Genomic DNA, 109,445 nt, shown 5'->3' with positions numbered 1-109,445 from the left:
ACTGACGCAGGGTGCGCGCGTCGAGGAGGGTGTGGCTGGTGGCGACGGGACCCTCGGCGGTGTGGAACCGCACGGTGTACAGGCCGGGCATGCCCGGGGCTTCCTCGATGTCGGAGACCATGTAGCGGAATCCGCGGATCTCGACGGGCACCGCGTCGCGAGGCCAGTCGACCGGATGGACGGTGAAGCTCTCCTCGCGCACGTGCCGCAGTTCGCGGGCCGGGTTCCGCAGGTCGACGAGGGCGTAGCGGCGCTCGGCGGAACCGCAGATCGAGGCGTACAGGCAGTCGTGGCAGCGGATGTGATCGAAGCCGGGACAGGGAACGACGAGGTAGCCGTCCCCATGCAGCCTGGTCTTGCTGCCGAAATAGCGGGCGAACGACATCACCACGGGAACATCAGCAGTCACTCGGTTGCTCATTTCTGCAGGTGGCGGGGTGGTCAGCCCCGCCAACGGACTGGATGGTTTTATCTTAGTGCTTTATGACTTTTGGTACAACGATCTCGATAGGCCCGAGCTGGCCCAGATCGTGATGAGCCAGGGATTGCGTGGGCGGGCGGAGGACCTGGGTCGGGTGACGATGTGCGCGTCGGGCACGCGGGCTCCTTGCCGTGTGGTTGCGCAGCGGCACGGGAGACCGGGGTCGATCCCGTGCCGCCGCACGCGAGGTCAGGCTGCGAGCGGGGACGGGTGGCGGGTGGTCGCGGGTTCGACCGGCACGCTCGCCCACAGGCAGTCGGTCACGTAGCCGAGGCCGGGGCTGCACCAGGTGGTGCATTCCTCGTGCCCGCAGGAGGGGCGCGGATCGCGGGTCGAGAGCGGCGGGATGCTGGTGTTCACAGGGACTCCCGAATGTCGGGGCGGGTGGTCGGCCCGCCCGAATGATTGGATACTTACAGCATAATGCCTTGTACTTTTTGTTTCAAGGGTGCTTGACGTGGTGGTGCGCGGAACGCGCGACGGACGGCGGCACACGACCGCGGCGGTGCGGTGTCCGCGCACGAATGAACGCCGGCGGGTGAGGGCCGCCGGCTCGGGGGGTTGTCGAGGTCAAGCCCGGGGAAGCGCTGTCACCGCGTCGAGCAGGTGCGCGTTGAGAGTCACCTCGGGTGTGGTGTCGGCGCACCGCAGAATGTCGGGAGTGGCGGCGTCGTGGATGACCGTGGCGTGGGTGCGGTGACGCGACAGGCCGACGCAGACACGACCGGGTTCGAGGGCGAACGGTTCGGCGCTGCGATATCCCGCGAGCGGATGCAGCACGACGGACGCCGCGCGTTCGAGACCCTGGAGACTGTTGGCGGTACCCACCAGGACGTCCGGCTCGTCTGCCAGGGCGGCCCGCACGGTGGCGGCCTGGGCCACGTGTGGCACGACGACCGTGATGTCCTCGCCGGTCAGCGGCCGGATCACACCATCGCTGTCGCGGTGGCGGCATCCCAGCAGCTCCCGCACCCGCTGTGCGCACTCGTCGAGCAGCACCGGATCGGTGGGGCCTTCCACGGCCCGCAACGGACGCTGGGTCAGTTCCGGGAGGACCGCGCCGGAGGCGTCGAGCAGGCACTCGGGTGGGCGGCGCGAGGTGAACGGCAGATCGGCGTAGAAGATCGGCTGGATCAATGCGGTGGTCTCGGCACCGAGCCGCCAGGTGTGCGGGAGGTGCAGGCTGTGCACGGCGGTGGGATAGGCGGCGAGCATGGCCTGCGGTGCGGGCAGGTGGGGGGCGGTCGGGTTGCCCGCCCAGCGGCGGGTGTTGCCGGTGACCACGGGGTCGATCTGGCCGGGGTCGCCGACGGCCACGATCTGCCCGGCGAGCGCGCCGAGCGCGCCGAGGTCGGCGTAGGTCATCTGCCAGGCCTCGTCCACGATGAGCACGTCCGCGCCGAGCCGGTCGGGGTCGGCGTAGAGCCAGCGCGCCGCGACCGCGACGATGATGCCGCCGCCGCGCGCGGGCCAGCGGGCGCGCTGGGTATCGACGGTCGGCACGGTGCCGCTGCCCGGTGCCGGGGTGTTCTTCTTCCACAGCAGCGAAGCGAGCGAGGTGCGCCCGGACAGCCGCGCCGAGATCTGGCAGGCCTGGGCCTTGGTCTGGGCGGCGACCGCGACACGCAGGCCGCCGTAGTGCGCCAGCGCCAGCGCCAGCAGAACGACGAGGCGGGTCTTGCCCGCGCCGGGCGGTGCCTTGGCTATGACCACCCGATCACCGCTGAGAGCTTGGAAGAACACGCGTGCGGTCGCGGGATCGTCGAGGATCTCCGAACCGGGCCAGGAGTCGTCGGTGGCGATGACCTGCCCGCGTTCGGCAACCGTCGCCGCGTGCGGCGTGGCCGGTGCCGTGGACTGCGGAACGCGGATGCGCATCAGGCGTCCTCGGTGCGGTCGTGAGAGCGAACCGACCAGCGGGCGTGCCAGGCGGGCTCCGCGCGGCGTCCCTGGAAGTCGGCCCATTCCCCGTCCAGGGTGCGCCGCATCAGTGCGTACTCGAGACGGCCGGGGTATCGCCGCAGTTCGGTGTCGGCGGCGGCTCGCGCGGCGGCCTCGGTGGCGTACGGTCCCACCACCCAGCCCGGACCGTGCTGAGAGAAGATCAGGCCGTAGTCGTAGCCGTCGCTGTCACCGCGAGCGGGTGCGACGGCGTGCAGCACAGCGGATACAGATGGCATTCGGTGCCTCACTGGTGCGGGACAAGGTGGTCAGCCAGGTCCAACTGGTGGATATCTATATCATATGTCATCAGGCATTTTCGTTCAACAATCCATTTAGTGAATCGGAGCGGCGCGGTGGCCGGCGAGTGATGTGATTCCGCCGCCGCGCGGTTCTCCCCTACTCCGGCTGGTCTGCGTCCGCCTCCCCATCGTCGGCGGCCGCGATGAGCAGGGCCAGCGGCACTTCCCTGCGGCTGGGCGGGGGCGGAGCCTGCCCGGTGGACAGCCACGACCGGCGGTTGTAGCGCCGGAACAGGGTGCTCCTGCCCGCGCCCTGCTGGTGGACGTTCGGCGGTTCGGGGATCAGGCACACGTGATCCCCGATCGCCGGAGACGCCTTGCCCCCGACTCCGGTGAGCTCGAGGACCAGCTGCCCGGTGGGCGCGATGCTGGTGGCGCGGACCTCGGCGTGGAAGCGCCGGTCGGGCACCGAGTCGAGCGCGCCCGTCCACCCCTCGACCGAGGACCCTTCCCGCAGCCGCGACTCGATGCGGTCGCAGGTGACCGTCAGCACCGATCGCGCGCCGGGGGTGCCGACCGACTCGACGGTGCCGCTGACGACATGACCGCTGAAGACCGCGCGCTGCCGCCACAACGGGTCGTCGAGCAGCGCGGCTTCCCAGATATCGGCGGCGTCGCACCGCGACCGCAGCCCCAGAGCGGCGCTCAGGGGGGTGTCGGGGCGGGTCCAGTCGCCGCCTGCCTCGGCCAGCGCGCGGGCGCGGTCGTAGCTGCGCTGGTCGTCGTGATGGGTCGCCTCGAGCCGGGGCAGCAGTGGCGCGGTGGACAGCAGCCCCGCCCAGGCGTGCAGGCCGGGACACCCGGGGTCGGCCACGCCGAGCCAGCGCCGCCACGCCGCCGGATTGGCGTCGGCGGCCGGTGCCGTCCCGAGCATGAGCGTGGCGCGCGAGGCGGTGACCAGCTGCACCACCGCCGCCGTGCCGGGGTGATCGGCGCGCTCGTCCCACCAGCCGCACAGGGCGGCGGCGGCGCGGACCGTCTCGTCGGCGTCTTTGGCGTGGCGGCGCGCGAGCAGCTCGAGCACCGCGACGGTGGCCGTGTCATCGGTGAGCAGTGTCGTGAACGCCGGGGCGGTGATCGTGGCTCCGTGGGCGGCCAGCAGCGCCAGGGCATCGCGATCGGTGGCGCGCTCGGCAGAACCGTCCACGGCGGCCACGGTGACCTCGACGCGGCCCTTGCGCAGTCGAGCGCGGATCGCCAGGGTCGTCGGCCGGGCGGTGAACACGCTGTAGGCCAGGCGGCGCACCGGGCGGTGGCTGCGCTCGGCGTAGAGGCGTTGGGCCAGGTCGAACAGTTCCACGCTGGTCATGTCGAGGACTCCTCGTACGGGGACGGCGGCACGTCGGGGATCGGCGAATCGGCGGCACGCCATCCGGCGCGCAGCGCGTCGGCGGCGGTCGTGGCCAGGTCGGTGTGCGCCAGGCCGGGCACCTGCGCGGCGGTGATCCCCGTCCCCGTCAGCAGGTGCAGGGCGTAGGCGGCCAGGTCCGGTGCGGTCATCGGCGTGCGGGCGTCGGGGTGCGCGGGCGGGTGGACGGCACATGCACGGTCGTCGCCCAGGCGGGCGGGGCGGCGGCGCGCGGATTGCCGATGATCACACAGATCAGGTGGGCGCGGGTGCGCTCGGTCGGCCATGGGGTGTCGCCGTCGGTGAGGACGACGATCACGTCCGGGGCGGGACGTGCGGCCTCGGCGGCGGCGATGCCCACCCGCATGTCGGTGCCGCCGCCGCCGACCAGTTCGATATCGGCGGCCGAACGGACCCGTGCGGGGGCGGTGCTGGCGGCGTCGCAGGCCAGCACCTGCACGTTGTCGCGATCGACGCAGGACGACTCGAGGACACCAGTGACCTCGGCGACCGCCGTCTGGAGGTCGTGGGTGCTCATCGACCCGGAGGTGTCCACGACCTCGCAGACCCGCACCACCGGTTGGCGCATGGCGGGCAGCAGCACGCCCGGTATCCGGCGACGCGCGGGGCGGCTGTAGGTGGGATAGACGTGACCGGCCTTGTTCGCGATGGCGCGGCGCAGACCCGAGCGCAGCTGCCGGTTCCACGGCACCTGCGGCGGGGCCAAGACCTGACCCGCCCAGCGCACCATCCCGGCGGGAGCACTGCCCCGGCCCCTGGTGTTGGCGGCCATCACCGCGTCGGCGACCTGGCGGCGCACGATGTCGGCGGTGACCGGATCGAGGCCTTCCGCGCCGTCCACCGGAGCCCCTTCCCAGTCGTGCGCGGGGCATCCCGCCCCGGACCCGCACGGGGGTTCGTCGCCCAGGTCGAACTGGTCGCCGCGCTCCCGGATCGCGTGGTAGTACTGTTCGGCGAGCCAGCCGGTCGGACATCCGAACGGGTCGGCCGGGGTGATCGCGCCGTCGGGCAATGCGATGCCCGCCGCGAGCAGATCCTGGTTGATCTCCGCGTCGGCGGCGTAGTTCCACAGGACCGGTGACACCGGCTGCGGTGCGATGTCGGCGGCGCGGGCCGCGTGATCGCGCAAAAGGTGACTGACCTCGTGCAACAGCACCGCGCCGCGCAACGCCGGGGGCCAGGCCCCCTCACCGACGAGCAGCACCGGGTCCATGTAGAGCCGCCAATGCTCGTCCACGGCGAAGGTGCCCAGGCCGGGGGCGGCGAGCGGAACCAGCCGGAACAGGGCGTGGAGGTAGTAGGGCATCACCTCCCCCGCCACCAGCAGCGCTTCCTCGTAGGCCTCGCGTTCGGCGGGGGTCGGCACCCGTACGGCGTCCAGGGTCATGCCACGTCCTTGCTCTGGTCGGCGAACACCTTGGCCAGCACCGGCTGGAAGGCCTTCTTCGCCTGGGCAGGGATATTGGCGCTGGGCGGGCGGGCCTTGCCCAGGGCGCGCGCCGCCGCCGCAGCAGCGGTGGTCCGCCCGGCCTGACGAGCGGCCAGCAGTGGCCCCCAGGCTTCCCGCCACGCCTCGACGGTCCCCCGTGAGGCCTCCCACGCCACGACGCCGAGCAGCACCGTGGCGACCCGGTCGTCGCGGGCGGTGGCCCAGTCGAAACAGGACGGGTCCGCCACCACCGACGCGGGATCGGGCAGGTCACGAGCGTTGCGCCAGGTCAGGAACTGCTCCCCCACGCCGGTGCCGACCAGGCCGCACACGAGGGTGTGCACGGCGGGCGTGTCGTCGGATTTCAGGTGCGGCAGCGTGCGCGCCAGCATGTCCCAGGTGCGCGCCGAGGGCCACGGGCCGCTCTTGTCTTTGGCCTGCTCGAAGCCGTTCAACAGGGTGGGGTTGGCGCGGACGAAGCCCAGCACGTCGGCTTTGGCCGCCGCGCGGGCCACGTCGGTGGCGCTCACCGCACGGGAGGGGGGCGGCGCATTCCAGTCGGTTGCCATGCCATCGAGCCATTCCTCGGTGGTCGGGGCGAAGTCCACGTGGCAGAACCGGTTCGCCATCGGCGGCTCGAGCTCGTATCCGCCAGCGGCCGATCCGGTGGGGTTGGCCCCGGCGACCATCATCACCTCCGGCGGCAACTGGAGGTCGCCGACGGTGCGGTCGAGGATCACGGTCAGCATCGCCGATTGCACGGCCGGGGGGCAGGTGGTCAATTCGTCGAAGAACGCCACGCCGCGCCCCTCCTCGGCCAGGTGGCGCGCCCATGCGCCCGGCACGAGCACGTAGTCCTCGCGCTCCTGGCGCACCAGCGGGTAGCCGCCGATATCGGCCTGGTCGCGGATGTTGCCCAGGATGATCTCGCAGGGCAGTTGGTGGTGCGCGGCGAAGCTGGTGACCACTTTGCTCTTGCCCATGCCCGGATGGCTTTTCAGCAGCGGCGGCACCCGGCCGCGCCCGCATGCGTCCACAACGGTGATCGACGTTCCCAGATCAGGCACAGCGATACCTCTTTCGGAGGGGAACGGGGTGGTCAGCCCCGCACTGAATGGATGGTTATAGCATAGTGCATTAGCCCTTTTCTTACAAGGGGTCTATACGTTCGCGGGAGCGAGTCGGAGCACGGTCGTGACGCGGTTCCGCACGGTCGCGGCCGCGGTTACCCTGAGTGCTATGACGGACCGGGAAGTTCAGCTGTCGCTGCCCGAGGAAGTGGCGCGCCGGCTCACGGCGGCGCTGACCCAGGCCGCACCGCGCCCGGCGCCGGCCACCGACCGGGATCAGGCGCTCGCACGGATCGAGCAGCTCGCCGGCGGTGCCATCGACCCCACACTGCTCGCGAAGGCCTACGAACTGCTCGGGCACGGGCCGGGCCGCGGGGCGCCGCACGCCGGCGCGGCATGAGCGAAAAGCTCCCTGGCGGTGTGTGTTTCGATCGCGCCGCCATCATCGGGTGGGCCCATCAAGCAGCGTGGCCGTTGGCCGTGGGGTTCGCGTGCGTCCAGACCGGCGATTCGATCATCGTGCCCGCCACCGCGCTGGCCGAGGCCCGCGCCTACATCCCCGCCGACCGGCGCGACGTCCTGGCTGTCCTGCTGGATCTGCCCAACACCGTCGTCGTCGATCTCGACGAGCCCGGTGGCGTGGCCGTCGGCGCGGTACTGGCCGCGGCGGAGGAGCCTCGGGCCGCGCTGCTGTCGGCCGCGCAGGTCGTGGTGGCCGCGGTCGGTCGCGACTACCCCTGCCTGACCGACCGGGGAGACCGGCTGCGGGAACTGGATCCGCGTCTCGTGGTCGACGAGCTCCCCTGATCCCGCCCCGCTCTCACCGGTGGAACACCGGCCACACCACGGACGGCAGATACAGCATGATCAGCGTCTGCTCGAGGGTCGGCTCCACGACCAGCGGCCTGATCCACGGGGCCGCTCGCACGGTCAGCCGGATGCGCGGACCACGCGGCCCGCGGCGGACCACCAGGTCCAGGCTGCGGTTGTAGGCCGGGGAATCCCAGCGCTCCCGCTCCGCGGGTGACACGAGCCGGTGCTCGGTGTAGCGCAGGACCAGGCGAGGCCACCGGGCGACGATCACCCAGTCCCCCGCCTGCGCCGCGTCGGCCACGGCAGCCCGGAGCTGCTGCGCGGCAGTGGGATTCGTTGTCATGCCTCACTCCTGACTCCCAGGGATGCCGAGGACGGCGGGGGGTCGTCCTACGACACGGCCGGGGTCGTGTCGCCGTGTGCGCTGCAGGTGTTGGTGGGGAGTCCGTGCCACTCGTCTCCGCAGGACCGGCACCTCGGATACGCGGCGCCGGGTCGGAAGCCGCGGTCCAGCGTGGCCTCGATGAAATCAGCGATGGTGTCGCCGGACTTCGCCAGCGGCGCCCCGGCGAGCTCGACCGAATCGGAGGGCGTGAACCGAAGCCGCGAGAGCAGCAGTTCGGGTTCGGCGAGGCGCGCGTGGATCTCGATGGGCACACTGCGGTCGGGGTGCGTGGGCAGGTCGGGGGTGGCCGCCTCGGGCGTCCAGGATTTGCCGAGACTCGCGGCCACGAGCTGATGGCGGCGACTGAGCCTGCGCCACAGGGGATGTCGGTACTCGTACTCGGACAGGAGTACCTGAGCGACGGTGACCGCGTCGTGTTCGGTGGCGGCACCTTTGGCGTGGACCGCGCACAGGGCGTGCAGGGATGTCCACAGTGGGTGACCGTCGGTGCGGACATCGGGCACAGCCCGCGCCCAGTCGTCGACCTGCTCGGCGAGCACGTGCATCGGGCTGCGGATGGCGGGCAGGGCGAGCACCGGGCGGTCCGGGGTCGGGCGGTGGCCGACCGCACGGAGAAGTCGGTGGAAGATCCCGGTCATGCAGCCTCCTTGATCGAGGGATCGGGCAGCGAATCCAAGAACGCGAGAGCGCGCCTGGTCGCAGCGATCGCGGTCGCGATTCCGACCTGTTTGTCGTGGTGTTCGACCACCGCGGCGCGGCGCGCGGCCGCGCGTTCCGGCGCTTCTGGATCGGTGAGGGTGTCGGCGCACACGACGAGCACGTCGGTGCCCAGGCCCCAGAGCATGGCGTTGACCGCAGCCAGGGCGCTGGCCAGGCGATCACGTTCCTGCAGTACCCACCTGTAGGCGGCGGGGTCGCCTCCAAGATCGCGAATGTGCTGCGCGGCGGAGCGGAACAAGCCGCCGGTGCCACCGGCCGGTTCGTTGAAACGGGTTCCCGGGTCGGGCAGTTCGGATCCGAACACCATCCTGGCCATCACGTCGGCGACGTCGGTGGGTGTGTGGTACTCCCCCATTCCTTGGCGGGCACCGTGGGAGCGCATCTGGGTGAGCACGGCGCCCAGGACGTCGACACTGGAACGCAGGTCGGGGTCGTGGTAGCCGGTCAACGTCGTCAGACCCGCATTGAGGACGGCCATCGCCACGCCGCGGACACCGCTCATCAGTTCGGTGTCGAGATCATCGGTGTCCAGCCATTCGTGCAGGGTGAGAGCCTCGTCCACCAGGTAGGGCTGATCCAGCCAGGCACGGGTCCAGATCTCCCGCAGGAACGCGGCGAGGTCGGTGTCGCTCAGCTTTCCGATCTTGCGGGCCATGTCCTTACCGTTCTCTCCGTCGAGCGGCTGGACGAGGGCGAGGGCAGCGACGGTGCCCAGGGCGATAGTGATGTTGTTGCTGAAGCTGCACCGATGCCAGGTCGTGGCGGTGGCTTCGGCGATGCGTTGGGCTGTGTCGATCGCGGAACGGGACATGGGCACGCGCCTTTGCGTGGGGAGCGAGGTGGTCAGCCCCGCTCAAGGAATGGACATCTCTAAGCATAGTGCCCTTTACACTTTGCTGCATGTATGCCATCCGTGTGTGTCCGGTCTGCGCGCGGCCGGCCATGTCAGCCGGCCTGTTGCCGTCCGGGGCCGGCGTGGCCGGCCCGCGGGTAGGGCGTGAACAGCCGGCCGTCGACGCTGGTGTGGACGGGCATGCCCAGGTCACGGGCCAATCCGACGGCGCGTCCGGCATCCGGGTCGTTGTTCCACCCTGGGGCCAGCACAAGGGCGGTGCAGTCGAGCAGGGCGTCGATCTGGGCGCGGACACAGATCTGGTGGCCCACTCCCGTGTGATCGCGCAGGAATTCCTGCGGCTCGGTCACGCAGGCCCCGTGGGCGCGCAACGCTGCCGCGATGAGGGCGGTGCGCGGGTCGGTGACGGGGCCGGCGAGGAAGTACCGGTCGGCGCGCTCGGATGGCGGAGGGGTGGAGGCCGGGGTCGGGGGGTGGGGCATGGTGGTCATCTCCTGCCGTGCTCGCCGGTGTCGGTCGCTGCCGCGGCGGCGAGGAGGCGTTTCTTGAGTTCGCCACGAGGGTCGCCGTTCGGCAGCAGGGAGGTGTCGATGACGTTCGGCTGGGATTCGTAGGGACGCAGCCCGTTGCGGATGAGCTCGTACTGCGCGGGATGGGCGGCGGCCAGCCGCAGGCCGGCCTGTTTCTTGGCCTGGGCGTAGGCGATGCGGCGAGGATCGTCGAGCTGGCGTTCCTCGATCTCGGCGACGGCCTCGCGCACCAGGTTCAGGCATTCGAGACGTCGTTGGTTCATCGCGGCCAGGTAGCGGCGCGCGGCGAAGATCTCCTCCGCTTGAGCGGGCGTGGCCGTGCGCAGGCACTTCGGGGCCGGGCCCAGGTCGTAGGGCCCGCGCGCGTGTGCCTGCCTGAACCGGGCCTGCGCGAGCGACTGCAGAGCGGCGTGCCAGCGCCGCAGCACCAGCGGGTGGGCGAATTCCTCGTTGGGCGTGTCCTGGTCCTGGGCATCCTGGGCGACGAGCTGGCGGAAGCGGCCGTCGGAGACCTGCAGCAGCCGCTGCACCTCGGGGGTGACCGGGTCGTCGATCCAGCGGTCGGTGCAGCCCTGCTCGATGAAGTCGAACGCGTCACGGCAACGCCGGGGACGCGCCGGGTCGACACCGCGCGCGACCAGCACCTGGCGCAGCAGGGCGTTGTACTCGCGCGGGTGCAGTTCGGTGAGCCATTTGCGCGCGGTGGCGCGGGCGTCGGACGCGATCCTGACCGGCAGAGTGCGCGCTGCGGCCTCCCGGCGATAGGCGCCGATCAGGATGCGGGACTCGTTGAGCCGCACCCGCACGGCATGCAGGTGGGCCACGGTTTCGGCATGGCGCGGGTCCTGCTCGTAGTCTCTGCGCTCGGCGGTCACCTGCAGCTCGGCTTCCTGCCACAGCAGCGCGTCGTTCCAGTCGAGGTGCCGGTCGGGGGTTCGCAGCATCCGGGCGGCGCGTTTGGGCAGCGTTCCCAGGGCGTCGGCGAGGGCGATGGTCGTGCGGGCGCGGAAGCTGCCGGCGAAGAGTCGCTCCAGTTCAGTGGCCGACTTGCGCGGTGCCTCGGTCACACTCAGAGCGTTTCCGCGGCCGCGGCCGCGGCCGCTGTCGCGGCGGCCCGCCGTCGTGGGCGGCGCGGTGCGGGCCGGTGGGGAGGTCATCGATCCGTCCCGCCGCGTACTCGGTCGATGAGCTCGGCCAGCGCCACTTCGTAGGGGGTGTAGTGGCAGAACACGGTGTGCTGGGCCGTGGCCGGGTGATACTGCAGCACGGTGGCCGAGCCGCCGCTGCGGCTGACGAGCTTCGCCAGGTGCAGCGCCATGCCCAGCGTCTTGATGGGTTGGCGGGCCTTGATCGGACGCCGGTAGTCCTTGACCGGGATGTCCGGGCAGTTCACCGGATCCGGGAAGGTCCACGTGCCGTCGTGGCGGATTTCGACCACCCACGGCAGCTTCTTTGCTGACATGTCGACCACACCTCCTCTGGGGACCCGGTCCGGGCGGGATGCCGGGCGAACTGGTCTTGATGCGGTGGAACGTAGAAGACCGACCGGACATCGTCGCTGTCCCAGTTCCCGTCTGAGTGATCACTCCCGGTCCGCGGCACCCGGATTCGCGACAGGTTCGCTCCAGCTATTGAACCTTCAGGTTATAGGCCCTATGCTTTAAGTGTCCAATCCACGTGCGGGGCTGACCACTTCGCACCACAACTCGCCGGTGGCACCCAGCACACCCTCGAACGGCTACCGCCGTGCGTGGTCCTGGGTGCCACCGGCTCAGGAGGTGAAGAGCATGGCGAAGACCGTCATTGCCGTCCGGGAGCAGATCTCGCTGGACGTTCTGCTGGTCCGCTCGACGGACCCGGATTTCCGGATGGCCGCGTGCCGTGGCGAGGATCCCGAGGAGTGGTTCCCGTTTCCCAGCGTCGACTTCTCCTATGCCCGTCAGGTCTGCTTCGGGTGCCCGCTGATGGACGCCTGCCGCCGGTGGGCCGCGCAGACCGGACAGAGCGGCGTCTGGGGCGCGGTCGAGTTCGCGCAGGGCAAGATCGTGCGCGACCAGTGGGGGCGGCCCGTCGTCGCCAAGCCCGCGCGCGCCTGAACCGAGCCGGCCGCCCGGGTCGACCGGTCTTCGGGCCCCGAATCAGAGGGTCGGTTCGGCGCCCACGGTCATGGCGCGGTCGACGATGTCGTGCACCGATCGGCTGATGTGGCCGCATCGTTCACACCGGCCCGGCAAGGGCTGGCCGACGAGGGCCAGAAAGTGCGGCTGGCACAGCAGCTGCTCGAGATCGGTGCCGGTGCAGCAGTCGCGCGAGACCACCGCCCAGCGGGCCGTTCGCACGAAGCCGATCGCGCCGGCGCGCCGCTCCAGATCGCAATGCCCGCACGCCGGCATCAGATTCTCGGCGCCGGCGCGCGCGGGCGCCTGATCGCCGTGTCCGCCGTTCATCGGGTCGCACACCTCCCGCCGGTCGTCGGAGCGCCGCGGGCCGGCCCTCGGGTTCGGATCGATTCCGGCGGCGTCATGGTCGCTGTCCACGGTATCTCCGCTGATCATGCCCGGCGGTGCCGGCGGCGCCGCGACCCGCCGGGCGGCCTGCGCCTTCCCTCCCCCGTACACGCATTTGGACGATAATGCAATACGCATTATCGTATGTGTACGCATCAACCGCCCGGAGGAAAGGCCCTACCGTGACCGCATTCGATGTCGACGCAGCCCGGGAACGGCTGCGCCAGCGGGAGGTGACTCCCGAGCGCGCCGAGGAACTGCTGGCCAAGAAGCACCTCACCGCCACCGAGGTCGCCGAGATCCGCGGCGTGTCCTCGCGGAAGGTCGCGCGGCAGACGCTGCGCAACTGGGGTGTGGAGGCCATCGGCCGCGGCGCCGGCCTCAAGGGCAGCGAGTCGATCTACGAGGCCGACAAGGTGTGGGCGGCGATTCTCGCGCACCCGCTGGGCAAGGCGTGGCGAACCGGGAAGACCGGGCTGCTGGGCGGACCGCGGCAGCCGCGCAAGATGACCCCCGAGGTCGTCGCCAAGGCGGTCGAGATCTGGAATACGTCCCCGCAGGACCTCGGGCAGTCCTTCAAGGCCTGGACCTACCCCAAGCTCACCACCTACCTCAACGAGCAGGGGATCACCGACGCCGGCGTCGTCGCGGTCCGGCGCACGGTCGGCGCGGCCCTCGAGAAGGCCGGCGCAACCAGGTAGTCCGCCGGTGCGCTGGATCGGCGATCAGGGTCTGCTCCCCCGCGGCACGGTCTTCATGACGGACCGCGTGATGGCGGGATGCACGGTGAGCGCGGCACCACGGCGGTAGAGCGCTGCCGGTCGGCCGCCGTGACGGGTGGTCTGCCGGCCTGTCGGCACCAGAACCCCCGGGCTGTTGGTGATCTTGCGGTTGAAGTTGCGCTGATCCAACGGCTCACCCCAGATTGCCTCGTACACCTTGCGCAGCTCGGTGATGGTGAACTCCGGCGGGCAGAACCAGGTGGCCAGCGTCGTGTGTTCCAACCGGTTTCTCGCCTGCTCCACGGCGTCGGCGACGATCCGGTTGTGGTCGAAGGCGAGCATCGTGTCCCCGTCGAGGATGGACTGGACGGGGATCCACATGGCCGCTCGCGCGTCGTCACCCGCGGTGGGTTCCGCGGCGCCGGGCACGAACGCCAGATAGCAGACCGTCACCGTCCGCCGGCGCGGATCGCGATGCGGGGCACCGTAGGTGCGGATCTGCTCCAGATGCGCGCGGTCGATGCTCAGGCCGGTTTCCTGTTCCAACTCCCGCGCGGCGGCGACGTCCAGATCCTCACCGTCCTCCAGGTGGCCGCCGGGCAGCGCCAGCCAGCCGGGCCAGGGTTCCTTGCCGCGTTCCACCAGCAGGATCTGCAGGGTGTCCTCGCGCACCGTGAACACGGTCAGGTCGACGGTGAGGGCGACCAGTACTCGGGCGCTCATGCGACATCCCCGCTCTGCTGCAGCCTCCGGTGGTCGATCCCCCGAGACTTTTACGTCCAACTGACATTTAAAAGGTAGGGCCCCTCTGGTCTATTGTCAATATGACGTAAACAGCGTTCGGGCGAACCTTTCGCGCAGCGAACAGCTTTCGGGCGCGGCGCCGAGGTGCCCGGCCGAAGGAGACCCACCGGCCCGGCACCGGGGCAGACCCCGTCTGGAGCGGGGGTGAGAGCCCGGCGGTGATCCCGGGGTGCAGGGTCCGATGGCCGCTAGCGCGGTCTCCGGTGACGGAGCGTGCGAGGCGGGCGCCTTCCTCCCGGTCGACGCCGCGGATCCCGGGCCGCGAACTGGCCTCGGGGCTGCCCGTGGGAAGCCGGCGCGGCGGCTGGCCGGGAGGTCCCGACAGCACGGCACGGATCTGACGGTTGGGCCACCGGCGGGCGCGACCGTGGCGACGGGCACGCTGCCCCGAGCGCAGCACGGTCGACCGCGTCGACGGGCACCTCCGATGCGCCGGTGCGCCGAGGGTCGCATCCGGGCCCGGCCGCGCGGTCTCGCCTTCCGTGTCGCCGACCGAGGTGCTCGTGACATGAGCCGCCGGGGCGCTGGGCTCCGTGCCGGCGGGCGGCCGGGAGGTCTCAGTGCCCGGCTGATCGATTCGCGTCCGGTTCCGCCGGCGGGTCAGGCGACGCTCGGCGGCGGCCCGTGTGCCGCCGAGAACGTCGGCGAGATGGTCGGCGGTCCAGTGGTCGCGGACAGCCAGGTCGAGGATGACGTCGATCTCGGCGGGCAACAGGGTGACGGTGTGGTCCAGGCCGAGGCGGCGGTGGATGGCGACGGGGTCGATGCCCTGGCGGACCTGCGGGTAGTGCGGTCGCCCGCGCGGATCGTCGATCTCGTCCTCGTCCCAGGCCAGCGGGGTGGCGTAGCCGAGGTCGCGGGCGGTGTCGCGCAGTGCCGGGTCGGGACCGGGGGTCATGGCGAGCGCGTCGAAGGCTCGGGCGATGCCGTGCCAGACCGCGGCGGGGATCTGACGGTCTTCGGTGAGGTCGGCCAGCAGCGCCGGGAGCGCGTCGATGACCTCGGTGTCGCAGTGGTCGGCGAGGGCGGTCGGGTGCCAGCCCATGGCGAGTAGTGCCCGGACTCGGCGTTGGGCACCGAGCGCGGGTCCGTGCGGCGCGCCGGGCAGGGGGCCGTAGCCGACGGCCATGATGCGGGCGGCGACTTCGGCGTCGACGCCGGTGCGCTCGTGGCGGGCCACCACACGGACGACCTCGAGGGGCAGGTCCGCGGCGGCCGCGATGTCGGCGATGGTGCGTCCGAGCCGTTGCTGGGCGGCCAGATATCCGCGAGGTTCGGTGACCGGCACGGTGTCGGGACCGTCCCGGCGAACGTGTCGACCGTCGAAGGTGGTCCAGCGCGATCCCGTGCCCAGGGGGCGGGCGGGACGGCGGGCGGGAGACGGCGGAGAGGAGGTGGACCCTGCGCAGGCCAGACTGGGGCCCAGCCCAGCGGCCTGCGCAGGTGGGGTCCGGAGACCGGACCCGACCGGCGTATGCGGCCGGGGAACCACCCCCAGCGGTGCATCGACCGGCTCCGAGTGGGTAAGTGTAGCGGATCGGGTGAATCCGGGTGCACGGCAGGAGGATTGACTGCGGCCGTCGAGTTTTGGGGTGCGCGCAACACACGTCGGCATGGGACGCTCGCGTTCTGTTCGGCAATGCGATTGGTCAGATCGCACTTGTGTGGATGTCCCGGATGATAGCGCCGAGCAAGGGGGTTCGGCCAAACCTCGCCGTCGCGGGGCGCTCATGACTGGTCCCCGGTGGTCAGCCGGCGTTGCAGCCACCGCTGGTAGCGGTGCCACGCCAGGGAGGTCAGGCCCGCGAGGGCGGCAGCGAGGGCCAGGCCGAGCAGGATCAGTCGGCGGGTGTCGAATCCGGCGACGTCGCCGGGCAGCGTCCAGACCGGGTGTGCGCCGGCGGCGACCAGGACGTGGTGGTCGGCCAGCCATGCCACGGCGATGTCGCGCCAGGCCGGGATGGTGAGCAGGATCCCCGGCACCGCCAGGGCGGCACCGATGACGAGCAGGAACAGGTCGTCGTCGGACATGGTGGTCGCCGGGCCGGAGCGGCCGGACCCGGGGTGGGGGCGGGAGGTGTCGGGCATGGTGTCCTCGCTTCGTTGAGAGGTCAGGCGGATTCCAGGGGCCGGCGCACGAGCACCTCCCCGTCCTCGGGCACGACGATCTGGTGCTCGCTGTCGTCGTCGGTTCGGTAGGTGATGGCGATGAGGCCGGCGTCCTCGGCGGCGAGAAGGTCCGGGCCGGGTTCTCCGGTGACGACGGCCCAGTCGTCGAGGTCCTCGAGGAAGATCAGGTCACCGATCTCGACATCCATCGGGGCGGAGGGTTCGGCGTCGTCGTAGGTGTCCGGCCAATCCCCGACGCCGGGGATGTCGTGGTCCTCGGCGTCCGGGGCCGTATCCGCGAGGTCGGGAACCAGGCGCAGCGGGGCGCGCCGGGAGGTGGCGGCGGCCGCGGCGTCGAGCAGGTCGCTCATGCTGCGTCGCGGCGGTGCGGCAGGGGGTGAGTCGGGTGGCTGGCTGTCGGGGGTGTCCCCGCCGGGTTGGGCGAGGAAGTGTTGCAGTCCCAGCAGCGGGGCATCGGGCGCGCCGTCGGCGCGGGCGGCGGCGAGCTGTTCGCGGCGGCGCACCGGATCGTGGTCGGGGTAGTCGGCGGCGCGACCCCACCGTGCTTCCACCGTTTTGCGGAAGGTGGAGACGGCGGCGCGTTGGCGGGGCTGGGGGGCGGCGTCGGTGCCCGGTTCGGCGGTGGCGGTTTCGTTGTCGGGGTCGAGCAGCACCAGCCGGTCGTGAACGGGGTGGGCGGGCCGCAGTCGTTGCAGGACCGCGTGCCCGGGGCTGGTTGTGGGTGTGCGGCGGGGGTCGGGGGTGTAGAAGCACTGGACCTCGACCACCTCGCCGCTCTCGGTGACCGCGGTGGCGCGCCCGCGCAGGCCCCGCGGGATGGAGGTTCCGGTGGCGGGGTTGTTCCAGAGCATGATTGCGCCCTGCGGGCTGAGTGGTCCGAGGGAGACGCGCATGCGCAGCGAGTCACGGGTGTCACCGCGGCCGCGGCCACCGAAAAAGTCCGCATCCGGGCGCTGTGTGGAAACGAGCAGGTGGATGCGGGCCGAGCGGCCCTTGCGGACCAGAGAGGCGATTTCGAGCAGAGTGCGGGGCTGGCTGGGATCGCCTTTGACCCGGATGAGCGAGTACCAGGCCTCGAGATTGGCCTTGAAGTCCGCGAACTCGTCGACGACGACCAACAAGGGGACGAAGTCGGCTTCGTCGGCGCCGTCCTCGATCGCCTGATACCGCAGTTCCATCTCCTGCCAGGCACGGTGGATCACCGCGGCCTGGTGCTCGGTGCGGGAGGCGACGACCTGGATGTTGGGCCAGTCCCGGAAACCCAGGAACTCCGTGCCCTTGCCGTCGACGACCCAGACCATCCAGTCCAGGAGCGCGGCCGCGGTCACCACGGTGTGCACCGCGGCGGTTTTGCCGGTGCCGGTCGCGCCGATCAGGATCATGTGCGGGTCGATGACCGGGCGCCAGCGCAGCGCGCGTCCGTCTTCGTCGCGGGCGAAGGCGATGGCGACGTCTTCGTAGTCCGTGCCGGGGTCGGGGACGGTGTCGTGCCAGATCACCGTCGGGAACGCCGGCCGCTGTTCGAAGACGACTTCGTCGGATTCCAGGTCCCAGCGGGCGCGCCAGCGACCGGGAAGCACCGCCGAGACGGTGCGTTCGACACGCGCGCGGTAGCCCGACGGAGCGAAGCGGGCGCCGTCGTCGTGGCGGGCGGTGAGCCTGATGACCGCGCCCGCAGGGTCGAGATCGGTGCCGGTGACGGTGGCGGTGGGGCCGAGGATGCGCAGCACCAGCCGTTTGGCGCGGGCGACCGGTTCGGGATCCGGGAGCGCGGCGAGGGATTCGTCGAGAATGAAGGAGAGACGGCAGCGGCGGCGGTTATGCCGCTCGAGCCGGTAGGTGCCCCATGGTTGCCCGGACACGATTTCGGTGATGCGGGTCAGCCATTCGGGGTCCAGCGCCAAGCCGGCGTTGGTGTAGCGCACCACAAGCCGGGACGGGCGGCCGGGTTCACGACCGCGGGCCCGCCAGGTGTGGGCCCACAGCACCGCGCGGGTGGCCGGCATGCCCATCGCCGCGCACAGTTGTTCGGCGCAGCGGTCGGTGTCCTGGTGGCGTGTCTGCCAGCGGTGGCCTTCGACGGCGGCGGCGGCCGCGGCGAGCACGAGGGCGGTGGTGGCTGCCGAAGTCACCCACCGATCCATGCCCAGCAACGGTGCCGCGACCGGCACGCCGGTGGCGGTGGCCAGCAGCAGCGCGCTGTTGCGCAGCCAGGGCCGGGTGCGGTGCGGCAGTGGTGCGGTGCGCCCGTAGGTCGGGCGGGTCATCCGCACGGTGGGGCTCGGCGTGGTCACGGCCGCTGCCTCGTCCGCGGGCCTCGCGGTTGCGTCGCCGGCTCGGCCACGGTGCCGCAGACGGCGGCTGCGGAAGGCCGGCGGCGCGGCTGGGATGTGCTCACTTCGAGGGTCCCTTCCGCCCGGGCGGCGCACCCGGGGTGGGTGGCCTGTGACGGAAGAGAGGTGCGCGCGGTCAGTTCATGTGACAGCGCGAATTCGGGGGATCGCCGGTTTCTCGACGAGGGCGGTCTTACACACGCAGAACACTCGCCTTACATGGGCCTGACAGGTGCCGAACACTCACCGTTCATTGGCCGAACACTCGCCGGTGTGTCGGCGCACGACCGTCCGCCGGATGGAGTTACGCTTCGGGACTGAATCCACGACTCCGAGGACCGAAGCGTAAATCCACCGCCGCCGGTGTCCATATCCCCGCGGTTCACGGTTCCCGAAGCTCCGCCACACACTCGCCGTACGGGTGCCGTGCACCCGGCGAACAGTGGCCGACCGTGTGTCGAACACGCGTCTTACACCCTCCTACACCCCTGGGTCTCGCACATCCCTCCTGCTGACTACTCGGTGGCTGGCACGGGCGGGAGGGGCGGGAGCGTTCGGCACGGGCGAACACCTCGCGCAGGCCCGCCTCGAGGTCCAGCCGGCGCTCGAGCAGCTCGCGCACGGCGTGGGAGGGTGGCTCGTCGGCGCCGATGGGCCACATGTGGTCCTTATGGGATGCCGGGGTGCAGTCGGTCATTGGGAGGCTCCGTTCCGGTTGATCGGCCGAGGGGTTCTGCCCTCGGAGGTAAGAGGTCCAGAACCGTGCGTTCGTGCACTTATCAGCGGAAAAAGGACATCCCCGGAGAGCGGGAGGGCTGTCAGTAGCGGGTTCGCATCGGCACGACCGTGGTGACCCGCCATTCTTGGGCAACCTTTTCGGCGCGGATGGCGAGGGCGAGCCCGTTGGCGTAGACGGCCTCCGCGTCGGCCACCGACGGGCCGCTTGCGTGGATCCGCACGGTGGTGAGGGTGGCGGCCGGGAGGCGATTCCAGTCGGTGCTGCGGAGTGCGTCGGCCAGATGCGGGCTGGCCCATCGGCGCGCCCGCGTCCACCAGTCCTCCGGTCCGGTGCCCGGGACCGCGAAGTCGGTAGCGAAGCCGCGGATCGCGCTGATTGCCTGGTCATTGCTTGCGGACGTGCCGGGTTCGCTGTCGGTGCCCATATGGCCGTGCGGGGCGGGTGCGGCCGGTGGGGCCGGGGATGGTGTGGCCGCGGTCGGCGGTGCTGGCTGGTCGGCGGGAGTGCCGCAGTAGTGCAGGCTGGCGTAGACCGTGCCCGCGAGGGCGGCGGCGAGCAGCGTGGTCCATATGCGGCGGCGCGACGGCGGAGGGTCAGCGGCGGGGGTGTCCATATGCGGTTCGGGGACGGTCATGGGCGCAGTCCCTTGGCGGTCAGGTAGGGCCGCGGGTCGACCGAGTGGCCGTTGACCCGCACTTCGTAGTGCAGGTGGGGGCCGGTGGAGTGGCCGGTGCTGCCGACCGCACCGATCATGTCACCGGCGGTGACGTGGTCGCCGACGCGGACGGTGATGGCGCCGACGTTTTGGTGGGCGTAGAGGGTTTCGACGGTGTGGTCGTCGGACACGATGCGGACGCATTCGCCGTAGCCGTCCCCGAGGTCGCTGGCGACGGTGACCGTGCCGCCGGTGACTGCGTAGATCGGGGTTCCCGGGTCGGCGGCGAAGTCCGTGCCGGCGTGGAAGGTGCCGTCGCGGGGCCCGTATTCGGAACTGATGACGTACCGGCCGGGATCGAGGGGGAGGCGGGCGGTGCCGTCACCGGCGGTGGACACGGTGGTTCCGGCGGCGTCGCCGTAGACGCTGACGTGCACGTGGTCACGGTGGGCGGCGGTGTCGGAGTCCTCGCCGTTCGGGTGGACGTAGTCGCTCCACTGTCCGGGCTGGCCCATGCCGGGGCGCTGCCAGATCCGCCCCCACCAGATCACGTATTTCACGCCGAGGTCGTCGGCGTGCGCGGTGACCCAGGCCGCGATGGCGTCGCCGTCGGCCCGGTCGCGGGTCATGGCGTCGACCGCGCGGCCTTCCTGATGGTCGCGGTCCGTGCCGGCGGGCCGCTCCCCCACGGTGACCCAGCGGTGGGCGCCGAACTGCTGGCCGAGGCAACGCAGGACCCGCAGCGCGTCCGGGGTCAGACCCTGCTCGGCGGCCTCTCCTGTGGCGGGGCAGGTCATCGCGGCCCCGGTGCCGCACACGATCGTCGCGGCCGGGTCGACGGCACCGGCCGGTGCGGCGGTGGCGCTGCCGGGCAAGGGGGGCGCGCCGGCGGCGGCACCCTGGTTGGCGGCGAACAGGGCTCGGGCGAGAGGTTCGTCGTCGGCGTAGGCGTCGGGGTAGGCCGAGCCCTGCACGGTCTGGGCGGCGACGGTGACCGCCATGGCCTGCCAGCCCTCGACCTTTTCCAGTGCCTGATAGAACTTCAGGGCGGCGACCTGCGGATCCATCAGTTCCTCGAGGCTGCCCCACCACGGGTACTGCTGCTGCATGAAATTCACCGAGCCGTGGTCGGAACCGACTCCGTCGTGGGGGAACTGCAGGGATCGGTCGACGTCTCGCTGGTCGTCGCGCAGACGGGGATCGGATCCGTCGTTGGCGAGCATCCGGAATCCGGATTCCTGCCCCGCGACAGCCAACGCGACCACGATCGCCTGTTCGGGCAGCCCCAGTTGTTCGCCGACCGCGATGATCGTGCGCACGTTGCGCAACTGGGCTTCGGCGAGCACGGCGGGGTCGGTGGGCGCTGCGGCGGCACCGGCGGGCAGGGCCGTACCTCCGCAGCCGGCGGTGTCGAACGCCGAACCGGTGACGCTCACGACCACCAGGACCGGGATCAACAGCAGGAAGGCGGCCATCGCGGCCCCGAGCGCGAGCAGGGCGGCGAGGACGCGCCGGCTGGTCACGGCCGGGGCGCCCGCGGCGGGGGCGCCGTACGCGTCGAGGAGGCCATTCTGGTCGGGGTGCGAGCAGCCGGCGCGGTGGCGGCGGTGCCGCGGGCGGGGACCCACAGTCCGCTGGGGACACGCTGGCGGTAGTCCCCGCGCGCGGATGTCGCGGGCGCAGCGGGCCGCGCGGGCTCTGTGGCCGGGGCCGCGGCGGGGCGGTGCAGGCCGGGCGTGACGGGCATGGCGACACCGACCCGTCGTTTGATGCCGGGTTTGTAGACGTCCTCGGGCCGCGGGCGGCGCGGTTTCGCCGCGGCGGGTGAGCCGACGGCGACTGGCGGCGCGGTGGTGGAACGGCTGCCGGTGGAGGTGGAGGAAGTGGGCGGAGTCGGCGGGGGCGGGGTGGCGGATTTGGTGCCGGCGGCGGCCATGACCGCCGCGCCTCCGGCGGCTTTGGTGGCCACCCACGCCGCCGCGGACGCACCGCCGGTGGCGACGCTGGTGACGGTGGCGGCCAGGGAACCGACCCCGGCCATGGCCGAGGCCTTCTGCCCGGCGGCGTAGCGCTGGATTCCGCCGGCGGCGCGGCTGCCCATCCGGATCGCCTGTCCGCTCATCTGCGCGGTGTAGTACGCGGCTTGCAGCGCGTTCGCGTGCGGGACCGGCCGCTGGATGTGGGTGGGTGCCGCGCCGGGGCGGGTGGCCATCTTCGTGGCGAGGGTGTCGGCGTAGGCGCGGATCGTGCGGACGCCGCGGCGGAACAGGATCAGGCCCGCCACCAGCACGATGTCGACGATGAACACCTTTTTGAACAGGTTGTCGGAGCCGGTGCTGAAGAAGTCCCGGATCACGAGCATGTAGCCGGCCACGAACACGACCGCGAACACGAGCGACACCAGCGCCATCGCCAGGTTGGCGGCGGTTTTGAGCAGCATGCCGCGGGGGGCTCCGGGCGCGATGCCGAGCAGCAGCCCCGGAATGGCCTTGATCGACTGGTACAGGGCCGCGCACACCGCGGCCAAAACGGTGAAGGCCAGGCACCAGCCGAAGCACATGAGCACCAGGCCGCCGATGATCAGCGCGCCCGCGGCGGCGACCTGGGTGGCGTTGGGGTCGTCGGCGTAGGCCTTCATCGACCCGCCATTGCTGTCCCACCAGTTGTCGCCGCCGCCCTCGCACGACCGGATGTTGTCTTTGAGGGTGTCGCGGGTGTTGCCTTTGACCTTGTCGAACCCGCGATCCCAGGCCTCGATACAGGCCTGCCCTTCGGGGCCGAGATCGTCGATGATCTGCCCGAAGTTGATCAGCTGGGCGGGTCGGCGCAGCAGGGTGTCGGCCAGCGAGGTGGACAGGTCGTCGAGCAGCTGGTCGGGATCGGCGGTGGTGTTGCCCGAATGGGTCAGTCCCGCCGCCAGTTCCAGGCCGATGTCACGGGCGGAGATGATGAGCCCGTCGGGGCCGGCGACCCGGTCGACCGGGTCGGAGAGCATGCTCACGGCGAGGGTGGCGATCAGGCAGGACGCGGCGATCTCGTAGATGCCCGTCGACCAGCGCCCGCGCAGCATCCAGCAGCCCGCCACCAGCGCCGCGGCCGTGAGCAGGACCCCGGTGAGGTTCAGTTGCCCGGTCATCGCGGTGATCGAGGCGCCGATGCTGCGGGCGGGCTCGACGAGCTGTGCGAGCCATTCGAACCGCAGCGCGTAGGTCAGGATCCAGATGGTGGAGGCGGCCAGTGCCCGGTAGATCTCCCACTCGATCTCGATGAAGACCGCGAAAACCGCCTTCCACGGATGGCGCGCGTTGCCGTGGTCGAGGCTCATGAAGTACGACCACACGCTGATGCCGTGGCTGTCCTTGACCTCCATCCAGGAGAAGACCGCGTTCTCGGGCACGCCGCCGGTGGCGGTCCCGGCGGGTTGGGCGTGTGCGGGCGCGGTGGCCAGCACGGCCAGCAGGCCAGCGAGGTGGTAGAGCGCGACCACGCGCACCAGGCCGCGACGCCACCGCGAGGCCCACACCCACCTCGACACCCTCCGGAGGGGCCGAAAAGCGCTCAGCAGCCGTTCTGGAGGCCGGTACGGGCCTTTCACGATCAACTCTGTGATCGTGGCGACGACGTGGTGGAGGCGGTTCACGACGGCACCGGCTCACGACGAGCCCGGCGGTGGCCGGTGGGCGTGGTCATGACCGCGGCGCGGCGGGCGGGACTGCTGGGAGGCAGCACCTTGATTCGCGCGATGTTGCCGAACGCGTCGCGCATGTAGCCCTCGCCGCGGCGATGTGGTTCGACGTATTCGCGGCCGGTGGCCGGGTCCTTGCCCGTGGCCGGGGAGGTTTCCTCCACCAGTTCCTTGAGCAGGGCCGGATCGTCGGGATCCAGGCCGACGAACGCGAGAGATTTCCGGGCCAGACGCGGATCCTTCTGCCGCATCGTGATCTTGGTGGGGATCAGGCCGCGCAACGTCTCCGAGCCCATGCCCTCGTCGGGGTCCTGACTGCCCAGCAGGATGTAGGCGGATTCCTTGCGGCCCTCGCGGACGAATTCGACCGCGACGTCGAGGCCTTCCTCCGCCCTTGTGAGGCGATGGCATTCGTCGAGGGCGAACAGGCATGGCTGCGACGGGTCGGAGAAGCACAGTTCCCGCGCGTAGTAGGCGATCAGCGCGTACGTGGCGCGCCCGACCCGCTTCTCCAACGGCAGTTCCTTGAACAGGTGCGGTGCGGAGACCTGCGCCTGGGTGGGCAGTTGGACCAGGTGGGTGCGGAACACGATGGCCGGCGACTCGGGTGACAGCGCCGGCAGGTTCGGGGAGAAGATGCTGGCCGCGTACGACTTGTCGCTGTAGACGCCGAGCTTGGCGCCCAGTTTCGCGGCCAGCGGGTCCGCTGCGGCGCCGGCCAGATGCTCGATCAGTTCGTGCAGGCCGCCGTCGAGCAGGCCGTGTTCGGCGCGGTAGCCCGGATCGAGCACCCGGGTCAACAGCAGCCCGAAGTCGTCGTCGGGCTGGATCTGCAGCAGCGGCATGAGCAGGCTGGCGGCGACCTCGGCGCCACGGCGCGGCTCGAACACCCGCAGCGGGTCGATCGAGTACCGCGGGTCGCCGGGGTCGACGATGGTGGCGTCGGTGACGGTGTTGGCCCAGGCCGCGTACTCGCCGAGCTGGGTGTGGTCGACCACGACGACCCGGCCGCCGCGGTCGACGAAGTGCCCGCACATGGACTTGATCAGCACGCTCTTTCCCGACCCGAGGTCGCCGCACACCCCGCAGGAGCCGGAGATGTCGGCGGCGGATTTGCTGGCGACGTCGTGGTGGACCACGCCGATGCGGGCCGAACTGATGTTGAGCGCGAGCAGCGGGCCGCTGGCGTCGCCGACATCGGCGGAGGTGCACGGCACATAGCCGCTGAAGTCGGCCGAGGTGGTGACCTGCAGGAAGTCGCCGAGCACCCGGGGGCGGGGCGCGCCGGGTGTCAGCGCCTTCCACAGGTCGGCCTGGCGGCCCAGCGGCGCCAGCAGCCGGTAGTGCGAGGCGTCGAAGGTTCGGGCGAGCTGCTGGGCGTTGTGCAGCACCTCCTCCTCGGAGGCGGCACCGCAGGCGAACACCACGGTGGCCTGGACTTCGACCTCGTTCTTGTCGGACTCGAGCGCTTCGGCGTAGATGGCCAGGTCCTCGGCGGCGGTGTCGAGGACGCTGTGGCCGTGGGACAGTTCGCCGCTGCGCTGGTGGTACTGGTCCTGGAGATTGATCAAAGCGCGCTGGTTGGCGCGCAGAACCTCGTCGCGGGCGCGCACGGTCAGCAGCAGCGCCCAGTCGACATCGGGCAGTTCGTCGGCGAGGGTGAGGAACTCGGAGCCCGGGAATTCCTCACCGCCGGCCGGGGTGTCGGCCAGAGCGAGAAACGCCTGATAGGAGGCGGGGACAGGAGTCGGGGACCAGGGTTGGTCGACCTTGACCACCCGCGTGAGCTTGTGGGTGGGGGCGCGCCAGCGCGGCTGCGGGGGCCGGTCGCTGATCGCGCCTTCGTCGAGGCGGGCGGGCGCGAACGCGGCGGAGGTCTTGCGGCTGCCCGGGTACCGGCGGGGTGGCAGGTCGGCGTCGAGTTGCAGGCCACGCTGCAGGGAGTGCAGGTGCAGCCAGCCCATCTGAGCCGGGGTGACCGGGGTAGGCCGGAAGTAAGGCGGCAGCGCCGCGGCGATCAGGTCGGCCTGGTGACGGCGCAGCGCGATCTCGTCGGGGCCGGGCAGGCGCCGAGGGGCGCCGGCGAGGTCGGTGAGGCTGATCAGGGCGGCATTGCCGGAGGCGACGAGGCGGTCCCGCCAGCGGCGGTTGTTCAACGGCACCGACAGCCAGTAGATACGCCGACCGGGCCGGAATTCGGCGAGCGTGTCAAGGGTGGCCTCGCATTCGGCGGCCCAGGCCGGATGGGTGGCCAGGTCGATGCCGTCCTCCATGCGCGCGACGATCGCGGCGGGGTCGAGGCTGGCGCACAACCCCAGCAGCAGCGACTCCCCCGGCAGCGCTCGCAGCAGCAGTTTGTGCAGCATGCGGGCGGTTTCTTTGTCCTCGATCGGGCGGTAGCCGTACTCGACCCCGCTCAAGATCCATTCGGCGTACACGGTGCCCGAGCGGGTCCAGCGCAGGTTGCCGTCGACGAACCAGGTGGGTTGCAGGATCATCAGGCGGCCCTCCTGCTGGTGGCCGACAGCAGCGCCGCCGAGCCCAGCCCCCGCGGAACGGGCTGCGCGGTCACCGTCGGGGCGGCAGGTCGAGGCGCGGCGGAGATCGTGACCGTGCCGGTGAGAGCTTGCGGGGCGCGGGGGGCGCGGACCGGGCGGCCGTTGACCGTAGGCGTGGTGACGGTGCTGGTCAGCGCCTTGAGCGCGCCGACGGCGATGGAGACCGGGTTGCGTCCGGCCTGCGGCAGCCGGCCCAGCAGCCACAGCGTCGCGGCGGGCAGACCGACGAACACGGCGATGTTCTGCGCGGAGCTGCCGAATCGGCTCCACGCGGGATAGGTGAGGATCAGCAGTCCGACCACGGCCCCGGTGCCCAGGAACTGCAGCGGGCTGTAGGGGCCGCCGGGGATGCGCTCGCCGGTGTGGGTGCGCCCGATCAGCATCGGGATGCGGCGGGCGCGTTTGAAGTTGCGGATCAGCTGCGGGGAGCGGGCGACGGGTTCGGTCATGACGGCCACCCCGGCAGCCACGGCGGCACCGCATCCGCGGTGGCCTGCCCGACCAGGTGCACGGTGGTGGCGACCGCGGCCGTACCGACCTCGTCGCCGACCTTGTCGCGCACAGCGGTGATATTCCAGACCAGGAACAAGAAAATGCCTGCGACCAGGCCCGATACCAAGATCGCGGACATCGCGCCGCGGGATTTGACCGCGGTGAAGATCATGAACCCGATCGCGACCAGCGTGGCGGCGATCCGCATGGATTCCTGGGCTTCTGCGCCTTTGCGGTTGAACCAGGGCAACACGCCCTCGGCCAGACTGGTCACACCGGGATCCAGCACGGTGGCGACGACGGACATGACGGTTTCCTTTCTCAGCCGGCAGGGGACGGAGCCGGGACGGGCGGGGTGGTGGTGGCCGGGGTCGACGGCCGCGAGGTCGCGTCGGCGCGGGTGCTGGTGGCGGGCCCGGGCGGTGGCGTCGTGGCCGGGGCGGTGGTCGCGGGGGCCGGCGCGGCCAAGGCGGGCGCGGGATCGAGGGCCGCGATCTCCCAGCGGCCGCCACGCGCGGCCAGCGTCAGCGCGTATTGGCTGGTCAGAGAATGTCCGGGGGTGGTGGTGGCGAGTTCGGCGGTGGCCAGGACCCGGGTGGTGGTGCCGTCGGTGGGGGTGGCGCGCGAAGCGGTGGTGGTGAAGTCGGTGTCGGTCGCGACAGCGAGCAGGGTGACCGCGGTGTAGGGCGGTGGGGTGATGGCCCGCAGCCTCGTGCCGGGCGCGGTGTAGCGGGCGATGTCGCCGTCGCCGGCGGTGAGCGCGGCCAGGAACGCGCCGAGCGTGGTCCAGATGGGGTGGCCGCTCACGAGTTGGTGGCGGTAGCCCAGATCCACCTCGGCGGCCACGGGCGGCGCGGCCACCGGGGCGGGGAGGGCGGTCGCGCGGGCAGCGCCGTCGGTGACCAGAACCGGGACCTGGAAGTAGCGGCGTGCCGCCGCGGACGGGGGTTGGTCAACACCGCGCACCACCGCCGAGACGGTGACCGTCCACAGGTGCGCGCCGGTGACCGGTCGCGTGGACGGCGCGGTGGTCGGTGCCGGCTGGGCGGTGGCGGTCACCGCAGGGCGGGTGGCGGTCTCGATGCGGGCGAGGCCGATGTCGGTGGCGATGTAGGCCTGGGTCTGCGGGAGCTTGAGCCGGTCGGTGTCGACGAGCGAGTCGAAGCTCTTCTCATCCCCGCGCGCGGCCTGCAGCCAGGTGCCCACCAGCCGGGTGGCGAGCTCGGCGGCCGCGGACTGTTCGCCGGGATCGGCGGCGGTGGTCTGCCGCGGAGTGGCCGCGGGCGGGACGGGAGTGAGGGTTCCGGAGACGATCAGCACTAGCGACACCACGCCGCAGGCCATCGCGGCGAGCATCGACCAGCGGATCGCGGTGGTGAGCCGGGCTTGCCCGCCCGTCCAGGCGGCCTGCTCGGTAACCGGCTCGCCACCGGCCTCCTTCGCTCGACGGTTAACCAGCCGCAAACGCCGGGGTGTGGTGGGGGCTGTCTCGCGGACCGCCGACGCCTTCGACGCCTTCGTGCCGCGGTGTCTGCGCAGGCCGGGCATGGTCACCACCGCCCGTCGGTGAGGTCCCCGAGCAGGCTGTGGCCATCGACGAGGCGGGCCAGGGCCCGGCGGGCGTGACCGACGCCGGGATCGGCGAGCAGGGCCTGTATCTGGTCGGCCCGGGCCTGGGACAGCGGGTCGCGGCACAGCGCGGTGGCCGCGTCCTGGATCTCACTGGCGGTGTTCACCACGCACGCCGCGTCGTCCCAGTCCCGCCCGCCCTCGGGCTCGGCCTGTGGTTGCTCGCTCATCGCGGATGTCCTCCTGCGCTGGTGGGGACCGTTTGGCAGGAGAGAAGTGGGGCCGGCGAGCCCATGTGACAAGGCGCCGCGGAAATTTCCGGCCGGGCATTTCCGCCACACCCGCGCGCGCATATGGACGCCCTTATGGCCCACTCCCCCGCCCTGACCGGAATCTCCGCAGGTCACAGGGGTTGCCGGGGAGGCGCGGCGGCGGGAGTCGCGGCGCGCGGTGCGGGCCCGAAATCGGGTCCGGAACCGTCCTTTCCGTCAGTCGGCCGCACGAAAACAGCAGGTCATCGGCCATAAGCGGCTGTTTGTGTCGCTCGGGTAGCGCCCGTTCGCTCCAGGCACCCCGAGGAGGTCGTCATGAACATCGGCAGCGCGGCACCCGCCGCTCCCGCTCCGCACCGCTTCCGACCGAGTCGCTCACGCCTGCACGCCCGCTTGGACGAGCATTTCTGCACCGACCTCGCTCACCGTCCAGAAACACATCGTGAACTGCGGCAATGGCGTGCCGAGTATGCGGCGCTGGCCGATCTGCACGAGCTGGCCCAGCTCCCGGACCTGGTGGCCGCCGACCCCAATGCGGTCCTGGCCGCGCTGCTCGAGGCGCATCACGACGGATCGGCGCTGGCAGCGGCGGCGCTGCTGCACCAGATGCTGCCCAAACTGCTGCGTCTGACCCCCTACGCCCGGATCGACGAGTACTGCCGCGACGCCTCCTACGCCGACCGAGGTGGGGAGACCATCGCCGCGTTCCTGACCGTCATCGGCAGCTACCGGCCCCGTCCCGGGCACAACGTGGCCGCGGTGATGGCGCTGCAGACCTTGCACGCCATCACCGCCTCCGCCGGTGTCGCGCGGGAGATCCCGCTGGCGCCCGACGACCTCACCACCGCCCACACCATGGGCCGCAACCCACTGGTTATCGACGATGTCGTCGACTGGGACAGCCGCCCGCACCTGCTGTCCGCCCAGGAAGTGCTGACGTGGGCGGTCACTCACGGCGCCATCACCGCCGGCGAGCGACAACTGCTCACCGCCGCCTATCTGTCCGGTGTCGACGATCTGCGGGCCGTCGCCGCGGAGGCCGGCCTGTCCTACGCGGCGTTGCGGCAGCGGTTGCGGCGCAGCATCGCGCGCGTCCGCACCGCGGTCTGCACCCACCTCTCGATCGAGACGGAACCCGAGCCCGGCCGCTACCACCGCATCTGCCAGCCCCCCCGGCGGGCCGCATGATCGCCGCCGCCCACTCGCGCATCCCCGGTCGGCACCAGCCCGCATCGGCTCACACCACCGCGCCCGCGCCCTCTGCGGGCGGCGCGCGCACACCCTCCCACCGTCGCGAGGAAGGAACCTCGATGACCACTCTGATCACGCGTGTGCGCCGCAGCGGCGGTCACTGGACGGTGCCGGTCACCGTGCTGACCGGCCTGGCAGTGCTGGCGCTGACCACGACGACCGCCAGCGCGCGCTCTGGTCACGGGTGGCCGGTACGCGCCCAGGGGGACGGCTGCACCGCCCTGGAACTGATCCTGGTACCCGGTACCGGGGAGGGCACCGCCAACGCATCCACCCCGACCGGTCTGCTCAAGCCGGTGGCCGACGGTCTGCAACAGACCTTCGGCACCCAGCTGCGGACCTACACCGTCCCCTACAAGGCGGTCGCGTTCACCGACGGCACCGCCTACGCCGACAGCAAGAACGAGGGCGTCGACCTGACCCGCCGCGAGCTGGACCGGCTCGCCGGCCAGTGCCCGGACACGAAGGTCGCGCTCATCGGCTACTCCCAGGGCGCCGATGTCGCCGGCGACGTGGCCTGCGAGATCGGCAGCGGGGCCGGCGCGATCGCGGCCACCGCCGTCGTCGGGGTGGGGCTGGTCTCCGATCCCCGCCGCGGCACCACCGGAGAAACCAGGATCGGGCCCGGCAACGACAACGAGGGCATCATGGGCCCGCGCACCGACTGCGGCGCGGGCTTCGGCGCCCTCACCGGCCGTGTGGCCTCGATCTGCATCGACGGCGACCTGTACTGCGGCGTCGACGCCGAACGCGACAGCGTGCTCGTCGGAATCGCCGACATCCTCGGCAACGTCACCACCGGCGACACCTCCACCGCGGCCGATTCCGGCGGACAGAACGGCAGCCACGACGAGCAGGCGTTGGTGCAGTCGCTGGTGTCGGACTTCTCCCAGGCCGATCTCGGCGGGCTGCCCGGCGACATCACCGCGCTCGGCGAGGCGGCCCGCACCAACGACTCCGACTCCGTCGCCCGCCTGTCCGCCAAAATCGCTGACACGCTCACCCCGCTGGCCGACATCGTCACCAGCGCCACCGACGATCCGGCCATCGAGAAGGCCCTCGACGCCGCCGCCGCCGGGTCCCCGGAGGCGGTCACCGGCACCGTCCTCGACGCCGCCAAGAGCATCGACCTCGACAAAGCCATCGACACCGCCAGCCGTCTGGCGACCACCGCGCTCGGTGGCCGGACGAGCGGAACCGGCACCACCACGAGCGCCGACTCCTCGACGGCCTCGTTGACCGACTCCGCCACAGCACTGTCGCAGCAGGTGACTCCGTTGACCGACACCGGCGGCGACCACCTGGCCACCGCCGCGAAGATCTTGAGCACCGTCAAACCGCAGGTCTGGGTCGACCAGATCACCAACGTCGCCTCGGGCAGCCTGTCCCTGGCCGCCAACCTGCCCCAGATCCTGGAAGCCCTCGGGAAGCTCGGGCCGATCCTGCTCGACGGCAACCTCGACATCTGGGCCAAAGTCGCGCAACTGCGCGAGGTCGCCGGCACGCTGAACACCTTGTTCGAGCCAGTGGTGAAGATGGCCGCCAAGGTCGACCTGAAGACCGCCGCCTCGCTGATCGCGATGATCCCCGACCCGCAGGGCATCGCCCCGATCGTCAGCACCGTCGTCGACCTGCTCGCCAACGTCGACCTCATCGCGGTCGCCAACGAAGTGGGCCGGATCCAAAACGTCGCCTGGGATGTCCTGCAATCGTGCGAGACCGGCTGCAACCTGCTGCTGGCCACGCCCCTCATCTCCTCGGGCCTGACCCTGGCCACCCTCGCCGTCGACGCCCTGTCCGGCGGTGGTGAGAAAACCGATCCCGACCAGCTGGGCCAGACCAGCGACGGCACCGCCTTGTCCGACAGCCTCACCCAGCTCGCCAACGGCACCGACGGCAACGACGGTCTCGGGAAGCTGCTGCAGCAGGGCCTGGACGCGGCCAGCTTCTACGGCTCGGGCGTGCACCAGGACTACGCCCAGCACGTCGTCGACCGGTCCGGTCGCACCACCCTCACCTGGCTCACCGACTGGCTGACCGCCCAGTTCAACAAGGCACTCGGAGTCTGATCATGAACACGCGCGCGCCCCGACCTGTCCCCCCAGCCGGCACCGGACCTCTCTGGTGGCCTCGGCGCGGCCCGTCCATGCTGACTCGCTGGTGCTGGTGGTTGCTCGCGCTGTCGCTCGTCGGTGCGGCGGGGTTCGGCGGCGCCGCCACGGCGCGCGCCGACGAGGCCGGCTGCGCCGCGGTGGACGTCGTGGTGGCCCGCGGCACTACCGAACCGGGCCATTTCGGCGCGGCCGTCGGAGACCCGCTGGTCGAACTGCTGTCGGCTCGACTGCCCGGCCCGATGAGCGCCTACCGGGTCAACTACCCAGCCGACTTGACGTTCTCGATCGGCCTCGGCAGCGCGGACCTGGTCGCTCATCTGACCCAGCAGGCCCAGGCATGTCCCGGCCAGCGGTTTGTGCTGGTCGGGTACTCCCAGGGCGCGGTCGTCGTGCACGCCGCGCTCGGCACCGGGGCAGCGATGTGGATCCCCGGTGTCGTCGTCATGCCCGATTGGCTCGGAGACCGCGTCGACGCGATCCTGCTGTTCGGAGATCCGGCCCGGCTACTCGGAGCCGCCGTCCCCGAGCGCTATCTCACACGCACCGGCTCGTGGTGCATCGACGGCGATCCGGTCTGCCAGCCCGGGGGCAACACCCCGGCCGCCCATGTCGCCTACGGCGCTGCGCTGGTCGAGGCGGCCGATTTCACCGCGGGGCAGGTCTGAAAACCGCCCGGTGGGGCGGATCGTCGCGAGAGAGCGGCGGCGGTCGTGAAACCGGGCCTGGTCGCAGATTTCGGCGTTACCGTGGTGCCGAACCACTCAAGTCAGCGGGGGCGCCCGGGTGACTCGGGTACGAAGTTGCAGTGCCGACGATCGGAATCTGGAACTCCCACAGCCGTCATTCCGCACTCTGAACACGACAGACGCAGGCCAGGCCTTGCCGTGGTCTTGAGCTGAACTCCAGCAAGTGAGTGGGTGGGCGGCCGCATTGGGGCGGCGACCATGATCGGAGCGACAGTCAATGTCCCTGGTGGCGCCCCGCACGCAGGGCACGAGGACCTATCCCGGACTGGGCATCACGAGTTTCCTTCGCTCGGCGTCGTTCGGGTGTGATTATCAACGGCAGCTGCCGCGGACGAATAGCAGATATTTCGCCTAGTGCCCTGGGCATTATGCTTCCAGATTGTATTTCGTGGCGGACGGTGGCCTCTCCGGTTCGACCGGTGCCGCGTAGCTCACCTGACTGACCAGCGGCGCCGAGGAATCGATCGCGATGTCGGCAGTGGCGACGGGCCCGAGGACGAGGTCGATGAAGGCTTCACGATCGGCCTCGTCCATCAGGTGACGCACGTCCGTTTCGGCGATCTCGTCGGGGCACGGCGACAACGCACCGCAGTCGTGGCACACCCCGTAGTGGGCCGGAAGCACGACCACGGACATGCCGCCGGAGAAGATGCGGCGCCACGGGTCTCCCGCGGTGCGGCCGCTGGCGACGACACCCCACACATAGACAGTGCCGTTCGGGCGGCGGCGCACGCGTTGGATCAGGCCCGGCCACAGCGATCCGCCGTCGTCGCCGATCGCGATTGTCAGATCTTCCTCGAGGTCGATGGCGAACATCAGCACCACTCCGAAAGTTGTTGGGTCATAAGGCATGAGGGCGGCGTACGAAGGCGCGCTCGGCTGATCTACTTCGTGACGCCGTTGCAGGTCGCGGGATTCCACAGCCCGAGCTGGTTGTCTCGCGCGTACCGCTCGGCGGCGCGGAATTCGCTCTGATACCTGTAGGGATTTTCGTAGGTGTATTGGTGGCCGAAGCCCTGCGCAACCTGGTCCAGGTTGAACAGCGACCCGTCGACCCATACGTACGCCAGCATTCGGCCATATCGGTCGGTGGTGTCCTGCGACGGGTCGGAGGACACCATCACCTGCTTGCCGATCAGCGTCTGCTTGGCATGGTTCGACGCCTCAATACCGAAGCACTGCACTGGCTTTCGTGGATCACGGGTTTCGGGGGTGTCGACCCCCACCATCCGGATCGTCACCTTCTTGCCGTCCTTGGTGATCGACACCGTGTCGCCGTCTGCCACCGACACCACCGGGAACGGTCCCTCTGCGTCGGCCGGGACCGGGATCGGCGGCACTGCAGCCGGTGACGCCGAACCAAGCGGCACCTCACTGCATGCCACAGCCAGCGGGACCGCCGCCACGACCGCGGCGGCGGCAATCCTGTGCCGCACATCCCTCACGTGATGTACGCCCGAAAACCACTGACTCGCCAGGGAAATCATGCCTGTGCCGCTTGAGAAATGCGGGTGGTGGGGCCGCCGGGCACGTCCGTATCGTCGGACGGCGCCGACCGCCCGAGCGGTCAGGTGACGGAGCGCGATCATGACGGTTCTCCCATCGACAGGAACGGTGCGGGCAGTGGTGGGTGAGACGGGGTGCGAGAGAGGCAGGGCATCCGCGGCGGTGGCCCCGCCGCGGACGGTCGCGTGGGCCAGGGTCCGCGGCTGTGCCGGCTGTAAGCGGCGAAACAGGCGGTGACGGCCTCGGCCACGCCGACGGGGGTGTCCAGGTCGCGGGGTTCGACGCCCCACAGGGTGCAGCACAGCCGCAGCGACGGGATCCGCGTCGGTTCGATTCCGTGAGCGCCGGCGGTGAGGGTTCCGATGTCGGCGGTCCGTGGATGCCACAGGGCCGGCAGTCGCCACCGCTCCAGCAGCGGCATCAGGTAGGCGGCGACCCCGTCCGGATCGCTGCTCGCCAGGGTGGCTCCGATGAGTGCGTGCGCGAGAGTGCGCAGCCGGGAAGGGAATTCACCAGCCTCAGCGTGGGCGTGCTGCGCGACGGCCCGCTCGGAGTAGCGGGCGATGTTCAAGATGGTGGGGTCGGCGAGGATGCGTTCGCTGCAGGTCAGCGGGACCGCCAGGTGCCAGCGCTGCCCGGTGCCCGGGTCGACCGCGGCCAGTTCGGCCACGGTGTGCCGCACGGGATTCGCGCCGGTAGGCGCGAGGGCGACAATCATCATCCGGTGAGTGGATCCGCTGATCGGCACGATGTCCTCATCTGTGTCGTGTTTTCGGTTGTGGGCCAGGGGATTCGGTGACGGGGTTCGGTCGGGGGGTTCACGCGACCTGATCGGGGGTGGGGTGCAGGTGGTCATAGGCGTCGTCGTAGAGCTGTCGCGCGCGTCGGCCCGACACGTGCATCGCCTTCGAGATGTCGGTGGTCCGGCAGCCGCGGCGCACCAGTTCGATGGCGTAGGCCAGTTGGTGTTCCTTGGCGATGCGGATGTGGCCTTCGGCCGGTGGCGCGGTGAGGCCGAGCAGCACCTGCAGCACCGGCATTTCCACCCCGGGAAGCAGCGGGTCGGCCGCGGCGACCTCGGTGGTCATCTCGCTGGGCGCGTCCAGGCTGTCGGCGTCCCAGGCCATGGGCGGGCGGTAGTTGCTGGCGTGGGAGGCGGTCTCCCGGCACGGTCCCGGGGTGCCCTGCAAGTCGTCGAAGAGCACGCACACCAGTGCGGCCTGGTGTCCGTCCAGGCTGCCGCGGGTGTCCGTCGCGGCTGTCAGCGCCGCGACGGTGGTCACGCTGGCGCCCACCTCGGCGGCGATGAGTTCGCACGGCCACCCGGCCGCTGCCAGTGCTTGCAGGCGGCGGGTCAGGCCCACGGCGGTCGGGCGGGGGCGGTGCGCGGCGGAGTCCGCGCGGGAAGGGAGGGGAACCGTGAGGATCCGGGCCGCGATCCAGCGGGGCAGCGCCGGGATGGGTCCGCGGCCGAACTCCGGTTGCCCGCTGCACAGCACTCGCGCCCACGCGGTCGGAATGCGGGCCCGTTCGGCGAGCCTCGTGCGCTCGGTGCCGGCGATGGCGTGGGCGCGGATGTGGCGGCGGACCGGGGCGGCGTCGACCCACTGGGCGTCGAGGCGCTCGGGCGGTTTCACCCCGAGCCGGGGATCCAGGCAGTAGACGCGCAGGGTCTGCAGCAGTGTGGGTGTCTCGGGCATCGGGGGACCTCCTGTTCGACGGTTCGGGTGGGCGAGTCGGCGTGACCGTAGGTGCGGGACCCGACAGTGCGCGGGCCGCGGTGCCCGTCAGCCGGAGAGGCGGGCACGCATCTGCTCGACCTCGTCGATGGCATGGCCCAGCGGTCCGTGGACCCGCAGCAGGGTCGTCTCGAGGGCATAGGTGACGGGTCCGGGCAGGCCGTCGAGGGCGGCGAAGCGGGCCAGACTGCGGGCCAGGACGTCGCCGAGGTCGTCACCGCTGAAGGTCTCGGTGTCGGCGGCGCCGATGGTGAGGTGGACGGTGTAGGCATGGTCCGCGGTGGCGAGGCCGACGGGTTCCTCGTCGTCGGGCAGCAGGATCGCGGCGTTGTTGTTGCTCGCGCACAGCCCGGCGTAGGCCCGGTTATAGGTGGGGGCGTCGGCGGCGGACAGTCCGTGACCGATCCATCCCGCTGAAGTGGATTCCGGTGTCATCGTGGTGCTCCTGGCTGGTGAGGGTTCGGGGTGGTCGGGCGCACGGTGTCGAGCAGGGCCGTCAGGCCGAGCATGTCCAGCAGTTGCTGGGCGTCGTCGACGTCGGCGGATCGACCGCAGACCTGCCGGATGGCGGCCGCGGCGGTGTCGGGATTCAGGGCGAGCTCGCCGTCGGCGCAGGCCCTGCTGGCCGCGGCCTTCTGCTCGCTGAACGTGCCTGAGCGCGAGTTCTTCATCGGTCCTCCGGTCGATGGTCGATGCGGCCGAGACGGTCACGGTCGGTGACCGCGCAGCGGTGGTGGCGTGGGGTGAGCCGCGGCCAGTGACGCCGGTGCGGCGGTGGGGGCTGATGGGGTGTGTTCAGCGGCGGCAGGCCGGCCCGACGAGGTTGTGCCTGCGGAGGCATCAGGCGCTCCCGGCTGGCCGCCAGCGGGTCCTCGACCGGTCCGTCGTCGGCCGGGCTCAGATCGAGGGTCGGCTGCGTGATCTCGGTGGCGGGCACGGACGGTGCGGCAGCGGCGATCTCGCGGGGCACCGCCGCTGCGGCAGGGGTACCTGCCGGTGCCGTGGGGGGTGCGGGCGGTTCGGTGCGTAGCGGCTCGTGATCGACTGCCGAGACCACGAGCCATGCCCGCAGCGGGGCGGTTTCGGTCGGCCGGATCTCGGAGGCGTTCATGACGCGCTCCTCATCTCGTCGGGGTCCTCCGCCTGGGTGCCGGCGCTGTACCTGCGCAGCTTCAACTTGCGGCGCTGTTTGACGGTCTTGCCGCCCCAGATCCCGTATCTCTCGTTGTTGTCCAGCGCGAACTCGAGGCATTCGTCGCGGACGGGGCAGTCACCGCAGATGCGCAGTGCCATGCGGAGGTGTCGGACCTCGCCGCCCTTTTCCGGGTAGAAGGTGTCGGGGTCGGCTTGTGCGCACAAGCCCTCCGCCATCCAGGTCTTAACGGCGGTGATCACTGCCGCGGACGGCAGCAACGACGGCGCGGCGGGGTCCTGGGCGGCGGAGACGCGAGGCGCGGGTTGCGGGGCGGTCATGCGATCACCCCCGGATCGGGCATCAGGATGTGGGTGTCGCTCATGGGGTAGCCCTCCTTCGCGGGAGCGTGCCGGTCGCTGGGCGACGTCAGCACGGGCCGTCCGTTCATGAGCGGACGGTAGGAACCGGACCCGACACGCAGCGCCCTCCAGTTCCCGCCACGCGCGGTCCCGGGACGGCGATCCGCGTGGACGCGCGCGTGGTTGCCGCGCGGGCGGGGCCGATAGGGCGATGTGGTGGCCATGACGAGCACCTCCCTTGGTGCCGGGCGGGCGGAGTGGTCAGCTCCACCCACAGATGGGTTACTTTTACGATAGGGCTTTATGCACTATCGTGCAATGATCCAGTTGGGCCCGCGAGAATCGCGCCCGCGTTCTCCTTGGGAGACACCGGGACGGGGACGTAGCCTCGGAATTCGAGCCTTTCGTGGGCCGCCGACACACCACTGGAGGACCGGATATGGCATCCGATACCGACCCGCACGCCACTCCCGTCGTCGTCGATCTGGCCGGCCGCCGCTCCGCGCGCGATTCCGCCGCAACCACCGAGGAGGCGTTCGTGTGCCCGTGCGGCGGCGAATGGTTCTCCCTCGACGGCCGCGCCGCCGGCCTCGACACCGACGCGGGGGTGGTGGCGCTGCGCGGCAACGGCTCGGTCCGCGCCTACAGCGGCACCCCGCGCTGCCTCGACTGCGGCACTCCCGCCACCTGCTTCCTCTGATCGCGTACACCGGATTCTGGGCTCGACCTGTCACATGGGCCCGAGTCGCCGACCTCTCTCCCGGGACAACCCATCCCCGCTCACATCCCGGGAGCCATCATGCGACGCCTTGCCCACGTCACCCTTCTCGCTGCGACCCTCACTCTCGCCGGCACCGCGCCGGCCTTCGCCGACGGCGCAGGCTCGGCGCTCGTGTTCCGTCACGCCAACGGCGACACCATCACTTTGGCCTATGTCGACGAATCTTCCTGCCACACAGGCCATGCGGAACTGCGCGCACACGGCTACGCACCCACCAACTGCGAACTCGTGGTGGAGGGCAGCGGTGTGTGGTGGATCGGGGCACCGCTGGGCTCGTGGTACCTGGTGTACACGGCCTGACCGCCTCCACATAAGGCCCATTGCCACATGCTGCAATGGGCCTTATGCTTGAAATGGTTGGTTGGATCGTTGTCGAGGAGCCGGCAGCCCACCGGGCTGTGCCGGGCCAGTCACCCCGCGCGCGGGCTCGAACCCCGCCCGGCCCTCGCCAACACACACCCCCGAACATGCCTCGCACGAAGATCGTTTCCGATCGGAGCTTCCCATGACCACCAGTGACCACCCTCCCGCCGAGCAAAGCGACGGCTTCGAGACCCCGCTGGTCATCGTCGACGAGCTCGCCGCGTATCTCAGCGCGTCCGCCGCCCCGCAGAAACCCGGCGGCGAGCACATCTCGGACGGAGCCGGCGAAAGCCTGCGCCAGCGCGTCGGCACCTGGTTTCCGCGGGGCGACGAATAGCCCGGCCGCCCGTGGCCCACATCGCACGACAGCGAAGTAAGGAGGTCCCGATGACGAAGAATCAGCAGCCCGCGATGGAGCGTGCCGATCTGGCGGCATGGCGTCGCCGGGACCAGTTGCGCCGTGGAAACGCCGCCCGCCCGGTCCCGTCGCTGCGCGTGTACCGCCGCAGCGTCAAGAACGTTCGAGCCCGCGACCTGCGTGACGCCTGATCAGCTGGCCAGCCCGACCCGGTAGGGGGCCTGCCCGGCAGGGTCACGGTATTGCGCGAGATGTCGCAGCAGTTCGTCGGTCTGCGGCTCGAAGGTGTCGATGTCGAGGTCCTCGAAGTACCGGATCATCTCCTCGACCAAGCTTGCGGCTCGTTCGGGATCGCGGTGGTGCGCGGCGACGATCGCCAGCCGCCAGATGCCCTCCCGGGCACCGTCTACGAGCAAGCCCTTCTCCGTGACCGCGGCGGCGGCATTCAAGTCGCCGTTCTGGATGTGGCGGGCCGCGAGTTCCTCGATGGCGTCGGAGACGGCGCTGATCATGTCCTGTTGCAGGGCTTCGGCCCATTCGTAACGTTGGGGCGGGGTGTGGCCGAACGGCTGCCCGGTTACCTGGTCCACCGCGGCGCTCAGATACGGGGTCGGGGCGGCGGCAGGGCCGTCGGGCAGCAGGCTGCAGAACACGGCCCAGTCCGACAGCACCTGGGGGTGGAGCCGATAGCGCGCGGTGCCGCTGCGGTCGCCGTGCTTGGGGAAGGCCAGTTCGGTCCCGTCTTCGAGGTAGCCGAGCCATTTGCGTAGCCGCCGGAACGCCGTCTGGCGGCGCTCGGCGGCCTCATCGGGTGTCTTGCCGGTGCTGTGTGGCCACATCAGGGCATCGACCTGCTTGTACAACAGGCCGTCGGGGTGGGTCACCAGCAGTGCGGCCAGTTCGGTGCACACCGCGCCGCGCCCCCGCTCCGGGGCGGCGCCGGACAGCGGGGTCACGGTGGGCTTGCCCAGCAGGTGGATCCAGATGTGCCCGGTGGCGGGCGGCGCGGCGTCGGCCGCGTCGACTATCTGCAGCGGCCGGTCGTCGGCGGCTGCGGTGGCGGCGATGTCGTCGAGGCGGTCGGCGAGGTCGATCGCGGTGTCGACGGCAGCCGCCGCCCCGGGGACGGTGTCGGCGGCGACCGGGGTCGCGGGGGCGGCGGTGGTGGCGAATACGGCCAGAACGTCGTGGTAGTCGTCGGGAGCCAGGACCGCGGGCGCGAAGGTGAACCCGGCGGTGTCGCCCTCGCGCAGGGTCGCGGTGTCGGGGCTCAGGTGCAGGGTCCAGGTCGGCGCGGGATCCTCGACCGGGGAGACGGCCGCGAACGCGATGCGCGGGCGGTGGATCAGGATCTCGTCGAGGCGGTGCCGCTGTGGTTCGGTCAGGGCGGTGGCGCCCAGGACGATCACCGGCGCGGTCATCTCCGAGTCGGTGTAGGTGACGCGGGCCGCGTCGAGCGAGTCGACGCCCTGTTCGGCGAGCGTGGCGGCGTCGGTGCTGGTCTGCGGGGCGAGGCGGGCCAGGACGCTGTCGAGGTCGTCGCTGTAGGTGAGGCGGCCGGTGTCGACGGTGTCGGCGAGTTCGCGGCCGACACCGACCAGGATCAGTTCCAGATGGTCGGCGATCGGTGAGGTCGCCAGGAACAGTGCCAGGGCCCGCAGCGCGCCGAGAGCGGTGCGCTGGTCGCTGCTGTGAATGCCCAGATGCCCGAGCAGTTCCAGATTGATCAGGACCGCGGCGCCGGTCTCGGGTGCCGTACCCAGGTGCGCCAGCGCCGGGTAGGGGCTGACCGCGGTCGTGGGGGCCTGGATCGAGGCGGCGGTCGGCAGCGACCACACGCCGTCGTCGCCGGCGAGCCACGGGGCCGACAAGTCGACGGAATCCAGCAGCGCCAGTTCGAGGGTGTCGGCGCCCAGGAAGACCCCGAGCAGTCGCGGCAGTGGACGGGAGTGGGTGCGGCAGTAGGCGGCGATGTGCCGCAACGCGGTGTCGACTCGTTCGAGCGCGGCTTGGTCGGCGGTGAGGTGCAGGGCGGATTCGGCGGTCGCGGCGGGACCCGACGGCATGGCGATCCGTTCGCCGCGGCGGCGGCGGTGCTGCTGCTGGCGGCGCCGGAACGCGAGCAGGCCCAGCAACGCGGACGCGGCGACCGCGGACACGCCGAGAATGGCGCGGGCCGGGAGCCCTTGATCGGAGTCGTGGTCGGTGACTGGGGTGGCCGTGGGGGCGGCCGCGGTCTCCACCAGGGCGGGGTCGGCGGTGGGGGTCGGGACGGTCGTGGTCGCCGGTGCCGGTGCGGGGTGGCCGGTGGGCGCGGGAGCATGGACCGGTGGGGCCAGTTCGAATCCTTCGGGCAGCGGCGGCAGGTCGGCGGCCCCGGGCGGGGCAGCGGGAACTTCGACTGAGGGCGCCTCCGGCGGAGCCGGGGCGGGAACCTCGACGGGAACCTCGGCCGGAGCAGGTGGTGGGGCGGGCCGGAAGTCGACCGGGGCAGCGGTGACCGGCACTTTCACCTGCTGGCCGGGGTGGATCACGGTGGTGGCCAGCGGGTTGCCGTGCTCGTCGCAGATCTCGGGCCACCGGTTCGGGTCCCCGAGTAGGTACTGGGCGATCATCGACAGGGTGTCGCCGGATTGGACGGTGTAGAGGTCGCCGACCGCGAGCAGGTTCGTCGGCATGCGCAACACGGTGTCGGTCCCCAACTGCTCGGGGACGGCGACCATCCCGGGGTTGGCGGCGGCGATCTCGGGCCAGCGATGCGGGTCGCCGAGGAACACCTCCGACAATGCCCACAGCGTGTCGCCGGCACGGACGCAGTAGTCGACGGTGGTGATCCGCTCGTCGCGCTGCTGGGCGGTCGCCGCGATCGGATCCGGGGCGGGCACGGCCGGTTGCGCCATCGCGGTCGCCGGCGCGAGCAGGACCACCCCGCCGAGCAGGCCGGCGGCCATGCGGCGCGAGACCCGCAGGCCGCGGATGTCGGGCACTGACACACCGCGGATCAGGCCCGTCACCTCGACCGCGACCGACAGAGCGAACCACGCCCAGGCCAGCCAGCCCGCCCAGGTCACCGCCCCCAGGAACAGGCTCGCGTCGGTATCCGGTTGCAGCAGAGCGGTTTTGACGCTGTCGAGGCTCGGCAACGCCGCCGGGAGCGGGTTGCCGCGCAGCAGCCACAACGCGACCGGCACCCCGGCCAGCAAGGTGAGCAGCATCAGCAGGTTGCCGACGCCGACCAGCCGCCGCCTGGTGCCCTTCGCCCATGTGTTCACGTGCCCGCTCCTTCTCGGTCAGTACTGTTTGGTGCAGTCGGTGTTGGGCATCGCGAACTGTTGCGCGATCACCCAGTTCCCCTGCGGCCAGCCCGGATTGATCAGGACGAAGCGACGCAGCCGGGTCTGCGAGGGCAGCGACGCCGGGTCGCGGCCGCTGACCTGCAACCGGGAGCGGTCCTCGCAGACCCGCAGCTCGGCCGAGGCCTGACCGGGGATCGGGGCCTTCTCCTCGTCCTGCGGGGCGATGATCTTGACCGAGGAGGCGGCGGCCGCCCGCAGGGATCCGGTCACCCGGACCTCCGGGGCCCGTAGGTCGGCGAGCTCGCGGCGGAGCTGATCGAGGTAGGGCGCGGTGGCCACCGCCTCCAGTTCTTCGTCGGCGCCGCCGGTGACGACCCTGGTCAGGACCTCGTAGAAGCGGGTGATGGCGGCGGTGGCCTGCTCGGTCGCCTGTTGCTCGGGGCTCTTGAGGACGCCGGGAGGCCCGGTCAGTGCCGCCCCAGCCAGGTTCGGGACGTCCGTGGAATTGCTGGTACAGGCGGCCATGCTCACGACGATCGCGGTGAGCGGCAGCATCAGCGGGATCCGATTCATCGCCTCCACCTCCTTGTTGTCATACCTGCGCGAGAACGATCACGGCCGCCACCAGCAACGCAGGGCCCAGCGGCGGTTGAACGCGATGGCTGCGCGCGCGCAACATCGCCCACACGGTGCCGGGCAGCGCCGCCAGGACGGTCAGTTGGACCAGCCCGAGAATCGCTGCCCCGGAATGGAATCCGACGAGCATGACCAGTGGGGTCGCCAGGAACACGTCGCCGTAGGAGAACAGCCGGCCCAGCCAGCCCAGCAGGGTCAGGACGACGAACGCGACGGCGCCCGCCGACAGTGCCCGGACCGAGGAGCCCGGGTCGGCGAGACCGGCCACCGCCAGCCCGGCGGTGGTCGCGGCCAGCGCGGTGTTGGTCAGCCGGGGCGGCAGTTCCCGAATCCACAGGTCGGTCCAGACCGCGGCGACCACGGGGCCCGTGACCGCCACACAGGTCACGGCGAACACGCTGGGGCCGAACGTGATCCACGCGGCCACCGCCAGCATCGCCGTCAGGGCCGCCGGCACCAGCAGCCACGAGCCGGTCAGGTACCGGCTCTCCCGGTGGGGGCGCGCCGGAGTGGACCGCGGCGCGGCCACGGGGGTCGCCGAGTCAGTCGACAGCGGAATCGTGGTGGGCGGCTGCGGATCTCCGACGGTGGTCAATTGACCCCCAGCACTTGCATCTCCCCCACCCGCACCGTGGTAGTGGCGGTGGGCAACAGCGGGAACGTTCCGCCGACGGTGCCAGACGGACCGGACGCGAACCAGGTCACCAGCCACAAGCTGGTCGCGGAGACGGTGAACACCCCGCCGGGTTCGTGGATGCTGGTCTTGCGCCATCCCGGTGCGAACCGACCGCAGCCGGTGATCGGCGGCAGATCCATGTACACGTCGAGATAGGGCATGTTGTTCACCGTCGGCGCCGGGCACACCACCGGCAGGCCGCCGTCGCCCAGATTCCACGTGATCGCGACGTTGATCGCGGTGGCCGACACGGTCAACGCGCCGACGCTGGCGGTGCGGGTGATCGGGCCGCGGGTGTGCTCGCTCTCGGGTGGCAGGGTCTCGTCCCACAGCCACACCGGCATGCCGATCAGGCCGACGCGGCCGGGGCTGTCCTCGGGCACGATCCCGATGTCGATGCGGCGAATCTGCATGCCGGTCACCAGTTCCTGCGCGACCGTCAACGGGTCGACGACCTCGCGCGGCGTGGCCGGGACACCGGGGCCCGCCAACGGCAACAGGCACGTCTGCGGGTTGCACAGGTAGGGCTGGCCGGAGTTGGACCATTCCGTCCACTCCTGGGTGCCGAGGGTGCTGGGCTGGCCGGTGCCGGCGGTCACGTCGGTGTGCGACGTCGCCGGGCCCGAGCCGGGACTGCCGGGATCGGTGGAGTAGACGGTGATGCCGTAGTCGTCGCCGGGGGTGACGTTGACACCACCCGGCTGGGCGCCTGCGGTGCCGGCCACGACGAGCGCGGCGACCCCGCAGGCGGCGGCGATCCCGGTCCGGTAGACGCGTCTAGCCATCACACACCTCCGCTTGGCGTTGCTGCTTGTAGGTATCGCCCACCACGCGCCAGCCGCTGGCGTCGGGCCACGTCGGGTTCGTGAGGGTCAGCGTGGTACCGGCGCGCGCGGAGCCGCCGCCGCCGGCCGGGGTGCCGTCGGGCAGGTGGGCGGCGCGGCTGGTGGTGTCCAGGCACACCTTCGCGACGGTGGTGGCCGGCGCCGGCGTCAACCGCACCTCGGTGACCTTGCTGTCGACCACCCGGATCTCGCCGGTGATGGTGACGCCCTCGGCGCGGCGTTTGGTGACGTCGGCCTGGACGATGGTGAGCGTGTCCCCGGCGGCGACCTGGTCGGCGGCGGGCAGCGGCATGGTGGGGTCGGCGTCGAGACGCGACAGGGTCTGGAAGTAGCGCTGCACCGCGGCCAGGGTCTGCTCGCGGGCGTCGGTGGTCGGGTCGGTGGTGGTGGTCGCCGCGGCCGTGGACCCGGAGGCGCCGGAGTCGGAGGTGTTCGTCGAGGCTCCGCTGCTGCAGCCGGCCGCCAGGACCGCGGTGGTGGTCACGGCGAGGGTGAGGGTGAGGGCGGTGCGCATCATGTCGTCTCCTTGTCCCGGCCATCGCGGTAGTCGTGGAGGCCGGCCGAGTGCGGAATGGGGGTGGGGCGGTGCCAGTGTCGGTGCCGGGTGGGTCATGGCAACCCCGCAACGCCGTTATTGGTCCTGTTCAACTGGATGATGGCGCGGCCGGTGACGGTTTTGGCGCCGACGCCGATGAATCCGAGGATGTCGGGGGTCCACACGACTTCGGTGATCACGAGCAGAGTGGTGGGTCCGGTGGGGATGACGACGCCGTGCACGTCGGGGTGCAGCGCCAGATACGCCTGCGCGGCGCCCTGGGCGAGAATCGGGTCGGCGACGGCGGCGATGCCGCGCATACCCAGCGGGCGCACCACCTGCTGCCCGGCGGTCCGTGCCGCCTCCTCGGCGACCAGATTCGCGTGCTGGCGGGCGTGCACCAGGTCGGCACCGTCGTTGGCGAGGCCGAGCATGATCACCAGGGCCAGGGCGGTCAGCGGGAACCAGATGACATAGGAGCCGGACCGGCGGGTGGCACGCATCCAGGCCCGCAGGTCAGGGCCGGTAGTGGGGTGAGTGGTCATCGCGCACGCTCCCGATAGGTGTCGGCCGGGCTGACGGCGGTGTGGGTGATGGTCCGGTGTCCGCTGATCCGGGGAATGCCGAGCACGCTCAACTCGATCTCGCAGGTGATGGTCACGCGCACGAACGCGGGAATGCCGGGATCCAGGCTCAGGGAGGCGACATCGGTGTCGATGCGTTTGCTGGTGCACCGCAGCCCCTGGGCGATCATGTCGGCTTCGGCGGCCGTGCGGGCCGCGGGCCCGGCGGCCGTGGCGGCGGGGCGGGCGATGGAGGCCGCGCGGGCGGCTTCGGCGGCCGCGTGCTCGACCTTCTGGTGCGCCAATCCGACATGGCCGGCGACGATGATGACCCCGATGATCAGCAGCACGGCCGGGACGATGATCACGAACTCCACGACGTGGCTGCCGCGGCAACGGGTGGCGCGCATCCACCGCAGCAGCGTGGGACGGTGGCGGAGCGGCGCGTGTGAGCCGGTGGCGGCGGTCATGTCGGCACTCCGGGGGTGGTGATCCGTTCGACCGGGCGGGCCAGATCGATGTGCACGACCGGATGCCAGAACCACACCAGGGTGGGAACGCTGCCGGTGATCGAGACGCGGGCGGTGGACAGGTCGCGGGTGACGATCACCGCCGGGGTTTGCAGCACGCCGGGCCCGGAGGCAGCGATGAAGGCGTAGCCGGCGGCGGTGCCGGTGCCGACGTTGCCGTATTGCGAGGCCGCCTGTTTGAGGCTTTCCTCGCCGGCGCCGATCGCGATGGAGCGTGCGTGGTAGTAGAGGGCGCCTTGGATGCCCATCAGGAGCAGCAGCATCCCCGCGAGCATGAGGATCACCCAGGCGATCACGTTGCCGTCGCGGCGGGTGGCGCGCATCCAGGAGCGCGGTCCGCGGCGGGCGGAGGTCGGGGGCGGGTGCAGGCACATGGGGCACCTCGCCTAGATCCCGGCGTGGGCGACGCCGAGGGCGGTCGCCATCACGATCGTGCTGGCGACCGCCAGCATGCGGGTGGGGTCCGGCAGGCGCCAGAGCCAGGGCAGCGTCGCGAGGCCGGCGACCAGCAGTGTGATGCCCAGCAGGTTCCAAAGAGTGAGGGTGTCCATGCCGGGGTCCTCCTTGTTCCTCGACGCACTCGTGGCTCAGTCACGGTGCAGGGGCGTGTATTTCGGTCACCGGCCGCCTGGGCTGCCGGAGGTGGCGCCGGGACGGCCGTGTCCGTGCCGGTCGTGGTCGCGGTACCGGTTCGCCGCCGTGTTCCCGAGCGGGTCCGCGGGGGCGCAGCCGTGCGCGAGACACATCGCGGCCAGTGCGACCACGACCGTGAAACCGAGAAGTGTTCCCATCATGCCGACGGCTTCCCTTCTGTGAATTCCTGTGCGGTGCAGGGCTATTGGATGCGCTGCAGGTACTCCTGCGCCTTGGCCTGGACGTAGGCGATGATCATGATGGCGATGGTGGCGGCACCGGCGGCGAGGATGACCCAGCCGACGACGTCGCCGCGATGGCGGGTGGTGCGGGTCCAGTCGCTCAGCCGTTGCGGGGCGGTGAGCAACGCGACCGTGCCGAGGGTCACCATGATCGACAGCGAGGCGTTGATCCGTTGTGCGGTAAGGGTGTTCATCTGTCTGCCTTTCTTTCTGCGGGGTTATCCGTTGACGATTCGCTGGATGGCCGGGACCAGCAGCAGGATGAGGAACAGCACGCCCAGTCCGGCCAGTGGGGCACCCATCCGCTGGGTGGCGCTGCGGGCGTCACCCTGTTCTGCTGCCAACCGTTCGTTGCGCATGGACGCCCCGGCGGCGCGCAGCTGCTTGTAGACCGAGGCGCCGTGGAGCCCGGACTGCGCCATCGTGTCGGCCACGGTGCGCAGTTCGTCGATGGCCAGTTCTTCGCCGACGGCGTCGAGCGCGTCCCACGAGGTCCGCCCGGCCAGGCTGGCTTCCTCCAGGGCCTTGCTCAGCCGCCGGAAGACCCAGGTGTTGGCGACCGCGGCGGCCCGTTCGAGGCTCTGGGTGACGCCGATACCCGCGTTGCGGCACATCGCGGCCAGTTCGGTGTAGGCGCCCAGGGCACGGCGGGCCTCTTCGCGGGCGGCGGCGGCGCGGCGGCGGATTTCGATGTCGGGGACGAAGAACAGCCCGACGGCTGCGACGACGCCGACCAGGGCGGGCACCTGCCAGGGCAGCCCGACCCCGGACACCGCGGCCGCGGTGTTGAGCATGGTGGGCGCGATCAGCCCGGCCGCGGCCGACAGCAGTTTGTCGCCGAGCCAGCGGGCGTGGCTGCGTTCGAGCAGGGCGAGATCGCTGGTGGGGATCCGCATCCAGGGCTGCCGCGACAGCCACGGATAGGCCGCGCGGCCCGCGCGCAGCGTCCACGCCTGCAGGCGGGTGCCGGGGACGGCGGTGGGCTCCTCGCCGAGTGGATGGTCGGGGGCGGTCTTGCCGGCGAGCCGGTCGAGGGCGTCGCGCAGGGCGGGTTGGGCCGGGACCAGGTGGCCGATGAGCAGCAGCAGGCCGAGGCCGGCGCAGAGCCCGGTGAGGATGGTGTGGGTCGTGGTGCTCATCGCTGGCTCCAGGGGGCGAGGGTCGGGGGCCGCTGACGGATCCACGGTCCGGGCGCGGACAGGTAGGTCCAGACGCGGCGTTCGATGATCGACAGTGCGGGACGGCGGGTGTGGCGGGCCGACAGCCAGCCCTGCACGCGGTTGAGGTCGAAGGTGGAGTCGAGGATGTCGAAGCCGAGCTGCGGGTCGGGGCCGGTCGGCCACAGCGCGGGATCGTCGGCGAACCCGAGACGGGTCGCGACGGTGCCGAGGCTGATCGCGCGGTATTCCAGCCACAGCACCGGTTCGCCGTCGGCGGCAGCGAACGCGGCGGCGATGGCATCGGGAAAACGGCACACCCGCGTGTAGTTGGCCGGAACGCGCGGGAACGGGAGCAGGTTGACCGCGCCGAGGCTCGCGCGCACCGTCACGTGGTCCGCGCACCACACGGCTTCGGCCTGCTCGAGTCCGACGGGAGCCGTCGCGTAGTCCGGCGGGGTGGGGTGACGCGGCAGGGCGTGCGCGGTCACGACCGATCACCTCCTCCCCCACCGGCTAAGGCGACACCGGATGCGGTGCCGCGGCGCCGCAGCGGCGACCACGGCCGCGCCGAGCCGGCGGGTTCACTGGCCTGCCGCGCGGCGCCGAACAGGCCGCGGTGCTGCGGAGCACGGGCGCGCAGGAAGCGCGGCGGGCGGATCGGGCGGGTCAGATACCGCATGTACAGCAGCAGTCCGGCGAATCCGGCGAGCAGCCCGGCCAGCACCAGCTGCAGGCCGGGCTCCCGGTAGGGATCGAGATAGTCGGTCGCGACGAACAGGTAGGTGAGGAACCCGATCACGATGATCGAGACCATGCGGGCCTGGGTGCGGGGGCCGCGACGGTCGACTTCGACCGCGCGGCGGTCACGGACGTCCTCGGCGACAGCGTCGGCGAAGTCGGCCAGGGCCTTGGGCAGGCCGGAGGAGTGCAGTTTCGCCGAGATCATCACGGCGCTGCAGACCAGGTCGCCGGTGGCGTCGTCGAGACTGTCGGCGAGTTCCTCCAGAGCCACCTGAGTGTCGACGCCGGAGGCCAGGCGCGCGGTCAGCGTGGACAGTTCGGCGTCCAGCTCTTTGGGAATTGTCTTGCGGGTGTTGATGATTGCCTGTTCGAGGCCCTGGCCCGCGTTGAGGATGCCGACGAGGTTGCGCAGCCAGATCTCGAGCGCGGACAAGCGAGCGATTTCCCGGTCGGCGGCGCGGCGGCCGAGCAGCGCGGGAACCAGGACGGCGGCCGCGGCGGCGATCGGGACGAGCAGGAACCAGCCGGTGAACAGCCACGCCGCGACACCGGCCGCGACACCGGCGAGCAGGCGCAGTTTCGTCCCGCGCGCCAGACTGGGCAGGTGGGTGTGGCGCGGTGGCGAGGTGGTGACCCGGCGGGCGCGGACACCGACACCCACGCAGGCGACGCCCGCGACGGCGAGCAGAACGAGTCCGACGGCGGCGAGGCTGTACATCACGCCTCCTTATCGGGCAGGTCGAGGCTGTAGGTCGACCAGTCCTCGGCCAGGAAGCCTTGCGCGACAACGCGTTCCCGCAGCATCGGCGGAAGGCTGCCCCAGCGGGGGTGGGCGTCGGGCGTGGGCCGGCGGTAGAGGGTGGTGGTGGCCGGGCGGGAGTCTTCGCCGGGTTCGAGCCAGGCGACCTCGGACACGTGGCGGTGCGCACGCAGGACGTTGTCGGCGTCGCGGTACTTATGGGTGTGCATCTGCACGATGAGCTGGATGTGGGCGGCGACCTGACGGTTGGCGTAGGTTTCGTGGACTCCCGGCTCCTCCAGCGCCAGGGTCACCAGTCGGTCGATGGCGCCGGCGCAGGTGTAGGAGTGGACCGTCGACAGACTGCCCTGCGCCATCTGCATCGCCTTGAACAGCGCCAAGATCTCCCGGCCGGCGACCTCGCCGACGATGACCCTTTCCAGTTGCTGGCTCACGAATTCGGCCAGGATGTCGTGGAGACCGAACTTGCCCTTCAACGCGTCGGTGAACTCGTTGCGCTCGCCGCCGCCGGTGATCACCTCCGCGGAGACCACATAGGGTTCGCGGCCGGGCAGTTCGTGCAGATAGAGCTCCCTGATCATTTCGGCGGTGCCGATCCTGGTTTCGAGCGGCAGTTCCGCGGCGAGCGCGCGCAACAGGGTGGTCTTGCCCACGCCCATCGGCCCGGAGATGACCACGCTGCAGCCGTCCCGGGTGGCGCAGGTGAGCATGCGGGCCAATTGCGGCGGCATTACGCCCATGTCGACCAGGCGCGCCATGGTGATGTCTTTGTGCAGATGCTTGCGGACGGCGATGCTGACGCCGCCGGTCACCGCCCAGCCCAGCGCGGACAAGCGGATGTTGCCGGGCATGTTCAGACGCAGCGCGGGATTGGCCGGGGAGAACGCCCGTCCCCCGCCGGGAGCCTTGTTCGCCAGCAGCACGATCCACTTGATGGCGGCCTGCTCGTTCTCGAACACCGGCGGGCGCTGTTCGCTGCGGCCGTCGCCGTACATGACGGTCGTGGCGTTGTTGGTCCACAGGATGTTCTCGACGTCGGGCTCGTCGACGATGGGCTGCAACGGGCCCAGCCGGAACATCGTGTCCGCGACCGCGGCGACGATGGCCTGTTCGCGGGCGGGGGTGGGCGTGGGTGTGGGCCCGCCGGTGTCGATGAGGTCGTCGATGTGCTGGCGCACCAGTTCCCGCACGATCTGGGTGCCGACGGCTTCGCGTTCGTCCTCGGTGTAGGCGAGCGCGACGTGCGGCTTCTCCGGGTCGGCGACGGCGGCGTCGCGTTCTCGGGTGCGGTCGGCCAGGCGCCGGGCGGCCTCGGAGGTCAACCGCTCCACCAGGGCGCGGTCCTCACGCCAGACCGCGATCCGGGGGTCGACGCCGTCACCCAGCTCGAGGTCGGCCACGGCGGGCTGCGGGGTGGGGGCGGGTGTCGGCATCGGAGGCGGTGGTGCGGCGGGCGGGACGTACCAGGCCCCGGTGGGGGCCTCGACGGGGATGGTGGGGAACAGGCTGGTCAGGTCCCGATGCGGGGCCGGGGTCTGCGAGGGGACGTGGTGGCCGTTGCGCAGCGCGGCGAATCCACGCCGGGGTGTCGGGTTGGTGGTCATGCGAACGCACCTCCTGCGACCGCGGGCGCCGGGACGGCCCGCAGGTCGCTGTCGAGCCACCGGGGTTGGTGGCCGGCGGCGAAGGCCTCGATCGACCGCCACGCCTGGTGGAGCGCGCGCAGGTAGATCGCGCGCCGCATGTTCCATTTCGACAACGGGACTCCGTCGGAGAGCATGCGGGCCTCTTTCGGGACGTCGGGCAGGGTGAGGATCAGGTCCAGCCCGAGGACCTTGGCGACCTCGGCGGCCGAGTAGGTGTCGGCGGCAGGCCGGATCGGGTACGGGAAGCTGGAGCCGAGCACGATCAGTCCGACGCTGGCGCGGGAGCGATGCTCGGCGAGGTCGCGCAGCAGCGGGGTGAGCGCGGATTTCAGGGCCGCCACCCGCGGCAGGGTGGGCCGCACGACGACACCGATCACGTCGGCGTGACGCAGCAGTTCCATCGGGGCGGCCGCATGGCCCATCCGACCGGCGTCGACGACAATCGTCTGCGGAACCTCGTGATTGGCGTAGCGGGACAGTTCCGCAGCCAGCGGCCCCCACACGGTGCGCATCGCGTCGGCCTGCCCGGCCTGCCGGATACCCGGCAGCACGCTCAGATGGGCGTCCGGCAGCACCATGACCTGTTGGCGGATGGCGTCGCGCAGGTCGCCGAAGCGGTTCGGCCCGATCAGGTTGACCAGGCTGCGGTCATGCACGTATTCGCTGCGCAGGAAACCGGCCAGGGTGGGGCTCGAGCCGACCGGGTCGGCTTCGACCAGCAGCGTGGACGACAGCCAGCCGGGCAGCGGGTCGCGTTGCAGCGCCAGCCCCAGGGCGGTGGTGCTCACGCCGGGAGAGCCGGAGGCGGAGGTCAGGGCGAGATACATGGTCAGCGCTCCCGGGTGTCGAGGATCAAAGCGACCCGGTGCGTGGCGGCGCGAGCCGCGACCCAGGACGCTTCTTCCTTGGGGACCAGGACGTCGACCTTGGTCTGGCCGGCGTCGGACGGATACACACCGACCACCTGGGCGTTGGTGGTGATGGGGGCCTGCACCGGGCTGTTGTCCTGGTCGCGCGGGGTGTCGACCAGCCGGATGTCGTCACCGTGCACCAGCGGTTCGGCCGGCAGCTTGTCTGCGGACACCTCGATGCCGACCAGGGTCATTCCTTGCGGCGGGATGACACCGTTGGACAACACATTCGGGTTGAGAACGGTGCCTTTGGTGAGGCTGCTGTTCACGGTCTTGCCCAGGGCCGTGCCGCGGTCGGCGGCCAGCAGCACGTTCAGGCCGGCATCGGAGTTGATGCGCGCGGTCGTGAGATCGGCGGCGGTGAGGGTGTGTCCCTGGGAGACGTCCTTGGCCAGGACGAGAACCTCCTGGCGGTCGGACATCTTGTTGGCCACGCCGACGGCGAGCACGATGGCCAGCGCCACCAACATCACGCCGCCGACAATCCATTTGATGCTGCGGCGGGTGCGCACGGTGGCCACCCGGTTCACCTGACCGGGCTGCCCGGCGGGGTCGGGCGCACGGTGGTGGCCGTTGACCGACGGGGGTGGCGGCGCCAGCTGGGTGTTATCGATCATCGGTCAACCTCCGTTTTCGCGCTGATCTGACGCTGGCCCGGAACGGGCGCGGCAGGGATCGGGTGAAATGCGGCGGCCGCGGCCGCCGGGACGGTGTGCTCCCGCGTTCGTGGGGTGGCGAGTCGGCACGGGCAGGGCGCGGTGGTGTCCGGCACCGAGCGTGTGGTGCTCATCGGCAGCCCCCTTTGGCCGTGTCCTGCGAGATGTCGCGGGGTGCTGCCGGTGCCGGGAAACGGCAAACCGGACAAGACCCGTCGGTTTTCATGCTCACTCACCGAACATTTGCTGTCGGTTTGCTGTGTTTTCACTGGAGACGGCGATGGGATGTTTCGCCAGCCCGACAGCCGTGCCGTCCGCGTCATGCGGCGGCACCAGGGAATCGCCGAGTCGTGCAATCCGAGCAGAAGTCCCCGGCCCAGCAGTCCGACGAAGAACCACGCGCCGGCACGGGCCGGAATGGCCGTGAGGGATCCGCTGGCACCCACCGGATGCGGAAATCGGCGACCCGGGTGTGCGCGGGACCCGACGCGGACAGGGGAACGGGGAGTGACGGTGAACGCGGGAATGGCCATGGGACGCCCCCTCTCGGGGTGGGTGGCAGAGGATCGATGCGCAGGCGGCGGCTCCGTCACGGGACGCCGGAATACGCGAGATCGAATGAAGGAATGCGAATTGGATACGAGCCCGCGAAAACGCGGAATCCAATCACGCCCTCAGGGCTGCCACTACAGTCCCTGGCAAAGCACTACAGGCCATTTCGGCGATTGCTGAGCCGTTGCCTTTCGTGCTGGAAGTCAGCGTAAGCCTCGAATGTGATCTACGCAACAACTGCCCGCGGACAATAATCCGCGGGCTGGACATTCTCCGTGCGGGGTTATCGCGGTACGCACTCCAGCAGCAGGAACAACGGGCGCACGAAATTCGCGTCCCACCAAGGGTTTTCCCTGCGCTGCTCGGCGGTGGGATGCGGTTCGCGCAACGCGGTGATCGCGAAACCGGCCCCGGTGATCATCGCGATGTAGGTCTCGAGCGAGTAGAACCGCTGCACCGACGCCACCGGCGACACCAGATCGGCTACGCGGAATTGCTGCTCGACGGTGCGAACACCGAAATAGGCGTCGACGGAGAATTCGGTGGTCGCCGACCGTTCGGCGCGCGCGGCGTAGAAGCACGGGTGCATGCCGAGCAGTATCAGCCGCCCGGCCGGTCGCAGGACGCGGGCGAATTCGCGAAACCGGTTCTCGGGGTTGGTGATCCCGTTCGGGAGCCGGTTGGCGACGACCAGGTCGACGCTGTCGTCGGGCAGCGGGAGCGCGGCCACGTCGGCATGATGGAAACTCGCCGTGGCGGGACGGTGGTCGGGGTGGCTGCGCGCGGCCGTGAGCAGTTCCTCGCACGTGTCCACGCCGTGGACATGGCGCGCGCCCAGCGCCGCCAGGCGGCGGGCCAGATGCCCCTCCCCGCACCCGGCGTCGAGGATCTCGAGACCGGCCGGGTCGCCGATCATGGCCAGCAGCGCCGGATCGGTCAGCTGGGTCTGATACGGGTCGAGCCGGTCACGGATGACGGTGATCCAGAACTCGGCGTTCTTGGCGTAGGCCTCCGATACGCGGTTGTCGCCCAGCACGATTCGCTCCCCTCGTCCGGTCTGTCACATGCGTTTGATCAGATCCGCGAGGGCCGAACGGGTCCGCGGGTCCTGCACGCCATTGTCGAGCCGCGCGGTCACGGCGCGCTGCAGTTCCGGCGCCGCCGAGCCGAAGGTCGAATCGTAGTCCAGCAGAACCGGTATCGCGGTCGCGGCGAGATAGTGCAGGTAGGCCTCGGGCAGCGCGACGATATCACCGATCACCTCGGCCGCGGTCCGGTGTAGCCGTGCCCTCGTCGCGCCGCCGATCTCCGGGGTCAGCGCGATGTCCCCGCCGAACGACGCCAGCGACCACAGTTCGTTGCGGCGCAGCAGCGGATTGCCGACCAGTTCCCGCTGATAGGCGATCGCCGCGTCAACGTCGCCGCCGCCGATCAGCACGCCGATGACGCCGCTGCGGTGCGCGAAGGCCGAGCTGCGGTCCGCGGCGGCCGCGGCCGCGGCCGGCATCTGACCGGTCAGCCGCGTCAGTTTGTGCACCAGGATCCCGTAGCCGACGGTCGGGCGCAGCGCGTTCCCTGTCTCCACCCGGTCGACCAGCTGTAATGCCTTGTCCGCCAGTTCCTCCGGACGGGCCACCAGCCCCTCGGGCGAGAGCGCGAACACCGCGTCGAGCGCATGGCTCTGGCGTGAACCCCAGCAGCGCGCCAGGCTCGCCACCGTCGCCCGTGCGTCCAAGCGCATCACCCCGGCCGCGGCTTCGAGGACCGTGGCCACGTACTGCACCGGCTGGCCGGTCCGGATCAGGTCCGCCAGTCGATCGTGGCGGACCTCGAGCCCGGACTCCGCGCAACGCCGCAACGCCGCTTCCACGCGCGCCGAATGGCTGCGGCGCTCGACGTAGCCGGCCAGTCCCGGCACCGCGGTGATCAACCGCTGCAGTGTCGCTCCCGACACCGCGTCGAGCCACTGCTCGTCCTGCCAGAGCCTCGACAGGGTGCTGGTGGACACCGTGGACAGGAACGCGACATCGGTCATGGTCAGCTCGTCGGCCTCCGCCAGCGTCGCTAGTGACCGGGCTCTCACCAGAGCGCCCACTGGATAGGGATCGGTCCGAGCTCTGGAAAACGCTTCTACCTGCTCTTTTGGTGCGCCGGGCCGACGGTGCGCCCCACTGCGCAGACCGCTCGGTACGGTAGGCTCCATAGCACAATCGTATGACCGAAGGCAAGATCTGTCCCGGCAACGCAACACCGCTGGCCTGCGACAACGCCACGGACGACGATCCGAGACGAGCCCCGACAAGTAACCCAATTCGGGCAGTGACCGATCTTGTAGCCGAGGAGGTTCACATGCGACCTGTCGCCCGACGGATCCACGAACCTGGGAACGTCGCTCCCCCGTCCCGCCGCACCCCCGCACCACCGGCACACACGACCTCTCAATCCCCGCCAGCGCATCACACCGAACCCCCGGACGCGGCCCAGACATCCTGGCCGTGGGTCGTCATCGAAACCCTCGCCGACCCCGACCAGCCGACCATGGTCCTCGACGGCGGCAACCCCCGCGCCTTCTCCCGCCTCACCCGCGCCAGCATCGCCCGCAACCACATCGCCGCCCGCCTGCTCGGACCGCTGGTGCACGACTGCGTCTCAACCGCCCAGACCCATGAAAAAGCCTTCACCCTGCCCGACGACCGGGTCCAGCGCATCATCGGCGTCCCGGTCCTCGGACCCTCCGGCCACGTCCACGCCGTCGCCGTGTGGGCCGGCGGCATCGAGGAAGCGCTCCCGCGGATGCCGATCATCGGCGCCATCGAATGGAACATCTCCGGACTCATCAGCGCCTCCCCCGCCGCCGAGTTCCTGCTCCGCACCACCGGCCCCGAGCTCTCCGGCCAGACCATCCCCGAGCTACTCGCCGAATTCGAAACCTTCGACGACCGCGCCAGCTTCCTCGCGCTGTTCAACCTCGCCGGCCTCGACGTGCCCGCCGAACAGTGGATCGGCACCGCCACCAAGACCTACGGCAGCGACGACCGCCACGATCTGTTCCTCGCCGCCCGCGCCGTCGGCACCGGTGACACCCGCGTAGTCCGCGCGGTCGTCACCGACATCACCGGCACCGACAAACCCCGCACACCCGATCTGGCCCTGGTCGCGGTCCGGCACATGCCGATTCCGGCAGGCCACGCGCTGGGCCTGGTCGACTTGAAAACCGGGTTCTGCCACGAATGGCTGACCGAGCCGAACAGCCCGCTCGCCAGCTGGCGCCACCACAACCCCTCCTACTCCGAGGACGACCGCGCCCAGGTACGCCAGACCTGTTTCGAGTTGGCGATGGGAGTCAAGGACACCGCGACCGTGCGCGTACGCATCCGGTTCTCCGAGCAGGACGAGTGGATCCTGCTGGAAGCCATATGGACCCGCATACTCGACGGCGACCGGCCACAAGCCCTGCTCGACGTCACGCCGCTGTCGGAGATCCCCACACCAGTGGTCAGCGGCTGCCAGCTGTGCCGCGACATCGCTGACCGTCAAACGGGGTCATAGCCTGGAGTCGCCCGCATCCCGCAGCGACTCCAAAATCGCCGCGGGATGATCGACGAACAGCAGATGGCCCGCGTGCTCCACCACATGAAGCCGGCTCCCTGGAATCAGATCGGCCAGCCGGCGCCCGTCGGCCAGCGGCACATTCGCATCCTCAGCCCCATGGAACACCGCAACCGGCACCTTGATATCGGCGAGCTCGAACCCCCACGGTCGGCAAAACACCGCCAGCATGTCCTCCGCAAAACCCCTACTCCCCTGCCGGAACGCCTCCCCGATATTGGCCTGCAGCTTCTCCGCCAACTCGGCGTCACGACCGACACGGCGCCGATCAGCCGACGCCATCTGGTCCACCAACCGGGCAACACCGCTCGGCTTGCTGACCACCGCACGCATCCGAGCAGCCATCGGCCGCATCAGAATCGGGAACCTCCGCACGAACGCCACACCGCGACGACGCCTACGCGCCATCGCATCCAGGCCGGCGCCGCCGCCCGCGAACGGGGCCGGCGAACTGACGACCGCCACCGCCGTCACCCTGCCAGCAGCCCGGGCCGCGCAAGCCAGCGCATACGGGCCACCCCCGGACACGCCGATCACACCGAACCTCGCCACACCCAACAAATCTGCGATCGCGACCGCCGAATCGACCCAATCCCCCACCCGGCGCGGGCCGTCAGCGATCGGTGACTCACCCATTCCCGGCCGATCCACCGCGATGATTCGCATTCCCGCGGCGACCGCGGCCTTGTCGAAGGCTTCCGCCTCACGATGCGATCCGGGAATGCCGTGACAAACCAGCACCGGAACGCCAGACGGAGCACCATACTCCACGATGCTCGCGGTGCTCGCCGGAAGACTGAGCGATCGAGGTTCCCTCAACGTCATCCATGCAGGTTAGGTCGACTAAGGCTTCCAACAGCATGACCACGCCGCAGGCCGACCGGTTACCCCAGCGACTTCTGCACCGCCTCAAAAATGTCCGCGTCGGTCTCCCGCTGCCATGGCTTCATCTCATCCCAGTCCGCGAGATAGCTAGCAGGCGCGTCAGGGAGCCGGTGCCTTACCTGGCCGATCCATAACAGAGCAATGAAACGGGACTTCTGGTCCCGACTCAGGTCCGCAGCCTTACCGCCGGTCTGAGCCAGGAAGTCGACGACCTGTCCATACACAGTGGAAGCCGCTGCACGCTCCCAATCCGGTGTCTCCTCCCAGGGGGCGACCGCTCCCGGCTTTGGTGTTCCCGGATAGTGGCGGGTCACCCCATCGATCCAAGCCTGTCGGAATAGACGTCCGCCCTGTTCGCTGTTGTACACGAGCTTGCTCTCCTGGTTCGATCTCATGCGCTAGCCGCAGTCAGGGCCACGATGTCCGTCGCAAGCCGCTCGACATGGCGGTCGCCCCGCATTCGGCTGAGTTGTGGGCCAAGTTGATTGAGTCGGCGACCAACATAACCGGAATGAGTTTGGCGAGCGATGTCCAATGCCGCTGAACCGTACATAACTGCCTGGACCGGATCTCTGCGCAAGGCTCCCGCTGCGGCCATATCAACCAGCACAGAGGCGCGGCGGCGCTGTGACAGCGGTCGCTGCATCATCGGCTCAAGAATGGACTCTGCGGCTTCGGCGTTTCCGAGTCGGACATGGCAGCTTGCCTGGTCTTCATCAATCCGGGTGCCGTCGAACCGCAGCCATTTGACCGACCTGCCGCTGGACAGATCGTAGACACCTCGAGCCGCATCGAACGCGCGTGCACACCCACTCGCATCGCCGATTCCGGCCAGTGCGTGTGCGTGAACCGTCTGTACCCAGTAGCGGGTCGATAACGCCGAATCGCCCTGACCGGCAATCGCGCCGGCGTCCTGAAGCAGCGGCAGCACCTGATCGCAGCGCTGATCGTAGATACCGAGATAAGCGTGGCGGGTCAGAGCACATGCCCACAAGTCATGGGCTTTGGCGTCCGCCGCAAACTCAGCAGCCAAGGTGTAGCACTGCGCGGCGTCGGCATAGAGGTCAGCGTCGAAAAGCACTTCGCCTGCCAACTGCAGCACATCGGATACCAGTTCGCGTACCTGCCGGTCAACCAGGTCGGTACCCGGGTGCCGAGCAGTCTGCACAAGGACCTTCACATGTTCGAGAACCGCTGGGAACACCGTCGCCTTGGATGTCTCTGTGCTGTAGGTGTCCCACAAGGCTTGATTCACCTGTGCGTATTGACTGATCACACCAGCGTCAACACGATCGCCAACATCAGCGCGCACTAGCTGATCCCAGTCGATCCGAGCCGCGTGGACAGTTGCGGCAACGCTCAGCAGGAGCAGTAGTTCGCGACGATTCATGTCGGTGATCTCCAAGTGCGCCTCGTCGCTCGGCGTGATATGCCGAACGAACATGTCGCCCTTGAGGATAGGTGCCGACGCGGGTGCAGCGAATTCTCCGAGGGTCGGCGATTGTGGGAGTGTTGCACGAGGCTCAGTTCGCAGCAGTGTCTCGAAGCGACGTCGCTCCTCGTCCGTGACAAGCTCCACTGCAGCGTCGAGGATCTGTTGACTGTCGGACCGCAGTTGGCGGCGTGCACCGAACCGATGCCAGCGAGCCACCGTAACAGCCTGAACGCCGAGCTTTCGTGCAAAATCGCGCTGCGACAGCCGCATTGCCTTCTGCAGCAGCACCGCTTCGTGTCCGGTCCAATCACCTGCGTACACAGCGTCGCCTTTGTCGTCGATCCCCGTCGAAGTACAACAGTAGGACAGCAGGAGGACAACGCGGTGATATTTCCGTCGATGGCCTCGCGAGAGAGCATAGATGTGCGGCCGAATCATCAACGCCAACAAGCAGATCGGGGCATCTGATCCGCAGTGCGGCCAGCTTTTGCTGGTTGGTCGCGATCAGCGCGAAGGAGGGTGCAGTGATGGGTTCATTACCGACCGGCGCTGAGCGCCTTGTTTCCGTGGCGTGCATGGAATGGATCTGTGGTGGTGGCGGCCATTCGGCAGAGTGCTCCTGCGCGACGGAAACGAGGACTTCCACCCACAGTGCGGTCTGACCAGCCGTACCCAAATAGCCGGTGGCCCTGCGGAATACCCCTCTCCGCAGGGCCACCGGCCCGTCTGGGTGACAGCCTCTTCGGCAGGCGAGTGACGCGGAATACATTGCGGCGTAAGTCAACTGCGGACAGCAGGAGTACGGCGTTCCCTGGCGCTGAGTTCGATGATCATTCCAGCGTATTCGTCGGACAGCTCTGCCAATTCGAACCACAGCTTGTGTACACGGTGGTCGGTCGCGCCGTAGCAGCGCAACGCCCGGAAGGCTTCCTCGGAGCGCGCGGCTACGGCGGCGATGATTGTGCTCAGCCGCGCGCAATCGACTGTCTCATCGGTCACGCTGCGCCGGATGGTGTCGGCGATCTCGGCGATCGTCGCCCTTCTCGAGTTTTCGATCATGCTGGCCTGTGGGCTGCGGCAGTCGGTGACGTGTGCTGCTGCGTTGAGCTCGGCCAAGTGGTGGGCGCGGGCGGCCACGATCCGGGCCGGTGGGGTGTATCCGTCGATGGAATGCCCGCGGACCGCCCGCAAGAGCTGGTACTGGGTGGGCAGCACGCCGTCGAGACGCGGGAGAAGGGCGGGGTTCCTGTTTCCGCGGAGGCGGATTCTGGCGAGTGTGTCGATGATCAGCGGGACGGCCGCCATGACCAACCCCCCTTTCGTCTCGGTGGCGCGGGTTCGCGTGGAGGGACTGGGGCCGTGATGGCTGCCGGGATCTGGGCTGTCGGGTTCACCATGGCGGCTACTTCGCGAACGGTGAGGCCTACGGCAGCTGCCCATTTCGCCAGGGAGGACCAGGCGTCGATCAGGGAGCAGTCACCCGGCGGGATGGCGTCCAGGGTGTCGGCGAATAGGAGCACGGCTTCCGCCTGCGCGACGGTCAGGGTGCGGCCCCGCAGTTGGGGGATGACCCAGCACTCGCCGCCTACCGGGAGGGCCTGCACCGCGGTGGGATCGTCGGTGCGGGTGCGGCCGAGGGGCGTGGCGGCCATGGAGGATCAGCGGGGGTTGGGAGACGGTGGTGTGCGGTCTGGACCGTCCACCGGGTTGGACCGGCAGACGGTCCAGCAGCCGTGGCCGGCGTAGTAGGCGTCGACGATGTCGGCGCCGGCGCGCGGATCCGTGATCGGGTGCGTCTCGTTCGTGAGCTGGCCTTGCATCGGGCCTCACCACCTGAGGGAAGTTGCCGAAGTGATCTTGATGTGTTACCTGCGTCACATCCGCTACCGTCAGCGTAGCTGTAATAAATTACTGAAGCAATAGCGGTTCACGATCCGGCTACTGTGTTATTGCACGTCGTCACCGCAGACGGGAGAGGCATGGCCAGCCAGAAGCGCCGCACCGCCGACCACAGGAACGACCCGAACGCCTTGCGTTTCCTGATCGGCCGGGAACTGCGTAGTGCCCGTGACCAGGCACGTGTGTCCCAGGCGGTGGCCGCGCAGCACCTCGGGTGCACGCAGGCGAAGATCAACCACCTCGAGAGCGGACGCAACAACCAGTCGGCGGAGGAGGTCACGGCCCTGCTGACCTTCTACGGCAGCGAGCCCGCGCAGATCGAGCGCATCGCGGCGCTGACCGAGCGGGCCGACCAGACAGCCTGGCTCGCGCCGTTCGAGCAGGCTTTCCCGGCGTGGTTTCGAACGTTCGTGGGCTTGGAAGGACTGGCCAGCGCCGTCACCGTCTACGAGTCCATGCTGGTGCCCGGGCAGCTGCAGACCGCCGACTACGCCGCCGCGCTGCTGGAACACAACCTGCGTGTGGCTCCCATGGACGCGCCCGCCGTCGTGGAGGCCCGCCTGGCGCGGCAGCGGCTGACCACCGCAAATCCCCTCACCTATCGGGCCGTTCTCGAGGAAGCGGTGCTCGACCGACGCGTCGGCGGGGCGCAGATCATGCGTCGGCAGCTCGAGCACCTGCTGCAGCTCATGGCCCTGGACCACGTCGAGATCCAGGTGATGCCGTTGGAGGTCGCCGTGCATCCCGGCCTCGACGGCGATTTCATGGTGCTGGAGTTCGATCAGGCACAGCCCATCGGCTATGTCGAGTACCCCGCTGGTGCGGTCTACATCCAGTCCCCGGATCTGCTCGACCTCTATAGGATGGCCGCCAAGCGGCTCCGTGCTGCGGCGCTGACGCCTGCAGACAGCGCCGACGCGATCCGGCGTCGTGTCAGTGCACTTTCGGAACAGGAGTAGTCGTGAACGCCCGCCTTCCCTGGCGCACCCCCCAGGCCAGCAGCAACGGCGAGAACTGTGTCCAGTTCGCCCCGCACGGTGAAGCGATCCTGGTCCGGCACAGCAAGTCCCCCGACGGCGGCACCATCGTGCTCGCCAAGCCCGCCTGGCAGGCGCTCGTCGACGCCGCCCGGGGCGGAGTGTTCGGTGTGCTCGGCGCGCTCACGATTCAGCGTGACGGCAACGACGTCCTGCTCCGCGACGCCGACGGGCACGTCGAACTCCGCTTCGACGACGGGGAATGGACCGCGTTCGTGTGCGACGCTCGCGCCGGCCACCTCGACACGTTGGCGGTCGCCTGAGACGGGCGGCCCGTCGATCAAGGCGCGGTGACGGGTCCGGTCTGCGCCGATATCCGACCGTGCGTGCAGTCGCACAGCCAGCATCCCAGGTCGGCGGTGTGAACGTCGGCGGGGTGTGGGCACCAGCATGGCGAGTGTTGCTGTGCCCCAGTAGGTTTCGCGGTCATCACGTTGCCTTTCGCGTCGCAGGGGTGCGTCGGCGGGCCGTCACGGGCGGGAGGCCCAGTCGCCCCGGATCAGCCGGAGCTGCGGCAGCCGGCGGCGCAGGTGCCACAGCCCGCTGACGAGGTAGGCGCCGATGATGGTCAGGACGCACGCCAGCACGATGAGGCGGCGCAGGTCGAGGCCGCCGATCTCGCCGGGCAGCATCCAGATCGGATGCTCGGCCGCGGCGACGAGTATCTCGTGCTCGACCAGCCATCGGAGCCGTCCGTCGCGGAAGTCCTTCTGCGACAGCAGGATAACGACGACGGCCACGCACACCGTGATGAACAGGCCGGTTTCCGGTTTCACCCAGGTGTGGGGGCGGCCGGGGGGAAGTTGCTGAGTCATGGGCGGATGCTCCTGGTCGGTCCGGGGTTCAGTTGGGGCGCAGGACACGGCGAATGGTGACTTCTCCGTCCTCGGGTGCGTCCACGATCTGTTCGCCGTCCTCCTCGGTCCAGCACAGGATTTCGATCGTGACTTCGCCGCCCTCGTCGTCGTCTCCGTCGTCGGTGAACAGTGAGGGTCCGGGTGCGCAGGTCACGACGCCCCAGTGGTCGACGCCGTCGATGATTTGAACGAGGTCGCCCTCGGCGACGTCCATCGGCGCGACCGTCTCGACCTCGCCGTAGCCGTCGCCGTAATCGTCGGCGAAGCCGGATGCGGCGGCGCTGCCGTGGATTTCGTCGATTTCGTCGGTGTCGTCGAGTTCCTCGTCGTCGGGGGCTGCCATGGCTGTGGGCAATCTCGTCACGGTGGCACTGTGACCGTTGGCCGACCCGTTCGCCGATCCATTGGTGTGCGGGGTGTCGACGGGCCTACCGTGCGCGTACGGGCCCGAACCGTTGGTCGACGGCTCGGTGGCCCCGTTGCTGGGGCCGGTCGGCTCGAGGAAGCTGTTCAAGCCCAGCAGGGTGTAGTGCTCGCCCGCGGCCCGGGCTTCGGCCATCTTCTTGCGCCGCTCGACCGGGTCGATATCGGGATGGCGGGAGGCCAGTCCCCAGGTAGCCTCGACGTACTTCTTGAACACCGACTGCGGGGGGCGCTTGGGACGACTCGATCCGTTCTTGGGGCGGGTGCCGTTGTGACCGTTGTTTCGCCGGCGTGAGCCGTTGCCGGTCCGGCGGCTGCGCGGGCGCGGGGTCTCGTCGATCTCGTCGATGTCGGTCTCGTCTTCGTCGTCCTCCTCCAGGTCTGGTTCGAGGATCACGAGACGCTCGTGCAGTGCCTTACCCGGCCGCAAGCGTTGCAGCCGTTCGTATTCCGGGCTGCCTTCGACGGTGCGCCGGGGGTCGGGGGTGTAGAAGCACTGGACCTCGACGTACCGGTTGTCGTCGGTCACCGCGGTGGCGCGGCCGCGGACGCCCTTGGGGATCAGCGTGCCGGTGGTCGACGAGTTCCACATCATCATCGCGCCCTGCGGGCTGAGCGGTCCGAGGGAGACGCGCATGCGCAGCGAGTCACGGGTGTCGCCGCGGCCGCGGCCGCCGAAAAAGTCCATGTCGGGGCGCTGCGTGGAGATGACCATGTGGATTCGTGCCGACCGGCCCTTGCGGACGATGGAGGCGATCTCGAGCAGGGTCCGTGGCTGGGCAGGGTCACCTTTGACCTTGACCATCTGGTACCAGTTTTCGAGGTTCGCCTTGAAATCTGCGAACTCGTCGACGACCAGAAGCAGCGGGGTGAACTGGCTCTCGTCGGCGCCGGCCTCGATGGCTTCGTAGCGCAGTTCCATCTCCTGCCAGACCCGGTGGATGACCGCGGCCTGGTGCATGATCTTGGATGCGACGATCTGGATATTGGGCCAGTCCCGAAAACCCAGGAACTCCGTGCCCTTGCCGTCGACGACCCAGACCATCCAGCCCAGTCGCGCCACTGCGGTCACGACGGTGTGCACTGCGGCGGTCTTGCCGGTGCCGGTCGCGCCGATCAGGATCATGTGCGGGTCGATGAGCGGACGCCACCCCAGTTCGTGCCCGTCCTCATCGTTCGAGTAGGTGATGAAGACCTTCTCGTAGGGCACGACGTACGGGTTTCCGGTCGGCTCGTGCCAGATGATCGGGTCGAAGGCCGGACGGATCTCGAAGGTGACCCTGTCCTGTTCCAGGTCCCACAGCGCGCGCCAGCGGCCTCCCGGCAGCAGCGCCGAGACGGTCTTCTCGACGCGGTCGCGATAGCCGACGGGCGCGAACTTCACGCCGTCCTCGCCGAGCCGGGCAACGATTCGCCTCACCTGGACGGTGGCCGGTTCCGGGGCGCTGTCGGGGGCGGGCTGCTTCTCGGAGGCCTCGGGGGCAGGCTGTGTTTCGGGATCGCCGACGATGGTGGCGGTCGGGCCGAGGATCTTGAGGATGACCCGTTTGGTGCGCGCGACCCCTTCCGGGTCGGGCTCCGGCTCCGGGGTGAAGTCGCGTTCGTAGACCAGTTCGCAGGTGCGGCTGTTGTGCTCGCTGAGCGCGTAGCGACCCCAGGGCTGCCCGGACATGACCTCGTCGATGCGGGTCCGCCAGTCCGGGTCAAGCTCGGTGCCGGCGTCGGTGTAGTAGACGACCACGCGGGCGGGGTAGCCGACGCCGTGGTCGGTACCGACCCACTCCTCTGTCCGCATCACCGCCCGGGTCGGCTTGAGGCCCAGCACGCCACACAGTTGCTCGGCGCATCGGTCCTCGTCGACGAGACGCTCGTGACGGCGCTGTCCCCTGGTGGCGCTGAGACCGGCGGCCAGCACTGCTGCCGCGGCCAGTGGTGTGGTGACCCACAGGTCCAAGTTGACCAGTGGACCGCCCGCGCAGACGCCGACCGCCGTCGACAGGGCGACGATCGTATTGCGGCGCCAGCGGTGGGAGCGGTAGGGCAGGGGCGCGGAGCGGCCGTAGCGCGGGGGCGCCATCTTCACTTGGGCCGTCGTCGACGACGCCGAGGTCGATGTCGTCATCGTCGCTCACCGCCTGCCCGGGAGGCCCTGGACGCAGGCGGGTTCGCGGTCTGGACGTGCGCAGTGCGGCATGCGGCACACACCTTCGTCGCAACGGGGCTGGCCGATGGTCAGTCGGGCCAGATAAATGGTCGAAGTCAAGGTTATGGCACCCCGCATCGGGACCGCAAACCCTACCGGACGGTGAACGGAGTGTGCGGTGGCAGAGAAGTGCCCCGGCACGCAAAAGGGGGTTCGCGCCGGGGCATCTGATAGTGGCGGAACCGGGGGTAGGTATCCGCCTGCCGATATTGTACGCGCGAGTCCCGACAATTATTCCCACGCCCAGGGCCCGGCCATTCAGGGGACCCCGATCAGGCGCTCGACCTGGCTTTTCGGGTCGGCGCTTCCTCCGGCAGCACCGTTCGGGAGGCCTGACCGATAGGACGTCTGCGTATTCGGGATGAGCCGCAGTCGGAGACGGAGAATTGTCTGGCGCGTGAATTCGAGACAGCGCGCCAAAGCATTCCAATAGACAAATTCGGCCACGAGAATGCCGCCGGGCTAGCGAGGATCAATAGAAGCCCTGTCCTTTCAATCGGTCGCTGCGGGCCCGGCACTCGTGGGATCCGCGGCGTCGCCGGCATCGGTCGATGCGCGGTGCTCGTGCCCGGCGGGTGGCTCGTCGAGCAGGTAGGCGTGCAAAGCGCCGGAGATGAGCATGTTCCGGGAGACCCCGAGGAAGTCCGCGCACAGTTTGTCGAAGATCGCGAGATCCGAGGTGAGGACCGAGTAGGAGAACGGCTCGGTGTGGCCGGTGCTCTTGCTGGCTCGTCGGCGACCTGCGGCACGCTTCTCGAACAGATCGCCGCCGACGGTACCGGCAGGCAGCAGCCGGCCAGCGAGCCTCCCATCGCCCTGAGTGACCTCGATGGCGTGGATGACCAGATCGCCATGGTCCCAGCCGAGCTTGGCCGCCATGTCACGTGCACGCGTGACGAGATCGGCCGGCAGTCGCACATTCGAGTCGTGCACCTTCGGCTCCGCTCCCCCACCCAGAGCTGGCCCCTCGCTGTCCATCGTCACGTGACGCTCCTCTGTTCGGCCCTCCGCCCCGCACTCCCGCGCGGGCATGACCGATTCCTATCGGACCGACCGGACACTTCGAGCCGTCGATTTCCCGTCAACCGCACACCGGTAGCACGACGTCCACAACCCGACCGTCCGATCCACATCCCGCATCCGCCTGCCGTGCAGTCGCCGTTCGCGGTGCTGTCCCAAGCCGAGTGTTCGGTGCACGGACGGTGAGTGTTCGGCGTGTGTAAGGCGTATGCAAGGCATGTGTTCGGCGAATGGTCGCCGTATGACTGTGAGCGATGACAACCAGTGGGACGTCTGCGATCATCAGAGCCATGACGGTTCCGATCAAGTCGCTGCCCAAGACCCGCGGCACTGCTGCGGTCGGGCGTGCACGCCAGCACCGACCGTCCGCGCCGCCGGAGTCCTGGGTGCGCGATCTCAACTGGCACCGCACCGTCGTCTACCCGTCCTCCAAATTCCAGTGGCAGCCCTCGGACGCGGCACTGGTCGCAACGAAGTTCACCGGCGGCCAGGACGAGTTCACCACGGTCGCCGACCTCACCGTCCTGACGCAGAAACGTAAGAACCTCACGGACTACACCGCCACCTGCGAGCGTGCCCTCGGGCGCGCACTCTCCCAGAGCCAGCGGGGCCTGGGCTGCCGGACAGCGGACCTCGCCGAGATCCTCGACATGACCCCACTCGAGGTGGAGCGCGCGGTCTACTCCTATTCGGTGGCGGTGACCTGGTCCGACAAGATCGGCGACCGTAGCAGCTACACCAACCGACAGGTGCGGCGGATCACCGAGATGTGCGACGGCTTGCTCATCTCCTCGCCGCTGCTGCTCGCCTGGGAGCTCAAGCAGTTGTGGAGCATGTACAGGGCCGCCGAGAATCTGCTCGAAGACACCTTCGTCGACCTGGTGCTGGAATTGAAGGGGACCGCCGATCCAGCCGTCATCGTCTACGCGGCCGGTGCCCCTCATCGTGAAGCGCTGCACGGCTGGATCCGGCACCAGCGCGCCTTGCGGGGCGAGCCCGGCGACCCTCGCCGAATTCCATCCCAGTATTGAGACTGGCCGGCCGGGGGACGGGCATGCCCTAGCGCTGGTCTGCGGCCCGACTGTCCCGCCGCGAACACCACCCGGGATTTCAGTGAGTTCGCCTCCCCCGTGTACATGCCTTGCATGTCCTGCACTGAACCGGGTTTCTCCCAAACTGGCGTGTGGCCTCGGCGTAGCGCGGAAGCGTTCTGCGCACCTGCACCGACCTGCCGAGCGCCTCACCTCTGCTGAGCGCCGCAACTGGCAGTCAGGGTGACAGTCTTCGTCGACAGGTGAGCGATGCCTACTGCGAGTCAGGCTGCGCGCCGCGCGTAGCGCTGGTGGACAGGCCGGCATCTGTCCTCGGCCAGAGCCCCGCATGGTCCCTTCTGCAGTGGTCGGCCAGACAATCGGGTAGCTGGCTGGGCACACGACCCGCGCCCAGCGCCTCTGACCTGGAGTGATATTGGTAGCTGCCAGTGGCGGTCCGGATTCTGAAAGGGAACGCATCACGATGCTGCGCAATCCGCCGCCGACAGGCACACCGGCACCCCGGTGCATTTCGTCACTGTGACACACAAATCCCCAGGTCAGCGCAAGGATATGCTGAGCACTGATTACAGGTGTGTCAATGCTGGCAGAGGTTTCTGCAACTGTGCTCGGCATCATGCATTGCATGCCTCGCCGCGTCATTGAGCTGCATATTGATGGGTCCAGTTGCTACATGGTTGATCACTAAGCTTCTTCTAGTGCTGGTCGAACCGTTTGGCAAGCTGTTGTGGCATCAGTGTTTCCAGATGTCGAGACAGTCGTAGTACCACTTATCATGCTATCGCTGAACCATCAAATTCTCCGCTCTGCTCGACGCGAGATTGTTCGGTCAGCCTCGGACACGATGCACAGGCAGACGGTTCCCCGCACGGATGCGCAGATGGCTCTCCGCGCTGTTGTCCACGCTGCTACAGAGGCCATCGAGAAGGTGCGGTCATATGGTGACGCTTATGTCGTTCGAGGAACTATTAACCGTGCTCTTTAAATCACCATTGCAACCGCGTCTCGATCCGCTCTTGGCCTTACCTCTTTTCCTACTCCTTGAAGAACAGAACGCTCTGCTCTCCGCACACTGCTGACATTTGCGGGGCGATGGATCGTTCCAAAAATGGTGGATCATGTCCCTGTATCGGTTCATCCGATAACGTGCCGATTCATGAGCGCAGACACTTTCAGAAAGATGAGCATAATCGTCTGGCCCACTACGCGGCTCCGTGCCGATATACCGATCTAATCCATCATCCTCCAGGAGCTGTGTCGACACGTTGTGAAACATCCACTGGAAGCCGCTGACCCGAGTATCCCTCGAATTACCCTTCAGCTGGCCGATCAGACAGTGACTAGTTAGGCCGCCCGAGTAGTTGGTCCGCCTGCGGTGTTCACCATCGACCATATGGGGTGTCGACAGGTCTTCCGGTCGGTCCATGGACGAGTGTTGGCGCACATTAGGTTTGCGACCTATGAACACGCTCATCGATCCGTTGGTGGCCGCGTTGTGTGTTGCGCCACTTTGGAAGCTGCGCCAACGGTAGCGACAACAATGATCCGTCGAGTCTCTGTACTGGTGTGACTGTATGCATTCCGGTAGACATGGTGGTATATACGGAATGTAGTTCTTACCTGCGTCTTTGTCACCGTAGAGAGAACGGTGGGTGCAGTGATGCGGGTGTTGGCCTGACTGCGCGGGTGGCGCAAGACGCGGGGGAGTATGGGCGGAGGCGCTCGTCTGAAAAGCTGCCGACACGGAAATGTGCCGACAGGTGAATCGGCATGTCGGCAACTCGCCTGCGTTACGATTCCCGCTGACAGGACTGACCACCCTCGGCACCTCCTAAAAGTGCTGGTAGAACTACATAACGGAGCCCTTCGAATGTTAAGTGAACCGATGCTTCGCGACCACTGCAGTGGTCGCGGACGATCCCTGATCAGGCAGCATCCGTGCGCCGCGAGGGGAACTCGCTGATGGCCCTCCCCATGACTCTTTCGGCCGCGGATATCGACTGGCGGGTACTCGAGAATGTAATCGTGGTGGCCAACTGGAAGGGCGGGGTCGGCAAGACCACCACTTCGGTGAACCTCGCCCACAAATGGACTGATCCGGTGGAAATCGTCGTCGACACCGACGATCCGACCGAGCAGGGCGATGTGCTTGTCGTCGACCTCAACACCCAGGGCACCGTGGCGCTGTTGCTCGGAATCCGGGGAACCGACGACGATGACCAAGGGCAAAGCCTGTTCACCAGCACCACCACAGGACTTCCTCTGGAGCCGGTTCGAGGTGTCCGGCCCGGACTGGACGTGCTGCCGGGTGGCGAGTACATCGCGCTCATCGACGCGGCGCTGTCTCCTCAGATCAACAATCAAACCAAGCGCGCGCGGGCGATGCTGGGATTGGCGTACGCGCTGCAGGAAATCGCGCCCCGGTACCGCCGCATCATCATCGACACCCCGCCGGAGAACGAGACGCTGCTGCTGATCGCGCTTGCCGCGGGACGCTGGGTCCTGGTGCCCATGAAGACCGACGACACCGCGCGACTGGGGCTCTACCAGCTCGTCGAGCGGATCGGTGCTGCCCAGGAGTTCAACCCCTATCTCACCCTGCTCGGTGTGTTCGTGTTCGCATCCATGTTCAACAGCAACGGGATCCGCGCCGAGCTCCATCAGGACCTCGTGGAGGACTTCGACGGCGATTCGAGCTACCTGCTGTCGTCCTACATCCGCTTCGCCGAGAAGGTGGCACGGCAGAGCAGCCGCTACGGCCGTCTTCCCGGTGAGCTGGCCTCCCAGATCGCCAACAACCCCTCTTGGACGTCGATCGTGCGGGGTGAGGCCGACAAGGACGTGGTCGTGGTGTCCGAGGCGTCCAAGACCGTTTCCGCAGACTTTTCCGCTCTGGCGAAGGAAGTCGCCGCGCGCATCGACGATCGCCGCGCACAACTTGTCACTGAAGGGAATTGGCCGTCATGAGCTCTCCACTCACACCGCAGAATCTCGGTGCCGGCACCGGCCGCGGTGGCCTGCTGAACACAGCGAACCGCGCCAGGATCCTGCGCGAGGCAGGCGTCGACGTCGACGCCGACGAGCCCGATACCACCGCCGAAGCACCGGTGGCCAAGCCCAAGGCACCTCGCAAGCGGGCCACGCCCGCGGCCGGTCGGCGCGGGGGAGCGTCGGTCGTGTACGTCGATTCACTCGTCGAAACCCGGGTCAAGGCCGCGTGCAAGAAGCGCGACATCACCCATCTGCAATTGATCCTGGAAGCCGTCGCAGCCAATCACGATCGGCTGCGTGACATCGTCTCGGCCGCGCGCATCAACACCCGGCCGGTGGCGGAATTGTTCGAACCCGATCCCGACGCGGTGCGCTATCGCGGTGGTGGCCAGATCGGCGTTCCCTACCGGCCGACCCCGGCCCAGGACGCCAAGCTCGACGAGATCGGGGCCGAACTCGGCTTCAGTCAGCGGTCGACGTGGCTCGCGCCGGTACTCGAGTATCACCTGCGGCCCCGCAAGAAGGCGCCCAAAGCGGCCGCGGACAAGGCCGCCCCGGAGGACGAGCAGACGGACGTCGACGCCGAGACCGCCTGACACGTTTCGGTGTATCGCGTGGGTCTGAAATAGACTTTCAGGCCACAACGGTTGCTGGGGGAGGGGTCCCCCAGCAACCGGCGAACCACACATCGCGATATGCGACAGCATGCCTGCCGCATCCGGGGGCCACGCACCGGAGAGTGACATGGCCACCTCTGACACATACGAGATCGATTCTGCGCCTGTCGAAGCGGCGCAACCCCGCCGGCGGCGCTGGCTGCCGAGCCTGTCGGCGCGGACCCCGCACCCGGACACGGTCGCGCGGTGGCAGCACGAGGTCGAAGTCGCGCGCGAGCGCGGACCGCTCAAGCAGAACCGCGTGCTCTACGACGAGTGGTCCTGGCTCGAGGTCCTGCTCAAGAAGCGGCAGGCACGCTGGCAGCGGAGCCGACTGCGTGGTCTGGACAAGGCGCGGCTGCGCGCCGGGCTCGCCGCCGAACGACGCAAACGCCGCAACCAGGCTGCGATCCAGCGCAGCATCGACAGTGACCGACGCTGGCGGCTGCGGGCCGACGCCCAACGGGAGCGGCTCACGAACTTCGACTCGCGGCTGGCGACGCTGGTCCGGACTGCGACGTGGTCGAGCCGGGCCCTGATCATCGCGATGATCTTCGGCATGGTGTGGGCCGGGGTGAACGTGCAGCAGAACCTCGTCCCCGACGGGGACATGTCGAACCCGCTGTACTGGTTCAGCTATTTCGTCGAGATGCTCGTGTCGGTGACGCTGTTCGTGTTCATGAAGTTCGCGTCCACGGCGGCGGCATGGGGCAAGACGGTCCCCCACCGGATCATCTTCCGCACCGAGTGCATCCTGTTGTCGGTCACATGGTTCCTCAACGCCGGGCCCCACGCCTGGAAACACGACTGGCTCAAGGCCGTCGAGTTCTCCGTCGTGCCGCTGATGATCGGCGTGATCCTCTGGAGCCACGGCCGGCTCACCGCCTGGTACGCCGATCTGCTCACCTCGGTGACCGCGGACATGCCGGTGCAGCGGCCGGCGGAACTCGTTGCCGCGGAACCGGATCCGGTCCCATCCACGGTGGAGTTCGGTGCACCGCTGGGCGAGGAGGCCGCCCTGCAGGATTGGACCCAGATCGCCGAGGCCGTCCGCACTGCGGTCACCACCAAATGCACGACCGAGCAGATCCAGACGATCCTCGTCTACCACTACGTCCGCAAGGTTCCTCACCTGCGGCAGATCGCCCGTGAGGCCGGCGGCCTGCACCACATGACTGTGAAGCGGATCCTCGAAGCGAGCGAACCCCTGGTCACGACCCCGGCGCACACTTCGTGAGGCCGGGGCTCCAGCCGATGGCGCACGCCGGCAACGGTGTGCGCCATCGGCGCTTGCTGGCCCGGTCGGTCCGACCGGCGCATAGATGGCCCAACAATTTCCGATCTTGGTAGCGTCCGGCTCCGAATAGGCGAGTACAGCGCGCCCCGCGCGCTTGTCTGCGGGCCTGACGCCCGCCGATTGCTTGATTTCCACGTCTACCTGCGCAAACTCGAACAACGGCCGGAGCCGCCCGGAATGCGCCAGGATTTAACTGGACCAGAAACGGCGTGTCGGTGTGCGAAGGGCACCCGGTGTGCACCAGGATGACCACTGCAGTACCCCTGAGAGGAGCAGGCATGGGCAGAAAGAAAATCGGTGCCGAACATCGGGTGCCGGGGCGTCTGAGCACGTCTCTCTCTGAACTGATCAAGTTGGAAGCGAAAGAACTGAACATCCTCCCGCCCGAACTGGTCTGGAATTTGTTCTGCGAACGTTATGGACTGGCCAGCGAGGTGCGGAAACCGCAGAACTGGGCCCGGACGAACGGAGCCCACGATCCCGACAACGTGATCGAGATGTGTCGGCGCCACGGTCGTGACGACCTCGCCGAACTGATCATGACCCAGGACGAGACCGGGCAGGACGGACAGGACGCGGCACTGTTCGAATTGTTCGCCAGCGCAAACGATGATGCCGCTCCCGCCCCTGCGCCGACCAGGGCCGCCAGGCGGAAGGTGAGCGCATGACAGCGCCCTAGACAACGAAAAACCCCCCACCCGTTTGACTGGCGAAGTGGGGGGGTGCTTTTCGAAAACTGGATCACACCTCTCGGCGTGAGTTCGTTCCACTGTCTGTCCCTGGCGGGGGACAGGCACCACATCCTCGGAAGGAAGGGGTACGTCCATGATGGTAGCGGATGTCGACGCCTTCCTCACGTATATCGGTGGGGGCGTCGGCGGTGATGCGATGTGACATATCCCGCATCGCGCGGCCCCATGTGGTCGCTCGACAACTTCCGCACTCTCTGCCCACCGGCGGGACCCGAGGGCAACAACCACTACATGACGGTGTGCCCGGCGCACGCGGACGGTACCGCGTCGCTGCACGTCACCTGGGTTCCCGACCCCGACTGCGGGGGCCGGCTGCTGCTGTTCTGCCACGGCTGCCGCAAGCCCGCAGACGAGATCGTCGCCGGTATCGACCCGTCGCTGACCACGGCGATCCTCTATGACGAGCCGCTCAAGCCGCGCGAGCGCACCACACCGCGGGTCGGGCGCACCCAGCAAGCGCGTCGCGCCGGGAAACGCCGCACGCACGGCCGGCTGCCCGCGGCGCTGGTCAAACTGACCAAGCCGAGGCTCACGCACGCCTACCAGGAAGTCTGCCGCTACGACTACACCGACCCCGACACCGGCGCGCTGGTCGAGCAGGTCATCCGCCAGAAGTGCGAGACCTGCACCGACGCCGACGGCGTCGAGATCCACAAGCCGCACAAGACCTTCAAGCAGGAGTACGTGCTGGCCAACGGGCGGCGCGTGTCCAAGAAGCCGCCGTCGTTCCGGCCGGTGCTCTACCGGCATCGCGAACTGCGCGAAGCCGTCGCGGCCGGGCAGGTCGTGTGGCTCCTGGAGGGGGAGAAGGACTGCGACACCGCGCTCGCGCACGGGCAGGTCGCCACCACCAATGCCCAGGGTGCGGGCAACTTCCCGACCGAGCGGGCCGGCGAGTTCCGCGGTGCCACCGTCCATGTCGTGCTCGATCGCGATCCGGGCGGCTACGCCCGCGGGTTGCAACTGGCCAAACTGTTCGCCGACGTCGGCGACGTCACGGTGCGCCTGCTGCTGCCGGCGGTGGACCAGCCCAAGGCCGATTACACCGATCACGTGGAGGGTCCGGGCCTCGACCTGGCTGATCCGCTGCACGGTTTCCTGCCGGTGACCGTCGCGGAACTCGCCGCCCATCACGCCACGGCCGAGCTGCGCGAGAAGATCCACGGCGAAATGGTGTCCTCGGTCGCCTACGCCCGCTTCGAAGCCGGGGCCCGCGCCGCATTGGCCGCCGACGCCGACGCCGACGCCGGCGACGACGCACCGCTTCGCGAGCAGGAGCTCAAGCGGGCCCAGGCCTGGGCGATGGAGACCGAGCGGCGCTACGAGGCCGTCGCCGACCTTCTGGCCCAGACCCGCGCGCACGCGCGCCGCGCGTGCACCCCCTTCGCGCAGAACGCGGTCGACGCCGCCGAACAGGCGTGGGACGAGGCGAAGCGGTACGCCCGCGCGGCCTACGAGGACGCGGAACTGCCGGTGCCCGAACCGCTGCTCGACGCGGACGAGATCGCCCTGGCCCGCGCCCAGGAGACCCGCGCCGAACCCTCGCCCGCCGGGGCGAGCGGCCGCGCCGGAACCGGGCCCCGGCCCGACGCCGCGGCGGGCGATCTCCCCGACGAGGGCGAGTTCGGGTCGGTGGTGGCCGCGCCGACCTACCGGATCCTGGGTGGCCGCCTGGTGGAACTGGTGACCCGCGACGGGCGCCAGCAGCTGCGCCAGATCCTGTCGCTGGACGCGCGGGTCGTGGCGATGGAGTACCTGGAGAACGACAGCGACGACGACGACGTCACCCGCCCGACGCTCTACGGGCGCGAGCACCTGGATCAGGATTCCGCCGCGATGAACCCGCCGGAGCCCGAGACCCTGGCCACGGTCGTGATCGCCTACACCGACCCGGCCACCGGGGAGCTGACCCAGCGGCGTATCTCCGCCGACTCCTGGCGCGAACGCGACTGCCGCTGGCTCGACAGCCTGCCGGGGCCCCCGCAATATGACTCGCGCTCCAACAGTCTCGCCAAACTGCGTGACGCGCTGAAAGTCGCCGGCGGAGACAACATCCGGCGCGTGGTCCGCCATCGCGCGACCGGCTGGCGGCGCGACGAGGCGAGCAACACGTGGTACTTCGTGCACGCCAGCGGCGCCATCGACGCCGACGGGTACCGGGTCGCGCCGGTCAGCTTCGACGGGCCGATGTCGCGCTACAACCTGCCCGCTCCGGCGACCGTCGCGCGCCTGCGCGAGGCCTTCCTCGACGACTGCGGCGCCCTGCTGACCGAGCTGCCCAACCGGGTGGCCGCGCCGTTGCTCGGACATGTGTTCCGCGCCGCGCTGGGCCCCAACCCGTGGGTGCTGCTGCTGGTGGGCAGCCCCGGCTCCTACAAGACCGGTGTCGCGACCCTGGGCATGCACTGCTGGGGTGAACTGTGGGATCGCCGCCATCCGGGCACCTCGCTGTCGGGCAACGGCGACACCCTGAACGCGGTGCGGATCAAACTGCACCAGGCGAAGGACTGCCTGTACTGGTTCGACGACGTCGCGCCCACCAAGGACTGGACCGCGGCCCAGAAGCTTCTCGAGGAGATCGCGCGCCTGGTCCACAACGCCGAGGAGCGCAGCCGCTCCACCCGTGACGGGTTGTCGGTGCTCAGCGGCACCGCGCCGCGGGCCTCGGCGATGGTGACCAGCGAGGTCGCGCCGCGCCCCGGCAGCTCGGGCGGGCAGCGCACCTTCCCGGTGCCGATGATCGCCTCCGAGATCTCGGTCGAGACGCTCAAGAAGTTCGACCACGAGAAGTCCCGCTACGGACGCGCGCTGGTCATGTCCGGGTTCCTGCAGTGGCTCGCCGGCAATCTGGACAAGGCGCGCGCACTCGCGCAGGAGCGGTCGGACAAGTTCGCCGAACTGCTGATGAGCCAGGGCCGCGCGGTGCGCACCGCGCAAGCCGCTGGCGACATCTGGTCGGGCTGGCCGGTGCTGCTGCGATTCCTGGTCGAGGTGGGCGCCCTCGACGAGGCCGAGGCCACCACCGTGGAAACCGTCGCCGAGATCGGCATGGTCGCCGCGCTCGAGGCCTCCGTCGACCCGGATCTGCCCTCGACCACCGGCGCGCGGATCCGGGAACTGCTCGCCCACGCACTGCGGACCGGCATCGGCTATGTCGACGACGTCCGCACCGGCAAGTGCCCGGACGGGCCGCTGGCCACCCGGCTGGGCTGGAAGCGCACCCCCCTCGGCGCCGGTTTCGGCGGGGCGGGCGAGGACATGTCCGGCCGTTACCGCGACGAGAGCCGCGGCATCCGGATGGGGTACGTCCTGACCGACCCGACCGTCCGCGACGGCGGGGAACCGCAACTGCTGCTGTGGAAGCCCGCCATCGAACAGGTGCTCAAGGAAACCTGTTCGCGCATGACCGACGCCCCGCAGGTCGATGTGCAGACCGCGCTGCGGGCCCTGGCCGACGACGGCCTGCTGATCACCGAGAAACGCGGGACGGGGGTACGTCACACGGTGTGGCGGACCCTGCACGCGGAGAACCGCCGCCAGCGGATGGTCGTGGTGAAGTTGTGGCCGTTGCTCGGAGGGGAGGACGACCCCGGCGACGACGTGTGGGACGACGGCGACGGCCCGGATCCCGACCCCGATGCCACGCTCACGATGCCGTTGCGGGAACTGCTCGGGTCCGAATGTCGGGGCAGCGACGTAGCATCCGCTGCAACCGACCCGGGACCGACCGACACCCCTGCGGCCGATCCCGATCCGACCTCAGCCGACCAGGACCTGACCATTCCTGACGACGACATACCCCAGGAGTCCGACATGGGCGTCAGCCGAGCCCCGTGCGATGGACAGTACGAGCTGACCCTCGACGCGGACGTCGGCGCACCGGTCTCCCTGCCTCCCGAGCCCGCCCCGGCCACCGAGCAGCCCGCTCGGGACGAGGAGATCGAACAGCCCTCCGTGGCAACGGATTCGGCTTCCGGGCCAACCGCCGCGGCGGAACCGGCCACCGCTGTCGGGCGGCCACCGCTGCGGTTGGCCCGCCCCGATGACGAGTTCACCGCGCCGGTCGTGGTCGCCGACGTCGACGGGGTGTGGCTGCCCGACGGCACCAGTCGGCCGTTGCCGGACCCACTGACACACGTCGGCCACCTCGCCGACCTGGTCACGACCCTGAACCTCGGATGCCGGGTCACCGAGAAATGGACCGAGGTCGGCCAGGTGTGGGTGACGCCCGCGCTGCTGGCCCGGTTGGGTGTCGCGGTGCCGGAGCCGAACCCGAGCACTCGCCAGGCGCGCACCAACATCGAGGAGGCCACCACGGGCCTGCCGTTGGTGACCGACGCGCGCGCGGCCGGGTGGGGGATCGGCGGTGCCGGTGACCGCCTGGGTCCCTGGACGCGAATGTGGGGCGATGACCGGCGGGCGTGGATCGTACTGATCGCCGGCCTGCCGAAGGAGTCCGCCGAACGGGATCCGCTCTTCGGTGACGACCCGTCCCCGGCCACCGTGGCACGGCGGCTGACCCTGTTCTCCGATGCCCTGCGGTGGCCGTACCGGGTCACCTCGCAGATCACCGGCTTCGATCTGTTGTTCTCGACACGCCGGGACCGTGACGTCGTGTTCAAGGCGACCGATCTCATTGCGCCCGAACGAATCTCGGCGCTGGAGGACGACCTGCAATGGAATCGGCAGCCGACTGCGGAGGAGTTGAGGATGCGTTTCGCGCACGCCTTCGACCGCAGCGGGTCCCATGTCGGCGGGATGGCCAGCCTGTCGGTCGGTGTCGGACACAGCATCCACTTCCCCGACGGGCGCCCCTTCGACGCGAAGCTGCCCGGGTATTGGCGGGCCGAGGTCGGTGAGGCGGCCGATTGGCGCTTCCCGCATCCGCTGCTGCCCGGCGGGGCCACCAAGCCCGGGCCGTTGTGGGTGACCACGCCGACGATGCAGCTCGCACGCGAGCTGGGCTACGAGCCCGAGGTCCTGGAGGCTTACGTCTGGCCCGAGCACGCGAGGGTCTTCGATGGCTTCTATGAGCGCGTGCGCGACGCCCGTGCCGCCCTGGACCTCGACGACCCCGACGCGCAGGCGGCACGAGATCTGCTCAAGACCGTCTACACGCGCACGATCGGTCAGATGGGCTCGGAGTTGACCATGCAGCGCAAGGCGCTCGACCCGGAAACCGGCAAGCAGATCACGCAGTGGAAGGACGGGTTCGCCCAGCATCGCCGCCACCACATCATCGCCAAGGCGCGCTCCAACATCCTTCGTTTCGTGCACAAGACGGGCACGGCTACCGGCCGCTGGCCGGTGGCGATCGACAACGACACCTTGATCTACCTGTCCGACGACCCGAATCCAGAGTCGGCGTTCCCCGGCGCCCGCGGCGGGCAGGGAGCACGCGATACCTGGGGTCGGGCGATCGGACAGTACAAGTGGGAGGGCTCGGCCCTGCTCACCGATCAGCTGCCCTTCCTCGACGGCCGTCTCTACCAGAACAAGGCCGGCTTCAGCGGCAAGACCGCCCTGACCAAGGACGGTTGGGACATCGAGCAGATGCGGAAGGTGAGCGCGCCATGACCGGGCAGCAGCTCCATCGAGCGCGAGGGGGGCGGTAGCGCGATGGCCGACGAGATCAAGAGTCAGCTCAGCCCGGACCCGGGCCGGCGTAGCCCGATGTTCGAGGGATTGACCGGCCGCTCCGGTTCCGATGTCACCGGAAACGCCAGCGCCACACCGGATCTGCGCGGCATGCTGCGCGCCGCCTACGGGCCCGGCCCGCGCAGTGATGTGAACACGGCCGCCGCCGCCAAGGGGCTCGGGGTCTCCAAACGCACCGTCGAACGGTGGCTGGCCAAGCCGTCGGCCGCCAGCAAGATCAGCAAGCCCAAGGCCGACACCATGGCCAAACTGACCAAAGCCTCCCGTCAGTCCGCCACGACCAAAGCGGGCCGGCAGCGGGCGATGAAGACCATGCGCGACAGCGCCGAGGGCAAGCGGCTGGCCAAGCACGGCGGCCGGATCCGTGTCACCGGCGTGCAGGGCGTGCAGGGCAACACTTCCTACTACGTGCGCTACCGGTCGGTGGCGTTCCCGCCCACCCAGGCCGGCATGTCCCCGGACGACATCGCCGCCCTGCAGGACGCCTACGTCCAGGGCGGCGACAAGGGCGCCTCGGAGTGGCTGACGCAGTACGCGCGCGAGAACTACACCTCCGGATGGAGCTTCGAATCCATCGATTCCATTGGCTTCGAACCGAATTGAGCGAGCAGACATGAGCGGTCCCCGGTGGAACCGGCGGCGGCTGCTGGACGCACTGGCCGCCTGCTACGGACCCGGCCCCTACGAGGGAGTCGACCGGGCGGCGGTCGCGGCGGCCTTCGGAGTCACCGAACGGACGGTCGCGCGCTGGCTGGCCGGCTCCTCCGGGCGGGTCCGCGCGCCGATCCCGCCGGCGCGCCTCGCGGCGCTGATGCTGCCGCCGGCCAACGTCGTGGAGGCCGAACAGCTCGCATTGGTCACCGCCCGGGAGAACATCGCCAGCCTCGATCCCGCCGATCCCGCCCGCCTGGGGCGGCGCGCGAGCTCCATCGCCAAGGAGTGGCAGCGGCGCGGCTGGCTCGAGGTGCACATGGTGGCGGTGCTGGATCTGCCGCGTCTGCGCGGCACCCGCATGACGCTGCGGCAGGTGGTGTGGACCCGCGGGACGCCGCGCACCCTCACCGACTGGCGGCGCCGCGGTCGGGTGGCCGATCACACGACCGTCCCGACCCGTTTCCATGCCGTCGCGCTGACCGGGGAGCTGTTGGCGCGGGTGGGGCCGTGGCGGTTGTACCCCAGCGACACGGTGGTCGAGTTGACCCGCACGCAGGTGTTCGCCGCGGACGCGCCCGCCGTGCCGCTGGCGGGCCTGGCGTTGGAGACCGGACTCGCGCGCCCACTCTAGATCAACTATTGCACCATAATGCCCTAGGAACTATGCTTAATGTATCTGGCGGGTTTCTCGATTCCGATCGACAGACCACCGCCTTCCGGACCGGCACAACGGCGTGCCCGACAGGGGATCGACGAGGCTCCCCCCGGTGAGCACCTCAACGACGAGGAGCGCCATCGATGTCCGGGCGGCAACGGCCCGCCGGGCCACCCTCGCCTCGGCGAGGATCCACCACTGGTGGGGCTGACCACCCCGCCCGTATCCCGGGAGTGCAGACCATGACCTCCACCTCCATCACCGACCACGAGGTGTCGCTGGGCGCGTTCGCCCTCGGCACCGACGCCCTGTACCGGCTGCTCAGCTCGGCGTCGCTGTTCGTGCGGCCCGCGACCGGTGAGCACCTGGCCAGCGAGTGCGTGCAGTTGCGGCTGCTGGGCGACCGGTATCTGACCGCGACCGCCAGCGACGGCCGGATGTTGGCCGTCGTGCGTGTACCGATCCACGACGTGCTCGCTCCGCTGTCCTCGACCGGCGTGCTGCTGTCACCGACGTCGGTGACCCGGCTGCAGACGGCCATCGCGCCCGCCGGCCGCCGATCCGGATCGCGGCGGGCCCACCTGACCATCCAGCACCGCACCCTCGGCGCCGCCGGCACCGACCATCCATCCGGTGCGACGGTGTCCCCGGAGACGGTGGTGCCGTGGCTGGTGGTGCGACAGCCCGGCAGGGAGGAGTTCGCGACCCCGGTGGCGGCCGCCGATCCGTTGCCCGAACACTGGGGGCGGCTCCTGTTCGACCACGCCCGCTACCCGCAGGGCGTGTGGGCGTCGGTGCGGGCCGCCCAGGACCGCAACGCCGCGTTGCCGCCCTTCGATGCGGCACCGGCGTCGCTGCGCCTGGACGATCTCGCGAGAATCGTTGTCGCGGCGTGGAATCCGCGCGACGCGGTGATGATCGAACCGGCCGCGCAGCCGAACGCGGCGACGGTGGTGCGGGTGGGTGAGAACCTGATCGCCGTGCTGCCGTTCGTGCCCGACGCGCGCCCGGACCATCCGGCGGTGCGGGCGTCCTGGTCGGAATTCCTCGACAGCGCGGATCCGTCCCAGCTGTAGAGAATCTCCGGCGACCGCTGTGGTGCCGCCCGCAGGGCAGGCCTCCTGCCGGTGCGGGCGGCGCTCGTGTTCTCGGGATCGTGGGGTACGACTCGGATTTCCGGGTGGTGTCGCATTATCCTTTTCGTGTCCATCGATGGGCGGGACTGACCATTCCGCTCGACTGTGAGCAGGGACTTCGTATGAACGTGCCTTCCGGCCGTCGTCTGCTCGTGTTCGCCGCGGCGGTGAACACCTTCACTCGGCGTGCCCTCCTTCCTTCCCCTGACGAACGCCGGAACGCGGTGGTGCGGCGATGAGCACCATTGACGTTCTGGCGCAATGCGATCCGCGAGGCGGTGCCTGCCCCACCGCGGATCCGATTCCCGACACCAGCCCGCAGGCGCCGCCACTGTTCGACGGACACGGCTGGAAGGTGGGTGAGCTGCAACTGCCGGACTGGACCGCCACCTCTACCACGGCCCTGGTCACCGCGGCCGTGACACTGCTGCTGGGTGTGACCGCGTTGACGACGCTGGCCACCCGCTGGACGTGGACACCGGCGCGGATGCGCAATTTCGCCCTGGGCTGTGTGGTGGCGATGCCCGGCTCGGCGATCCTGCTCGGCGGGTTCGATCCGGCGGTGCCGTGGACCCAGTTCCGTGCCGGCATGGCCCAGTTCGAGACCGGCAGCCCCGGACACGGGCTGTTGATGATGAGCGTGCTGCTGGGTCCGCTGGCCTGGGCGCTGGCGTTGTTCTACTACACCGACAAGGTGGTGACCGCCCACACCACCGGCTTCCGCAGCGAGGTGAACACCGAGCGGTTCCTCGACGGGTTCCGGGAGCGCCAGCAGCAGGTGGCCACCCGGCTGGCCCGCTACCCGCTGCCGCTGACCACCAGCTGGTGGAACCCGAGCCCGGTGCTGGGGCGCTTCGCCGCGGAGATGAGCGTCGCCCCGCCGACGACGCGGCGCGCGGCGCTGCTGCAGCGGTACCGGTGGAAGTGGGCGGTGCCGTGGGGGTCGACCCGCACGCACCTGATCACCGTCGCCAACACCGGTGCGGGCAAGACCGCGTTGGTCGAGCGGTTCCTGGTCGCGTGGTGGGCGACGGCGTGGCTGCGGCATCGGCAGTGGTGGCGGTTGCGCCGGCCCGGCCGGCCGCTGGGCGTGCTGATCGACTGCAACGGCGGACCGGACTCCGAGCGGCTGGCCGACACCCTGGTCGAGCATTTCGTCTCGATGGGGCTGCTGCGCTCCCGGATCGCGGTCTTCCCGCGCATCAGGTTGGGGCTGTGGAACCTGGATTCGGCCGCGGACATGCGGGCGGTGCTCTCGGCGATGATCACCGGCGCGATGACGCCGGCGACCACGACCGAGCGCTACTTCTACGAGATGGCCGAGACGCTGATCCATCTCATCGTCGACGCCCCGGAATACGTCGACGAGTTCGGCCGCCCGCGCGGCTGGAATCCGCCGCGCTCGTTCGAGGAGTTCCTCGATCGCGTCGACGAGCAGGTGCTGGCCTATCTGTGGGGCGGAACCGGCTGGGATCCGGAGGCACCGTGGACCGGGGCCCGCGGCGTCGAACGGGACCTGATGGCGGTGCTGGCCGGCGACGAACCGGTGCTGCCCACCATGCACGCCCAGGCCGGCAACCTGTTCCGGCACCTCGGGGACGCCTTCGACGGCGACGCCACCTTCGAGGACTTCGACGTCATGATCTGCATCCTGGAGGGCACCACCCAGGCCGAGCGGGCCCGCGCCCAGTACGGCGCCCTGGGATGCATGCTCGAGCAGCTCGCCGACCGCCGTCACAAGCGCGAAACCCTCGTGGCCACCGACGAATTCAGTGTCATCGCCGCCACCGGCCTGGTCCGGGCCGATGCCTGGGTGCAGCGGTTCCGCAAGGCGTTGATCGGCACCTGGTTCATCACCCAGTTCTGGAACGGGCTCGGCAACACCGACGACCGACGCGAATCGCTGGTCGGCTCCGGTGCCGGCGGCGCCATCCTCGGACGCCAGGAGGTCCGTGACGGCCGGCTCACCGGGTTCTACGGCACCCGCCGCCGCTGGTCGGCGCCCGGTGTGTTCAAGAGCCGCGCCGAGCGCGCCGCCGCGGTCAAGGGCACCGATGTCGAGCTCATCGACGCCAACGTCCTGCGGCGGCTCGAGGTGGGCGATTTCATCTTCGTCCGCAACGGCACCGCCGAGGTCGGGCACGTGCGCCGGTTGGACGACGAGCGGCTGCCGCTGCTGCGCGGCGCCGACCGGATGATCGCCCGCCCCGTCCCGCAGGAAGAACTCGCCGAGGTCATCGACCTGGGCCGGCACCGCCGCGCCTGACAACCCCCGGAAGGCAGCCTCATGGTTTCCCCCGAACCGCAGCATCCGCTCGAACGGATCGACGATCCGGCCCAGCGCCGGCGAATCGCCGAAGCGTTGGCCCGCCTGGACCCCGACCTGGACTTCTACCCGCGGCCCCAGCCGGTCACCGAGCGGCTCGTGCCGGTCGTCAACGACGGCGGCCGGCTCGGGCGCGCGGTGACCCCGCATCTGCCCGCGGTCGTGCGCGCCTACCAGCGCATGCGCCGCTGGGCACCGGCGTGGGCGGCCACCGGCACGCTCACCGCCTCCTGCGCCCTGGTCGATGTGCCCGCCCCGGTCACCGTCTACGAGGTGGGCCTGACCGGGTTCGCGTTCTGGCACTGCTGCGGGCGGCCGGGGCCGATCGAAGCGCTGCAGCGGCTGCGCGACGGCCTCCACGCCCGCGCACCCAGTACCGACCCGCCTCCTCCCGCCGACCCGTCCTGTTCCCGATAGAAGGAGCCCCCATGTCCGACCCCTCCGACGAGCTGAAACAAGAGCTCGGTCAGATGATCCGCGCCGCCATGAACATCGTCGCCCTGCTGTACGCGCGCGGCCGCAACCACACCACCACCGGGATGGCGCACGGCGCGGCCACGATGGCGCGCGGGCGCCGCAAGGCCCGGCGCAAGGTCCGCGGCCTCGACCTGCTCGCGCGGCGCAAGGCCCGCCGGCTCAATCGCAAAGCGCGCGCGGCCTCCCGGACCGCGATCCGCCGGTTGTCGCCGATCCAGCGGATGCGGGCACGCAAGCAGATCCGGCAGCAGATCGGTGCCCAGAACGTCGCCCGCGGCTGGTACGCGATGCGCGTGGACAGCTACCACGATGCGCGGCTGCGCTACCAGAAGGACCACCAGCAGCGCTGGTGGTCGCCGGAGTACTCCGAGCGCGCCGCCCGGGCCGAGCACGAGCGGCTCGCCGCGATCCGCCGCGGGATCGAGACCACGCTGCGCACCAGCCCGCTGTCGCCGGAGCAGCGCGGCCAGGTCGTGCAGGCGCTGGGCGCGATCGACCGGAACCCGTCGGCCGCGTGGCGATACGCCACGTTCCGGCCCCTGGACGCGGCGGGTGCGGCACAGGCACGCCAGGACGCGCAGTGGTCGGCCCAGTGGCTGGACCACTACGCCGCGACCCGCTCGCAGGCACAGGCTCCGACGCGGTCGGCACCCGCCCATCGGGGCACCACGCCGAGCTCCGCGCCGGCGACGACGACCGGCCGGGCGGCCGTGGACACGATGCCCTGGCATCAGCTCCAAGCGGTCCAGGCGATCCGGCAGGCCCAGGATCGGTGGCGTCGTGAACCCGGCGAATACCGCGAGCACATGCGGGCCCAGGCGGCGAGCAACGCGTTGCGGGCGGGGCTGACCCAGCAGCAGATCCAGCACGAGTTCCGCACCGCCCACCACAACACCGTGGTGACCGCGCGGATCAGTTCCGCCCGGGGCAGCAACGCCGCCACCACCGAGGTGGGGCACTTCGCCACCGGCGCCGAGGCCGCCGCCTACGCCAACCGCTACATCGCCCGGACGTCCTGGGTGGCCGGGGTCAGCCTGCGGGCCGAAGCCCGCCAGGCCGGTTTCGAACGGGCCCTGTTCGTCTCCTCCGGCGGCGAACACAAGGTGACCAGCGAGGTGGCGCGCTGGCACGCCAGTCACGCCCCGGCCGCCACCAACGGCCGCAGCCACACCGCGGCGCGCGCGGCCCGTGGCGCCTCGACCGCGGCCAAGGTCTCGGGCATGGGCGTGGCCGCGGCGGCCGCCAGCCGGACCAACGGCAAACGGTCCCGCAGCCGCCGGTGACCCCACCCACCGCCGCCGATCGAAGGCCTCCCCGCACCGGACATTCCGCTGCGGGGAGGCCTTCGCCGTTCCAGGACCCCGGGAAACGGGGGAGGTGTCGGTTGGCGGGAAACGGCGGGCCCGCGGTGTCGGGTGCGGTTCCTAGCGTGCGGTTCGAGACCTACCCGCGCGCCGGCATCGGAGCCGGTCCGCGAGGTGATCACCCCGCTCGACACCGGGAGGACACGTCATGGCGATCCGTTCCGCACCCGCCGATCCGCACGCTGTCACACCACGTCAAGATCGACTATTGAAGCATAAGTCTTATTGCACTATGCTTGTAGATATCCATTCGTGCGGTGGGGCTGACCACCCCGCCGACCAGCAAGGGACACCCATGAACCCTCAGCGCACACCCGATCCGTCCGCATCCGGCCGGACCGCACGGGCCTCCCGCCTCCCCAGGCCCGCGATCGGGCCGGTGACCCGCCGACTGCTCGTGGCCAACCTCGTGTTCTTCACCTTCACCGCCGTCCAGGCCCGCAACGTCACCGACGTCCGAAGCTCCAGCCTGTTCCAGACCTGGGCGCTGCTCCCCGACGATCTCGGACCACTGCGCCCCGGCACCTTCCTCAGCGCCGGGTTCGTGCACCTGTCGCTGCTGCATCTGGCCGTGAACATGCTCGCGCTGGCCTGGTTGGGCGCGACGGTCGAGTCGGTGCTGGGCTGGCGGCGCTTTCTGGCGCTGTACACCCTGGCCCTGCTCGGATCGTCGACAGCGGTGTATTTCCTGTCCCCGGTTCCGGTCGTCGGAGCCTCGGGCGCGGTGCTCGGCGTCATGGCCGCCGCTGCCGCGCTCGCCTTCCGGCTGCGCCAGCAGCGCGCAGACATGCTGCGAATGCTGCTGGTCAACATCGCGATCAGCTTCCTGCCCGGCATCAGCCTGTGGGCGCACCTGGGCGGACTGCTCACCGGCGCGATCGTGACCCTCACCGTGCACCGCTCGGCCCTGCGGCTGCCCACCCCCACGCCTGCGCGTGCCGAACGGCCGCGCCCCCAGCCGGGCCGCTGACCCGATCCCTTCGACCGTGCAGGAGCCTCCCGTGAAACCCGACACCGTCCTCGCCACCGCCGCCGGCCTCACCGCCGGCACCCTGCTCGGCGCGACCGCGCACCGCACCCGCGCGCACTACCGCGACTGGGAACGCGCCCGCACCCGGTTCACTCCGCGCCTGCTCACCGCCGACAACGCCGGCCGACCGCTGGCCGCGTTGTCGGCACACGACCTGGTCGCCGAGGCCTGCGCCGCCACCTTCGCCTACCGCCGTGCGGTCCAGCGCGCCCCGCACGGGTCGCTGTCGGCGCGCCGGCGCCGCGACCAGATGAACGCGCTGGTGGCCGAATACCAGCTGCGCACCCGCCGCTACGTGCTGCGCAAGATGCTCACCCCGCGCCACCGCCGCGAATGGCGCACCCTCGTCCGCGGCTGGTTCCGCCTCCACCGCGCCAACACCACCACCCTCACCCGGCGCTGACCTTCCCTGCGCCGCACGGGTTTCCACCTCCATACCCCCCACGAAAGGAACGATCACCATGGCCGCAGGCGACACCGTGATCACCGTCATCGGGAACTTGACCGCCGACCCCGAACTCCGTTTCACGCCCGCGGGCGCGGCGGTTGCGAACTTCACCGTCGCATCCACTCCCCGTGTGTTCGACCGTAATTCGAACGAATGGAAGGACGGCGAAGCGCTCTTCCTGCGCTGCAACATCTGGCGCGACGCCGCGGAGAACGCCGCGGAAAGCCTGACCCGGGGCGCGCGAGTCATCGTGAGCGGACGGCTCAAGCAGCGCTCCTACGAAACCCGCGAGGGGGAGAAGCGCACGGTCGTCGAGCTCGAGGTCGACGAGGTCGGTCCCTCGTTGAAGTACGCGACTGCGAAGGTCACCAAAACTACCCGTAGCGGTGGCGCGGGCGGCGCCCAGCAGGGCGGCGGCGATGCCGGTGGCGGAAAGGGTGGAGGTCGTGGCGGCCAGAGCGCCGGCGCCGGCGCCGACCCGTGGGGTTCCGCGCCCGCACCCGGCTCCTTCGGCAGCCGCGCCCAAGACGACGAACCTCCCTTCTGACCGGCCTTCCAGGCACTTGACCCCTCCCTCCGGCGCGAACCAGCCCGGTTCCGCCTCAGCGATTCGAGTGAAAACCATGACCACTCTTGCGATTTCCGCCCGCTCGACATCCCCGGACGCGACCGGCCCCACCGGGTTGCTGCCCGGCGCCGCACCGACCGCCCGCGGCACCGGCCGGTGCTGGCAGCGGCTGCTCACCCTCGCCGGCACACTTGCGCGCCCGTCCACGCTGGGCGTGCTCATGGTGCTGGCCGCGCTCACCCTGCAGATCGCGCTGATGCTGCAACTGCCCGGTGACACCAGCCTCACGGTGACCGCACCCCCCGCCGCCACTCAGCCCGCGGCCGGCGAATGCGCCTTGATCTGCCCGGACGCGAGTGCCACCGAGCGCACGCCCGCCGCGCGGGCGATCGCCGCGCTCGACCACTGGATCCAGGGCGACCCCCAGCCCGACACCGCGGGCTCGCAGCCGATCGCCGAGTCCGCTCTGACCTGACCTCCCCGGCCCGAAAGCCGTCTCGCACAGAAGGGTTGACCCGATGCCTGGTGATCTCGCGCCCCGCGCGCTCCCGGAGTGCGGCGACACCCGCCCCACTCTCTCCCGTATCGCCCGCCGCGATGCGCCCGCCCTCGACGCCGCGGGCCCCGGTGAATTCGCCGGATTCGTCATCGCCGCCACCAGCACCCTCAGCGACGGCACCGCCGAAGCCGCGGACCTGACGATCCATCGCAGTCTGCAGCACCTGGTCGATGCCTGCCACGAGCTCGAGGACACCTTCGCCGCCCACGGCGCCCTATGTGTGCCCTGCGCCCTGTACCTGCTCGACCGCACCATGACGGCGACCCGCACCCAGCTCGACGGCTGGTACGTGGTGCTCGAGGAATGGCTCACCGACCGACCGCACCGACGCCACGCGCTGCTGTCGGCCCACTTCCACGCCGTGGCCAGCATCGCCCCACAGCACGCTGGCGAGCTCCTCACCACGGCCGGGCACCTGCGCCGACCGCACAGGCGACTGCTGCTCGGGGCGGCGATACCTCTGCCGGGTCGGTCACCGCACCAGATGACCGGCCGCTCCGACCCCGCCGCCGGGTGAGCATCATGCGACCTCCTCCCACCACGCCCTCGGGCCAGCAGTCACTGTTCGACTCGGCCCTGCCGAGCACGTCGGCGGTGGTCTCCGCGTGCGGGACCTACCGCTACTTGCTGACCCGCCGGTGGGCGCAGCACGCGCCGGTGCTGGGTTGGGTGATGCTCAACCCGTCGACTGCCGACGCCGACGCCGACGATCCCACGATCCGTCGCTGCATCGGCTTCGCCCGCGCCGCCGGATTCGGCGGCATCGTCGTCCGCAATCTGTACGCGTTGCGGGCCACCGACCCGCGCGCGCTGCGGCGGCATCCGGATCCGGTCGGGCCCGACAACGACGCCCACCTCGCGCGCTGCGCCGACGAGAAGATCACCGTGCTGGCCTGGGGCAGCGGGGGCGGCGCCCGCGCCGGAGAGGTCCTGGCGCTGCTTGCCGAGCACGGCGTACGGGCCTACCACCTGGCCCTCACCCGCGACGGGCACCCCCGGCATCCGCTGTATCTGCCCCGCGGACTTACCCCGACACCGCACCCGCTGCCCGAACCTGCCGAAAACTCCAGCCGGGCAACGCATTCCGAGCAATCACCCGGGCACGACCGCCCGGAATCCTCCGCGATGAACCCCACCACGACAAGGAGCTACTGATGGGATGGTCTGTCGGCTACGACACGAATTGGCGGCGCGACATCGGGTACGGCGTGCCCAGCCGGTGCGACCAGATCGACTGCACCACACAGATCGACCGCGGCCTGGCCTACGTGTGCGGCGGCGAAGTCTATGGCGGCGAGACCGGCTGCGGCCTGTACTTCTGCCACGACCACCTGCTGTTCTGCTCCGACGGCATACAGCTGTGCCAGCGATGCCGCGCCGGCGAGCCGCCGTTCACCCCCTCCCCGGACCTCGCGGACTGGATCGCCTGGAAGCTGACCGATCCCAGCTGGGCTACCTGGCGCGCCGACCACCCCGCGCAGGTCGCGCAACTGCGGGAACACCACCCCGACCTCGCAGTCGGAGAACACGCCGCACGCGAGGACCAGGTCTGAACCGGTGAGCATCACATCCCGGCACAACGGACAGCCGGGCCTCCCGTCGGCCGCTGGCTCGGCGAGGGCCGCGGTTTCCCCTATGTCCCAGCTCAGTCCCGCCGCGGGTGGGTGCGACACCCGGCGGCAAGGAATTGAAAGGCGTATCTGATGATCCGTTGGCACAAGTGCCTGTCGCTGGCTTGCGACGAGTGCGACTCCGAGTTCGACCAGGACGACAGCACGATCCACTTCCCGGACCTCACCGCCGCGCGCAAGTCTGCCGAGCGTGACGGCTGGACCATGACAGATTCCCGGATCCTCTGCCAGCGATGCGCTTCTCGTGCTGCCTGCGCCCTGATCGGTCATGTCTGGGATGACTGGGTCGACTGGGACCTCGAGCAATACCAGGGACGCCGCCGTTCTTGCGAGGCGTGTGGCCTGGGGGAATACGACCCTCCGATGGTCCGACTCGGTGACCTTCCGCCGCTGAACACCGTTCAACCCGACTCCGCGGACAGTGTTGATCCCCTGACCGACGGCGACCCGCGGAGGTCGAAATGAGTGCGTCGAGCATCGAGTGGACCGAGGTATGACCTGGAATCCGATCACTGGCTGCGATCGGATCAGCCCGGGCTGCGACAACTGTTATGCGCTGAGAATGGCGAAGCGGCTCCGAGCGATGGGTGCCGCGAAGTACCAGACCGACGGCGATCCCCGGACTTCCGGGCCAGGGTTCGGCGTAGCCGTTCACGCCGACGTGATGACCGAGCCGCTGCGGTGGCGGTCACCGCGAAAAGTGTTCGTGAACAGCATGTCCGACATAGCCCACGCACACGTGAGCGACACCGACATCGCCCGGATCTTCGCGGTGATGGCGGTCGCGCGGCAGCATCAGTTCCAGGTGCTGACCAAACGTCCTCGCCGCCTGGCGAAACTGTTGGCGCGCGCGGACTTCCGGGATTTAATGGCGCAATCGATGCTGTTCGACGACGGGAACAGCGGAGACGACATTGGCGACTGGCTGGCGGTCAACGCGCCGTGGCCCTTGCCCAATGTGTGGCTGGGAACATCGATCGAATCCGACAAATTCTGTTGGCGCGCTGATGAACTGCGTCGAACTCCGACGGCGGTCCGATTCTTGTCGTGTGAGCCGCTGCTCGGACCCCTGCCCAGCCTGGACCTGGCCGGAATTGACTGGGTCATCGTCGGTGGCGAGTCGGGGCCGGGGTTCCGGTCGCTGAATCTGGACTGGGCGCGCGGCATCCGCGACCTCTGCGGCGCCCATTCGGTCGCCTTGTTTTTCAAGCAGATCGGTGGCCTCCGACCCAAATCCGGCGGCCGCGAAATCGACGGCCGCACCTGGGACGAATATCCTGCGACCGCCGCGGTGGTGGGTCGCCATGGCTGACCCTCGGACTTCAGCCTCTCCAGATGCGGCAGGGCCGGCTTCGATCTCGACGGACGGCTCTGGACCAGGTCCCCGCCCCGGCGCCGGCATGAACACCGTCGGCCTGTTCGCCGGCATCGGCGGACTCGAGCTCGGGCTGGCCGCCCACGGGTGGTCTGCCGAGTTGCTGTGCGAGATCGACGCGGGCGCGCAGGCCGTGCTGGGTGCCCACTTCCCGGGCATCCCGGTACACGCGGACGTGACCACACTGCGGGCACTGCCCGCCGGCACCGAGCTGGTGGCCGCCGGATTCCCCTGCCAGGACCTGTCGCAGGCCGGGCACACCGCCGGAATCACCGGGGCACGTTCCGGATTGGTGAACGAAGTGTTCCGGCTGGTGCGGCGCAAACGCGGCCCGCGCTGGCTGCTCATCGAGAACGTGCCGTTCATGCTGCAGCTGGGCGGCGGCACGGCCATGCGCCACGTCACGACCGCGCTGGAAGAACTCGGCTACCTGTGGGCCTACCGGGTGGTCGACGCCCGCGCCTTCGGGCTGCCGCAACGACGCAAACGCGTGCTCATGCTCGCCTCCCGCACCGAGGATCCCCGACCGGTGCTGTTCGGCGCCGACGCCGGGGACCGTGTGGTCGGCGATCCGACGCACGATCCGTGCGGGTTCTACTGGACCGAGGGCACGCGCGGGCTGGGCTGGGCGGTGAACGCGGTACCGACGCTGAAGGGTGGTTCCGGGCTGGGCATCGCGAGCCCGCCCGCGGTGCGGCTGCCGTCCGGGGAGATCGTCACCCCCGGCATCGCCGACGCCGAGCGGCTCCAGGGCTTCGACCGCGGTTGGACCGCCCCGGCGCTCCAAGTACCCGGCGTGCGCGCGGGGCATCGCTGGAAGCTGGTCGGCAACGCGGTGAGCGTGCGCATGGCGTCCTGGGCGGGCTCCCGCCTGACCGATCCGGCCGACGCCGGCTTTCCCGCAGGCGAACCGCACACGCGCCCCGGCTGGCCGTCGGCCGCGTGGGGTCGCGGCGGTGTCGTGCATCGGGTTCCGGTGTCCGCCTGGCCCGTTGACGTCCCCTACGAGGGGCTGCGCGGGTTCCTCGACGATTCGCGGCCGCTGCCCGCGCGCGCCACCGCCGGATTCCTGCGGCGCACGCGCAGGAGCTCGCTGCGCTTCCCCGAGGGCTTCCTCGACGCAGTCCGCGCGCACCTCGATCGCCTGCACCCCGCATCCCCAGAGTTCCCGATGCAGACCCTGATCCCGCTGCCTGCCAAGGCATCGATTGCCGACTCGATCGACGGCCGGAGGTTGTCCTGATGTCGCACTTCCCGAAACGAAAAGCCGTTCGCTTCGTCGCCAAAGGCGTGCAGCCGATGCCGCGCCTGTTCGCCGCGCTGGCGGTGGCGGCGTTCGCCGGATTCGTCATGTTGGTGTTGCTGCTCACCGCGGGCCGCACTCCTCCGGCGCCGACGCTTCCCGCCCCGATCACCACGCCGGGCTGCTACTTCCCGTGCGACGCGCCCGTCGAGCACCCGAGGCGGGACCTCCGATAGCGGGTTGTTCGATAATGCTATAGGCATTATGCTTTAACAATCTACTCATGCGTTGATTGCCCGATCGAGGTGCACCCATGGCCTGTCCCCGCGTTCCGACCCCGTCGATACAGGTGTCGCGCTACAGCGTCAGCTGCCTTCCGGAAACCCATCCCGAGGCCTCCCACTGGACTGTGCGAGTCGACAGGCGTCATGGCGGATGGTTCGTGACCGATGGTTGGTCCTGCTACGACACCGACGGGCTGCGGGCGCGGGAACCTCGCCCCTCCGAGCTCAGCGACGAGTGGCTCGCCCGTTTCCGCATCGACGCTCTGCCCCGCGCCCTGGACCTCGCTCAGGCCGTCGCCGTGCAGATGGCCACGCGCGCGGACTTCCCCGGCACCGACGTCGGCGACGACCACCCCGACCCGACCACCGACCTCCGCACCGATACCTCAAGCTAGGAGTTTTCGTTGAGCACCACCGACCCGACCGCCGGATCGCGCTATCGTTCCCCCTCACCCGAACCGGAGCCGGTCGCGGCGCCCGGATTCTTCCCCCTCGTGCAGGTGATCACCTGCGATGGCTGCGGATGCCCGCTCGGCGCGGTCACCGAGCAGATGATCTTCCCCGCTCCGCGTGACGTCTACACGAACGCCGTCTACGTCGTATGCCCGCCGGAACCGGGCGGCACGCAGTCGTGCCTGCACCTGGCCCGGTTGTGGGACGAGTTGTGGCGCCGCATCCGCTGCCCCGTGCCCGAGTGCGACGGCACACGCTGCCACGACCGGTTTCCCGGCTTTCGGTACTACCGCCCGCCGGGGTGGACCTTCACCCCGCTCATGGGGAGGTTGTGCACGCCGACGGCCTGCGCCCAGACATGGGAGTTCGCGCAAGCGCTCGCGAGGAGGGCTGCGGGCTGGCGCGCCGTACAGCCGCCGGACACGGCGCTGTGCCAGCATCCCGACCAGCGCACGGGCCACGACGTGGCGCTGGCCGCAGCTGCCCTGGTGCGGGGCGAGGACCTGGTGGTCCTGCTTCCGGCCAGAACGGCGGGCCCGCTCGAGATCGCCGTCTACGCCCACGGGGCCCTTTCGGGACAACCGACCGTGTGGGTGCGCGCGACGGCCGCGATGTCCGACTCCGCCGCGGATGTGGCCGACGCGCTCGCCGCCCACATCCCGGCCTTCACCGCGTAGTCCAAGGTTCCCGCGGCTCAGGAAGGCGTCCCGCATGCACTTCCCCTCTGCCGGCTGGCAGGTCTGGCAGCCCACCGATCAGACCTTCACTGCGGTGACACCGGGCTGCCTGGTGGGGTGGGACTACCGGCCGTGGCGGGTGATCTCGATGACGCCCGCCGCCGAGGATCAGGAAAACCCTTGTGGCAGGCCGCTGTTCATCTTCGTCCTGCGGCCCCTCGCCTGCGATCCCACCGACACCGCACGTTCGGAGGACGTCCATGTGCAGGGCCCCCGCCTGCCTGTGCTGCCCGAGCACTTCTCGGTCTGCGGGCATTGTGGCGACGTCATGCCCTGCCGCACGCGGGAAGCCGCGCGACGCGCCCCGCTCGAGATGGACGAGATGCGGCGGTACGAGACCGCGGGGATCTGCCCGGCGTGCGGGGATCCGATCACCCTGCGCCAGAAGTCGCTGACCTTGCCGAACGTGAAGGTCCCCCTCGGACCGCCGGTCACCTTCCACACCGGCCGTCAACGCTGCGCACGGGCACTGGCGCGCTACCGCCGCCTGCTCGCCGACCCTTCAGCAAGCGCATGACGAGTTCTCGCGACCGCAACCCGTCGCCGCCGATGACACAGCCAACCTCCACACCCGCAATCCGCCTCACCATGGAGAATCCGCGATGACCGATACACCCGACCTCGACACCACCGACCCGGATGCCGAGATCTCCGACTTCCGTCCCGCCGCTCTCGAACGGGCCGACGCGTTGCGTGAGCGGGCACTGATCCCCGCCTACTCCGGGGGCAGCGATGAGGATTGGGATCTCTACAGACTCGCCCCCGACGCCCCGCTTCCGCCGTATCTGCTCACCGCACTCGCCGACGCCGAGTTCACCGGACCGGAGGGGCCATGGCCGCAGTTCGCGCGCACCCGCGCGCCGCTGGACTGGCCGTCGCTGATCGAGAACCATCCCGGCGACCTCGTCGCCGACCAAACGATGCTGGCCGCGAACCAGGGCGCGACGTGGGCCTCGATCATCGAGGCGTACCGGGTTCTCCAACACCGCGGTGGCGCACCGCGTCTGGAGGTGTGCCTGGCCGTTGAGCCGGACGGGCGAATCGCGGTCGAACCGATCGCGCTGGAAGCCGAGAACGAGGTCGAGGCTGCGGTGATCGCTGCCGTCGACGAGGTGCTCGTGGCCGGCGGACGTCCCCCGGAAGCCCTGCACGACGACGACGTCCTGCTGTGGCTGCTGGATGCGTGAGGGAAACGCGGTGCCGCACAAACGATCCCGGAGGCGTTCCGCACGGTTGCGTCTCCAGATGGCCATACCTCGAACAGGAGATTCCATGAGCACCTTGCCCGGTTGGAGCCCTCGCCCGCTCGGCACGTACACCTACCGCTTCCTGCTGCAGGCCGACAGGCCCGCCATGAGTAGCGCCCAGCGGATTCTGCTGTACGTGTTCCCGGCCGGGGTCGGGCTGCTGGTCGCCACGGCCCGCCCGGACTCGGCATTGGTGCTGGCGCAGGGTGCCGCGGCCGCGGTGTTGGCGCTGTACTCCGCGGTGTTGGTCGCCACCACCATCGGCTTACGAGTGCAGATCGCACGGTCCCGCGCTTGGCGTGGACGGGCCTGGCCAGCCGAGAAATCCGGAGCAGCCACTGCCGCGACTCTCTACATCGGGCTGCTGTGCTCGGTCTTGACCGTGGTCCTGGCGGTGGTGAGCGCGTTACCGGGGCCGGTCATCCGGATCGGTCTCGCCGGCGGTGCGGCGGTGCTGATCCACGTCTCGGTCTGCCTCGCTGTGGTGACACGACGTGTCTTCGGTGTCTACCTCGACCTGTTCGAAGGCGACTTCCTGGCCAAGCCGGATCCTATGAGCGGAGGCGACGATGCGCGGTGATAGCGCGTCCCCGGACGCGGGTGGTTTGACCGTGTTGATCGGTCCCAGCGGCGCGGGCAAGAGCACGTGGGCGCACGAACGCTTCACGTCGACGTCCATAGTCAGTCTGGACGCCCTGCGGGCCGCGGTCTGCGACGACGAAGCCGATCAGGAGGCAACCTACGACGCGGTGCTGCTGGCCGACCTGCTGGTGCGGTTCCGGCTCAGCCGGTCGCTGCCGACGGTCGTGGACGCGACCAATCTCGAGTATCGGGTTCGCCGGTCGTTGCTGGCGGTAGCCGCGCGTTACGGGGTGCCCGTTCATGCGGTGCTGTTCGATGTGCCGTTGCGAACGTGCCTCGCTGGGCAGGGAGAACGGCCCCGTTCGGTGCCCGAGAGGGTGGTGACCGCGCAGCATGCCGCCACCACGGACCTGCTCGCAAACCTGTGCGTGCTGGTGCGGGAGGGGTTCTCCTCCGTCACGGTGGTTGTCGCCAACCCTGTGCCAGCGGACGAGCCAGGCGCCCCCTCCGCCTCAAACAGTGGATAGAACAAGCTATAGGCATTATGCTATAAGTATCCATTCTTGCGGTGTGGCTGACCACCTCACCCGGCCCCGAGGAGCTACGACTGATGACGGCATCCGCCGATTCCGATCCGTGCCCGGTCACCTCCGAGCCGTCGACCCCGGCGGCCCTCACCTGGGATCGCATCCCCGCACCGGAGCCGTCCGCGCTGACAGCGGCTCCGGTGCGGTGTTCGCGCCCTGCCGTCCGGAACGAGGTGCCGCCCGATCCGCAGGACACGGCGGGGGAGTACGACACGGTGGCGACCGTACCGGCGGCCCAGGGCCGGGACGCGTTGGCCGAGGCGGTGGGCCTGCAGCGCTGGCAGCTCGAGCTGGCAATCGGGGCCGGCATGCTGCGCGGGTCACGACGCAAGCGCCGGTGGTCGCACGCGGAGGTCGAGCAGATCGGCCTGCTGGTGCCGGCGATCGTGGAACGGTTCGGCGCGACCCGCCCACTCGGTGCCACACGCGCGGCCGCCTGCTTGAGCGAGCGACTCGGCTACACGGTGGCCGCCGCCGACATCGCGCCGCTGATCGAGGCCGGGGATCTGCCGGTATTCGCGGTGTATGTGGCCGACGACCAGCGCCGCCACGACCTGGTCACCGAGGAGGCCCTGCACGAGGTGCCCGGCGAGCGGGTCGGTGTGGTGGTCGCCACCCGGCGCGCCTGGGAACAGCGCTCGTGCACGCCCGAGCAGGCCTGCCGACGACTGGGCTGGCAGTCCACCGAGCTCACGCACGTACTCGCCGAGCGGCAGATCACCGCCGGACCGTTGGGCCGTCTCGCGCGGGAGACGGTCGACGCCCTGCTCGCCGATGCGCCGCTGCGGGAACGGGTGCGCCGACAGCGGCCGGTGACCGGGGCCGGGGCGGCGGCCCTGCTGGACCTGGACCGGCGGCACTTCGACCTCGCTGTCGAGGCCGGCTGGATCACCGCGTGCGGGGAATTCGAGAAATCGTTCGGACGGCGGCGCACGGTCGCGGTGCCGCTGTATCGCACCGCCGAGGTCGAGGATCTGCTGTTGCGTCCGGTCGACTGGTTGCGCGTGCGGGCCTGCGCCAAGGGCGCGCCGTCGCCCTTGCTGGCGTTCGTCGGCCGCCGACAGGCGGTGCGGGCCAAGGTGATTCGGCGTTTCGTCGACCGTTTCACCGCCACGCACGGAGTCGAGATGTGGGCCTGGTACACGCCCGAGCGGCGCGTGTGGGAGATCGATTGGGACAGCGAGGACGGGATCGAGGAGGTGGAGGCGGCCCTCGCCGCTGACGCGTCCCTGGATCCCTACCGGTCCGATCTGCGCCTGCGCTGTGGTGCGGGCGCGGCGATCCGGTTCGCGCGCGACAAACTCGTCCCCGGCCGCGCCTGCCTGCTCGACACCGAGACGACCTCCCTGTTCGGGGCGGTGTGCGAAATCTCGGTCATCGATGCCGCCACTGGGGAGACCCTGCTCGACACCCTCGTCAATCCGGGCGGAATCCCTATCGAGCCCGAGGCCCAGCAGGTCCATGGCCTCAGCGACGCCGACGTCACCGCCGAGGGTGTCCCCCTGTGGCCGGCCGTGCACGAGCGCCTGGTCAAGGCCGTCGGTGACCGGCTCGTGCTCGCCTACAACGCCGGCTACGACCGCACCGTCACCACGGCCGACAGCGTGCGTTACGGCATCGACTCGCCGCTGGCCGACCCCGAGCGGTGGAGCGACCTGATGGCGGCTCGGTCGGCACATGCCCGCACCCGGCAGAAGCTGCGCAACGGGGGCGGTCACCGCAGCCTCGGCGACATCCGCCAGAGCCGCGAACATCTGCTGCGCATGAGCGTGGGGCCCTGACCGGCGCTGCTTCGAGCCCCGACTCCGGATACCCGACAGAAAGTGAAATCCCATGCCCGACACCACCGTCCGCGCCGATCTGCCGCACACCGTCGGTGACCTGTTCGACCTGCTGACCGAGCTGGTCGGCCGGATCGGCGACCCCGCCCAACGGGACGCGCTCGCGCGCCGATTCGCCGTCTACGCCCACTCCATACCGGCGCTGATCACGGCCCTGCCCCCGGGCGACGCCGGCACCGCCGCGGTGATCTCGAGCCTGCGGGCCGCCGTGCACCCCCGGGTCCGGCAGATGCTCGACCAGGACTACGGCCCGATTCACCGGGTGCGAGCCGACGACACCTGGGGCATGCGCTGCGCGGTCGACGACGGCGACGACGACATGCTGACCTGGCAGCTGATCGGCGCCAGCGACCGCGCGGAGGTCCGTCGGCGGGCCTTCGAGCTGCTCGACGACATCGCGGCCGGCACCTCGGACACGATCGTTGTCGAGATCGGCCCCTTGGATGCCCGCAAGACCGGCCTGGACCACCTCGATGTGGGGTTCAGCGGCTCGATCGACGACGTGCGCGAGGCCGTCGGCGAGTGGGACCTCGAACTCGACGGCACCAGCCCGTTCGACGAGCCCGAGCGTTCGCACACCCCCGATATGTGCGGATACGACGCCGGCTGCACCGGCTGCATTGCCGACCACCGCGAGCCCTCCGCATGCGACAAAGACTGCACACCCGACAACTGCCGGTGGCAGCAGCAGTCGGCCGATGCGATGCGCAGGCCGTCCGAGGACCTGTAGGCCCGGCCGGCCGGTTCCCGTCGGCAACCGCTAACGGGCACCGGCCGACCTCCGGTGTCGGGTTGCTCTCCTACCGTCGCGTCGATCAGTAGTTGTCCGACTCGCAGGGAGTTGATCAGCATGGCCGACAATGCGGCGGCGGTGAGGTCGCCTGATTCGCAGACGAGGGCGAGCGCGGGCGGCTCGGGCGGCAACGGGGGCGGCTCGATGAACGGGGTGGGCGACACCCAGGCGTGGGATCTGGTGCTGGCCGTTCACGCCTGGGTCGAGAAACGCCTGGGTGATGCGGTGCGACGCCAGGGGCTGGGGCTCTCGGAGTTCCGGGCACTGGAGTTCCTGGCCACCACGCCCGGGGGGCAACTGCGGATGCAGGACCTCGCACAGGTACTCGGATTGAACCAGAGCTCGGTGACGCGCCTGGTCGAGCGGCTGCACCAGGCCCAGTTCGCGCACACGCGATCCTGCAGCGACGACGGGCGCGGGGTGTACGCGGCGATCACCGAGCAGGGGCGGGCCCGCTACACCGAGACCCGCGACATCTACCGGGCGATGCTGTCGGCCGCGCTGGACGAGGTCGCCGAGGCGGTGCCCGGCGGGGGCCGGTTCGTCGGACTGTTGCGCGGCCGCGGACCTCAGACGTAGTCGTTGGGGTCCAGCTTCAGTTCACCCAGCTGCGCCCAGAGTTTCTCGTCGGCCGGGGTGGGGTCGGTGGTCTCTTCGCGATGCTCGTCGATGGCGTCGACGAGGGCCGCGATCACCGCCCGGGCCCGCACATTGAACATCGCCGCCCGCGCGCCCAGCCAGCCCAGTGGGTCTTCCTCGGCGCGCCCGATCCGGTCCAGGCTGTTGCGGCAGCGTTCCTGAAATCGGTTGGCCCGCTTGGTCTGGGCGTCGTCGAGGTCACCGGATTCCAGGGCAGCGTCGGCCTGGTCGAGGAAGTCGCGCAGGATAGCGCCGGACCGGTCGGCGAGCTCCACGTCGAAGCCGAGCAGCCGCCAGAATTCCTGCCAGCGGCGTTTGTAGGCGTTGTCCTCCGACGCCGGCAGCATGTGGTCGCGCAGGGCCTCAGCGAGGCTGTTGTCGTCGAGGGCGCGCAGATCGGCCGCGCCGGCGAACACCGGGAGAGGGGAAGGGTTTTTGACCCGCTTCCAGGGTTCGGACAGCATGTGGTTTCCTCACGATCGACCGGCCCGGTGTACGAGGCGGCCATCCCCTGGACGGGAGCGCGCCGCGCCTCAGGTTCTTATGTATCACGGCGGGCCCGCGAGATCCGAAACGCCGGCCGGCCCGCACCCGAGAGGGGTGCGGGCCGGTCGGCGAATCCGGTCAGGACAGGTAGGTGAACTCGATCCGGGTCACGACCGTGTCGGCCGTGCACCCCGGCAGTGCCTTGCAGAAGAAGTCGACGAACCATTGCGGGGAATGCTGTGGAAACCCCTCGCGCGCAACATCTTCGGCGGTGATGGCACCGAGTTTGACCCGGTCGACGTGGGTCACGCGCACGTTGGCGATCCGCTCGAGCTCCTCGCCGGGGGCTCGGCCGCGCACCTTGGGGCACAACGTGAGCTCGGTGCCCGGTTGCAGCCATTGCCAGCCGAGCCGGCGGGTGACGGTCTTGCGGCGGGCCCGTACCTGATCGGTGGTCAATGCGACCGACATCAAACGTGGCATCGGGTGTCTTCTCTTCTCAGTTGGGGTCGTGCGATTCGTCGGTAGGCGGGTGACCGCTCCGGAGCCCTCGGTCAGCGGGTGCTGGCCGAGGGCTCGGGAGCGCTGAAGTCGGTGAAGTACACGCGGGCGTGCAGCAGCACCGCGAGCCTGGTCACCAGGTGTGCCGCGTCCTCGTCGCTGTCGTCGGGGGCAGTGACCTGGACTTCGACCGGTTGGTCGGCGGCGGCCTTCCAATCGATGCGCCCGCGGGCGTCGCGCGGGACCTGCAGCTGGTACTCGGATTCGACCGCGGCGATCACCTCGTCCCAGCGGGGCGCGGTGGTGTAGCGGTCGCGTTGGATCCCGCCGGCGCGATGGAAGCCCTTGGCTGGGATCTGCGCGGCGAAAACCTGCACCAGCCGATCGGAGGGGCCGTCGGACCACACGATCCGCAGGGCGCTGGTGGGGTCGGCGGCCGCGGTGGGGGAGACGTCGAACTGGGTGTCGGGCCAGCGAGCGGTGAGGGTGGCCCGCAGCAGCGGCAGTGCCGCGGCGGGGTTGTGATAGACGACGGGCTCGACATCGTAGAACTCGGTCTGGTCGGCGTACTGGATCTCGACGCCGTCCCACCGCTGTTTCACTGCGAGCGCGCCCTCGGCGCGGGCGCGCTCGGCGCGACGTATCAGTTGCTGGGCGGCATCGGCGGCGGTGAGCCCGGCCTCCACGCGCTGGGAGACGCTCTCGCGGGCATCGGTCAGCGTCGTGAGATGGAGGTCGTAGCGCGGCTCAGGGGCGGTCACGACTGGGCCTGCGGGTCGGTGTTGTGGGGATCCCGGTCCGGGAAGGTGACCGGGTCGATGGCGAGCAGGTCACGGCCGAACTGGGCCAGGTAGTCGTGCACCTGGCCGAAGATCTCGCGGGCGGCGTCGCAGTGTCCGCTGTCGTAGAGACCGACGCCGGTGACGGCGAGATCCTGGGCGCGGCCGGCGGAGAATACGACCCGGCGCGCCAGGTAGTCGACGGTCAGCGGGTCGGGGGCGGCCCCGAGCGCCTGGGTGGTTTCCTCGGTGACCGGGTCGGTCGGGGGGTGAACGACGGGCATGGGCGTGCTCCTGTCAGGACGGCGAGGTGGTCAGCCTCGCCATGAGTGGATGAAAATATCATAGGGCTTTAGGCACTATGTTGCAATGATCTTGATTGCCCGGGGTGGGCGGTGCGCTCGAGCCAGAACCCCGCGGAATGCTCGTCCCGGTACTGGCGTCCCAGCTCCCACCCAGGCAGAAGCACCAGTTCCTCCCAGCTCCACTGCTCGCGGGGGCTGTCCCACCCTCGGTCGGGATCGGTCACGACGAAGGGCAGGTCGTAGACGCCCGCCGGCCCGAACAGGCCCCCGAGGTCGACGACGTGGGATTCGAGCCGGACCAGCACCCGCGCGCCGGCGGCCTCGAGGGAGCGGTGAGCCGCCGTGAGGACCGGGCAGGTGAGACAGTCCGGGCGGACGTCACCACGCGGGGCGCGGATGCACGATCCGTGAGAACCGAAGCGGGCACGCGTGGTGCTGGTCCGGGCCTCCCACAGCGTGGCGTAGGTCCGCGGACGCAGCGCGCACTGCGCCCCGGGCCGGCCGTAGTGCGCGCCCAGGCTCAGACGATTCCAGCCCTCCCCGTCAGGACCACCCGGCAGCGGAGCCGGGGCTGGCAGATAGATCGGCATCGGAGAAACTCCTCGCTCGTTCTCGGCGCGGTGGTCAGCCGCGCCGGGGGGTGGATGGTGGATCCCGTCGCGACGGCCGCGGCGAGTGCCGCGAACAAGCGTATACGACTATTGAAGGACAGTGCCTCATGACCTATTGTTAGATAATCCATCCATCTCCGCGAGGGCCGACCACCCCGCGAACCCACGGAGCCCGCCATGACCGGCACCAACCCTTTGTCGCACAACGCATCTCACGACACCATTACCTCGGCCTCCGCGCCCTGGTGGCGGCGGTTCATCCGCCCGTCGCGGGCGCAGGACACTCTCACCCTCCTCGAGGACATCTCCGCGAGCCTGCTGAACCTGCAGGACACCGCCGAGCCCCAGGACAAGACCCTGTCCGACCTGCTCACGGTCATGGAGGACATCCGCGACGAACTGCGCGCCAACCGCAACCGTCTCGACAGCGAGGCCTAGCCGCGCCACCGCACCCGCTGCGAACCACGACGGGGCGTCGGCCGCGCAGTGTTGCCCGACCCCGCCGCCGGCCCCCGCAGTCACCCTTCCGCCCGGCCCCCCATCGTGTCGGGACCATCCATCTGACCGAGGTCACCGTGAATCCTCTGGCAAACCTGTTGCGCTACTTCAACTCCGCGGGCTCGCAGCGCCCTCTGGTCGCCCATGTCGACCACCCCCGAACCGGGCCGGACGCCCTCACCAATCCGTGGCACTATTTCCGTTTCAACAGTTCACGGCACCTGCAGTACCTGCGCGCCGATTACGCCCGCCACCACGCCCTCCTGCGCGACGCCGACCGCACTCCCCGCCACCATCTGCGCACCCGCCGGCGGCTGCACGGTGCCGCGGACGCGATCGCTCAGCGCTGGAGCCACCACGCGAGCCTGGCATCGACCTGGACGACTCTCGTCGACGTGGTGGCCCATTGGGAACGCGAACCGGCCGCAGCCCTGCGCCGGTTCGACACCATGCTCGACGACCACATCCGCGGCGGCAATCAGGACTCAGCTGAGCAAATCGACACCTGGCTGCAGGCCTGCGAACTCACCGGGCACGGATCTGCCTGGGTGGTTCTGGACACGATCCACCGCCAGCGGCCACGAGGCACGCCACGGTGGGGCGGCGATCTCGACGACTGCGAACGCAGCCTGTGGTGGGATTTCGAGGCCTTCGACCAGTTGCGGGACTGTGCGCGCTATGCCGCCTCCGGGCACGATCGAACCGTCCTCCTCGAGCGTGCCCAGCACTTCGCGCGCCCGTGGGAGACCCACCCCGAACCCAGCGCCCGCGCGGCGTGGCGGGATCTGATCGCCGCCTTCGACGACTGGCTGCACCGCCCCATCCAGACCGCCCTCCGTCACGACGCCACCCCGTACTTCAAGACCACCTCGTTCTTTCCCGAACCCAGCGAGATGACCGCGCTGCAGTGGCGGCTGCACAACCGCATCCGCGACTATCTCCGGCTGCCGCCGCACCCGTCACGCCAACAGGACCTCGACTACGTCGACGACTTCGTCCAGGTCACCGCCAGGACATCGATCCGCGAGTTCACGGCACGCCCGGCCCCCACGCCCAGGCCGCGCCACCGTCCCGCGAAGACCCCCGGTGACTGGGCGGCGCTGCTGGCCCGCATCGACGCCGACCTCGACGACGTGGTCGCCTCGCACCACTCCGCCGACCGAAACGGGAATTCCCATGCCTGACAACCGATTCAGCCCGATCCGCAGCGGCTCCGACCTGCCCGCACCGACGGCACCGCTCGCGGCACCCGACAACCCCGACGGTCTGCCGAAGGTGTATCTCCGGCTGTTGGACGCCGACACTCCGCAATCGCGGCAGGAGGCGGCCGCACTGCGCGTCCGGTTGCAGGATCCGGCGGCACCGCCGCTGCCGACATCCATGCTCGACCGTGAGATTGCGGATCTGTGGGAGGTGCTGCCCGCTCGGGTGCGCGCCCATCGCGAGGCAAAGCCGGCGGTGGCCTTGGCGGCCTGCGGGGCACATATCACCGCGACCCTCTACGGCGGGCCGGTCACAGGGCGCCCGCACCGCATCATCGGCGATCTCGAGCACGAGCGGTTCGGGGTGATCGCGACCTATCACAACGCGTTCGGGCTGGCCGAGTCGGTGGCGCAACTCTACGCACACTCCGTGCGCCTGGGCCTGCTGACCGAGGATTTCCTCGACGCGATGGTGGCCGAGACCTATGCCGATGCCGTGTACGGCAACGGCCGCCGCCGAGATAACCCCACCGCCTTCGACGAACTGCGGTCGGCAAACCTCGTCCACGCGCACGCACTGAGAGCGGGATATCACCCGAAGCGCGCGGACCGGATCCGCGATGCGGTGCTGGGCACCGGATTCGACGAAGCCACCAAGATGCAGGCAGGGTGGGCGCATCCGGATCCCGTGGTGCAAGCGGTGGCCGGCGTGGACCTGTCGACCCTCGCCGCCCGCGACGGCGTCCGCGCAGCGATCGATCTGGCGGTCGAGGACGGCATGTCCGCCCGCTACGACCCCGCTCGTATTCTTGGCCGCGCGCTGGCCGAGTGTGGGGTGCGCGTAACCACGACGGCCCAGGCGTTGACGTTCATCGATGCCCAGCCCGGCCACCGCCCACACCTGGATGACGGCCGGCCGGCCCCGCAGACCGTGCGGGAATTCGTCGCGCTCCGCCTGATCGGCAACGGCCGCTTCACCTTCGCGCACAAGTACCCACCCACCTGGACCGGCGATGACCTCCGCCAGCGTGACCGCAACGCACGGGCCTCGGTGGCGCTGGGAAACGCGATCCTTTCCGGCGAAATCACGGTGACGGCCGCGTACGCGATGGCCACCGAACTGTCGGTGTCCTGACTTCGTTCACGCAATTCCGGACACCTGCCCGAGCGTGAGCAGTACCGCTGCCCACCATTCGAACCCATTACAGGAAGGACATCCCATGTCCGACAACCCGCACGAGCGCAACACCGATGACTCCGGCCTCCGCACGGCCCCATCCGATTTCGTGGTGCTGCATCCTGACGGACGCGCCGAGTACCACCACACACCGGTCGGCCGCAGCCTCCGCGATGCCATCGGCGACCACGTGCCGAACAAAGCCAGCCAAGGCCACCGGGCCGTGCGCATGTGGTTCTCCGACGGCTTCTCTGCCCCGGGCCTGTACCCGAACCGTCTCGCGGACGACGTGCTCGGCCAGCTCGGCTACACCTACCAGTGGTACGGACCGGTGGCTGTGAGCATGGACGAGGATGCACACGGCGAGACCGCGGCGCTGTCGGCCGAGGTACGCGAAGCCGTCACCGCGGCGGTCGACCACCTGAACACGAGCATGTGGGGTGCCGCTCAACGCCATGCGCCCGAACTGCTGGAAGACCTGATGTACATGGGCACCGTCGGTATCGACGGCCGTCCTGTCCATCAGTACAAGCATCGCGACACCCGCCGCTACCTCAACCTCGAGCCGGACGGCCAGGCATGGCGGATCGCCGTCAACGCGGACGGGCAGACCCTCGCGCAGCCTCTGGACTTGTCTGAAGCCAAGGCGTCTCTCCTCCAGTAGCCCGCCCACGCCCGTCGGGCATGCCATGCAGGACCGCGGTGTCCTGGCTTAGCCCCGGAATCCAGGACACCGCCCGTAGTGCCGGGACCCGCTGTGAACCCGGCACCGTCGAGGCCGGCCGACCGAGCCGCAACCCCTGCGCCGAGTCCACAGCCGTCGGCACGCTCGTTCGCCGCACGTAACCCCTCACCGTGCAGCCCCAGACAGCAGCCTGCTGATCCGAGCATCGAATCATGCGTCGGCAAACATGGTCCATTCGGTGGCCAGCACAAGAATCGCGTCTTTCTAAAAGCTCCCCCCTACGCTCCCCACCATGCTCCCCACCTGTAGGGGGAGCATTTTTTATGCCTTGACCTGCGGATATTCAATGCTCCCCCATGCTCCCCACCTCGGTGGCCCGATTTTGCACATATAGAGGTCCACCGGATGTTCCGGAAGACGTCAGACAACCATCAGCAAAGAACTATTGCACGAAAGTGCCCAAGGCTTTATCTTGGAAGTCTCCACAAGATCGCCGGGGCTGACCACCCCGCCGCCAACCCTCAGCGAAAGCAGGAACAGCCCATGTCTGCCAATGCTTCTCCCATCCCGAATCACCGTGCGCTGACGATCCTCGCCCGCACCGCGGCCGCGGCCGCGATCCTGGCCTTCACCGCCGGCTCTGCCACGACCTGGACCGCAAGCGCCCAGCCTCCGGACCTCCCCGAGATCGTGGACTCCCTGCAACTGCCGCGGCTCCCCGAACTGCCGGTGCCCGCGCAGCCGCCGGCGCCTGAACCGGCCCCCTCCGACGAGCAGCTCCGACTGGCCCAACAGCACTACAGCGACGACCTGCACGGCTGGATCTCAGAAGCCCTCGATGTCATGGCGCTGAATGGAATTCCCGGCAGCTATGACGGCATCCACCGCAACATCATGCGCGAATCCAGCGGAAACCCTCACGCCATCAATCTCTACGACTCCAACGCCGCGGCCGGGATCCCATCCAAGGGCCTGCTCCAGGTCATCGACCCGACCTTCGAGGCATACCACGTCGAAGGCACCCCGTTCGACATCTGGGACCCCGTCGCCAACATCACCGCGGCCTGCAACTACGCCGCGCACCGGTACGGCTCGATCGACAACGTCTTCGGTGCCTACTGATCAACATCACAACGTTTCGATAACACCACCCCCGCCGGCTGATCAGCCGGCGGGGGTGTCGCATGTACATGCAACCACCCCATCTGGACCGCATGTACATGCAAACAGAAAATTGAATTCACGCACCTGCGCAATCCAAAAATCCAATCCATCAATTGAACCCAATCCGATTTCCCTATTCCTGCCGAAATTATCGTTCGATGCCAGACCGCGACTGGACCCCTCCCGGATACCCGCGCCGGCCCCCCTATCGAATGGACATGGTCAACGCGCGCAAGCGGCCCATGCGCGCGAGCGGGGCCGCGCGACCCCTTCCCACCTGCCCCAATTCGGACATTTCCGGACAAATCGGGGCATGAAACAATCATCTGAGATTATTTTCTCGGATCGTTGCGCCATGATGCCTACAGCCCTATGGTCGATTCATCCAACCAACTCGCGAGGCTGACCACCTCGCACCACACCATCGGAGCAGGCATCATGGCCGCACACACTATCCCCGTCGACGGTTCGGACCAATTCGCGCTGATAGACGCCACTGTGCAGATTGCCGCACTGGCAGAAGCGCTGAGCATCCCCAACGGCGCATTTCTCGTCGAACCGACTACCGGGCGCGATATCCGGAACGGCTATGCCGTATTCACCTATCCGGAATACGAACGAACAATCGAATCGCCCGCTACGCCCGTCGATATCTTCCGGTACATCCTCGATATGCGCGAACACTTGCCGTACTGCGCTCTGGCAGGGTGGCGCAACCCTCACACCGGAAAGACCCATCTTGGCATCGCCGTAGTTTCTTACGATCTTGCAAACGCAATGCACTTGGCACGGCGACACCAGCAACGGCAGATTATCGACCTTGGCGCACAATCGGTTATTCCCGTCTCCTATCTCGCGATTCGGTGAGCGCTGCCATGTCCACCAACCGCCAGCAAAGCACATTCGGTTTTCTCTACTGGGTACCGCAACCGACCGAACGGATAAAAGCTGTAGATCTCCCGGTACCGTTCCATCCTTTCTGGGTTGCTCCCCGGACACCCGTTACCGAAACCACACCTACCAAGGGGAAATAATGTCCGCCAGCGAATTCCGCAAAATTCTCAAGATGTTCTGGCACGAACTCGTCAAACGAGCGGAAACCATGCCGCTCTACGCAATTGCCGCAATCTACTTCACCAAGTTCGGTTTTCATGCGGAAGTGTTCTCACTCATGCTCGGTGGTGCCTACGCCACGGAAGCGCATATCAGCTTCAAACGGAATGGCGGGAAAGATGAGTGACCTACTCCACTTGGTACTCACACAACCCCTGGTAGCCATGGCCGCACTGTATTTCGCAATCTGCCTGTTCACCTCTCCACGCAACCCTGAAAGGAAATGAGGGCAAGCAATGATCAACTACTTCGCTTTCGCTGCCACCTTTTCTGTCACCGTGCTGGTCTTGCTGGGCGGCCGCCGGGTCGCCCTGCGCGCCTGGGATAGCAGGCAGCAGCGCATTGCCAACAAACCTCAGCGGGAACCGCTTACGGATTGTCGTTCGGCAGATAGCGACATAATCAAAACCAGCGATCTCTACGGTTTGATGTTCACCTGGTTCGCGCTCGGATTTCTCGCCGCTCTCATCCTCGGCAGTCTTGTAAACGGGGTAGTCCGATGAACGATCACACGGTGATTCAAAAGACCGGCGCGCGAACCTATTACACACCTAGCCACAGTTTGCGTGGCGCACGCGAAATACTCGGACGGTCCGTCAATCTCGCCGAACGGTTCGGCATGACACTCGTAAGGCGCACCGGGGACACAGCCGAACTAGTCGACAGGAACGGCCAAATCACCAAGCTAGATATCGCGCCCGGATGGCTGACCACCGATGCCGAACACGACTCCGCAACCCAAACCCGTGAGCAGGAAGGGCAGTGAAATGGAACAGGACACGTACTACACGGTGATCAAGACCGGCGAAGGCAAGCCCAGTTACTACCCGTTCCACAGCGAACATGAAGGCCGCCGGTACATGGTCCAATGCGCCAACAACGATGGGCATTTCGGGTCCGAAATTGTGGACGATTCCGGGGATGAGATTCTCATGAAGAACAAGGACGGAGAAGAATACAGATACACGATGGTTTCCGGCCGTCCTGCAGAACTCATCTTCGAAATGACGCACACGGATCGCGAGCGATACGTAACCATTCTCGTCACGGAATGGATTCTGTCAGAAGAGAACCCGCTCTACTGCGATGCTGCCTACTTTGCGGAGAATAAAGATGATGACCTGCTCCGAAAGTTCTTGTCACTTGCGATCCGGAACTCAAAACCAGGATCGAAAGCGCGTGCCGTGCGAAATGAACTGGCGCACAACGATTTTGATCGGATCGAATGGTCGTACGTTGCGCGGGTACTCGCGATGCGTTCAACGAGTGGCATCGGCTTGAACTGCGCCTAACCCCCCTTCCTGGCGCGGGTTGCCAATCGCGCAGCCGCGCAAGCCAATTCGAACGTGATGCCCCCCGGCGCAGCCGGGGGCATTTTCGCGTTTTGCTTTGCGCGGACTTGTCCGC

Annotated in this window: 122 protein-coding genes and 1 pseudogene (1 of these 123 running past the window's edge); 56 read left to right on the top strand and 67 right to left on the bottom strand. The window is 69.5% G+C overall.

Annotated elements, in window-relative coordinates; translation table 11 throughout:
* From ACYQ5L_RS39550 to ACYQ5L_RS39515, 8 genes are all read right to left on the bottom strand, one after another.
* A protein-coding gene (locus ACYQ5L_RS39550) for a hypothetical protein (protein WP_459963824.1) crosses the window boundary here: on the bottom strand, window positions 1–409 show its 5' portion. Its footprint begins 38 nt before the window's first position; 409 of the gene's 447 nt are visible here — the first part of the coding sequence; it begins with the start codon at window positions 407–409; its stop codon lies off the left edge, out of view.
* Between the two features lie 261 nt (window positions 410–670).
* Window positions 671–841, bottom strand: coding sequence for a hypothetical protein (locus ACYQ5L_RS39545; protein WP_459963823.1), 171 nt, complete (start codon window positions 839–841; stop codon window positions 671–673).
* A 210-nt stretch (window positions 842–1,051) separates the two neighbouring features.
* Window positions 1,052–2,359 (bottom strand): AAA family ATPase, encoded by a 1,308-nt coding sequence (locus tag ACYQ5L_RS39540; RefSeq protein ID WP_459963822.1) that lies wholly within the window; start codon window positions 2,357–2,359, stop codon window positions 1,052–1,054.
* Window positions 2,359–2,661 carry a hypothetical protein gene (locus tag ACYQ5L_RS39535; protein ID WP_459963821.1) on the bottom strand — a complete coding sequence of 101 codons (303 nt, stop codon included), beginning with the start codon at window positions 2,659–2,661 and terminating at the stop codon, window positions 2,359–2,361. Before ACYQ5L_RS39535 ends, ACYQ5L_RS39540 begins: the two co-directional genes overlap by 1 nt.
* 160 nt (window positions 2,662–2,821) lie before the next feature.
* Window positions 2,822–4,033: a hypothetical protein gene (locus ACYQ5L_RS39530; protein ID WP_459963820.1), complete on the bottom strand. Its 1,212-nt coding sequence runs from the start codon at window positions 4,031–4,033 to the stop codon at window positions 2,822–2,824.
* Window positions 4,030–4,224, bottom strand: coding sequence for a hypothetical protein (locus ACYQ5L_RS39525; protein ID WP_459963819.1), 195 nt, complete (start codon window positions 4,222–4,224; stop codon window positions 4,030–4,032). Before ACYQ5L_RS39525 ends, ACYQ5L_RS39530 begins: the two co-directional genes overlap by 4 nt.
* The gene (locus tag ACYQ5L_RS39520; protein WP_459963904.1) at window positions 4,221–5,474 is read right to left on the bottom strand and encodes a vWA domain-containing protein; all 1,254 of its coding nucleotides are present in this window, start codon (window positions 5,472–5,474) and stop codon (window positions 4,221–4,223) included. Before ACYQ5L_RS39520 ends, ACYQ5L_RS39525 begins: the two co-directional genes overlap by 4 nt.
* 2 nt (window positions 5,475–5,476) lie before the next feature.
* Window positions 5,477–6,589, bottom strand: a complete 1,113-nt coding sequence (locus ACYQ5L_RS39515) for an AAA family ATPase (protein WP_459963818.1) — start codon at window positions 6,587–6,589, stop codon at window positions 5,477–5,479.
* Between the two features lie 172 nt (window positions 6,590–6,761).
* Between ACYQ5L_RS39515 and ACYQ5L_RS39510 the strand changes: the two genes are divergently transcribed.
* Both ACYQ5L_RS39510 and ACYQ5L_RS39505 read left to right on the top strand, forming a co-directional pair.
* Window positions 6,762–6,992: a hypothetical protein gene (locus ACYQ5L_RS39510; protein WP_459963817.1), complete on the top strand. Its 231-nt coding sequence runs from the start codon at window positions 6,762–6,764 to the stop codon at window positions 6,990–6,992.
* Window positions 6,989–7,399, top strand: a complete 411-nt coding sequence (locus tag ACYQ5L_RS39505) for a hypothetical protein (protein ID WP_459963816.1) — start codon at window positions 6,989–6,991, stop codon at window positions 7,397–7,399. The genes ACYQ5L_RS39510 and ACYQ5L_RS39505 overlap by 4 nt, the downstream gene beginning before the upstream one ends.
* Before the next feature lie 13 nt (window positions 7,400–7,412).
* Here ACYQ5L_RS39505 and ACYQ5L_RS39500 read toward each other — a convergent pair whose 3' ends face one another.
* The 6 genes from ACYQ5L_RS39500 to ACYQ5L_RS39475 all read right to left on the bottom strand — a co-directional run bounded on the left by ACYQ5L_RS39500 (window position 7,413) and on the right by ACYQ5L_RS39475 (window position 11,376).
* The gene (locus ACYQ5L_RS39500) at window positions 7,413–7,748 is read right to left on the bottom strand and encodes a hypothetical protein (RefSeq protein ID WP_459963815.1); all 336 of its coding nucleotides are present in this window, start codon (window positions 7,746–7,748) and stop codon (window positions 7,413–7,415) included.
* Window positions 7,749–7,795: 47 nt separating this feature from the next.
* The gene (locus ACYQ5L_RS39495) at window positions 7,796–8,449 is read right to left on the bottom strand and encodes a hypothetical protein (RefSeq protein WP_459963813.1); all 654 of its coding nucleotides are present in this window, start codon (window positions 8,447–8,449) and stop codon (window positions 7,796–7,798) included.
* On the bottom strand, window positions 8,446–9,342 hold the full coding sequence (locus tag ACYQ5L_RS39490) for an N-6 DNA methylase (RefSeq protein ID WP_459963812.1): 897 nt from the start codon (window positions 9,340–9,342) through the stop codon (window positions 8,446–8,448). The genes ACYQ5L_RS39495 and ACYQ5L_RS39490 overlap by 4 nt, the downstream gene beginning before the upstream one ends.
* Window positions 9,343–9,476: 134 nt before the next feature.
* A complete protein-coding gene (locus ACYQ5L_RS39485) occupies window positions 9,477–9,866 on the bottom strand; it encodes a hypothetical protein (RefSeq protein ID WP_459963810.1) in 390 nt (129 codons plus the stop codon).
* 5 nt (window positions 9,867–9,871) lie between these two features.
* On the bottom strand, window positions 9,872–10,981 hold the full coding sequence (locus ACYQ5L_RS39480; protein ID WP_459963809.1) for a hypothetical protein: 1,110 nt from the start codon (window positions 10,979–10,981) through the stop codon (window positions 9,872–9,874).
* 86 nt (window positions 10,982–11,067) lie between these two features.
* Window positions 11,068–11,376: a hypothetical protein gene (locus tag ACYQ5L_RS39475; RefSeq protein ID WP_459963808.1), complete on the bottom strand. Its 309-nt coding sequence runs from the start codon at window positions 11,374–11,376 to the stop codon at window positions 11,068–11,070.
* Between the two features lie 325 nt (window positions 11,377–11,701).
* On the opposite strand from ACYQ5L_RS39475, the gene ACYQ5L_RS39470 reads away from it, so the two are divergent.
* Window positions 11,702–12,010 carry a WhiB family transcriptional regulator gene (locus ACYQ5L_RS39470; RefSeq protein WP_459963807.1) on the top strand — a complete coding sequence of 103 codons (309 nt, stop codon included), beginning with the start codon at window positions 11,702–11,704 and terminating at the stop codon, window positions 12,008–12,010.
* Window positions 12,011–12,052: 42 nt separating this feature from the next.
* On the opposite strand, the gene ACYQ5L_RS39465 is transcribed toward ACYQ5L_RS39470, so the two are convergent.
* On the bottom strand, window positions 12,053–12,532 hold the full coding sequence (locus tag ACYQ5L_RS39465) for a hypothetical protein (protein WP_459963806.1): 480 nt from the start codon (window positions 12,530–12,532) through the stop codon (window positions 12,053–12,055).
* A 71-nt stretch (window positions 12,533–12,603) separates the two neighbouring features.
* Here ACYQ5L_RS39465 and ACYQ5L_RS39460 point away from each other — a divergent pair, with 71 nt between their 5' ends.
* Complete coding sequence (locus ACYQ5L_RS39460) at window positions 12,604–13,122, top strand: hypothetical protein (RefSeq protein ID WP_459963805.1); 519 nt, start codon at window positions 12,604–12,606, stop codon at window positions 13,120–13,122.
* 24 nt (window positions 13,123–13,146) lie between these two features.
* Here ACYQ5L_RS39460 and ACYQ5L_RS39455 read toward each other — a convergent pair whose 3' ends face one another.
* The 12 genes from ACYQ5L_RS39455 to ACYQ5L_RS39400 all read right to left on the bottom strand — a co-directional run bounded on the left by ACYQ5L_RS39455 (window position 13,147) and on the right by ACYQ5L_RS39400 (window position 28,338).
* Complete coding sequence (locus tag ACYQ5L_RS39455; RefSeq protein ID WP_459963804.1) at window positions 13,147–13,866, bottom strand: NUDIX hydrolase; 720 nt, start codon at window positions 13,864–13,866, stop codon at window positions 13,147–13,149.
* A gap of 67 nt (window positions 13,867–13,933) precedes the next feature.
* On the bottom strand, window positions 13,934–15,235 hold the full coding sequence (locus ACYQ5L_RS39450; RefSeq protein ID WP_459963803.1) for a hypothetical protein: 1,302 nt from the start codon (window positions 15,233–15,235) through the stop codon (window positions 13,934–13,936).
* 440 nt (window positions 15,236–15,675) lie between these two features.
* Window positions 15,676–16,035, bottom strand: coding sequence for a hypothetical protein (locus ACYQ5L_RS39445; RefSeq protein WP_459963802.1), 360 nt, complete (start codon window positions 16,033–16,035; stop codon window positions 15,676–15,678).
* 23 nt (window positions 16,036–16,058) lie between these two features.
* A complete protein-coding gene (locus ACYQ5L_RS39440; protein WP_459963801.1) occupies window positions 16,059–18,371 on the bottom strand; it encodes an FtsK/SpoIIIE domain-containing protein in 2,313 nt (770 codons plus the stop codon).
* Window positions 18,372–19,228: 857 nt separating this feature from the next.
* Entirely contained in the window at window positions 19,229–19,783 is a 555-nt protein-coding gene (locus tag ACYQ5L_RS39435; protein WP_459963800.1) for a hypothetical protein, read from the bottom strand.
* Complete coding sequence (locus ACYQ5L_RS39430) at window positions 19,780–21,327, bottom strand: M23 family metallopeptidase (RefSeq protein WP_459963799.1); 1,548 nt, start codon at window positions 21,325–21,327, stop codon at window positions 19,780–19,782. Before ACYQ5L_RS39430 ends, ACYQ5L_RS39435 begins: the two co-directional genes overlap by 4 nt.
* Window positions 21,324–23,339: a hypothetical protein gene (locus ACYQ5L_RS39425; protein WP_459963798.1), complete on the bottom strand. Its 2,016-nt coding sequence runs from the start codon at window positions 23,337–23,339 to the stop codon at window positions 21,324–21,326. The genes ACYQ5L_RS39430 and ACYQ5L_RS39425 overlap by 4 nt, the downstream gene beginning before the upstream one ends.
* A gap of 101 nt (window positions 23,340–23,440) precedes the next feature.
* The gene (locus ACYQ5L_RS39420; RefSeq protein ID WP_459963796.1) at window positions 23,441–25,987 is read right to left on the bottom strand and encodes an ATP-binding protein; all 2,547 of its coding nucleotides are present in this window, start codon (window positions 25,985–25,987) and stop codon (window positions 23,441–23,443) included.
* The gene (locus ACYQ5L_RS39415) at window positions 25,987–26,496 is read right to left on the bottom strand and encodes a hypothetical protein (RefSeq protein WP_459963795.1); all 510 of its coding nucleotides are present in this window, start codon (window positions 26,494–26,496) and stop codon (window positions 25,987–25,989) included. The genes ACYQ5L_RS39420 and ACYQ5L_RS39415 overlap by 1 nt, the downstream gene beginning before the upstream one ends.
* Window positions 26,493–26,846, bottom strand: a complete 354-nt coding sequence (locus ACYQ5L_RS39410) for a hypothetical protein (protein WP_459963794.1) — start codon at window positions 26,844–26,846, stop codon at window positions 26,493–26,495. Before ACYQ5L_RS39410 ends, ACYQ5L_RS39415 begins: the two co-directional genes overlap by 4 nt.
* A 14-nt stretch (window positions 26,847–26,860) precedes the next feature.
* Entirely contained in the window at window positions 26,861–28,096 is a 1,236-nt protein-coding gene (locus ACYQ5L_RS39405) for a hypothetical protein (RefSeq protein WP_459963793.1), read from the bottom strand.
* On the bottom strand, window positions 28,090–28,338 hold the full coding sequence (locus ACYQ5L_RS39400) for a hypothetical protein (RefSeq protein ID WP_459963792.1): 249 nt from the start codon (window positions 28,336–28,338) through the stop codon (window positions 28,090–28,092). The genes ACYQ5L_RS39405 and ACYQ5L_RS39400 overlap by 7 nt, the downstream gene beginning before the upstream one ends.
* Before the next feature lie 357 nt (window positions 28,339–28,695).
* On the opposite strand from ACYQ5L_RS39400, the gene ACYQ5L_RS39395 reads away from it, so the two are divergent.
* The 3 genes from ACYQ5L_RS39395 to ACYQ5L_RS39385 all read left to right on the top strand — a co-directional run bounded on the left by ACYQ5L_RS39395 (window position 28,696) and on the right by ACYQ5L_RS39385 (window position 32,410).
* Window positions 28,696–29,568 carry a hypothetical protein gene (locus ACYQ5L_RS39395; RefSeq protein WP_459963791.1) on the top strand — a complete coding sequence of 291 codons (873 nt, stop codon included), beginning with the start codon at window positions 28,696–28,698 and terminating at the stop codon, window positions 29,566–29,568.
* A 122-nt stretch (window positions 29,569–29,690) separates the two neighbouring features.
* On the top strand, window positions 29,691–31,700 hold the full coding sequence (locus tag ACYQ5L_RS39390; protein ID WP_459963790.1) for a cutinase family protein: 2,010 nt from the start codon (window positions 29,691–29,693) through the stop codon (window positions 31,698–31,700).
* Window positions 31,701–31,777: 77 nt separating this feature from the next.
* Window positions 31,778–32,410 (top strand): cutinase family protein, encoded by a 633-nt coding sequence (locus ACYQ5L_RS39385; protein ID WP_459963789.1) that lies wholly within the window; start codon window positions 31,778–31,780, stop codon window positions 32,408–32,410.
* 447 nt (window positions 32,411–32,857) lie between these two features.
* Here ACYQ5L_RS39385 and ACYQ5L_RS39380 read toward each other — a convergent pair whose 3' ends face one another.
* From ACYQ5L_RS39380 to ACYQ5L_RS39345, 8 genes are all read right to left on the bottom strand, one after another.
* A complete protein-coding gene (locus ACYQ5L_RS39380) occupies window positions 32,858–33,307 on the bottom strand; it encodes a hypothetical protein (protein WP_459963788.1) in 450 nt (149 codons plus the stop codon).
* A 68-nt stretch (window positions 33,308–33,375) separates the two neighbouring features.
* Window positions 33,376–33,978, bottom strand: coding sequence for a thermonuclease family protein (locus tag ACYQ5L_RS39375; RefSeq protein WP_459963787.1), 603 nt, complete (start codon window positions 33,976–33,978; stop codon window positions 33,376–33,378).
* A gap of 98 nt (window positions 33,979–34,076) precedes the next feature.
* On the bottom strand, window positions 34,077–34,718 hold the full coding sequence (locus tag ACYQ5L_RS39370; RefSeq protein WP_459963786.1) for a hypothetical protein: 642 nt from the start codon (window positions 34,716–34,718) through the stop codon (window positions 34,077–34,079).
* Between the two features lie 97 nt (window positions 34,719–34,815).
* A complete protein-coding gene (locus ACYQ5L_RS39365; protein ID WP_459963785.1) occupies window positions 34,816–35,697 on the bottom strand; it encodes a hypothetical protein in 882 nt (293 codons plus the stop codon).
* Window positions 35,698–35,784: 87 nt separating this feature from the next.
* Window positions 35,785–36,171 (bottom strand): hypothetical protein, encoded by a 387-nt coding sequence (locus ACYQ5L_RS39360; RefSeq protein WP_459963784.1) that lies wholly within the window; start codon window positions 36,169–36,171, stop codon window positions 35,785–35,787.
* Window positions 36,168–36,407: a hypothetical protein gene (locus tag ACYQ5L_RS39355; RefSeq protein WP_459963783.1), complete on the bottom strand. Its 240-nt coding sequence runs from the start codon at window positions 36,405–36,407 to the stop codon at window positions 36,168–36,170. The genes ACYQ5L_RS39360 and ACYQ5L_RS39355 overlap by 4 nt, the downstream gene beginning before the upstream one ends.
* Entirely contained in the window at window positions 36,404–36,847 is a 444-nt protein-coding gene (locus ACYQ5L_RS39350) for a hypothetical protein (RefSeq protein ID WP_459963782.1), read from the bottom strand. Before ACYQ5L_RS39350 ends, ACYQ5L_RS39355 begins: the two co-directional genes overlap by 4 nt.
* Window positions 36,844–37,209: a WhiB family transcriptional regulator gene (locus tag ACYQ5L_RS39345; RefSeq protein WP_459963781.1), complete on the bottom strand. Its 366-nt coding sequence runs from the start codon at window positions 37,207–37,209 to the stop codon at window positions 36,844–36,846. The genes ACYQ5L_RS39350 and ACYQ5L_RS39345 overlap by 4 nt, the downstream gene beginning before the upstream one ends.
* 460 nt (window positions 37,210–37,669) lie before the next feature.
* Here ACYQ5L_RS39345 and ACYQ5L_RS39340 point away from each other — a divergent pair, with 460 nt between their 5' ends.
* The 4 genes from ACYQ5L_RS39340 to ACYQ5L_RS39325 all read left to right on the top strand — a co-directional run bounded on the left by ACYQ5L_RS39340 (window position 37,670) and on the right by ACYQ5L_RS39325 (window position 38,923).
* Window positions 37,670–37,930 carry a hypothetical protein gene (locus ACYQ5L_RS39340; RefSeq protein ID WP_459963780.1) on the top strand — a complete coding sequence of 87 codons (261 nt, stop codon included), beginning with the start codon at window positions 37,670–37,672 and terminating at the stop codon, window positions 37,928–37,930.
* Between the two features lie 99 nt (window positions 37,931–38,029).
* Window positions 38,030–38,311, top strand: a complete 282-nt coding sequence (locus ACYQ5L_RS39335; protein ID WP_459963778.1) for a hypothetical protein — start codon at window positions 38,030–38,032, stop codon at window positions 38,309–38,311.
* A 205-nt stretch (window positions 38,312–38,516) separates the two neighbouring features.
* Entirely contained in the window at window positions 38,517–38,711 is a 195-nt protein-coding gene (locus tag ACYQ5L_RS39330; protein ID WP_459963777.1) for a hypothetical protein, read from the top strand.
* Between the two features lie 50 nt (window positions 38,712–38,761).
* Window positions 38,762–38,923, top strand: coding sequence for a hypothetical protein (locus ACYQ5L_RS39325; RefSeq protein WP_459963776.1), 162 nt, complete (start codon window positions 38,762–38,764; stop codon window positions 38,921–38,923).
* Here ACYQ5L_RS39325 and ACYQ5L_RS39320 read toward each other — a convergent pair whose 3' ends face one another.
* The 18 genes from ACYQ5L_RS39320 to ACYQ5L_RS39235 all read right to left on the bottom strand — a co-directional run bounded on the left by ACYQ5L_RS39320 (window position 38,924) and on the right by ACYQ5L_RS39235 (window position 55,149).
* Window positions 38,924–42,004, bottom strand: coding sequence for a LysM peptidoglycan-binding domain-containing protein (locus tag ACYQ5L_RS39320; RefSeq protein ID WP_459963775.1), 3,081 nt, complete (start codon window positions 42,002–42,004; stop codon window positions 38,924–38,926).
* 18 nt (window positions 42,005–42,022) lie between these two features.
* Entirely contained in the window at window positions 42,023–42,601 is a 579-nt protein-coding gene (locus ACYQ5L_RS39315; protein WP_459963774.1) for a hypothetical protein, read from the bottom strand.
* Window positions 42,602–42,620: 19 nt separating this feature from the next.
* Entirely contained in the window at window positions 42,621–43,259 is a 639-nt protein-coding gene (locus tag ACYQ5L_RS39310) for a hypothetical protein (protein ID WP_459963773.1), read from the bottom strand.
* Complete coding sequence (locus ACYQ5L_RS39305; RefSeq protein WP_459963772.1) at window positions 43,256–44,125, bottom strand: hypothetical protein; 870 nt, start codon at window positions 44,123–44,125, stop codon at window positions 43,256–43,258. The genes ACYQ5L_RS39310 and ACYQ5L_RS39305 overlap by 4 nt, the downstream gene beginning before the upstream one ends.
* The gene (locus tag ACYQ5L_RS39300; RefSeq protein ID WP_459963771.1) at window positions 44,118–44,702 is read right to left on the bottom strand and encodes a hypothetical protein; all 585 of its coding nucleotides are present in this window, start codon (window positions 44,700–44,702) and stop codon (window positions 44,118–44,120) included. Before ACYQ5L_RS39300 ends, ACYQ5L_RS39305 begins: the two co-directional genes overlap by 8 nt.
* A gap of 92 nt (window positions 44,703–44,794) precedes the next feature.
* Window positions 44,795–45,265 carry a TadE/TadG family type IV pilus assembly protein gene (locus ACYQ5L_RS39295; RefSeq protein WP_459963770.1) on the bottom strand — a complete coding sequence of 157 codons (471 nt, stop codon included), beginning with the start codon at window positions 45,263–45,265 and terminating at the stop codon, window positions 44,795–44,797.
* Window positions 45,262–45,753 (bottom strand): TadE family protein, encoded by a 492-nt coding sequence (locus ACYQ5L_RS39290; RefSeq protein WP_459963769.1) that lies wholly within the window; start codon window positions 45,751–45,753, stop codon window positions 45,262–45,264. Before ACYQ5L_RS39290 ends, ACYQ5L_RS39295 begins: the two co-directional genes overlap by 4 nt.
* Window positions 45,750–46,187 carry a hypothetical protein gene (locus tag ACYQ5L_RS39285; RefSeq protein WP_459963768.1) on the bottom strand — a complete coding sequence of 146 codons (438 nt, stop codon included), beginning with the start codon at window positions 46,185–46,187 and terminating at the stop codon, window positions 45,750–45,752. The genes ACYQ5L_RS39290 and ACYQ5L_RS39285 overlap by 4 nt, the downstream gene beginning before the upstream one ends.
* 12 nt (window positions 46,188–46,199) lie before the next feature.
* Entirely contained in the window at window positions 46,200–46,364 is a 165-nt protein-coding gene (locus tag ACYQ5L_RS39280; protein WP_459963767.1) for a hypothetical protein, read from the bottom strand.
* A 284-nt stretch (window positions 46,365–46,648) separates the two neighbouring features.
* A complete protein-coding gene (locus ACYQ5L_RS39275) occupies window positions 46,649–46,882 on the bottom strand; it encodes a hypothetical protein (RefSeq protein ID WP_459963766.1) in 234 nt (77 codons plus the stop codon).
* 24 nt (window positions 46,883–46,906) lie between these two features.
* Window positions 46,907–47,827 carry a type II secretion system F family protein gene (locus ACYQ5L_RS39270; RefSeq protein ID WP_459963765.1) on the bottom strand — a complete coding sequence of 307 codons (921 nt, stop codon included), beginning with the start codon at window positions 47,825–47,827 and terminating at the stop codon, window positions 46,907–46,909.
* Window positions 47,824–48,336: a hypothetical protein gene (locus ACYQ5L_RS39265; protein ID WP_459963764.1), complete on the bottom strand. Its 513-nt coding sequence runs from the start codon at window positions 48,334–48,336 to the stop codon at window positions 47,824–47,826. Before ACYQ5L_RS39265 ends, ACYQ5L_RS39270 begins: the two co-directional genes overlap by 4 nt.
* Window positions 48,333–49,307 (bottom strand): type II secretion system F family protein, encoded by a 975-nt coding sequence (locus tag ACYQ5L_RS39260; protein ID WP_459963763.1) that lies wholly within the window; start codon window positions 49,305–49,307, stop codon window positions 48,333–48,335. Before ACYQ5L_RS39260 ends, ACYQ5L_RS39265 begins: the two co-directional genes overlap by 4 nt.
* Entirely contained in the window at window positions 49,307–50,953 is a 1,647-nt protein-coding gene (locus tag ACYQ5L_RS39255) for an ATPase, T2SS/T4P/T4SS family (protein ID WP_459963762.1), read from the bottom strand. The genes ACYQ5L_RS39260 and ACYQ5L_RS39255 overlap by 1 nt, the downstream gene beginning before the upstream one ends.
* Window positions 50,950–51,822 (bottom strand): P-loop NTPase family protein, encoded by an 873-nt coding sequence (locus tag ACYQ5L_RS39250; protein WP_459963761.1) that lies wholly within the window; start codon window positions 51,820–51,822, stop codon window positions 50,950–50,952. The genes ACYQ5L_RS39255 and ACYQ5L_RS39250 overlap by 4 nt, the downstream gene beginning before the upstream one ends.
* A gap of 2 nt (window positions 51,823–51,824) precedes the next feature.
* Window positions 51,825–52,523: an SAF domain-containing protein gene (locus tag ACYQ5L_RS39245; RefSeq protein WP_459963759.1), complete on the bottom strand. Its 699-nt coding sequence runs from the start codon at window positions 52,521–52,523 to the stop codon at window positions 51,825–51,827.
* An 874-nt stretch (window positions 52,524–53,397) separates the two neighbouring features.
* Window positions 53,398–54,150 carry a class I SAM-dependent methyltransferase gene (locus ACYQ5L_RS39240; protein WP_459963757.1) on the bottom strand — a complete coding sequence of 251 codons (753 nt, stop codon included), beginning with the start codon at window positions 54,148–54,150 and terminating at the stop codon, window positions 53,398–53,400.
* A 24-nt stretch (window positions 54,151–54,174) separates the two neighbouring features.
* A complete protein-coding gene (locus tag ACYQ5L_RS39235; RefSeq protein WP_459963756.1) occupies window positions 54,175–55,149 on the bottom strand; it encodes a hypothetical protein in 975 nt (324 codons plus the stop codon).
* 314 nt (window positions 55,150–55,463) lie between these two features.
* On the opposite strand from ACYQ5L_RS39235, the gene ACYQ5L_RS39230 reads away from it, so the two are divergent.
* Complete coding sequence (locus ACYQ5L_RS39230) at window positions 55,464–56,663, top strand: GAF domain-containing protein (protein WP_459963755.1); 1,200 nt, start codon at window positions 55,464–55,466, stop codon at window positions 56,661–56,663.
* Here the strand turns inward: ACYQ5L_RS39230 and ACYQ5L_RS39225 are convergent.
* From ACYQ5L_RS39225 to ACYQ5L_RS39200, 6 genes are all read right to left on the bottom strand, one after another.
* Window positions 56,658–57,548 carry an alpha/beta fold hydrolase gene (locus tag ACYQ5L_RS39225; RefSeq protein ID WP_459963754.1) on the bottom strand — a complete coding sequence of 297 codons (891 nt, stop codon included), beginning with the start codon at window positions 57,546–57,548 and terminating at the stop codon, window positions 56,658–56,660. The two genes, ACYQ5L_RS39230 and ACYQ5L_RS39225, sit on opposite strands and share 6 nt — an antisense overlap.
* A 59-nt stretch (window positions 57,549–57,607) precedes the next feature.
* Window positions 57,608–57,976: a hypothetical protein gene (locus tag ACYQ5L_RS39220; RefSeq protein ID WP_459963753.1), complete on the bottom strand. Its 369-nt coding sequence runs from the start codon at window positions 57,974–57,976 to the stop codon at window positions 57,608–57,610.
* 23 nt (window positions 57,977–57,999) lie between these two features.
* The gene (locus tag ACYQ5L_RS39215; RefSeq protein ID WP_459963751.1) at window positions 58,000–59,364 is read right to left on the bottom strand and encodes an NsdA family TPR-like regulatory protein; all 1,365 of its coding nucleotides are present in this window, start codon (window positions 59,362–59,364) and stop codon (window positions 58,000–58,002) included.
* 459 nt (window positions 59,365–59,823) lie between these two features.
* On the bottom strand, window positions 59,824–60,348 hold the full coding sequence (locus tag ACYQ5L_RS39210) for a hypothetical protein (protein WP_459963750.1): 525 nt from the start codon (window positions 60,346–60,348) through the stop codon (window positions 59,824–59,826).
* Window positions 60,330–60,695 carry a hypothetical protein gene (locus tag ACYQ5L_RS39205; RefSeq protein ID WP_459963749.1) on the bottom strand — a complete coding sequence of 122 codons (366 nt, stop codon included), beginning with the start codon at window positions 60,693–60,695 and terminating at the stop codon, window positions 60,330–60,332. Before ACYQ5L_RS39205 ends, ACYQ5L_RS39210 begins: the two co-directional genes overlap by 19 nt.
* Before the next feature lie 6 nt (window positions 60,696–60,701).
* Complete coding sequence (locus tag ACYQ5L_RS39200) at window positions 60,702–60,863, bottom strand: hypothetical protein (protein WP_459963748.1); 162 nt, start codon at window positions 60,861–60,863, stop codon at window positions 60,702–60,704.
* 159 nt (window positions 60,864–61,022) lie between these two features.
* Between ACYQ5L_RS39200 and ACYQ5L_RS39195 the strand changes: the two genes are divergently transcribed.
* Together ACYQ5L_RS39195 and ACYQ5L_RS39190 are read left to right on the top strand one after the other, a co-directional pair.
* A complete protein-coding gene (locus ACYQ5L_RS39195; protein WP_459963747.1) occupies window positions 61,023–61,901 on the top strand; it encodes a helix-turn-helix domain-containing protein in 879 nt (292 codons plus the stop codon).
* A 2-nt stretch (window positions 61,902–61,903) separates the two neighbouring features.
* Window positions 61,904–62,242, top strand: coding sequence for a DUF397 domain-containing protein (locus tag ACYQ5L_RS39190; RefSeq protein ID WP_459963746.1), 339 nt, complete (start codon window positions 61,904–61,906; stop codon window positions 62,240–62,242).
* 207 nt (window positions 62,243–62,449) lie between these two features.
* On the opposite strand, the gene ACYQ5L_RS39185 is transcribed toward ACYQ5L_RS39190, so the two are convergent.
* The 3 genes from ACYQ5L_RS39185 to ACYQ5L_RS39175 form a co-directional block, all read right to left on the bottom strand.
* Window positions 62,450–62,794 (bottom strand): hypothetical protein, encoded by a 345-nt coding sequence (locus tag ACYQ5L_RS39185; RefSeq protein WP_459963745.1) that lies wholly within the window; start codon window positions 62,792–62,794, stop codon window positions 62,450–62,452.
* A 28-nt stretch (window positions 62,795–62,822) separates the two neighbouring features.
* Window positions 62,823–65,381, bottom strand: coding sequence for a type IV secretory system conjugative DNA transfer family protein (locus tag ACYQ5L_RS39180; protein WP_459963743.1), 2,559 nt, complete (start codon window positions 65,379–65,381; stop codon window positions 62,823–62,825).
* A gap of 573 nt (window positions 65,382–65,954) precedes the next feature.
* Window positions 65,955–66,446 (bottom strand): hypothetical protein, encoded by a 492-nt coding sequence (locus ACYQ5L_RS39175; protein WP_459963742.1) that lies wholly within the window; start codon window positions 66,444–66,446, stop codon window positions 65,955–65,957.
* Between the two features lie 326 nt (window positions 66,447–66,772).
* Here ACYQ5L_RS39175 and ACYQ5L_RS39170 point away from each other — a divergent pair, with 326 nt between their 5' ends.
* The 32 genes and pseudogenes from ACYQ5L_RS39170 (at window position 66,773) to ACYQ5L_RS39015 (ending at window position 99,457) form a co-directional block, all read left to right on the top strand.
* On the top strand, window positions 66,773–67,513 hold the full coding sequence (locus ACYQ5L_RS39170; protein ID WP_459963741.1) for a hypothetical protein: 741 nt from the start codon (window positions 66,773–66,775) through the stop codon (window positions 67,511–67,513).
* 1,983 nt (window positions 67,514–69,496) lie between these two features.
* A complete protein-coding gene (locus ACYQ5L_RS39165; RefSeq protein WP_459963740.1) occupies window positions 69,497–70,501 on the top strand; it encodes a ParA family protein in 1,005 nt (334 codons plus the stop codon).
* Window positions 70,498–71,121: a hypothetical protein gene (locus ACYQ5L_RS39160; protein WP_459963739.1), complete on the top strand. Its 624-nt coding sequence runs from the start codon at window positions 70,498–70,500 to the stop codon at window positions 71,119–71,121. Before ACYQ5L_RS39165 ends, ACYQ5L_RS39160 begins: the two co-directional genes overlap by 4 nt.
* A 148-nt stretch (window positions 71,122–71,269) precedes the next feature.
* A complete protein-coding gene (locus tag ACYQ5L_RS39155; protein WP_459963738.1) occupies window positions 71,270–72,418 on the top strand; it encodes a hypothetical protein in 1,149 nt (382 codons plus the stop codon).
* Window positions 72,419–72,756: 338 nt separating this feature from the next.
* A complete protein-coding gene (locus ACYQ5L_RS39150; RefSeq protein ID WP_459963737.1) occupies window positions 72,757–73,146 on the top strand; it encodes a hypothetical protein in 390 nt (129 codons plus the stop codon).
* 222 nt (window positions 73,147–73,368) lie between these two features.
* Window positions 73,369–78,807: a telomere-binding protein gene (locus ACYQ5L_RS39145; RefSeq protein ID WP_459963736.1), complete on the top strand. Its 5,439-nt coding sequence runs from the start codon at window positions 73,369–73,371 to the stop codon at window positions 78,805–78,807.
* Between the two features lie 42 nt (window positions 78,808–78,849).
* Window positions 78,850–79,491: a terminal protein gene (locus tag ACYQ5L_RS39140; RefSeq protein ID WP_459963735.1), complete on the top strand. Its 642-nt coding sequence runs from the start codon at window positions 78,850–78,852 to the stop codon at window positions 79,489–79,491.
* Window positions 79,492–79,501: 10 nt separating this feature from the next.
* A complete protein-coding gene (locus ACYQ5L_RS39135) occupies window positions 79,502–80,173 on the top strand; it encodes a hypothetical protein (protein WP_459963734.1) in 672 nt (223 codons plus the stop codon).
* Between the two features lie 266 nt (window positions 80,174–80,439).
* Window positions 80,440–81,273 carry a hypothetical protein gene (locus tag ACYQ5L_RS39130; RefSeq protein WP_459963733.1) on the top strand — a complete coding sequence of 278 codons (834 nt, stop codon included), beginning with the start codon at window positions 80,440–80,442 and terminating at the stop codon, window positions 81,271–81,273.
* 295 nt (window positions 81,274–81,568) lie between these two features.
* Window positions 81,569–83,599, top strand: coding sequence for a hypothetical protein (locus ACYQ5L_RS39125; protein WP_459963732.1), 2,031 nt, complete (start codon window positions 81,569–81,571; stop codon window positions 83,597–83,599).
* A 21-nt stretch (window positions 83,600–83,620) separates the two neighbouring features.
* Window positions 83,621–84,076: a hypothetical protein gene (locus tag ACYQ5L_RS39120; protein ID WP_459963731.1), complete on the top strand. Its 456-nt coding sequence runs from the start codon at window positions 83,621–83,623 to the stop codon at window positions 84,074–84,076.
* An 11-nt stretch (window positions 84,077–84,087) separates the two neighbouring features.
* Window positions 84,088–85,419, top strand: a complete 1,332-nt coding sequence (locus ACYQ5L_RS39115; RefSeq protein WP_459963730.1) for a hypothetical protein — start codon at window positions 84,088–84,090, stop codon at window positions 85,417–85,419.
* Between the two features lie 376 nt (window positions 85,420–85,795).
* A complete protein-coding gene (locus ACYQ5L_RS39110) occupies window positions 85,796–86,470 on the top strand; it encodes a rhomboid family intramembrane serine protease (protein ID WP_459963729.1) in 675 nt (224 codons plus the stop codon).
* Between the two features lie 31 nt (window positions 86,471–86,501).
* The gene (locus tag ACYQ5L_RS39105) at window positions 86,502–86,933 is read left to right on the top strand and encodes a hypothetical protein (protein ID WP_459963728.1); all 432 of its coding nucleotides are present in this window, start codon (window positions 86,502–86,504) and stop codon (window positions 86,931–86,933) included.
* A 58-nt stretch (window positions 86,934–86,991) separates the two neighbouring features.
* Window positions 86,992–87,525 (top strand): single-stranded DNA-binding protein, encoded by a 534-nt coding sequence (locus tag ACYQ5L_RS39100; RefSeq protein WP_459963727.1) that lies wholly within the window; start codon window positions 86,992–86,994, stop codon window positions 87,523–87,525.
* A 76-nt stretch (window positions 87,526–87,601) separates the two neighbouring features.
* A complete protein-coding gene (locus ACYQ5L_RS39095; protein WP_459963726.1) occupies window positions 87,602–88,021 on the top strand; it encodes a hypothetical protein in 420 nt (139 codons plus the stop codon).
* 43 nt (window positions 88,022–88,064) lie between these two features.
* On the top strand, window positions 88,065–88,622 hold the full coding sequence (locus ACYQ5L_RS39090; RefSeq protein WP_459963725.1) for a hypothetical protein: 558 nt from the start codon (window positions 88,065–88,067) through the stop codon (window positions 88,620–88,622).
* 5 nt (window positions 88,623–88,627) lie between these two features.
* Window positions 88,628–89,260 (top strand): DUF1643 domain-containing protein, encoded by a 633-nt coding sequence (locus ACYQ5L_RS39085; protein ID WP_459963724.1) that lies wholly within the window; start codon window positions 88,628–88,630, stop codon window positions 89,258–89,260.
* Window positions 89,260–89,658: a hypothetical protein gene (locus tag ACYQ5L_RS39080; RefSeq protein ID WP_459963723.1), complete on the top strand. Its 399-nt coding sequence runs from the start codon at window positions 89,260–89,262 to the stop codon at window positions 89,656–89,658. Before ACYQ5L_RS39085 ends, ACYQ5L_RS39080 begins: the two co-directional genes overlap by 1 nt.
* Window positions 89,659–89,808: 150 nt before the next feature.
* A complete protein-coding gene (locus tag ACYQ5L_RS39075; protein WP_459963722.1) occupies window positions 89,809–90,201 on the top strand; it encodes a hypothetical protein in 393 nt (130 codons plus the stop codon).
* A pseudogene (locus ACYQ5L_RS39070) lies at window positions 90,198–91,048 on the top strand (DUF5131 family protein). The gene ACYQ5L_RS39075 and the pseudogene ACYQ5L_RS39070 overlap by 4 nt, the downstream one beginning before the upstream one ends.
* Window positions 91,049–91,136: 88 nt before the next feature.
* Window positions 91,137–92,354, top strand: a complete 1,218-nt coding sequence (locus ACYQ5L_RS39065) for a DNA cytosine methyltransferase (RefSeq protein WP_459963721.1) — start codon at window positions 91,137–91,139, stop codon at window positions 92,352–92,354.
* Window positions 92,354–92,590, top strand: a complete 237-nt coding sequence (locus ACYQ5L_RS39060) for a hypothetical protein (RefSeq protein WP_459963720.1) — start codon at window positions 92,354–92,356, stop codon at window positions 92,588–92,590. The genes ACYQ5L_RS39065 and ACYQ5L_RS39060 overlap by 1 nt, the downstream gene beginning before the upstream one ends.
* Window positions 92,591–92,796: 206 nt before the next feature.
* Window positions 92,797–93,033, top strand: coding sequence for a hypothetical protein (locus ACYQ5L_RS39055; RefSeq protein WP_459963718.1), 237 nt, complete (start codon window positions 92,797–92,799; stop codon window positions 93,031–93,033).
* Window positions 93,034–93,042: 9 nt separating this feature from the next.
* Entirely contained in the window at window positions 93,043–93,768 is a 726-nt protein-coding gene (locus ACYQ5L_RS39050) for a hypothetical protein (RefSeq protein ID WP_459963717.1), read from the top strand.
* 34 nt (window positions 93,769–93,802) lie between these two features.
* A complete protein-coding gene (locus tag ACYQ5L_RS39045) occupies window positions 93,803–94,345 on the top strand; it encodes a hypothetical protein (RefSeq protein WP_459963715.1) in 543 nt (180 codons plus the stop codon).
* A gap of 85 nt (window positions 94,346–94,430) precedes the next feature.
* Complete coding sequence (locus ACYQ5L_RS39040) at window positions 94,431–95,015, top strand: hypothetical protein (protein WP_459963714.1); 585 nt, start codon at window positions 94,431–94,433, stop codon at window positions 95,013–95,015.
* A gap of 85 nt (window positions 95,016–95,100) precedes the next feature.
* Window positions 95,101–95,655: a hypothetical protein gene (locus tag ACYQ5L_RS39035; protein ID WP_459963713.1), complete on the top strand. Its 555-nt coding sequence runs from the start codon at window positions 95,101–95,103 to the stop codon at window positions 95,653–95,655.
* Window positions 95,645–96,184 (top strand): AAA family ATPase, encoded by a 540-nt coding sequence (locus tag ACYQ5L_RS39030; RefSeq protein ID WP_459963712.1) that lies wholly within the window; start codon window positions 95,645–95,647, stop codon window positions 96,182–96,184. Before ACYQ5L_RS39035 ends, ACYQ5L_RS39030 begins: the two co-directional genes overlap by 11 nt.
* Before the next feature lie 83 nt (window positions 96,185–96,267).
* Window positions 96,268–98,025, top strand: coding sequence for a 3'-5' exonuclease (locus tag ACYQ5L_RS39025; protein WP_459963711.1), 1,758 nt, complete (start codon window positions 96,268–96,270; stop codon window positions 98,023–98,025).
* Window positions 98,026–98,077: 52 nt separating this feature from the next.
* Window positions 98,078–98,815, top strand: coding sequence for a hypothetical protein (locus ACYQ5L_RS39020; RefSeq protein WP_459963710.1), 738 nt, complete (start codon window positions 98,078–98,080; stop codon window positions 98,813–98,815).
* Between the two features lie 120 nt (window positions 98,816–98,935).
* The gene (locus ACYQ5L_RS39015; protein WP_459963709.1) at window positions 98,936–99,457 is read left to right on the top strand and encodes a MarR family winged helix-turn-helix transcriptional regulator; all 522 of its coding nucleotides are present in this window, start codon (window positions 98,936–98,938) and stop codon (window positions 99,455–99,457) included.
* Here the strand turns inward: ACYQ5L_RS39015 and ACYQ5L_RS39010 are convergent.
* From ACYQ5L_RS39010 to ACYQ5L_RS38990, 5 genes are all read right to left on the bottom strand, one after another.
* Window positions 99,448–99,981 carry a hypothetical protein gene (locus ACYQ5L_RS39010; RefSeq protein ID WP_459963708.1) on the bottom strand — a complete coding sequence of 178 codons (534 nt, stop codon included), beginning with the start codon at window positions 99,979–99,981 and terminating at the stop codon, window positions 99,448–99,450. The genes ACYQ5L_RS39015 and ACYQ5L_RS39010 overlap by 10 nt on opposite strands.
* A 160-nt stretch (window positions 99,982–100,141) precedes the next feature.
* Window positions 100,142–100,462, bottom strand: a complete 321-nt coding sequence (locus ACYQ5L_RS39005; protein WP_459963707.1) for an ASCH domain-containing protein — start codon at window positions 100,460–100,462, stop codon at window positions 100,142–100,144.
* A 95-nt stretch (window positions 100,463–100,557) separates the two neighbouring features.
* Window positions 100,558–101,265, bottom strand: a complete 708-nt coding sequence (locus tag ACYQ5L_RS39000; protein WP_459963706.1) for a hypothetical protein — start codon at window positions 101,263–101,265, stop codon at window positions 100,558–100,560.
* Entirely contained in the window at window positions 101,262–101,567 is a 306-nt protein-coding gene (locus tag ACYQ5L_RS38995; RefSeq protein WP_459963705.1) for a hypothetical protein, read from the bottom strand. The genes ACYQ5L_RS39000 and ACYQ5L_RS38995 overlap by 4 nt, the downstream gene beginning before the upstream one ends.
* A gap of 68 nt (window positions 101,568–101,635) precedes the next feature.
* On the bottom strand, window positions 101,636–102,178 hold the full coding sequence (locus ACYQ5L_RS38990; protein ID WP_459963704.1) for a hypothetical protein: 543 nt from the start codon (window positions 102,176–102,178) through the stop codon (window positions 101,636–101,638).
* Between the two features lie 198 nt (window positions 102,179–102,376).
* On the opposite strand from ACYQ5L_RS38990, the gene ACYQ5L_RS38985 reads away from it, so the two are divergent.
* From ACYQ5L_RS38985 to ACYQ5L_RS38940, 10 genes are all read left to right on the top strand, one after another.
* Window positions 102,377–102,637 (top strand): hypothetical protein, encoded by a 261-nt coding sequence (locus tag ACYQ5L_RS38985; protein ID WP_459963703.1) that lies wholly within the window; start codon window positions 102,377–102,379, stop codon window positions 102,635–102,637.
* A 137-nt stretch (window positions 102,638–102,774) separates the two neighbouring features.
* Window positions 102,775–103,881: a hypothetical protein gene (locus tag ACYQ5L_RS38980; protein ID WP_459963702.1), complete on the top strand. Its 1,107-nt coding sequence runs from the start codon at window positions 102,775–102,777 to the stop codon at window positions 103,879–103,881.
* Window positions 103,874–105,034, top strand: a complete 1,161-nt coding sequence (locus ACYQ5L_RS38975) for a hypothetical protein (protein ID WP_459963701.1) — start codon at window positions 103,874–103,876, stop codon at window positions 105,032–105,034. The genes ACYQ5L_RS38980 and ACYQ5L_RS38975 overlap by 8 nt, the downstream gene beginning before the upstream one ends.
* Window positions 105,035–105,119: 85 nt before the next feature.
* Entirely contained in the window at window positions 105,120–105,740 is a 621-nt protein-coding gene (locus ACYQ5L_RS38970) for a hypothetical protein (protein ID WP_459963700.1), read from the top strand.
* Window positions 105,741–106,304: 564 nt separating this feature from the next.
* Window positions 106,305–106,883, top strand: coding sequence for a transglycosylase SLT domain-containing protein (locus tag ACYQ5L_RS38965; protein WP_459963699.1), 579 nt, complete (start codon window positions 106,305–106,307; stop codon window positions 106,881–106,883).
* A gap of 480 nt (window positions 106,884–107,363) precedes the next feature.
* Complete coding sequence (locus ACYQ5L_RS38960; RefSeq protein WP_459963698.1) at window positions 107,364–107,792, top strand: hypothetical protein; 429 nt, start codon at window positions 107,364–107,366, stop codon at window positions 107,790–107,792.
* Between the two features lie 166 nt (window positions 107,793–107,958).
* Complete coding sequence (locus tag ACYQ5L_RS38955) at window positions 107,959–108,165, top strand: hypothetical protein (protein WP_459963697.1); 207 nt, start codon at window positions 107,959–107,961, stop codon at window positions 108,163–108,165.
* 109 nt (window positions 108,166–108,274) lie between these two features.
* Window positions 108,275–108,541 (top strand): hypothetical protein, encoded by a 267-nt coding sequence (locus ACYQ5L_RS38950; RefSeq protein ID WP_459963696.1) that lies wholly within the window; start codon window positions 108,275–108,277, stop codon window positions 108,539–108,541.
* On the top strand, window positions 108,538–108,804 hold the full coding sequence (locus ACYQ5L_RS38945) for a hypothetical protein (RefSeq protein ID WP_459963695.1): 267 nt from the start codon (window positions 108,538–108,540) through the stop codon (window positions 108,802–108,804). Before ACYQ5L_RS38950 ends, ACYQ5L_RS38945 begins: the two co-directional genes overlap by 4 nt.
* Window position 108,805: 1 nt before the next feature.
* Window positions 108,806–109,330, top strand: coding sequence for a hypothetical protein (locus ACYQ5L_RS38940; protein WP_459963694.1), 525 nt, complete (start codon window positions 108,806–108,808; stop codon window positions 109,328–109,330).
* Window positions 109,331–109,445 lie beyond the last annotated feature (115 nt).

The organism is Nocardia sp. IFM 10818, assembly GCF_054655275.1.
The sequence above is the reverse complement of the archived record's forward strand: the minus strand, read 5'-3'. Positions and strand labels throughout refer to the sequence as shown.

Excerpts from the sequence above, each read along its gene's own strand:
- ACYQ5L_RS39540 (WP_459963822.1), bottom strand. The coding sequence starts at position 2,359 with ATGCGCATCCGCGTTCCGCAGTCCACGGCACCGGCCACGCCGCACGCG.
- ACYQ5L_RS39535 (WP_459963821.1), bottom strand. The coding sequence starts at position 2,661 with ATGCCATCTGTATCCGCTGTGCTGCACGCCGTCGCACCCGCTCGCGGT.
- ACYQ5L_RS39530 (WP_459963820.1), bottom strand. The coding sequence starts at position 4,033 with ATGACCAGCGTGGAACTGTTCGACCTGGCCCAACGCCTCTACGCCGAG.
- ACYQ5L_RS39525 (WP_459963819.1), bottom strand. The coding sequence starts at position 4,224 with ATGACCGCACCGGACCTGGCCGCCTACGCCCTGCACCTGCTGACGGGG.
- ACYQ5L_RS39510 (WP_459963817.1), top strand. The coding sequence starts at position 6,762 with ATGACGGACCGGGAAGTTCAGCTGTCGCTGCCCGAGGAAGTGGCGCGC.
- ACYQ5L_RS39505 (WP_459963816.1), top strand. The coding sequence starts at position 6,989 with ATGAGCGAAAAGCTCCCTGGCGGTGTGTGTTTCGATCGCGCCGCCATC.
- ACYQ5L_RS39500 (WP_459963815.1), bottom strand. The coding sequence starts at position 7,748 with ATGACAACGAATCCCACTGCCGCGCAGCAGCTCCGGGCTGCCGTGGCC.
- ACYQ5L_RS39495 (WP_459963813.1), bottom strand. The coding sequence starts at position 8,449 with ATGACCGGGATCTTCCACCGACTTCTCCGTGCGGTCGGCCACCGCCCG.
- ACYQ5L_RS39490 (WP_459963812.1), bottom strand. The coding sequence starts at position 9,342 with ATGTCCCGTTCCGCGATCGACACAGCCCAACGCATCGCCGAAGCCACC.
- ACYQ5L_RS39485 (WP_459963810.1), bottom strand. The coding sequence starts at position 9,866 with ATGCCCCACCCCCCGACCCCGGCCTCCACCCCTCCGCCATCCGAGCGC.
- ACYQ5L_RS39475 (WP_459963808.1), bottom strand. The coding sequence starts at position 11,376 with ATGTCAGCAAAGAAGCTGCCGTGGGTGGTCGAAATCCGCCACGACGGC.
- ACYQ5L_RS39470 (WP_459963807.1), top strand. The coding sequence starts at position 11,702 with ATGGCGAAGACCGTCATTGCCGTCCGGGAGCAGATCTCGCTGGACGTT.
- ACYQ5L_RS39455 (WP_459963804.1), bottom strand. The coding sequence starts at position 13,866 with ATGAGCGCCCGAGTACTGGTCGCCCTCACCGTCGACCTGACCGTGTTC.
- ACYQ5L_RS39445 (WP_459963802.1), bottom strand. The coding sequence starts at position 16,035 with ATGCCCGACACCTCCCGCCCCCACCCCGGGTCCGGCCGCTCCGGCCCG.
- ACYQ5L_RS39435 (WP_459963800.1), bottom strand. The coding sequence starts at position 19,783 with ATGACCGTCCCCGAACCGCATATGGACACCCCCGCCGCTGACCCTCCG.
- ACYQ5L_RS39420 (WP_459963796.1), bottom strand. The coding sequence starts at position 25,987 with ATGATCCTGCAACCCACCTGGTTCGTCGACGGCAACCTGCGCTGGACC.
- ACYQ5L_RS39415 (WP_459963795.1), bottom strand. The coding sequence starts at position 26,496 with ATGACCGAACCCGTCGCCCGCTCCCCGCAGCTGATCCGCAACTTCAAA.
- ACYQ5L_RS39410 (WP_459963794.1), bottom strand. The coding sequence starts at position 26,846 with ATGTCCGTCGTCGCCACCGTGCTGGATCCCGGTGTGACCAGTCTGGCC.
- ACYQ5L_RS39400 (WP_459963792.1), bottom strand. The coding sequence starts at position 28,338 with ATGAGCGAGCAACCACAGGCCGAGCCCGAGGGCGGGCGGGACTGGGAC.
- ACYQ5L_RS39395 (WP_459963791.1), top strand. The coding sequence starts at position 28,696 with ATGAACATCGGCAGCGCGGCACCCGCCGCTCCCGCTCCGCACCGCTTC.
- ACYQ5L_RS39390 (WP_459963790.1), top strand. The coding sequence starts at position 29,691 with ATGACCACTCTGATCACGCGTGTGCGCCGCAGCGGCGGTCACTGGACG.
- ACYQ5L_RS39385 (WP_459963789.1), top strand. The coding sequence starts at position 31,778 with ATGCTGACTCGCTGGTGCTGGTGGTTGCTCGCGCTGTCGCTCGTCGGT.
- ACYQ5L_RS39380 (WP_459963788.1), bottom strand. The coding sequence starts at position 33,307 with ATGTTCGCCATCGACCTCGAGGAAGATCTGACAATCGCGATCGGCGAC.
- ACYQ5L_RS39375 (WP_459963787.1), bottom strand. The coding sequence starts at position 33,978 with ATGATTTCCCTGGCGAGTCAGTGGTTTTCGGGCGTACATCACGTGAGG.
- ACYQ5L_RS39370 (WP_459963786.1), bottom strand. The coding sequence starts at position 34,718 with ATGATGATTGTCGCCCTCGCGCCTACCGGCGCGAATCCCGTGCGGCAC.
- ACYQ5L_RS39365 (WP_459963785.1), bottom strand. The coding sequence starts at position 35,697 with ATGCCCGAGACACCCACACTGCTGCAGACCCTGCGCGTCTACTGCCTG.
- ACYQ5L_RS39360 (WP_459963784.1), bottom strand. The coding sequence starts at position 36,171 with ATGACACCGGAATCCACTTCAGCGGGATGGATCGGTCACGGACTGTCC.
- ACYQ5L_RS39355 (WP_459963783.1), bottom strand. The coding sequence starts at position 36,407 with ATGAAGAACTCGCGCTCAGGCACGTTCAGCGAGCAGAAGGCCGCGGCC.
- ACYQ5L_RS39350 (WP_459963782.1), bottom strand. The coding sequence starts at position 36,847 with ATGAACGCCTCCGAGATCCGGCCGACCGAAACCGCCCCGCTGCGGGCA.
- ACYQ5L_RS39345 (WP_459963781.1), bottom strand. The coding sequence starts at position 37,209 with ATGACCGCCCCGCAACCCGCGCCTCGCGTCTCCGCCGCCCAGGACCCC.
- ACYQ5L_RS39340 (WP_459963780.1), top strand. The coding sequence starts at position 37,670 with ATGGCATCCGATACCGACCCGCACGCCACTCCCGTCGTCGTCGATCTG.
- ACYQ5L_RS39335 (WP_459963778.1), top strand. The coding sequence starts at position 38,030 with ATGCGACGCCTTGCCCACGTCACCCTTCTCGCTGCGACCCTCACTCTC.
- ACYQ5L_RS39330 (WP_459963777.1), top strand. The coding sequence starts at position 38,517 with ATGACCACCAGTGACCACCCTCCCGCCGAGCAAAGCGACGGCTTCGAG.
- ACYQ5L_RS39325 (WP_459963776.1), top strand. The coding sequence starts at position 38,762 with ATGACGAAGAATCAGCAGCCCGCGATGGAGCGTGCCGATCTGGCGGCA.
- ACYQ5L_RS39315 (WP_459963774.1), bottom strand. The coding sequence starts at position 42,601 with ATGAATCGGATCCCGCTGATGCTGCCGCTCACCGCGATCGTCGTGAGC.
- ACYQ5L_RS39305 (WP_459963772.1), bottom strand. The coding sequence starts at position 44,125 with ATGGCTAGACGCGTCTACCGGACCGGGATCGCCGCCGCCTGCGGGGTC.
- ACYQ5L_RS39300 (WP_459963771.1), bottom strand. The coding sequence starts at position 44,702 with ATGATGCGCACCGCCCTCACCCTCACCCTCGCCGTGACCACCACCGCG.
- ACYQ5L_RS39295 (WP_459963770.1), bottom strand. The coding sequence starts at position 45,265 with ATGACCACTCACCCCACTACCGGCCCTGACCTGCGGGCCTGGATGCGT.
- ACYQ5L_RS39290 (WP_459963769.1), bottom strand. The coding sequence starts at position 45,753 with ATGACCGCCGCCACCGGCTCACACGCGCCGCTCCGCCACCGTCCCACG.
- ACYQ5L_RS39285 (WP_459963768.1), bottom strand. The coding sequence starts at position 46,187 with ATGTGCCTGCACCCGCCCCCGACCTCCGCCCGCCGCGGACCGCGCTCC.
- ACYQ5L_RS39280 (WP_459963767.1), bottom strand. The coding sequence starts at position 46,364 with ATGGACACCCTCACTCTTTGGAACCTGCTGGGCATCACACTGCTGGTC.
- ACYQ5L_RS39275 (WP_459963766.1), bottom strand. The coding sequence starts at position 46,882 with ATGAACACCCTTACCGCACAACGGATCAACGCCTCGCTGTCGATCATG.
- ACYQ5L_RS39270 (WP_459963765.1), bottom strand. The coding sequence starts at position 47,827 with ATGAGCACCACGACCCACACCATCCTCACCGGGCTCTGCGCCGGCCTC.
- ACYQ5L_RS39260 (WP_459963763.1), bottom strand. The coding sequence starts at position 49,307 with ATGTACAGCCTCGCCGCCGTCGGACTCGTTCTGCTCGCCGTCGCGGGC.
- ACYQ5L_RS39255 (WP_459963762.1), bottom strand. The coding sequence starts at position 50,953 with ATGACCACCAACCCGACACCCCGGCGTGGATTCGCCGCGCTGCGCAAC.
- ACYQ5L_RS39250 (WP_459963761.1), bottom strand. The coding sequence starts at position 51,822 with ATGTATCTCGCCCTGACCTCCGCCTCCGGCTCTCCCGGCGTGAGCACC.
- ACYQ5L_RS39245 (WP_459963759.1), bottom strand. The coding sequence starts at position 52,523 with ATGATCGATAACACCCAGCTGGCGCCGCCACCCCCGTCGGTCAACGGC.
- ACYQ5L_RS39235 (WP_459963756.1), bottom strand. The coding sequence starts at position 55,149 with ATGACCGATGTCGCGTTCCTGTCCACGGTGTCCACCAGCACCCTGTCG.
- ACYQ5L_RS39230 (WP_459963755.1), top strand. The coding sequence starts at position 55,464 with ATGCGACCTGTCGCCCGACGGATCCACGAACCTGGGAACGTCGCTCCC.
- ACYQ5L_RS39225 (WP_459963754.1), bottom strand. The coding sequence starts at position 57,548 with ATGACGTTGAGGGAACCTCGATCGCTCAGTCTTCCGGCGAGCACCGCG.
- ACYQ5L_RS39210 (WP_459963750.1), bottom strand. The coding sequence starts at position 60,348 with ATGGCGGCCGTCCCGCTGATCATCGACACACTCGCCAGAATCCGCCTC.
- ACYQ5L_RS39205 (WP_459963749.1), bottom strand. The coding sequence starts at position 60,695 with ATGGCCGCCACGCCCCTCGGCCGCACCCGCACCGACGATCCCACCGCG.
- ACYQ5L_RS39200 (WP_459963748.1), bottom strand. The coding sequence starts at position 60,863 with ATGCAAGGCCAGCTCACGAACGAGACGCACCCGATCACGGATCCGCGC.
- ACYQ5L_RS39195 (WP_459963747.1), top strand. The coding sequence starts at position 61,023 with ATGGCCAGCCAGAAGCGCCGCACCGCCGACCACAGGAACGACCCGAAC.
- ACYQ5L_RS39185 (WP_459963745.1), bottom strand. The coding sequence starts at position 62,794 with ATGACTCAGCAACTTCCCCCCGGCCGCCCCCACACCTGGGTGAAACCG.
- ACYQ5L_RS39180 (WP_459963743.1), bottom strand. The coding sequence starts at position 65,381 with ATGACGACATCGACCTCGGCGTCGTCGACGACGGCCCAAGTGAAGATG.
- ACYQ5L_RS39170 (WP_459963741.1), top strand. The coding sequence starts at position 66,773 with ATGACGGTTCCGATCAAGTCGCTGCCCAAGACCCGCGGCACTGCTGCG.
- ACYQ5L_RS39165 (WP_459963740.1), top strand. The coding sequence starts at position 69,497 with ATGGCCCTCCCCATGACTCTTTCGGCCGCGGATATCGACTGGCGGGTA.
- ACYQ5L_RS39160 (WP_459963739.1), top strand. The coding sequence starts at position 70,498 with ATGAGCTCTCCACTCACACCGCAGAATCTCGGTGCCGGCACCGGCCGC.
- ACYQ5L_RS39155 (WP_459963738.1), top strand. The coding sequence starts at position 71,270 with ATGGCCACCTCTGACACATACGAGATCGATTCTGCGCCTGTCGAAGCG.
- ACYQ5L_RS39150 (WP_459963737.1), top strand. The coding sequence starts at position 72,757 with ATGGGCAGAAAGAAAATCGGTGCCGAACATCGGGTGCCGGGGCGTCTG.
- ACYQ5L_RS39140 (WP_459963735.1), top strand. The coding sequence starts at position 78,850 with ATGGCCGACGAGATCAAGAGTCAGCTCAGCCCGGACCCGGGCCGGCGT.
- ACYQ5L_RS39135 (WP_459963734.1), top strand. The coding sequence starts at position 79,502 with ATGAGCGGTCCCCGGTGGAACCGGCGGCGGCTGCTGGACGCACTGGCC.
- ACYQ5L_RS39130 (WP_459963733.1), top strand. The coding sequence starts at position 80,440 with ATGACCTCCACCTCCATCACCGACCACGAGGTGTCGCTGGGCGCGTTC.
- ACYQ5L_RS39125 (WP_459963732.1), top strand. The coding sequence starts at position 81,569 with ATGAGCACCATTGACGTTCTGGCGCAATGCGATCCGCGAGGCGGTGCC.
- ACYQ5L_RS39120 (WP_459963731.1), top strand. The coding sequence starts at position 83,621 with ATGGTTTCCCCCGAACCGCAGCATCCGCTCGAACGGATCGACGATCCG.
- ACYQ5L_RS39115 (WP_459963730.1), top strand. The coding sequence starts at position 84,088 with ATGTCCGACCCCTCCGACGAGCTGAAACAAGAGCTCGGTCAGATGATC.
- ACYQ5L_RS39110 (WP_459963729.1), top strand. The coding sequence starts at position 85,796 with ATGAACCCTCAGCGCACACCCGATCCGTCCGCATCCGGCCGGACCGCA.
- ACYQ5L_RS39100 (WP_459963727.1), top strand. The coding sequence starts at position 86,992 with ATGGCCGCAGGCGACACCGTGATCACCGTCATCGGGAACTTGACCGCC.
- ACYQ5L_RS39095 (WP_459963726.1), top strand. The coding sequence starts at position 87,602 with ATGACCACTCTTGCGATTTCCGCCCGCTCGACATCCCCGGACGCGACC.
- ACYQ5L_RS39090 (WP_459963725.1), top strand. The coding sequence starts at position 88,065 with ATGCCTGGTGATCTCGCGCCCCGCGCGCTCCCGGAGTGCGGCGACACC.
- ACYQ5L_RS39085 (WP_459963724.1), top strand. The coding sequence starts at position 88,628 with ATGCGACCTCCTCCCACCACGCCCTCGGGCCAGCAGTCACTGTTCGAC.
- ACYQ5L_RS39080 (WP_459963723.1), top strand. The coding sequence starts at position 89,260 with ATGGGATGGTCTGTCGGCTACGACACGAATTGGCGGCGCGACATCGGG.
- ACYQ5L_RS39075 (WP_459963722.1), top strand. The coding sequence starts at position 89,809 with ATGATCCGTTGGCACAAGTGCCTGTCGCTGGCTTGCGACGAGTGCGAC.
- ACYQ5L_RS39065 (WP_459963721.1), top strand. The coding sequence starts at position 91,137 with ATGAACACCGTCGGCCTGTTCGCCGGCATCGGCGGACTCGAGCTCGGG.
- ACYQ5L_RS39060 (WP_459963720.1), top strand. The coding sequence starts at position 92,354 with ATGTCGCACTTCCCGAAACGAAAAGCCGTTCGCTTCGTCGCCAAAGGC.
- ACYQ5L_RS39045 (WP_459963715.1), top strand. The coding sequence starts at position 93,803 with ATGCACTTCCCCTCTGCCGGCTGGCAGGTCTGGCAGCCCACCGATCAG.
- ACYQ5L_RS39040 (WP_459963714.1), top strand. The coding sequence starts at position 94,431 with ATGACCGATACACCCGACCTCGACACCACCGACCCGGATGCCGAGATC.
- ACYQ5L_RS39035 (WP_459963713.1), top strand. The coding sequence starts at position 95,101 with ATGAGCACCTTGCCCGGTTGGAGCCCTCGCCCGCTCGGCACGTACACC.
- ACYQ5L_RS39030 (WP_459963712.1), top strand. The coding sequence starts at position 95,645 with ATGCGCGGTGATAGCGCGTCCCCGGACGCGGGTGGTTTGACCGTGTTG.
- ACYQ5L_RS39025 (WP_459963711.1), top strand. The coding sequence starts at position 96,268 with ATGACGGCATCCGCCGATTCCGATCCGTGCCCGGTCACCTCCGAGCCG.
- ACYQ5L_RS39020 (WP_459963710.1), top strand. The coding sequence starts at position 98,078 with ATGCCCGACACCACCGTCCGCGCCGATCTGCCGCACACCGTCGGTGAC.
- ACYQ5L_RS39015 (WP_459963709.1), top strand. The coding sequence starts at position 98,936 with ATGGCCGACAATGCGGCGGCGGTGAGGTCGCCTGATTCGCAGACGAGG.
- ACYQ5L_RS39010 (WP_459963708.1), bottom strand. The coding sequence starts at position 99,981 with ATGCTGTCCGAACCCTGGAAGCGGGTCAAAAACCCTTCCCCTCTCCCG.
- ACYQ5L_RS38995 (WP_459963705.1), bottom strand. The coding sequence starts at position 101,567 with ATGCCCGTCGTTCACCCCCCGACCGACCCGGTCACCGAGGAAACCACC.
- ACYQ5L_RS38990 (WP_459963704.1), bottom strand. The coding sequence starts at position 102,178 with ATGCCGATCTATCTGCCAGCCCCGGCTCCGCTGCCGGGTGGTCCTGAC.
- ACYQ5L_RS38985 (WP_459963703.1), top strand. The coding sequence starts at position 102,377 with ATGACCGGCACCAACCCTTTGTCGCACAACGCATCTCACGACACCATT.
- ACYQ5L_RS38975 (WP_459963701.1), top strand. The coding sequence starts at position 103,874 with ATGCCTGACAACCGATTCAGCCCGATCCGCAGCGGCTCCGACCTGCCC.
- ACYQ5L_RS38970 (WP_459963700.1), top strand. The coding sequence starts at position 105,120 with ATGTCCGACAACCCGCACGAGCGCAACACCGATGACTCCGGCCTCCGC.
- ACYQ5L_RS38965 (WP_459963699.1), top strand. The coding sequence starts at position 106,305 with ATGTCTGCCAATGCTTCTCCCATCCCGAATCACCGTGCGCTGACGATC.
- ACYQ5L_RS38960 (WP_459963698.1), top strand. The coding sequence starts at position 107,364 with ATGGCCGCACACACTATCCCCGTCGACGGTTCGGACCAATTCGCGCTG.
- ACYQ5L_RS38955 (WP_459963697.1), top strand. The coding sequence starts at position 107,959 with ATGTCCGCCAGCGAATTCCGCAAAATTCTCAAGATGTTCTGGCACGAA.
- ACYQ5L_RS38950 (WP_459963696.1), top strand. The coding sequence starts at position 108,275 with ATGATCAACTACTTCGCTTTCGCTGCCACCTTTTCTGTCACCGTGCTG.
- ACYQ5L_RS38945 (WP_459963695.1), top strand. The coding sequence starts at position 108,538 with ATGAACGATCACACGGTGATTCAAAAGACCGGCGCGCGAACCTATTAC.
- ACYQ5L_RS38940 (WP_459963694.1), top strand. The coding sequence starts at position 108,806 with ATGGAACAGGACACGTACTACACGGTGATCAAGACCGGCGAAGGCAAG.